This is a genomic window from Dongia rigui, from assembly GCF_034044635.1.
GTDB classification, from domain to species: Bacteria; Pseudomonadota; Alphaproteobacteria; order Dongiales; family Dongiaceae; genus Dongia; species Dongia rigui.
This window is the reverse complement of record NZ_JAXCLX010000001.1, coordinates 2158073-2273415: the sequence shown is the minus strand read 5'-3', so window position 1 is coordinate 2273415 and position 115343 is coordinate 2158073. Positions and strand designations below refer to the sequence as shown.

102 protein-coding genes and 2 tRNA genes (2 of these 104 running past the window's edge) are annotated in these 115343 nt (G+C 63.1%); 45 read left to right on the top strand and 59 right to left on the bottom strand.

Annotated elements, in window-relative coordinates; translation table 11 throughout:
- Nucleotides 1-14518, bottom strand: partial view of a T1SS-143 repeat domain-containing protein gene (locus SMD31_RS10590; RefSeq protein ID WP_320500797.1) — the 5' portion only. The gene continues 3269 nt to the left of window position 1, outside the view; the window shows 14518 of its 17787 coding nt (coding positions 1-14518); its start codon is at nt 14516-14518; its stop codon lies off the left edge, out of view.
- Nucleotides 14519-15014: 496 nt separating this feature from the next.
- On the opposite strand from SMD31_RS10590, the gene greB reads away from it, so the two are divergent.
- Nucleotides 15015-15560 carry a transcription elongation factor GreB gene (gene greB, locus SMD31_RS10585; protein ID WP_320500796.1) on the top strand — a complete coding sequence of 182 codons (546 nt, stop codon included), beginning with the start codon at nt 15015-15017 and terminating at the stop codon, nt 15558-15560.
- On the opposite strand, the gene SMD31_RS10580 is transcribed toward greB, so the two are convergent.
- Entirely contained in the window at nt 15561-16334 is a 774-nt protein-coding gene (locus SMD31_RS10580) for an SDR family NAD(P)-dependent oxidoreductase (RefSeq protein WP_320500795.1), read from the bottom strand. It lies immediately after the preceding gene.
- An 85-nt stretch (nt 16335-16419) separates the two neighbouring features.
- Complete coding sequence (locus tag SMD31_RS10575) at nt 16420-17178, bottom strand: FadR/GntR family transcriptional regulator (protein WP_320500794.1); 759 nt, start codon at nt 17176-17178, stop codon at nt 16420-16422.
- Nucleotides 17179-17623: 445 nt separating this feature from the next.
- Between SMD31_RS10575 and chvE the strand changes: the two genes are divergently transcribed.
- The 10 genes from chvE to SMD31_RS10525 all read left to right on the top strand — a co-directional run bounded on the left by chvE (nt 17624) and on the right by SMD31_RS10525 (nt 27577).
- Nucleotides 17624-18691, top strand: a complete 1068-nt coding sequence (chvE, locus tag SMD31_RS10570) for a multiple monosaccharide ABC transporter substrate-binding protein (RefSeq protein WP_456077529.1) — start codon at nt 17624-17626, stop codon at nt 18689-18691.
- Nucleotides 18692-18895: 204 nt separating this feature from the next.
- On the top strand, nt 18896-20440 hold the full coding sequence (gene mmsA / locus SMD31_RS10565) for a multiple monosaccharide ABC transporter ATP-binding protein (protein ID WP_320500793.1): 1545 nt from the start codon (nt 18896-18898) through the stop codon (nt 20438-20440).
- A gap of 1 nt (nt 20441) precedes the next feature.
- On the top strand, nt 20442-21635 hold the full coding sequence (mmsB, locus tag SMD31_RS10560) for a multiple monosaccharide ABC transporter permease (protein ID WP_320500792.1): 1194 nt from the start codon (nt 20442-20444) through the stop codon (nt 21633-21635).
- Between the two features lie 12 nt (nt 21636-21647).
- The gene (gene araD1, locus SMD31_RS10555; protein WP_320500791.1) at nt 21648-22646 is read left to right on the top strand and encodes an AraD1 family protein; all 999 of its coding nucleotides are present in this window, start codon (nt 21648-21650) and stop codon (nt 22644-22646) included.
- A 5-nt stretch (nt 22647-22651) separates the two neighbouring features.
- Nucleotides 22652-23608: a 2-dehydro-3-deoxygalactonokinase gene (locus SMD31_RS10550; protein WP_320500790.1), complete on the top strand. Its 957-nt coding sequence runs from the start codon at nt 22652-22654 to the stop codon at nt 23606-23608.
- Nucleotides 23608-24243 carry a 2-dehydro-3-deoxy-6-phosphogalactonate aldolase gene (locus tag SMD31_RS10545; RefSeq protein ID WP_320500789.1) on the top strand — a complete coding sequence of 212 codons (636 nt, stop codon included), beginning with the start codon at nt 23608-23610 and terminating at the stop codon, nt 24241-24243. The genes SMD31_RS10550 and SMD31_RS10545 overlap by 1 nt, the downstream gene beginning before the upstream one ends.
- An 8-nt stretch (nt 24244-24251) precedes the next feature.
- Entirely contained in the window at nt 24252-25223 is a 972-nt protein-coding gene (locus SMD31_RS10540; protein ID WP_320500788.1) for an aldose epimerase family protein, read from the top strand.
- 131 nt (nt 25224-25354) lie between these two features.
- Entirely contained in the window at nt 25355-25660 is a 306-nt protein-coding gene (locus SMD31_RS10535) for a hypothetical protein (RefSeq protein WP_320500787.1), read from the top strand.
- Between the two features lie 170 nt (nt 25661-25830).
- The gene (locus SMD31_RS10530) at nt 25831-26811 is read left to right on the top strand and encodes an NADPH:quinone oxidoreductase family protein (RefSeq protein ID WP_320500786.1); all 981 of its coding nucleotides are present in this window, start codon (nt 25831-25833) and stop codon (nt 26809-26811) included.
- 154 nt (nt 26812-26965) lie between these two features.
- Complete coding sequence (locus tag SMD31_RS10525; protein ID WP_320500784.1) at nt 26966-27577, top strand: class I SAM-dependent methyltransferase; 612 nt, start codon at nt 26966-26968, stop codon at nt 27575-27577.
- 7 nt (nt 27578-27584) lie between these two features.
- Here the strand turns inward: SMD31_RS10525 and SMD31_RS10520 are convergent, their stop codons facing one another.
- Both SMD31_RS10520 and SMD31_RS10515 read right to left on the bottom strand, forming a co-directional pair.
- On the bottom strand, nt 27585-28088 hold the full coding sequence (locus SMD31_RS10520) for a DinB family protein (RefSeq protein WP_320500783.1): 504 nt from the start codon (nt 28086-28088) through the stop codon (nt 27585-27587).
- A gap of 223 nt (nt 28089-28311) precedes the next feature.
- The gene (locus SMD31_RS10515) at nt 28312-28569 is read right to left on the bottom strand and encodes a DUF1127 domain-containing protein (protein WP_320500782.1); all 258 of its coding nucleotides are present in this window, start codon (nt 28567-28569) and stop codon (nt 28312-28314) included.
- Nucleotides 28570-28734: 165 nt separating this feature from the next.
- On the opposite strand from SMD31_RS10515, the gene SMD31_RS10510 reads away from it, so the two are divergent.
- Together SMD31_RS10510 and SMD31_RS10505 are read left to right on the top strand one after the other, a co-directional pair.
- Nucleotides 28735-29682: a transcriptional regulator GcvA gene (locus SMD31_RS10510; protein ID WP_320500781.1), complete on the top strand. Its 948-nt coding sequence runs from the start codon at nt 28735-28737 to the stop codon at nt 29680-29682.
- A 1-nt stretch (nt 29683) separates the two neighbouring features.
- A complete protein-coding gene (locus SMD31_RS10505; RefSeq protein WP_320500780.1) occupies nt 29684-30412 on the top strand; it encodes a hypothetical protein in 729 nt (242 codons plus the stop codon).
- 150 nt (nt 30413-30562) lie between these two features.
- On the opposite strand, the gene SMD31_RS10500 is transcribed toward SMD31_RS10505, so the two are convergent.
- Nucleotides 30563-30850 (bottom strand): YkgJ family cysteine cluster protein, encoded by a 288-nt coding sequence (locus SMD31_RS10500; RefSeq protein ID WP_320501025.1) that lies wholly within the window; start codon nt 30848-30850, stop codon nt 30563-30565.
- A gap of 77 nt (nt 30851-30927) precedes the next feature.
- Complete coding sequence (locus SMD31_RS10495) at nt 30928-32412, bottom strand: leucyl aminopeptidase family protein (protein ID WP_320500779.1); 1485 nt, start codon at nt 32410-32412, stop codon at nt 30928-30930.
- A 173-nt stretch (nt 32413-32585) separates the two neighbouring features.
- On the opposite strand from SMD31_RS10495, the gene SMD31_RS10490 reads away from it, so the two are divergent.
- The 7 genes from SMD31_RS10490 to SMD31_RS10460 all read left to right on the top strand — a co-directional run bounded on the left by SMD31_RS10490 (nt 32586) and on the right by SMD31_RS10460 (nt 38254).
- Nucleotides 32586-33278: a glutathione S-transferase family protein gene (locus SMD31_RS10490; protein WP_320500778.1), complete on the top strand. Its 693-nt coding sequence runs from the start codon at nt 32586-32588 to the stop codon at nt 33276-33278.
- A gap of 34 nt (nt 33279-33312) precedes the next feature.
- Nucleotides 33313-35076, top strand: a complete 1764-nt coding sequence (locus SMD31_RS10485; protein ID WP_320500777.1) for an ArnT family glycosyltransferase — start codon at nt 33313-33315, stop codon at nt 35074-35076.
- 189 nt (nt 35077-35265) lie between these two features.
- A complete protein-coding gene (locus SMD31_RS10480; protein WP_320500776.1) occupies nt 35266-35670 on the top strand; it encodes a PilZ domain-containing protein in 405 nt (134 codons plus the stop codon).
- An 89-nt stretch (nt 35671-35759) separates the two neighbouring features.
- Nucleotides 35760-36131, top strand: coding sequence for a PilZ domain-containing protein (locus SMD31_RS10475; protein ID WP_320500775.1), 372 nt, complete (start codon nt 35760-35762; stop codon nt 36129-36131).
- A gap of 15 nt (nt 36132-36146) precedes the next feature.
- Nucleotides 36147-36866, top strand: coding sequence for a DUF599 domain-containing protein (locus tag SMD31_RS10470; protein WP_320500773.1), 720 nt, complete (start codon nt 36147-36149; stop codon nt 36864-36866).
- Nucleotides 36867-36876: 10 nt separating this feature from the next.
- Nucleotides 36877-37605 (top strand): DUF599 domain-containing protein, encoded by a 729-nt coding sequence (locus SMD31_RS10465; RefSeq protein ID WP_320500772.1) that lies wholly within the window; start codon nt 36877-36879, stop codon nt 37603-37605.
- The gene (locus SMD31_RS10460) at nt 37592-38254 is read left to right on the top strand and encodes a glutathione S-transferase family protein (protein WP_320500771.1); all 663 of its coding nucleotides are present in this window, start codon (nt 37592-37594) and stop codon (nt 38252-38254) included. The genes SMD31_RS10465 and SMD31_RS10460 overlap by 14 nt, the downstream gene beginning before the upstream one ends.
- On the opposite strand, the gene SMD31_RS10455 is transcribed toward SMD31_RS10460, so the two are convergent.
- The 12 genes from SMD31_RS10455 to SMD31_RS10400 form a co-directional block, all read right to left on the bottom strand.
- Complete coding sequence (locus tag SMD31_RS10455) at nt 38251-39066, bottom strand: acyl-ACP desaturase (RefSeq protein WP_320500770.1); 816 nt, start codon at nt 39064-39066, stop codon at nt 38251-38253. The two genes, SMD31_RS10460 and SMD31_RS10455, sit on opposite strands and share 4 nt — an antisense overlap.
- Before the next feature lie 76 nt (nt 39067-39142).
- Complete coding sequence (locus tag SMD31_RS10450) at nt 39143-39556, bottom strand: F0F1 ATP synthase subunit epsilon (RefSeq protein ID WP_320500769.1); 414 nt, start codon at nt 39554-39556, stop codon at nt 39143-39145.
- Nucleotides 39557-39681: 125 nt separating this feature from the next.
- Nucleotides 39682-41103: a F0F1 ATP synthase subunit beta gene (gene atpD, locus SMD31_RS10445; protein WP_320500768.1), complete on the bottom strand. Its 1422-nt coding sequence runs from the start codon at nt 41101-41103 to the stop codon at nt 39682-39684.
- Between the two features lie 36 nt (nt 41104-41139).
- Nucleotides 41140-42021: a F0F1 ATP synthase subunit gamma gene (locus SMD31_RS10440; RefSeq protein WP_320500767.1), complete on the bottom strand. Its 882-nt coding sequence runs from the start codon at nt 42019-42021 to the stop codon at nt 41140-41142.
- A 29-nt stretch (nt 42022-42050) separates the two neighbouring features.
- On the bottom strand, nt 42051-43580 hold the full coding sequence (atpA, locus tag SMD31_RS10435; protein ID WP_320500766.1) for a F0F1 ATP synthase subunit alpha: 1530 nt from the start codon (nt 43578-43580) through the stop codon (nt 42051-42053).
- Nucleotides 43580-44170 carry a F0F1 ATP synthase subunit delta gene (locus SMD31_RS10430; RefSeq protein WP_320500765.1) on the bottom strand — a complete coding sequence of 197 codons (591 nt, stop codon included), beginning with the start codon at nt 44168-44170 and terminating at the stop codon, nt 43580-43582. Before SMD31_RS10430 ends, atpA begins: the two co-directional genes overlap by 1 nt.
- Nucleotides 44171-44443: 273 nt before the next feature.
- Entirely contained in the window at nt 44444-45130 is a 687-nt protein-coding gene (locus SMD31_RS10425) for a glutathione S-transferase family protein (protein WP_320500764.1), read from the bottom strand.
- Nucleotides 45131-45193: 63 nt separating this feature from the next.
- Nucleotides 45194-46309 (bottom strand): GGDEF domain-containing protein, encoded by a 1116-nt coding sequence (locus SMD31_RS10420; RefSeq protein ID WP_320500763.1) that lies wholly within the window; start codon nt 46307-46309, stop codon nt 45194-45196.
- Nucleotides 46310-46591: 282 nt separating this feature from the next.
- The gene (locus SMD31_RS10415; protein ID WP_320500762.1) at nt 46592-47404 is read right to left on the bottom strand and encodes a glycosyltransferase family 2 protein; all 813 of its coding nucleotides are present in this window, start codon (nt 47402-47404) and stop codon (nt 46592-46594) included.
- A 47-nt stretch (nt 47405-47451) separates the two neighbouring features.
- Nucleotides 47452-48441, bottom strand: coding sequence for a KPN_02809 family neutral zinc metallopeptidase (ypfJ, locus tag SMD31_RS10410; RefSeq protein ID WP_320500761.1), 990 nt, complete (start codon nt 48439-48441; stop codon nt 47452-47454).
- A 112-nt stretch (nt 48442-48553) separates the two neighbouring features.
- A complete protein-coding gene (locus tag SMD31_RS10405) occupies nt 48554-50809 on the bottom strand; it encodes a methyl-accepting chemotaxis protein (RefSeq protein ID WP_320500760.1) in 2256 nt (751 codons plus the stop codon).
- Nucleotides 50810-50964: 155 nt separating this feature from the next.
- Nucleotides 50965-53196: a primosomal protein N' gene (locus tag SMD31_RS10400; RefSeq protein ID WP_320500758.1), complete on the bottom strand. Its 2232-nt coding sequence runs from the start codon at nt 53194-53196 to the stop codon at nt 50965-50967.
- 141 nt (nt 53197-53337) lie between these two features.
- Between SMD31_RS10400 and fsa the strand changes: the two genes are divergently transcribed.
- The 4 genes from fsa to copM are packed head-to-tail and all read left to right on the top strand — an operon-like array spanning nt 53338 to nt 57185.
- Entirely contained in the window at nt 53338-53994 is a 657-nt protein-coding gene (gene fsa / locus SMD31_RS10395; RefSeq protein WP_320500757.1) for a fructose-6-phosphate aldolase, read from the top strand.
- Between the two features lie 29 nt (nt 53995-54023).
- A complete protein-coding gene (locus tag SMD31_RS10390) occupies nt 54024-54746 on the top strand; it encodes a DUF484 family protein (protein WP_320500756.1) in 723 nt (240 codons plus the stop codon).
- The gene (locus SMD31_RS10385) at nt 54722-55708 is read left to right on the top strand and encodes a tyrosine recombinase XerC (protein WP_320500755.1); all 987 of its coding nucleotides are present in this window, start codon (nt 54722-54724) and stop codon (nt 55706-55708) included. Before SMD31_RS10390 ends, SMD31_RS10385 begins: the two co-directional genes overlap by 25 nt.
- 13 nt (nt 55709-55721) lie before the next feature.
- A complete protein-coding gene (copM, locus tag SMD31_RS10380; RefSeq protein WP_320500754.1) occupies nt 55722-57185 on the top strand; it encodes a CopM family metallochaperone in 1464 nt (487 codons plus the stop codon).
- Here copM and SMD31_RS10375 read toward each other — a convergent pair.
- Nucleotides 57182-58042: a LysR family transcriptional regulator gene (locus tag SMD31_RS10375; protein ID WP_320500753.1), complete on the bottom strand. Its 861-nt coding sequence runs from the start codon at nt 58040-58042 to the stop codon at nt 57182-57184. The genes copM and SMD31_RS10375 overlap by 4 nt on opposite strands.
- Before the next feature lie 92 nt (nt 58043-58134).
- Here SMD31_RS10375 and SMD31_RS10370 point away from each other — a divergent pair, with 92 nt between their 5' ends.
- Nucleotides 58135-58431: a YciI family protein gene (locus SMD31_RS10370; RefSeq protein ID WP_320500752.1), complete on the top strand. Its 297-nt coding sequence runs from the start codon at nt 58135-58137 to the stop codon at nt 58429-58431.
- A 94-nt stretch (nt 58432-58525) separates the two neighbouring features.
- On the opposite strand, the gene SMD31_RS10365 is transcribed toward SMD31_RS10370, so the two are convergent.
- From SMD31_RS10365 to SMD31_RS10355, 3 genes are all read right to left on the bottom strand, one after another.
- The gene (locus tag SMD31_RS10365; protein ID WP_320500751.1) at nt 58526-59548 is read right to left on the bottom strand and encodes a PstS family phosphate ABC transporter substrate-binding protein; all 1023 of its coding nucleotides are present in this window, start codon (nt 59546-59548) and stop codon (nt 58526-58528) included.
- A gap of 235 nt (nt 59549-59783) precedes the next feature.
- The gene (locus tag SMD31_RS10360) at nt 59784-60365 is read right to left on the bottom strand and encodes an HD domain-containing protein (protein WP_320500749.1); all 582 of its coding nucleotides are present in this window, start codon (nt 60363-60365) and stop codon (nt 59784-59786) included.
- Nucleotides 60366-60387: 22 nt separating this feature from the next.
- Nucleotides 60388-61527 carry a TauD/TfdA family dioxygenase gene (locus SMD31_RS10355; protein ID WP_320500748.1) on the bottom strand — a complete coding sequence of 380 codons (1140 nt, stop codon included), beginning with the start codon at nt 61525-61527 and terminating at the stop codon, nt 60388-60390.
- Between the two features lie 96 nt (nt 61528-61623).
- Here SMD31_RS10355 and SMD31_RS10350 point away from each other — a divergent pair, with 96 nt between their 5' ends.
- Nucleotides 61624-62532 carry a LysR substrate-binding domain-containing protein gene (locus SMD31_RS10350; RefSeq protein WP_320500747.1) on the top strand — a complete coding sequence of 303 codons (909 nt, stop codon included), beginning with the start codon at nt 61624-61626 and terminating at the stop codon, nt 62530-62532.
- A 165-nt stretch (nt 62533-62697) separates the two neighbouring features.
- On the opposite strand, the gene SMD31_RS10345 is transcribed toward SMD31_RS10350, so the two are convergent.
- Together SMD31_RS10345 and SMD31_RS10340 are read right to left on the bottom strand one after the other, a co-directional pair.
- Nucleotides 62698-63366 (bottom strand): HAD family hydrolase, encoded by a 669-nt coding sequence (locus tag SMD31_RS10345; protein ID WP_320500746.1) that lies wholly within the window; start codon nt 63364-63366, stop codon nt 62698-62700.
- 296 nt (nt 63367-63662) lie between these two features.
- Nucleotides 63663-64973 (bottom strand): ATP-binding protein, encoded by a 1311-nt coding sequence (locus SMD31_RS10340; protein ID WP_320500745.1) that lies wholly within the window; start codon nt 64971-64973, stop codon nt 63663-63665.
- Nucleotides 64974-65135: 162 nt separating this feature from the next.
- Between SMD31_RS10340 and SMD31_RS10335 the strand changes: the two genes are divergently transcribed.
- Nucleotides 65136-66056 (top strand): hypothetical protein, encoded by a 921-nt coding sequence (locus SMD31_RS10335; RefSeq protein ID WP_320500744.1) that lies wholly within the window; start codon nt 65136-65138, stop codon nt 66054-66056.
- 134 nt (nt 66057-66190) lie between these two features.
- Here the strand turns inward: SMD31_RS10335 and SMD31_RS10330 are convergent, their stop codons facing one another.
- The 3 genes from SMD31_RS10330 to ribA form a co-directional block, all read right to left on the bottom strand.
- Nucleotides 66191-67027: a class I SAM-dependent methyltransferase gene (locus SMD31_RS10330; RefSeq protein WP_320500743.1), complete on the bottom strand. Its 837-nt coding sequence runs from the start codon at nt 67025-67027 to the stop codon at nt 66191-66193.
- 71 nt (nt 67028-67098) lie between these two features.
- The gene (locus SMD31_RS10325) at nt 67099-68199 is read right to left on the bottom strand and encodes a hypothetical protein (protein WP_320500742.1); all 1101 of its coding nucleotides are present in this window, start codon (nt 68197-68199) and stop codon (nt 67099-67101) included.
- A gap of 80 nt (nt 68200-68279) precedes the next feature.
- The gene (ribA, locus tag SMD31_RS10320; RefSeq protein WP_320500741.1) at nt 68280-69443 is read right to left on the bottom strand and encodes a GTP cyclohydrolase II; all 1164 of its coding nucleotides are present in this window, start codon (nt 69441-69443) and stop codon (nt 68280-68282) included.
- A gap of 242 nt (nt 69444-69685) precedes the next feature.
- On the opposite strand from ribA, the gene SMD31_RS10315 reads away from it, so the two are divergent.
- The gene (locus SMD31_RS10315; RefSeq protein WP_320500740.1) at nt 69686-70381 is read left to right on the top strand and encodes a response regulator transcription factor; all 696 of its coding nucleotides are present in this window, start codon (nt 69686-69688) and stop codon (nt 70379-70381) included.
- A gap of 45 nt (nt 70382-70426) precedes the next feature.
- On the opposite strand, the gene SMD31_RS10310 is transcribed toward SMD31_RS10315, so the two are convergent.
- Nucleotides 70427-71587: an MFS transporter gene (locus SMD31_RS10310; protein WP_320500739.1), complete on the bottom strand. Its 1161-nt coding sequence runs from the start codon at nt 71585-71587 to the stop codon at nt 70427-70429.
- A gap of 230 nt (nt 71588-71817) precedes the next feature.
- Between SMD31_RS10310 and SMD31_RS10305 the strand changes: the two genes are divergently transcribed.
- A complete protein-coding gene (locus SMD31_RS10305; protein WP_320500738.1) occupies nt 71818-72666 on the top strand; it encodes an MBL fold metallo-hydrolase in 849 nt (282 codons plus the stop codon).
- 22 nt (nt 72667-72688) lie between these two features.
- Complete coding sequence (locus SMD31_RS10300; protein ID WP_320500737.1) at nt 72689-73210, top strand: L,D-transpeptidase family protein; 522 nt, start codon at nt 72689-72691, stop codon at nt 73208-73210.
- 2 nt (nt 73211-73212) lie between these two features.
- Here SMD31_RS10300 and SMD31_RS10295 read toward each other — a convergent pair whose 3' ends face one another.
- Nucleotides 73213-75225, bottom strand: coding sequence for a methyl-accepting chemotaxis protein (locus tag SMD31_RS10295; protein ID WP_320500736.1), 2013 nt, complete (start codon nt 75223-75225; stop codon nt 73213-73215).
- 540 nt (nt 75226-75765) lie between these two features.
- On the opposite strand from SMD31_RS10295, the gene SMD31_RS10290 reads away from it, so the two are divergent.
- Nucleotides 75766-76239 carry a PAS domain-containing protein gene (locus SMD31_RS10290; protein ID WP_320500735.1) on the top strand — a complete coding sequence of 158 codons (474 nt, stop codon included), beginning with the start codon at nt 75766-75768 and terminating at the stop codon, nt 76237-76239.
- Nucleotides 76240-76589: 350 nt separating this feature from the next.
- Complete coding sequence (locus tag SMD31_RS10285) at nt 76590-77564, top strand: diguanylate cyclase (protein ID WP_320500734.1); 975 nt, start codon at nt 76590-76592, stop codon at nt 77562-77564.
- Here SMD31_RS10285 and leuC read toward each other — a convergent pair.
- The 7 genes from leuC to ffh all read right to left on the bottom strand — a co-directional run bounded on the left by leuC (nt 77534) and on the right by ffh (nt 83141).
- Nucleotides 77534-78934, bottom strand: coding sequence for a 3-isopropylmalate dehydratase large subunit (leuC, locus tag SMD31_RS10280; protein WP_320500733.1), 1401 nt, complete (start codon nt 78932-78934; stop codon nt 77534-77536). The two genes, SMD31_RS10285 and leuC, sit on opposite strands and share 31 nt — an antisense overlap.
- A 173-nt stretch (nt 78935-79107) precedes the next feature.
- Complete coding sequence (rplS, locus tag SMD31_RS10275) at nt 79108-79509, bottom strand: 50S ribosomal protein L19 (protein WP_320500732.1); 402 nt, start codon at nt 79507-79509, stop codon at nt 79108-79110.
- 61 nt (nt 79510-79570) lie between these two features.
- Nucleotides 79571-80323, bottom strand: a complete 753-nt coding sequence (gene trmD, locus SMD31_RS10270; protein WP_320500731.1) for a tRNA (guanosine(37)-N1)-methyltransferase TrmD — start codon at nt 80321-80323, stop codon at nt 79571-79573.
- Nucleotides 80324-80337: 14 nt separating this feature from the next.
- Nucleotides 80338-80892, bottom strand: a complete 555-nt coding sequence (gene rimM / locus SMD31_RS10265; RefSeq protein ID WP_320500730.1) for a ribosome maturation factor RimM — start codon at nt 80890-80892, stop codon at nt 80338-80340.
- Between the two features lie 26 nt (nt 80893-80918).
- On the bottom strand, nt 80919-81290 hold the full coding sequence (gene rpsP, locus SMD31_RS10260; RefSeq protein ID WP_320500729.1) for a 30S ribosomal protein S16: 372 nt from the start codon (nt 81288-81290) through the stop codon (nt 80919-80921).
- Between the two features lie 49 nt (nt 81291-81339).
- Nucleotides 81340-81744: a VOC family protein gene (locus SMD31_RS10255; protein WP_320500728.1), complete on the bottom strand. Its 405-nt coding sequence runs from the start codon at nt 81742-81744 to the stop codon at nt 81340-81342.
- Nucleotides 81741-83141: a signal recognition particle protein gene (gene ffh / locus SMD31_RS10250; protein WP_320500727.1), complete on the bottom strand. Its 1401-nt coding sequence runs from the start codon at nt 83139-83141 to the stop codon at nt 81741-81743. Before ffh ends, SMD31_RS10255 begins: the two co-directional genes overlap by 4 nt.
- A gap of 304 nt (nt 83142-83445) precedes the next feature.
- Here ffh and SMD31_RS10245 point away from each other — a divergent pair, with 304 nt between their 5' ends.
- Nucleotides 83446-84930 (top strand): PIN-like domain-containing protein, encoded by a 1485-nt coding sequence (locus SMD31_RS10245; RefSeq protein ID WP_320500726.1) that lies wholly within the window; start codon nt 83446-83448, stop codon nt 84928-84930.
- 81 nt (nt 84931-85011) lie between these two features.
- On the opposite strand, the gene SMD31_RS10240 is transcribed toward SMD31_RS10245, so the two are convergent.
- The 3 genes from SMD31_RS10240 to xylF form a co-directional block, all read right to left on the bottom strand.
- The gene (locus SMD31_RS10240) at nt 85012-85758 is read right to left on the bottom strand and encodes an ATP-binding cassette domain-containing protein (RefSeq protein ID WP_320500725.1); all 747 of its coding nucleotides are present in this window, start codon (nt 85756-85758) and stop codon (nt 85012-85014) included.
- Between the two features lie 14 nt (nt 85759-85772).
- The gene (locus tag SMD31_RS10235; RefSeq protein WP_320500724.1) at nt 85773-87038 is read right to left on the bottom strand and encodes a sugar ABC transporter permease; all 1266 of its coding nucleotides are present in this window, start codon (nt 87036-87038) and stop codon (nt 85773-85775) included.
- A gap of 91 nt (nt 87039-87129) precedes the next feature.
- Nucleotides 87130-88194 (bottom strand): D-xylose ABC transporter substrate-binding protein, encoded by a 1065-nt coding sequence (gene xylF / locus SMD31_RS10230; RefSeq protein WP_320500723.1) that lies wholly within the window; start codon nt 88192-88194, stop codon nt 87130-87132.
- Nucleotides 88195-88295: 101 nt separating this feature from the next.
- On the opposite strand from xylF, the gene SMD31_RS10225 reads away from it, so the two are divergent.
- The 6 genes from SMD31_RS10225 (at nt 88296) to SMD31_RS10200 (ending at nt 93540) form a co-directional block, all read left to right on the top strand.
- Nucleotides 88296-88472 (top strand): hypothetical protein, encoded by a 177-nt coding sequence (locus tag SMD31_RS10225; RefSeq protein ID WP_320500722.1) that lies wholly within the window; start codon nt 88296-88298, stop codon nt 88470-88472.
- Nucleotides 88473-88519: 47 nt separating this feature from the next.
- Nucleotides 88520-89707, top strand: coding sequence for an ROK family transcriptional regulator (locus SMD31_RS10220; RefSeq protein WP_320500721.1), 1188 nt, complete (start codon nt 88520-88522; stop codon nt 89705-89707).
- 85 nt (nt 89708-89792) lie between these two features.
- On the top strand, nt 89793-90746 hold the full coding sequence (locus SMD31_RS10215) for a glycosyltransferase family 2 protein (RefSeq protein WP_320500720.1): 954 nt from the start codon (nt 89793-89795) through the stop codon (nt 90744-90746).
- The gene (locus SMD31_RS10210; RefSeq protein ID WP_320500719.1) at nt 90733-91185 is read left to right on the top strand and encodes a GtrA family protein; all 453 of its coding nucleotides are present in this window, start codon (nt 90733-90735) and stop codon (nt 91183-91185) included. The genes SMD31_RS10215 and SMD31_RS10210 overlap by 14 nt, the downstream gene beginning before the upstream one ends.
- A gap of 16 nt (nt 91186-91201) precedes the next feature.
- Nucleotides 91202-92371 carry a glycosyltransferase family 87 protein gene (locus tag SMD31_RS10205; RefSeq protein ID WP_320500718.1) on the top strand — a complete coding sequence of 390 codons (1170 nt, stop codon included), beginning with the start codon at nt 91202-91204 and terminating at the stop codon, nt 92369-92371.
- Entirely contained in the window at nt 92368-93540 is a 1173-nt protein-coding gene (locus tag SMD31_RS10200) for a glycosyltransferase family 87 protein (RefSeq protein ID WP_320500717.1), read from the top strand. The genes SMD31_RS10205 and SMD31_RS10200 overlap by 4 nt, the downstream gene beginning before the upstream one ends.
- Here SMD31_RS10200 and SMD31_RS10195 read toward each other — a convergent pair.
- From SMD31_RS10195 to aroA, 6 genes are all read right to left on the bottom strand, one after another.
- Nucleotides 93519-95093, bottom strand: a complete 1575-nt coding sequence (locus tag SMD31_RS10195) for a hypothetical protein (protein ID WP_320500716.1) — start codon at nt 95091-95093, stop codon at nt 93519-93521. The two genes, SMD31_RS10200 and SMD31_RS10195, sit on opposite strands and share 22 nt — an antisense overlap.
- A gap of 12 nt (nt 95094-95105) precedes the next feature.
- Nucleotides 95106-95489, bottom strand: a complete 384-nt coding sequence (locus SMD31_RS10190; protein ID WP_320500715.1) for a LapA family protein — start codon at nt 95487-95489, stop codon at nt 95106-95108.
- 89 nt (nt 95490-95578) lie between these two features.
- Nucleotides 95579-95929 carry an integration host factor subunit beta gene (gene ihfB, locus SMD31_RS10185; protein ID WP_320500714.1) on the bottom strand — a complete coding sequence of 117 codons (351 nt, stop codon included), beginning with the start codon at nt 95927-95929 and terminating at the stop codon, nt 95579-95581.
- Nucleotides 95930-96199: 270 nt separating this feature from the next.
- Nucleotides 96200-97936: a 30S ribosomal protein S1 gene (gene rpsA, locus SMD31_RS10180; protein ID WP_320500713.1), complete on the bottom strand. Its 1737-nt coding sequence runs from the start codon at nt 97934-97936 to the stop codon at nt 96200-96202.
- A gap of 92 nt (nt 97937-98028) precedes the next feature.
- A complete protein-coding gene (cmk, locus tag SMD31_RS10175; RefSeq protein WP_320500712.1) occupies nt 98029-98691 on the bottom strand; it encodes a (d)CMP kinase in 663 nt (220 codons plus the stop codon).
- Nucleotides 98692-98815: 124 nt separating this feature from the next.
- Nucleotides 98816-100165 (bottom strand): 3-phosphoshikimate 1-carboxyvinyltransferase, encoded by a 1350-nt coding sequence (gene aroA, locus SMD31_RS10170; protein WP_320500711.1) that lies wholly within the window; start codon nt 100163-100165, stop codon nt 98816-98818.
- A gap of 225 nt (nt 100166-100390) precedes the next feature.
- Between aroA and SMD31_RS10165 the strand changes: the two genes are divergently transcribed.
- Together SMD31_RS10165 and SMD31_RS10160 are read left to right on the top strand one after the other, a co-directional pair.
- Nucleotides 100391-100720, top strand: coding sequence for a TIGR02300 family protein (locus tag SMD31_RS10165; RefSeq protein WP_320500710.1), 330 nt, complete (start codon nt 100391-100393; stop codon nt 100718-100720).
- Nucleotides 100721-100881: 161 nt separating this feature from the next.
- Nucleotides 100882-100957: transfer RNA gene (locus SMD31_RS10160), tRNA-Ala, on the top strand.
- A gap of 80 nt (nt 100958-101037) precedes the next feature.
- Here the strand turns inward: SMD31_RS10160 and SMD31_RS10155 are convergent.
- The 3 genes from SMD31_RS10155 to SMD31_RS10145 form a co-directional block, all read right to left on the bottom strand.
- The gene (locus SMD31_RS10155; RefSeq protein WP_320500709.1) at nt 101038-101178 is read right to left on the bottom strand and encodes a hypothetical protein; all 141 of its coding nucleotides are present in this window, start codon (nt 101176-101178) and stop codon (nt 101038-101040) included.
- A gap of 187 nt (nt 101179-101365) precedes the next feature.
- Nucleotides 101366-103057, bottom strand: a complete 1692-nt coding sequence (locus tag SMD31_RS10150) for a methyl-accepting chemotaxis protein (RefSeq protein ID WP_320500708.1) — start codon at nt 103055-103057, stop codon at nt 101366-101368.
- Between the two features lie 295 nt (nt 103058-103352).
- Nucleotides 103353-103889, bottom strand: a complete 537-nt coding sequence (locus SMD31_RS10145) for an ankyrin repeat domain-containing protein (protein WP_320500707.1) — start codon at nt 103887-103889, stop codon at nt 103353-103355.
- A gap of 254 nt (nt 103890-104143) precedes the next feature.
- Between SMD31_RS10145 and SMD31_RS10140 the strand changes: the two genes are divergently transcribed.
- Together SMD31_RS10140 and SMD31_RS10135 are read left to right on the top strand one after the other, a co-directional pair.
- The gene (locus SMD31_RS10140; protein WP_320500706.1) at nt 104144-104641 is read left to right on the top strand and encodes an Hsp20 family protein; all 498 of its coding nucleotides are present in this window, start codon (nt 104144-104146) and stop codon (nt 104639-104641) included.
- A 2-nt stretch (nt 104642-104643) separates the two neighbouring features.
- Nucleotides 104644-104877: a DUF1150 family protein gene (locus SMD31_RS10135; RefSeq protein WP_320500705.1), complete on the top strand. Its 234-nt coding sequence runs from the start codon at nt 104644-104646 to the stop codon at nt 104875-104877.
- Nucleotides 104878-104955: 78 nt separating this feature from the next.
- On the opposite strand, the gene ptsN is transcribed toward SMD31_RS10135, so the two are convergent.
- The 9 genes from ptsN to SMD31_RS10090 form a co-directional block, all read right to left on the bottom strand.
- Nucleotides 104956-105423: a PTS IIA-like nitrogen regulatory protein PtsN gene (gene ptsN, locus SMD31_RS10130; RefSeq protein WP_320500704.1), complete on the bottom strand. Its 468-nt coding sequence runs from the start codon at nt 105421-105423 to the stop codon at nt 104956-104958.
- A 65-nt stretch (nt 105424-105488) separates the two neighbouring features.
- Nucleotides 105489-106085, bottom strand: coding sequence for a ribosome hibernation-promoting factor, HPF/YfiA family (gene hpf / locus SMD31_RS10125; protein ID WP_320500703.1), 597 nt, complete (start codon nt 106083-106085; stop codon nt 105489-105491).
- A 351-nt stretch (nt 106086-106436) separates the two neighbouring features.
- Nucleotides 106437-108017, bottom strand: a complete 1581-nt coding sequence (rpoN, locus tag SMD31_RS10120; RefSeq protein ID WP_320500702.1) for an RNA polymerase factor sigma-54 — start codon at nt 108015-108017, stop codon at nt 106437-106439.
- A gap of 12 nt (nt 108018-108029) precedes the next feature.
- Nucleotides 108030-108785 (bottom strand): LPS export ABC transporter ATP-binding protein, encoded by a 756-nt coding sequence (lptB, locus tag SMD31_RS10115; RefSeq protein WP_320501024.1) that lies wholly within the window; start codon nt 108783-108785, stop codon nt 108030-108032.
- 86 nt (nt 108786-108871) lie between these two features.
- Nucleotides 108872-109789 carry an LptA/OstA family protein gene (locus SMD31_RS10110; protein WP_320500701.1) on the bottom strand — a complete coding sequence of 306 codons (918 nt, stop codon included), beginning with the start codon at nt 109787-109789 and terminating at the stop codon, nt 108872-108874.
- Nucleotides 109786-110466 (bottom strand): LPS export ABC transporter periplasmic protein LptC, encoded by a 681-nt coding sequence (lptC, locus tag SMD31_RS10105; protein WP_320500700.1) that lies wholly within the window; start codon nt 110464-110466, stop codon nt 109786-109788. The genes SMD31_RS10110 and lptC overlap by 4 nt, the downstream gene beginning before the upstream one ends.
- A gap of 9 nt (nt 110467-110475) precedes the next feature.
- Nucleotides 110476-111498, bottom strand: a complete 1023-nt coding sequence (locus SMD31_RS10100) for a KpsF/GutQ family sugar-phosphate isomerase (protein WP_320500699.1) — start codon at nt 111496-111498, stop codon at nt 110476-110478.
- Between the two features lie 209 nt (nt 111499-111707).
- Nucleotides 111708-112331: a ribonuclease D gene (locus SMD31_RS10095; protein WP_320500698.1), complete on the bottom strand. Its 624-nt coding sequence runs from the start codon at nt 112329-112331 to the stop codon at nt 111708-111710.
- A gap of 103 nt (nt 112332-112434) precedes the next feature.
- A tRNA-Leu gene (locus tag SMD31_RS10090) sits at nt 112435-112519 on the bottom strand.
- A 206-nt stretch (nt 112520-112725) separates the two neighbouring features.
- Between SMD31_RS10090 and SMD31_RS10085 the strand changes: the two genes are divergently transcribed.
- A complete protein-coding gene (locus SMD31_RS10085; protein ID WP_320500697.1) occupies nt 112726-113667 on the top strand; it encodes a complex I NDUFA9 subunit family protein in 942 nt (313 codons plus the stop codon).
- A gap of 27 nt (nt 113668-113694) precedes the next feature.
- On the top strand, nt 113695-114429 hold the full coding sequence (locus SMD31_RS10080) for a type 1 glutamine amidotransferase (protein ID WP_320500696.1): 735 nt from the start codon (nt 113695-113697) through the stop codon (nt 114427-114429).
- A gap of 165 nt (nt 114430-114594) precedes the next feature.
- Here the strand turns inward: SMD31_RS10080 and SMD31_RS10075 are convergent, their stop codons facing one another.
- Nucleotides 114595-115343 carry the 3' portion of a glycosyltransferase family 87 protein gene (locus SMD31_RS10075; protein ID WP_320500695.1) on the bottom strand. 496 nt of this gene lie beyond the right edge of the window, so the window shows 749 of its 1245 coding nt (coding positions 497-1245); its start codon lies off the right edge, out of view — the gene reads right to left on this strand; the stop codon is at nt 114595-114597.

The following is a 115343-nucleotide window of genomic DNA, read 5'->3' as shown; positions in this document are numbered from 1 at the left end:
TCTTGATGAAGGCTGTCGAGCTGTCGCCATCGGCATCGATCGCCTTCAGGGCCACGCTGCCGAGGATAACGTTGGGATCTTCGCTGTTGGCGCCGCTGTGCTTCACCGCCTGCAGCAGGGTGAATTCCCAGGTGCCGCCGGCCTTCACTTCCAGGGTGAAGTAGTCGGCCCCGCCGGCAGAGGTCTTGCCATGCAGCAGGTACGGATTGCCCGCATCGACATACCATTTAATGGCCGAACCGTCCTGCGCCGTGGCGCCGGTGGTCGTGACACCGCTGGTGATGCCGTCGATCGTGACCGTCACGGTCGGATCGCCGCCCGTCGAAGCCCAGGTGCCGGTCGCCTTGTTCGTGCCGGCATCGTCGCCAGCCGAAGCCGGGCTATCCTGACGGCCGCCGCTGATCCAATCCTCGTCGACCAGCGCCTCGCCAGCGGCCGTGGCCGGGGTTGTGTTTGTCGTGATGATCGTCGGTTCCGCGTCAAGCTTCACGGCGAAGGTCGCCGTGCTGGTATCGCCGTCGGCATCCTTCAGCGTGTAGGTGAAGCTGTGCGTTGTCGGCGAGGCAACATAGCCCGTCTGGTTGAACGTCCAGGCGCCATTGCTGTTCACGGTCAGGACACCGCCCGTGACGTTGACGGTAATGACCCCCGATGACGGCGTGTAATCGGTACCGTTGAAGGTGATTTTCGAGATCGACGCCGTGTCGGCACCCTGTGCGTCATTCGCCAGCAGGCCAGTGAGCGACGTGAACGACAGTTCCGGCGTCGCATCGCCGTTGAGCGTGGTGATGACCTTGGTGCCGTCATCGACCGCCACCGGCATGTCGTCATTGATCTGGAAGTTCGAGACGATGCTGTTCTTGTCGCCATCGCCATCCGTCACCTGCAGCGTAACGTGCAGGTTGATGTTGCTTTCGACGTTGCCGTCGCCGCTGTTGACATTGGCCGGCGTGTTGTCGTGCTGCAGCGGCTGGAAGACCTGCAGCTTGACATCGACCAACGTGCCGCCAACGACGACCGTTGCCTCGACGACCTTGTTGGCGACGGTCTTTTCGCCGGGCTCGATGCTGCCGCTATTGTTGGCATCGGCATAGCCGGTGAGTGTCTTGCCGTCGGCCGACAGGACGAACAGCACCTTGGCACCGTCGCTCGAGCGACGCAGCGCATCGCCGCTGGCGCCATCGACACTGATGCCGGAGATGACCGCATTGGCCAAGCCGTCGGCGCCGCTCACCTGATAGGTGTTGAGCGCCCATGTGTCGCCCTGGGCGTCGCCTGAACTGGCGTTGGCATCCTGGTTGCCATTGCCGAGCCAATCCTCGTCGATGGCCAGATAGCCGCTGGGTGCCGGAGCGCCCCCATGTAAGTCGCCTTCAGTTGAGCCGCGCCAGGTGATGACCGGCACGTCATCGACGATGTCGACAGTAATCGTGCCGGTGGCCGTGTTGCCGTTGGCGTCCGTCACCTGATAGGTGAAGCTATCCTTGTTCTCCTCGACGTTGTAGCCATTGTCGGAATCCGGCTGACTGTCGTAGTTCTTGGTCAGCGTATAGGTGTAGCTGCCGTCGCTGTTGATTTGGATTGTGCCATAGGTGCCGGTGGCAGAGCCAACCAGGCTGTAGGTAAGCGCGCCGAAGCCGCCCGTCGCGTTCAGCTGGTTGCTGTCGTCGGTTTCCAGCGCGCTGCCTTCGCCGAGCGAGCCGGTGACCGTGCCAGCGACGAGGTCATTGCCGTCCTTCACCTTGTCGAGGGCATTTTCGTAAACCAAGGCGTCGTTGTCATCCGGCGCGATGACGGTGCCGTTTGCCACGTTGATGGTGAGCGTCGTGGTCGCCGTGTCACCGTCTTTGTCTTTCACCGTGTAAACGAAGACGTCCACGGCATTGACCGCGACCGCGTTGGCGTTGGACTTGTAGCTGTAGCTGCCGTCGGCATTGAGCGTCAGCTTGCCATAGAGGCCGCTGATCTCTGTCGCTACATTGCCCAAAGCCGGTGCCGTCGTGTTACCGCCGGCGGCGCGAACGCCGATGACACCACCTGCGGAGTCGAAACCGTCGGCACCGCCGCTGTCATTCTTGAGAACGCCGTTGGCAGCGTTGACGGTCAGCAAAGCACCTTCGTTGACGGTACCGGTATCGGCCACCGCCACCGGCATATCGTCGTCGATGGCGATCTTGATCAGCGCCTTGGCAAAGTCGCCATCGGCATCGGTCGCCTTCAGGGTGACCGAGTCGAGGATCACGTTCGGATCTTCGCTGTCGGCGCCGCTGTGCTTGACCGGCTGCAGCAAATCGAACTGCCAGGTGCCGTTGGTGTTGATGGTGAGGGTGAAGTAATCCGCCCCACCCGCCGAGGTCTTGCCGTGGAGGACGGCAGGCAAGCCGCTGCCGCTGGTGAACCACAGGATCGAGGCGCCGTCGAGGGCCGTGGCACCGGTGGCCGTCGTGCCGCTGACGATGCCGTCGACCGTGACCGTCACGGTCGGATCGCCATTGCTGGTCGCCCACGTACCCGTCGCCGAGGCGCCGCCGGCATTGTCGCCGGGCGAGACTTGCGTCCCCACCGTATTCGGATCCTGATCGGCGTCCTTGCTGCCGCCGGTGATCCAATCCTCGTCGACCAAGGCCTCGCCGGCCTGCGTCGTCGGGTTGTTTGGGGTGACCGTAATCGTCGGCACGCTGTCGAGGTTGACCTGGAAGCTCGCCGTGTCGATGTCACCATCCCCATCCTTCATCTGATAGGAGAAGGTCAGGTTCGGCAGTTCCGAGCCGGTGGTCTGGTTGAACGTCCAGGAACCATCCGGATTGACATGCAAGGTGCCGATGGCCGGCGTGCCTTCCGTGCCGTCCGCCTTGATGCTGATGTCGGTGCCGCCGACGCCAACCGCCGTATAGCTGCCGCTTTCACCGCCCAGACGGATACCGATGACCGTGCCGCCCTGGTCGGCGCCGGCATGGTCGTTGGCAAGCAGATTGGTGCCAGCCGTCGCCTGGCCGATATTGGTGATGGTCAGCGTGGCATCGTCGACCGCCACCGGCGTGTCGTCGTCGATGTTGATCGTCGCCTGGCCGACATTGCTGAGCGAGCCGTCGGCATCCTTCACCTGGATATTGATGCTGAAGCTCTTGTCGTCTTCGACATTGGCGCCCAGGCCGCCATTGGCGGCGTCATGCTTCACCGGCTCGAGGAGGGTGAAGGTATAGGCGCCGGTCGCCACATTGGTCACGACCAGCGTGAAGACCGGGCGTTCGCCATTGTCGAGTGAGCCGCTGTTGTCGCTGTCGGCAAAGCCGGTCAGCGTCTTGGTCGCCGGATCCCAGACCGTCTTGACGGCGATGTTGTCCAGCGTTGTGAGGCCAGTCAGACCGCCCGTGGTGCCCAGCGTAATATCGACGATGGCATCCTTGGCCGCGGTGACATTGAAGTTGCCGTTGAAGACGACCGAATCCGTCGAGGTGTCGTCGCCGATGGCATCATCGGCCGGACCCGTGTTGCCGGCGGAAAAGCCATCTTCATCGACACGGATCACGCTCTGCACCGCCGACACGGTCGGCGCGGTGTCGGTGATCTTAAGATCGACAGTCTGCGTCGCCTCGGCGAGGTTGTTGCCGCTGGTGAGATCGGTGTCAACCGCGGCGTCCACCGCCACTGCCTTGATCTCGATCGTCTTGATCGCCTCGTCGGCGACATTGCCGGGGCCGCTCACGGTGAAGCCGAGCGTCACCTGGCCCTTGCTGCCGTCATTGGCATCAGCGGCCAAGGTGACCGAGAAGACCGAATAGCCCGGGTAGAGGGCGAGGATTGACCCAACGGCCGGGACGGCCGGAGCCCCGTCAACGGTCACATTGCTGAGCGACCATCCGCTATCCGGGTTCTTGACGAGGACATATTGATTTTCAGTGTCGTCGTCATAGTCGGCAAAGGTCACGACCGTCTGCACTGCAAAACTAGTGGAGGACGAGCCACTTTCCTGTTTGGTGTCATTAACGGGATCGGTAAGTGACGGCTGGGCCGCCACCGCATCGACGATCGCCGTCGCACTGTCGCCGACTGCCAACGTGCCGCCGATCACCAGCGTGTTGATGGTTAGGGTCACGTCGGTCGAGCTGTGCTCCGGCATCGTGACGGTAATATTGGCACCGTCGCCGCTGAGAACGTCAGCCAAGAAGGCGTCATTGGCCGGCGTACCGGGAGTCGCCGCTATCGGCATCGGGCCCGTGAAGGTCAGCGTGTTGACACCATCGGTCCAGGTCGCCGTTGCGCCCGCCGGGAGCCCACCGACGACGAGGGCATTGATCGGATCACCCGGATCATTGGCAACCGCCTTCAAGTTGAAGCTAAGCTGCAGCAGCGTGTTGACGGGGTCGGCTTGCGTCTGGCCGGCTGAAGTCGCGTTGGCGTCTTCATAACCGCCCTCGCCACCGCCGACATAATTGATGTCGCCGGCGCCACCGGAACGATCGGTAATGTGCAGTGGCACGACGATCGGCGTATAAACGGTGTTGTTATCAGGATCGAGATCCGCCCCGTCGACTACGTCCTGCGCCACCGCCAGCACATTGAGCACGTCCGTGCTCATACTCGAGACATTGCCCGGGCCGCTGAGGACCACGGTGAGCGGCACGTTGCCGCTGCCCGCGTCGGCAAGACCCGTCACTTCATAAGTGGTGAAATCGGCTACCTGCGGCCCGCTCAGCGTCGCTGTCAGGGCGGTACCGTTGACCGTCACGCTGTCCATGGTCCAGTCGCCGTTTTGGTGCTTGACCAGGATGTACTGCTTCTCGTTGCCGTCAGTAGTGTCGGCGAAGAAGACATTGGTGTTGACGGTGAAGGTCGTTGCAGCACCGCCGGTTTCGACCTGGAAGATCGCCGTTGGCGTGATTGTGAACGTAGGCTGGGCCGCGACGGCATCAATGACCGCCGAATCACTGTCGGGTGTTGCCGCGGTGCCGCCGATGACGGAGTTCAACGTGAGCGTAACGTCGCGGGAATCATGCTCGGCAAGCGTGATGGCAAGGTCAGCCCCCAGCGTATTTTCCAGCTGAGCCAGGAAGGCAGCACGAGCGCCCGGGATATTCTCGACACCGCCTGAAAGAGCGTTCACCGTGATATCGGCACCGCCCGTGAAGGTCAGCGTGAAGACGCCATTCGACCACACTGCCGTGGCACCAGACGGCACGCCGCCGATTGTCACCTGGTCGACATCGTCGCTGGCGTCGTTGGCGAAGGATTTCAGGTTGAAGTTAAGGGTCAGGCGTTGATCGGCGGCATCCGCCGCGGGTTGATCGGCTGGGCTCGCCTGGTTGTCTTCAAATTGCGGATCGAGGTAGCCCTTGAAGAAGACGAAGTTGTCACCACCGCTGCGATCCGTGATCTTGAGATCGACGGTCTGAGTCACTTCGGCGACGTTATTGCCGGCGTTGAGGCCGATTCCCTCTTCGGTATCGACCGCTACGGCCCTGATTTCTATTGTCTTGGTCGTATCGGAGGCGACATCGCCAGGGCCGTTCACGGCAAAGCTGACATTGACCGCACCCGGCGAGAGGTCGGCAATATCCGCGCGCGCACTGACGTCAAACGCGGTGTACCCGGGATACCCGGAAAGACCACCGACGACTGGTATGGCCGGAACACCGTCAATGTAGACGGTGCCCAGCGACCAGCCGGCATCCGGATTCTTGATCAGCACGTATTGCGCTTCATTGCCGTCGGCAATGTCTGCAAAGGTCGCCATTGTGTTGATGTTGAAGGTGGTATTGGCGCCGCCGGCTTCCTGCTTCGATTGGTTGTCCGGATCGATCAGGGCCGGCTCCGCCGCCACGGCATCGACGATCGCCAGCGCAATGTCGCCGGTCGTCGCCGTGCCGCCGATGGTCGACTGCATGCTGATGACGAGGTCGCGACTATCATGCTCGGCAAGCTTTACGACAAGGTCTGCACCATTGCCGTCGATAAGATCGGCAAGGAAGGCGGCGCGCGCACCGCCGATGTTCTCCGTCCCGCCCGAGGCACCGTCGACTGTGATCGGCGCACCGCCGGTAAAGGTCAGCGTGTAGATGCCGTTGCTCCAGGTCGCGGTGGCGCCGCTGGGGATGCCGCCGATGACCACTTGATTGACCGCATCGGCTGGGTCGTTGGCCGTCGCCTTCAGGTTGAAGGTCAGCTCGAGTTGCTGGTCGAGCGGGTCGGCCGAGGTCTGGCCGGTCGAGCTGGGCTGCCCGTCTTCGAAACCGCCGGGGCCGTCTCCCATGAAGCTCACGTCATCAGTGCCGCCGGTGCGATCCGTGATCTTGAGATCGACCAACTGCGTGGCGTCGGCGACGTCATTGTTGGGATCGAGGCCGGAATCGACTTCCGTGTCGATCGCCACCGCCTTGATCTCGATGGTCTTGGTGGTGTCGCTGGCGACATTGCCCGGACCGATCACCTCGAAGCTGACATTCACCGAGCCCTGCGAGCCATCGGCTGCATCGGCCTGCGTGCTCACCGCAAAGGCGGTATAGCCGGGATACTCGGCCAAGCCACCGACGACCGGCGCAGCCGGCACACCATCGATGAGGACGGGACCCAGCGACCAGCCGGCATCCGGGTTCTTGATCAGCACATACTGCGTTTCATTGTCATCGGCGATGTCGGCAAAGCTCGCCACCGTGTTGACGGTGAAGGTGGTCGTGGCGCCGCCCGTTTCTGGCTTCGACTGGTTGCTGGGATCGAGAAGTTCTGGCTGCGCGGCCACCGCATCGACGGTGACGGTGAGATTGTCCGGCGTCACGGCAACGCTGTCGACCACCGCATTGAGGTAGAGTGTGACGTCGCGCGAGTCGTGCTCGGCCAGCGTCACCGAGATGGCCGTGCCGCCGGTCTGGGTCAGGTCATTGAGGAAGCTGTCATAGATGCCGCCATCCTGGCCGCGCACCAAGCTGATGCTGCCACCCGATACCGGCAGTTCCTGCAGACCGAAATGAACGTTCGCACCGGACGGAATCCCGGAGATGACGACGGAATCGACCGTGTCGCCGAGATCGGTCGGGTTGACCGCCACATTGTACACCTGGACCAGACGGATATTGGCCTGGTCGGCCTCGGGTTGGTTGATCGGATTGCCGGCATTGTCCTCATAATCCCCGGGCCCATTCAGCGCCACCGATACGTCGGCGGAACCGCCGCCGCGGTCCGTCACGGTCGTTGTGATCGTGCCCGTGGTGGGATCGCCGTCGCGGTCCTTGACCGTATACTGGATCGTCTCCTGCGCATCATCGGCAACATTGGCCGCCGGCTTGTAGAAGAGGTGATCGACGCCAAGAATATTGACGATGGTGAACTGGCCGCCCAGCGAGCCGACGCCGCCATTGGCAAGCGTCACGCCGCCGGAGCCGTAGATTTCGATGCCGTCGGCACCGCCCTTGTCGTTGGTGAGCAGGACCTCGCGCACCGTGCCGAGATCGACTTCAGCCGAACCTTCGACGAAGCTGCCCAAGGTGTCGTTCACCGCCGTCGGCGTGTCGTCATCGACATTCACGGTGACGGTGGCATTAGTGAAGTCGCCATCGCCATCGGTCGCACGCACGTCGATGGCTATGACGATATTGTCCTCGGTGCCGGCAATCGGGTGATCGAGCGGCTTCAAGAGGTTGAAATTGCCCTGGCCCGTCTGGGCATCGATCGTGACCGTGAAGATCCAGTAGCTGTGATCGCTGAGACCGGGGCCTGACCAACCGACCAGCGTACCGGCCGGATAGCCGTTTTCGGCCTGCTGCAGGACCGAGATGACGATCGGCTGGCCGCCGGCCGCTTCGAGCGCGACCGGCACGTTGTTGACCGTGGCGCTGACAACGCCGGTGAGCGCGAAGGCCGCGGCGGCTTTGCCATCGGTACCGAAATCGACATTGACGGCAAAGGCCGCCGAGGCGCCGCCGGCATCGTCGCCGGGGCCATCGGCAAGACCGTTGGGAAGCGCATCTTCATCGATTGCCACATTGCTGGAGGCGCTGACGACGGTGGGGCCGTCATCCTCGAAGCCGATGCCGATCGAGCTCGGCGAAACGACCGTCGATTTGTCACCATCACCATCGGTGACGGTCTGCGCGGCGAAGATGCCGCCGCCGGCCTGGCCGGACACGATCAGCGAGGCGAGATCGTCATGGCTGATAATGGACGCGCCGTCGACTTCATGCGCGATCGGCAGCTTCTGCTCGACCGTGACGACGCCCGTCGCCGGATCGACCTGCACGGTGAAGGCCAGCACCGCCGCACCCGCATTGTTCGGATCGTAGGCGCCGACATAGCCATTGACCTGGTAGGCCGAGACGGAAACCAGGACGATGTTGTCGTTGGCATAGGCATTGGCGGTGTCGACCACGGACAGATTCGTGGCGACATTGGTGGTGCCGATCGAAGTGCCGAGGCCACCCGCATCCTTGAGGACGAGCTGGTATTCGGGCGCGGCACCCTGGCCGTCGGCGCCGTAATCCGGCGTGCCGAACAGACCGGCGATCGAGCCCGTCTGCTTGCCGATGAAGCCGACGCTGGCAGCGTCGTCATTGGCGGCATTGGGATCGTTGGCATCGACACCAACCGATTCATCAAGGCGGATCGACACCGACCCTTCCGACAGCTTCGCCGTCGGGCCGTCATCGTCGAAGCGGATGTTGCCGCCAAGATCGACGGTAGCGCTGTCGGAGGCCTTATCGCCGTCGCCATCGGTGACGGTGCCGGTCGCCGTCAGGCTGATCTTGCCATCAGCCAGCGTGCGCACGTCGTCATCATAGTTCGGGACGGATTCCGAGTTACCATGATCGATCTGCTGGAACTGGGTGAGCTTCACTTCGCCAGCGGCGTTGACTTCGACCGTGAAGATCGTGTTGCCGGCAGACACACTACCGGCGTCGGCAGCGGTCGAACCGACCACGACACCGGCAATCTTGAAGAGATGAATGACCGCGCCACCGCTGGTGAGGCCGGAATCGGCCGCAGTCACGTTGAGCGAGAAGGTGAGCGCAGAGCTGGCTTCGCCATCGGCGCCGCCGGATTTCAGGAAGCTGAACACGCTACCGAAATTGGCGGTCGAAGTCGCCGTGTCGGAAAGCAACCCGACCGTGTCCTTGTCCTGGGTTTCCAGGATGACGCCGGCATCGCTGCGGGCGATGACATCGGCCTTGGGGCCGTCATCGTTGACGGTGATGGTGATGCTGCCGGTGGCATCGGCACCACCGCTGCCCGTGACCGTGGCGATGAACTTGCCGATCAGCGTGTCGGCGCCATAGATCTTCGCGGAGTCGCCATGGGCCTGGTCGTCGAGCAGGGTGAAGGTGAAGGCACCGGTGCTCTTGTTGATGGTGATGGTCCATTCGCCGGCCTGGGTCAGCGTGATGGACGCGGCGTCTTCGGTCTTCACCGGCGCGCCATCGAGCGAGCTTGCCGGATCATCGAAGGTGAGGTTGCTGACACTGCCGTTATAGATCGGCAGGGTGCCGCTGAACACGGACGAGGCCGGGGCGCTCGCCGGGTCATCATTGGAACCGCCCGCCAGCGTATCTTCCGTGACCAGGCCCGCGGCATTGCCGGCGCGCGGCGACGGCACGTTGTCGCAGACGTCGATGGTGAGGACGGCATTGTCGGTGTCGCCGTCCTTGTCGGTCAGCGTGTAGTCGAAATGCTCCTGCACCACGGCCGGTACATAGGTGACTTCGCGGATGTAGTAGTCGGAGGAATCGGTGCTGGGGTTGCCGGTGTTGTTCTTCGGGCCGTATTCCGTGGCGCCGAATTCGATCTTGGCGATGCCTTCCATCTGCGTGTCGCCGACATCGATGGTAAAGGTGCCGACGTTGTCGCTGCTGCCGAAATTGACGTGGATGTAGCCCGTGGCGGGATTGTCGGCGCCGGGGCCGAAGATGCCCTGGCCGATGACATTGCCGTTGGCGTCATAGGCCTTCCAGGTGCCCTGTTCGCCGTCATTCTCGGTCTTGTAGAGGTTTGAGACCTTGAGCGTGATGGAATTGACCGGGCAGTCGAACGCCATCGTGATCTTTTCGGTGGTCTGCGTGTTGGGGTCGTAGCCGATCTGGCCGGGGACCTGCAGGCCCGGCTTCGTGCCGGACACGCCGATGCCGTTGGCGTCATAGGTGATGGTCCCGGCCGACCCGTCGAACTTGGTGGCCGACATGGTGAAGCCCTGCGCCACCCATTCCGCGGCGGTGGCGCCGGTGCCGGAGCGGCCGAGATGGACCGGGTCGGCGGTCAGCGTGTTGATGTCGAAGGCCGGGTCCAGCGTATAGCTGTAGGTACCGTCCTCGTTGATGGTCAGCTTGCCATACTGGCCCTGCACCACCACGGTGTCGCCGTCGAGGCCGTTGTCGCCATTGTCGACATTGACCACCGGGCCATTGACGTTGATCGAATGCACCTGGGTGATGCGGCCCGGCTCATCAGCGCCGACATGGTCGGCTTGCGCCGGCAGATCGGTCGCCGTGTCGCCGTCCTTGCCGTCGCCGGTCAGCACATTGCCGGTGATGGTGTGCTCGGATTCCTTCATGAACTGGTGGTCATCATTGGCGACCGGGACGTCGTCCTGGATCGCAATGGCGAACTTGCCGGCCGGGAGCGACGGTGCCTTGTCGCCATCATTGTCGGTGGCAACGATCAGCGACGAGAAGTCGATCGCGTCGACCGACCCGCCGCCGACAAGCTTCAGCGCGTTGTTCTCGCCATTGCCGGCGACATGGTCCAGCTGGTCCTGGAGGTCGAATGACCACGAGCCGTCGCTGTTGACGCTCAGCGTGAAGACGACATTGGCGCCGGCCTTGGCGGTCAGCACGCCGTTGCTGATCGAATAGGTGACGGCGACACCGCCCGACATCAGGGCCGGCAGGCCGCTGGTGTTGTTCAGCATGCTGATGCTGAGCGGCTTGTCGGCACCGCCGAGATAGAGGCCGTTCAGCGAACCGGTGAGGCCGGCCGCCTCGTCATCGCTGTTGGCATCGCCGCCGTCCTTGTTGCCTTCAGACTTGTCGCCCTGCGAGAGCGACATGCCGTCTTCCTCGACGGTCGCGGTGATCGCGGCGGCATTGGGATTGAGAATCGGGGTGTCGTCATCGACATTGATCTTGATCTGGCCGCCGACGCTGTCGCCGTCGCCATCCGTCACGTTGTATTTGACGGTGAACTCGACATTGTTCTCGTTGGAACCGTTCGGATGATGAATCGGCGCCAACTGGGTGACGGTATAGTTGCCGCTGGTCGTGTCGGTGAGGACGATCTGCAGGACCGGGATGTTGTTCTGCGAGATCGTCAGGGTCGTGCCGTCGCTGGAGAGGGACTGGCTGAAGCCCTGGCCGTTCGGCAGCGTGGCACCGCTGAGGAGCGTCGTGCCGGCGCCGTCGGCACCGTAATTGTGTGCAAGCGTACCGGTGACGTTGACCGCATCGGCATCATCGCCCGTGCCGCCGGCATTGCCATCGGCAAGCGCGTCGTCATCCAGCTGAACCTTGGCGTTTTCCGCAACGGTCGGGGTATCGTCATTGATCTTGAAATAGAGCTGCGCCGAATCGCTGTCGCCATCGGCATCCGTCACCTTGACGTTGAAGCCGAGGGTGAGGAGCGAATCTTCCAGGCTGTGGAGGATCGGGCTGCCATCCGAGGGGTGCTTGACCGGCTGCAGCAGGGTGAAGGTGAATTCGCCCGTCGCCTTGTTGAGGGTGATGCTGAAGACATCGACGCCGGCCGCAACGCCCTTCAGGGTTGCAGGCGCGCCGCCGTTGTCGACCACCAGTGTCACCGGGTTCCCGGCAAGATCGGTCAGCGCGAAGACCGGCGGCAGAGCGGCGCCGGCCACGTTGACGCCCGTCCCCGTCGCTTCGTCAAAGGTGAAGGTGACCGGCTGGTCGGCGCCGGGCGCCGCCAGGACCTTGCCATTGACGCTGGCGCCGAAATTGCCGATGTCGAGCGGGCCGCCTTCGATGCCGCCGGGGAGCTTGTCTTCATCGACAATGCCAAGAAGCGGCGTGTCGTATTTGACGCCGGTGATCTTCGGGGTGTCGTCATCGACATTGATGGCAAGTGTACCGTTGGCGGTGTCGCCGTCGCTGTCCTTCACCTGGTAGTTGACGGTGAAATCGAGGTTGTTCTCGTCCTGGCCGGCCGGGTGATGAATGGCGGCGAGCTGGGTAACGGTGTAGCTGCCATTGGTGTCGTCGCTCAGGGTAACCTTGAGCACCTCGACGCCATCCTGCGAGATGATCAGCGTCTTGCCGCCATCGCTCACCGCCACGGTGAAGCCGTCCGGCAGCGTGGCGCCGGTGAGGAGCACGGTGCCGGGGCTGTCGGTGCCATAGCTATGGGCAAGCGTGCCCGTCACATTCTGGGCGTTGACATCGTCGCCGACACCGCCCGAGTTGCCACCGGTGAGCGCATCATCGTCAAGTTTCACCAGATTATTGGCGCCCACCGTCGGCGCATCGTCCTGGATCTCGATGGTGAGGCTCTTATCGATGCTGTCGCCGTCGAAATCGGTGGCGCGCACGACGATCGGCGCTTCGCTCGTTCCATTCGGGCCATAGACGACCAGCGGCGGCGTGCTTTCGTCGCCAGCCGTGTTGTCGGCCTGGTTGACCTGATGCAACTGCACCAGCGTGAGATTGCTACCGGTGTAGCCGCCGTTGGGATCGAGGGTGAGGACGAAGACGGGGATCTGGAGATCGCCATCCTGGGCGTAACCAACGATGGTGTTGGCATCGACCTGCTCGGCATAGACCGTGAGGATCTGGCCATCGACCGTGATGGTCCAGTTGGTCTTGCCGCCTTCCAGCGGATTGGCGGCATCGCCGATGAAGAGCTGATAGGCCGTGGCATTGGCAGCGCCGTCGCCCGTGAAGACCGTCTTGCCGGCTTCCTTGTTGCCTTCGGCCTTGCCGTCCGCGCCAAAGCTGACGGTCACCAGGGTCTCGGCAGCCCCGATCGGTGTCGCACCGCTCCAACCCACATGCGAGAGGATGCCGCCGACATCGATGATGGCATCGTTCTCAGTCTGGGTCGTGGGGTCGATATCGCCATCGCCGCCGATGGCGCTGCCGCCGGTCTGCACGCCAGCGGTTTCGTCATGGACCAGGCTGCTATTGGTCGGGCTGATGACCCAATGGCCGCCGTCATTGCCTTCGCCGCCATTCACCCACGTCATCTCGCCAAACGCGGGAACGTCGTCGACGCTTTGGAAATGGACGCCACCGGGACCGGCCGGGACCGGTGTCACGGAACCATCGGAATCCACCATATAGAACGGCACGTCGATATCGAAGATATCAGCGATGTCGCCATTGGCGTCGGCGATACCGGGGACGTTGTCGATCGGGCCATAGATGGTGAAGTCGAGGTGGAAGTCGGTGGTGTTGCCGCCGTTCTGCTCGCGGACGCCGATCGAGAAGACGATGGTGGCTTCGGCGCCCTCGCCTTCGGTGACATAATAGGCGACCAGGACTTCGCCATGGCTTTCGTCAACGCCCGGCGTGCTGGGGTCATCGGCCACGGCCGGCAGCAGCTTGAACAGCAGTTCATGGCCGTGCGAGGTGAGGCCCATCGCCTGCAACTGGTCGAGCAACGGAATCGTGGCGCCGTTCTGGAAGCTGATCTTGCCGGGAACGTCCTGGTGGAAATCGATGTTGATGACGGCGGTGCTGGTCAGCGGCTCGCGGTCGAGGTCGACGCCAGAGCCATTGTCATCGACGGCACCGGGATCTTCCCCTTCATTGTCCGTGGTGTCGAAGGGGTCGTTGCCGTCGCCCTGCTTGCCGCCGGTCGAGGCCGACCAGCCTGGGCCGAGGATCTTGGCGAGCTCATTGCCGATCTGGGTCTGGTAATTGGCGTCCTGGTCCGGCGCCAGCTTGAACTGCGGCTCTCTGACAAGGGACAGGTCGTCTTCGTTGATGACGGCGCCCTGGCTGATTCTGACCAGGGTCGGCGTGGTGTCGACTTCGTCATTCTCTTCCAGTTCAGGGAATTCGCGCGCCACCAGGTTGTAGTTGAGCGCGGTGGGGTCCAGGCCGCCAATGGCATTGAGGCCGCCGAGGCCCGCTGCCGGATCAAAGGGGGTGAACAGGCCGCCATTGTTGTCGGCACCCGTCCCCTGATCACCGGCGCCGGGACCGGCAGCCGTGGCGATATCGAGATTGGGATCGGTACTGGCAAGGACGCTTGCCACGTCGACCGCCTGGCCGTCACTGCCAAGCAGCGTGACGTCGCCCGCCGCATTGGCTTCCGAGTAGCCGAGCAGGATGACGGTGATGTCACCCACCTTCACGGCGAGGTTGGCGTTGTCGGGCGAGAGCTTGGCGACCAGGCCATCGGTCGGGAAGGGCAGCTGCAGGGTTTCGCCCGGCGTCACCTGGATGCGGACGATATTCTCGCCGGCGGGCACCTGGACCGGCACGGGCGCGTTCGATTGCGTCAGATGCCCTTGCTCGACATCACCCTCCTGCAGCTGGTTGCTGGCAGTGGTGTCGGTCGAGATGTTGGTGGTGTCGGTGGCCATGTGTCGCTCCCCAAGATGACCTGCGTGCTGAAGCAATTTTGCCGAGCTTAAGGGAGGCACTCTTGCGCCCCGGTTAAAATTCAGCCCATTGCCCTCAATAATGCAGCGGAGTGTGCCGGGGCTGGACTTTCGTGTCTGCATCCCCCGCAGCGGCTTTTAGATAAAATAGTGTGAGCTTTTTCAGAATTTTTATCGGTGATCGCAGCGAATTGCCTGGTTTTTGGTTGGTATAGCCGAATAAATAGGCAATGAGTCATTAACGAGATACATTATGATATGCTGATCTGGCATTGTCGTTGATGTTTATTCCTGCCCGACCGCTACATCTAGTGGAGTATCTTGAAAATATTCCTGGACCGGTAACGCTGACGGCACCGCCGTCCAAATTTTTTTATCTACTAATGAGGGATGCGGGCGATGCCCGCTTTTGGGGAGCCTTTGGCTTTCTTCGGCAAAGGCGTTAAACGGTGCGCCGCGACGATTAGGGAGTGTCCCGATGGCAGGCGACGACCTCAGCTTTCAGGCCGAAGATGACGATGACGAGGCCAACCCCGTCCCGGCCGGATCTAAGAACTACATCACCCCGGCAGGGCTTGCGCGCCTGCAGGATGAGCGGCGCCATCTGTGGCGTGTCGAGCGGCCGGAAATCGTGCGCGTGGTGGAATGGGCGGCCGGCAATGGCGACCGGTCCGAGAATGGCGACTACATCTACGGCAAGCGGCGCCTGCGCGAGATCGATCGGCGGCTGCGGTTTCTGGATAAGCGCATGGCGGCGGCCGAGGCGGTGGACCCGGCCAAGCAGACACGGCGCGACCGCGTCTTCTTCGGTGCCACCGTGACCTATCTGCGCGAAGATGAGTCGGAAGTGACGGTGACCATCGTCGGCATCGACGAGATCGACGCCGACAAGAACCATGTCAGCTGGATTTCGCCCGTGGCACGGGCGCTTTTGAAAGCAACGGTGGGCGACACAGTGACCCTGCGCACGCCCACCGGACCGGAAACCCTGGAAATACTGTCGATTACTTATCCCGACGCCTGATCAGACCCAGCCGCCATCGACGGTGAATTCCTGGGCCGAACACATCTTCGAATCATCGGCGGCAAGGAACAGCACCATGCGCGCGAGATCGACCGGCATGACCCGGCCGGCCAGCACCTGCTGGCGGTCGATCTCCTTCTCGCCCTCGGCATCGACCCAGAGCGAGAGCTGCCGCTCGGTCATCACCCAGCCCGGCACCACCGTGTTGACCCGGATATTGTCCTTGCCGACATCGCGCGCCATGCCGCGCGTCAGGCCATGGGTCGCGGCCTTCGAGGTGGTATAGGCAGGCATGCCGCCTTGCTTGGCTTTCCAGCTCATCGAGCCGGTATTGATGATGGAGCCGGCCTTCTTCTTGATCATGCCCGGCAGCACCGCCTGGATGCAGAAGAAATACTGCTTGATATTGATGGCGACACGCTCATCCCAGTATTCCGGCGTCACGTCCTGCCATTTGTGGCGCTGGTCGTGGGCGGCGTTGTTGACCAGCACCTCGATATCGCCGAGCTCCCGCGCAATGTCCCTGATCGTCTGCTGCAAGGCCTTGGTGTCGGTGACGTCGCATTTGTAGAACAGCGGCTTGGCGCCGTATTGCGCCTGCAGATCATCGACCAGCTTGTTGCTGCTCTCCACATTGACATCGACGAAGGCGACCTTGGCGCCCTGGTCGATGAAGGATTCGACGATGGCGGCACCAATGCCGGAGCCACCGCCAGTGACGAACACCACCTTGCCCTTCAACGAGGGATAGCGGCCGAGCGAAGAAAGATCCATGAAATCACCTGTCAGTTCAGAACGAAAGAATGGGCCGGAACGAAAGAATAGGTCGGTCGGAAACTAAGGGACTTGAAGCGTGCCGTCATGCCTTGGCGGCACGCGGTCGCTTTTGCGGGCTGCTGGTCACCTGGTCGACGACACGGGCGGTGTCGCGCAGGAGCTGGCGCACCGCCAGCCGCGCCGCATTGGGCTTGCGCCCACGGATGGCAGAGAGGATGCGCGCATGCCCCGGCAGGGTCCGGCCGATATCGCCGCGCTGGCTGGCGGTATAGTTGAACATGCTGCCCAGCGCCGATTCGATGACAAGGCCGAGGGGTACCAGCAATTCGTTGCCGGCCGCCAGCAAAATGGCTTGGTGGAACAACACATCGGCGGCGTTCCAGGCGCTCAGCGTCTTGGCCTCCGCCATCGCGTTAAAGGCACTTTCGATCTCGGCCATCTGTTCGTCGGTCCAGTTGCCGGCGGCAAGGGCTGCCGTCTCCGGTTCCAGGATTTCGCGCACCTGCTGCATATGCACCAGGAAATGCGTCGGATTTGCTGCAGCGCAGTACCAGCTGAGCACATCGCGGTCGAGCAGGTTCCAGGATGCCCGGGGCTGCACGCGCGACCCGATCTTGGGCCGCGACAGGATCAATCCCTTGGCCATCAGCATCTTGATCGCCTCGCGCACCGCGGTGCGACTGACACCAAAGGTGGCACACCATTCAGCTTCGTTGGGCAGCAATGCGCCGGGCGCAAATTCCCCATTGAGGATGCGCGCGCCGATATCCTGCGCCACGCTGCGGTGCAGGCTGCTGCGCATGGCAGGCGTCGCAGCAGCCGATGCCGTCTTGGCCTTCATGGTGCCGATTTCTCCCCATTTGCCGTCAGGCTTTTACGACGACGAGAGACGCATTTCTCGGGTCTTGATGCGTTTTCCCTCAATCTTCAGAAGCCCTCTTGCCCTCCACAGGCGACTGGTATTTATCATACAAACGAGCGTTGCCGCAGATTATTTTGTATGATAAAAGCCGCAAATCAAGAAGAAGACTACCGTGTCCGACGAAAATCAAGTCGGCTCAGAACATGTCCTCTGGGAGGAGCTCGCCGGAACGGGAGCGGACATCCGTCCGCCCGCGCGCGGCGCGCGAGATGGAACCAACCATCGATCCACCCGGAAGATCACCGTTTTGTGTGGCGGCACGTTCGGCAAGCGGCCCTATTATTTGCCGGATGCGCCTTCAAAAAAGACCGCGCAGGACGAAAGAAGACCAAGATCGACCACAAACTCTGATGGGAGGACCACAGTGAAATCTTTGAAAACATTCCTGGCTGCTGCAGCCATCAGCATGTTCGCGCTGAGCACGCACAGCTTTGCCGACGACAAGGGCCTTATCGGCATCTCGATGCCGACCAAGTCCTCGGCCCGTTGGATCGCCGACGGCGACAACATGGTGAAAGTGTTCACCGAAAAGGGCTACCAGACCGATCTGCAATATGCCGATGACGACATCCCCAACCAGCTCGCCCAGATCGAGAACATGGTGACCAAGGGTGTGAAGGTTCTCGTCATCGCCGCGATCGACGGCACGACCCTCTCCGACATTCTCCAGAAGGCCCATGACGCCGGCGTCAAGGTCATCGCCTATGACCGTCTGATCCGTGATTCGGCCAATGTCGACTACTACGCCACCTTCGACAACTTCCAGGTGGGCGTGCTGCAGGCGACGACGCTGACCGACGCCCTCGGCGTCAAGGACGGCAAGGGTCCGTTCAACATCGAGCTGTTCGGCGGTTCGCCGGACGACAACAACGCCTTCTTCTTCTACAACGGCGCCATGTCGGTCCTGCAGCCCTATATCGACGGCGGCAAGCTGGTCGTCCAGTCCGGCCAGATGGGCATGGACAAGGTCGGCACGCTGCGCTGGGACGGCGCCGTGGCGCAGGCCCGCATGGACAACCTGCTGTCGGCCTACTACACCGACAAGCGCGTCGATGCGGTGCTCTCACCCTATGACGGTCTCTCGATCGGCATCCTGTCCTCGCTCAAGGGCGTGGGCTATGGCAGCGGCGACATGAAGATGCCGTTTGTCTCCGGCCAGGACGCCGAAGTTCCGTCGGTGAAGTCGATCATCGCCGGCGAGCAGTACTCGACCATCTTCAAGGACACCCGCGAGCTTGCGAAAGTTACCGCGAACATGGTGGACGCGATGGCCAGCGGCAAGGAGCCGGAAGTCAACGACACCAAGACCTATGACAACGGCGTCAAGGTGGTTCCGGCCTATCTGCTGAAGCCGGTGGCGGTCGATGCCAAGAATTGGGAAGAAGTCCTGATCGGCAGCGGCTACTACACCAAAGACCAGATCACCCAGTAACCGGTACGCCGGCTAGGATGGGCCCCGCGCCAGCCCGCGCGGGGCCCGTTCTAATTCGGCGAACCTGGGCTTTCGGATAAAGGACCGGGGCTTGCCCCGGGAAAATGCGAAGGCCGACCAGCGTTTTGGCCGGCTTTTTTTGTTCCCCGGATTGCTGCTTTCCTGCAATCTATCTGGCATCCGGGCCGAGTTTGAGGATGCGTCATGGACACCACCCTAACGATGCCCATTCTGGAGATGCGGGGGATCGTCAAAACCTTCCCCGGCGTGAATGCGCTCGACAACGTCAACCTGACCGTCCGCGAGGGTGAAATCCACGCCATCGTCGGCGAGAACGGCGCCGGCAAATCGACCCTGATGAAAGTGCTGTCCGGGGTCTATGGCCATGGCAGCTATTCCGGCGAGATCCATTTTAAGGGCGAGGAGCGCCGCTTCCGCGATATCGCCGACAGCGAGAAGCTCGGCATCATCATCATCCACCAGGAGCTGGCGCTGGTGCCGCTCCTCTCCATTGCCGAGAACATCTTCCTCGGCAATGAACCGGCCAAGAACGGTGTCATCAACTGGGGCGAATCTTTTGCCCGCACCAAGGCGCTGCTGGCAAAGGTCGGCCTCAAGGAATCCCCCAGCACCCTCATCACCAATCTGGGCGTCGGCAAGCAGCAGCTGGTCGAGATCGCCAAGGCGCTGTCGAAGGAGGTAAAGCTCCTCATCCTCGACGAGCCGACCGCCAGCCTCAACGAAAGCGACAGCGACGCCCTCCTCAACCTGCTGATGGAATTCCGCGCGCAGGGCATTTCCTCGATCATCATCTCCCACAAGCTCAACGAGATTCTGAAGGTCGCCGATTCCATCACCATCCTGCGCGATGGGGCGACCGTCGACAAACTCGACTGCCACAAGGAAAAGATCGACGAGGATCGCATCATCCGCGCCATGGTGGGGCGCGAGCTGACCGACCGCTACCCCAAGCGCACGCCGAAAATCGGCGAACCGATCTTCGAGGTGAAGAACTGGCGCGTCTTCGACGCCGTTCACGCCGACAAGGAAAAGATCCGCGGCATCGACATGCATGTGAGCCGGGGCGAGGTCGTCGGCATCGCCGGGCTGATGGGCGCCGGCCGCACCGAGCTTGCCATGAGCATCTTCGGCCGCGCCTATGGCCAGAACATCAGCGGCGAAGTGAAGCTGCACGGCAAGACGGTCGATGTCAGCACCATCCAGAAGGCGATGGAAAACGGCCTCGCTTACGTGACCGAGGACCGCAAGAATTACGGCCTGGTGCTCATCGACGACATCAAGCGCAATGTGACGCTGGCCAATCTGAACGGCGTTTCGAAGAATGCCGTCATCGACGATGGGCGTGAACTCGCCGTCGCCAACAAGTTCAGGAAGGATCTCAACATCCGCTGCTCCAGCGTCTTCCAGCAGACCGTCAACCTTTCGGGCGGCAACCAGCAGAAGGTGGTGCTGAGCAAATGGCTCTTTACCGAGCCGGAGATTCTCATCCTCGACGAGCCCACGCGCGGCATCGACGTCGGTGCAAAATACGAAATTTATTCGATCATCAACAGCCTGGCCGATGCCGGCAAGGGCGTTATCGTCATTTCCTCGGAAATGCCGGAACTCCTTGGCATCTCGGACCGCATCTATGTGATGAACGAAGGTCGCATGGTGGGCGAAATGCCGGCCAAGGAGGCGTCGCAGGAGAAGATCATGCGCGCCATCATGAAGTCATGGGAAGATTGAGATGAGCCAAGTTAGCGCCACCGACGAGATGCATGCGACGACCAGCCTGTCGCGCTTCATCAAAAGCAATATCCGCGAATACGGCATGCTGCTGTCGCTGATCCTGATCATGGTGTTTTTCCAGATCACAACCGACGGCATCCTGTTCAGGCCGGTCAACCTCACCAACCTCATTCTGCAGAACAGCTATATCGTCATCATGGCGCTCGGCATGCTGCTGGTGATCGTGGCGGGCCATATCGACCTCTCGGTCGGATCGGTCGTCGGCTTCATCGGTGCCGTCGCCGCGGTGCTGATGGTCCAGTTCCATGTGCATTTCCTCATCACCGCGGTGCTCTGTCTGGTGCTGGCGGGTGCCATCGGTGCGGGACAGGGCTATTTCATTGCCTATCTGAAGATTCCCTCGTTCATCGTGACGCTCGCCGGCATGCTCGTCTTCAAGGGCCTGGCGCTCTACATCCTTCATGGCCAGTCGGTTGGTCCCTTCCCTAAGGAATTCCAGCTGCTGAGCTCGGGCTTCCTGCCCAGCTTCGCGCCCGAAGGCTTCAACACGCTCTCGCTGCTCATCGGTATCGTCGTCACGGCGCTGGTCATCTATTTCAATTTCCGCGACCGCCAGAACCAGTCGAAACATGGCACGGCGGAGGAGCCGACCCTGTTCTTCATCGGCCGCAACCTGCTGATCGCCGCCGGCTTCGTGCTCTTCTCCTATCTGCTGGCCTCCTATAAGGGCCTGCCGAACGTGCTCATCGTCATGTTCGCCCTCATCGTGCTCTATGCCTTCGTCACGTCCTCGACGACGATCGGCCGGCGCATCTATGCGCTGGGTGGCAACGAGAAGGCAGCGCGCTTGTCCGGCATTCGCACTGAGCGCCTGACCTTCCTCACCTTCACCAATATGGGCGTCCTTGCCGGTCTTGCCGGCCTCATCTTCGCCGCCCGCCTCAACACGGCGACGCCGAAAGCGGGTCTCGGCTTCGAGCTCGACGTCATCGCCGCGGTCTTCATCGGCGGCGCCTCGGCCTCCGGCGGTGTCGGCAAAATCATCGGTGCCGTCATCGGTGCCTTCATCATGGGCGTCATGAACAACGGCATGTCGATCTTAGGGATCGGCATCGATCTGCAGCAGGTCATCAAGGGCCTGGTGCTGCTGGCCGCCGTCTGCATCGACGTCTACTACAAGAAGAAATCGTAAAGGATCCGCGACATGCGTCTCATCCAGTTCAGCCGCAACGGCCAGCGCGGCGTCGCGCGCATCGAAGGTGCCAAGGCCATCACGGTCCCCAATGCCGCCAGCGTCATCGATCTTGCGCAATCGGCCCTGGTCGGCAACATCAAGAGCCTCGCCAATGAAGTCATCGGCCGTGGCGATGGCGAGGTGCTGGATTACGCGGCCCTCATCGCCGCCAATGCCCTCCTCACCCCTGTCGACCATCCGGACCCGGCACACTGCCTGGTGACCGGTACCGGCCTCACCCATCTCGGTTCCGCCGACACGCGCGACAAGATGCACCAGAATGTGGCTGGCGCCGCCGAGACCCTCACGGACTCGATGAAGATGTTCAAGATGGGTCTCGAGGGTGGCAAGCCCAAAGGCGATCAGCCCGGCGTGCAGCCGGAATGGTTCTATAAGGGCGACGGCGCCTGTATCGCCAAACCCGGCGCGGCGCTGGAATTCCCCGCCTTCGCGCTGGATGGCGGCGAGGAACCGGAAGTAGCCGGCATCTATCTCAATGCGCCGGACGGCCAGCCCTGGCGTTTAGGGTTCGCCATCGGCAACGAATATTCCGACCACGTGACCGAAAAGCAGAACTATCTCTATCTCGCGCATTCAAAGCTGCGTGCCTGTTCCTTCGGTCCGGAATTGCTGCTGGGCGACCTGCCTGAGAGCGTCGAGGGCGAAAGCCGCATCTATCGCGACGGCAAGCTGCTGTGGAAGAAAGCGTTTGTGAGCGGCGAGAAGAACATGTCGCACACCATCGCCAATCTCGAATTCCACCATTTCAAATATCGCCAGTTCCGCCGCCCGGGCGATCTTCACATCCATTTCTTCGGCACGGCGACCTTGTCGGTGGGCGACGGCATCGTGACGCAGCCCGGCGACGTGTTCGAGATCGAGGCGCCGGCCTTCGGTGCGCCCTTGCGCAACCCGCTGGGCGCCCGCGCCAATGACGAATTCCTCATCGGCGGCGTGAAGACGCTCTGACAGCGATGGCAGCGAACATCGCCTGCATCGCCGTCGATTGGGGCACCAGCAACCGCCGCGCCTGGGCGTTGGGCGAAGGTGGCGCGGTTCTCGCCGCCAAGGCCGATGACCAGGGCCTGCTGGCGATCAAGGACCGCGCCTTTGCCCAATCCCTGCGGGCCTTCGCCGGCGATTGGCTGCAGGGTGGTGCGCCCATCGTCATGGCCGGCATGGTCGGCAGCCGCGCCGGCTGGCGCGAGGCGCAGTATCTCGAAACCCCCGTCGATCTGACCAGGATCGGCGGCCGTCTCACCGAGATCACGGACTTTACCGGCAACGCGGTGCGCATCGTGCCGGGTGCCGCCCGCAACGAGGCCAATGGCGCCGACGTGATGCGCGGCGAGGAATGCCAGATGCTGGGCGCCCTCCTCACCCGCGGGCAACGCGACGGCGTCTTCCTGTTGCCCGGGACCCATGCCAAATGGGCGATCCTCAAAGACGGCATCTTGACCGACTTCCGCACCTATATGACCGGCGAGCTATTTGCGCATCTCCGGAAAGGCGGCAGCCTCTCGCAGGTGATGCCGGGGCCGGAAGAAAAGGACGTCTTCGATGGCGCCGCCTTCGATCGCGGATTTGCGGCGGGCTTCGCCACCGACGCGCCGGTCATCACCCATCTTCTCTTCACGGTGCGCTCGCTCTCGCTGTTTGCGCGCCTCGCACCGGCCGAGGCACCCAGCTATCTCTCCGGACTCCTCATCGGTGCCGAGATGAAGGACGCGCTGGGCTGGCTCAAGGTCCACAATGCCGGCACGACGGTCACCGCGATCGGCTCGGCCAAACTGCTCGAAACCTATGACCGCGCCGCCCGTCACGGCGGCCTCTCGCTCGACCGGGTCGAGAGCGACGACATCCTGCCGCCCGCCCTCTTCGCCATCGCGCGCGAAGCGGGCCTCATTCGGCAAGCAGACGGAGTAGCGTGATGACCGACCTTCGACCCTGGCTCCGCGATCTGCCGCTGATCGCCATCCTGCGCGGCATCACGCCGGTGGATGCCGAGGGCGCCGTCGAGACGCTGCATGCCGCCGGCTGGCGCGTGATCGAGGTGCCGCTGAATTCACCAGATGCGCTGGAAACCTTGAAGCGCATGGTGAAGCGCGCCAAGGATTTGGGCGACAATCTGCTGATCGGTGCCGGCACGGTGCTGAACGTTTCCCAGGTCGATGCCATCGCGGCTTCCGGCGCCAAGTTGATGGTCTCGCCCAATTGCGTGCCCGAAGTCATTCGTGCCGCCAAGGCCAAGGGCCTCGCCACAGCGCCCGGTGTCGCAACCCCGACCGAGGCCTTTGCGGCGCTCGACGCCGGCGCCGATGCCTTGAAGATGTTCCCCGGAGAGCTGCTGCCGCCCACGGCCGTCAAGGCCTGGCGCGCGGTCCTGCCGCCCCTGACCCTGCTGCTGCCAGTGGGCGGTGTCGCCCCCGACAACATCGCTGCCTATATGAAGGCCGGTGCCAACGGCTTTGGCATCGGCACGTCGGTCTACAAGCCCGGCATGGCGATGGCCGAAATGGCAAAGTGCGCCACGGCCCTGGCCGACGCCTTCCGCAACGCCCATTGAGGTGACCGATGGCACACGCTCCCTTCGGCAAGATGGATGACGGTGCCACGGTCAACGAGATACGCCTTGGCGCCGGGGCGCTCGGCTTAAGCATCCTTACCCATGGCGCGCGCATCCACGGCTTGACCTTTCAGGGCAGGCCGCGTGTCCTCGGCTTTGCAAACATTGCCGATTACCTGACCCACGCCGTCTATGCCGGCGCCGTCGCCGGACGCTATGCCAACCGCATCGCCGGCGGGCGTTTCTCGCTCGATGGCAAAAGCTATCAACTGCCCTGCAATGAACGCGGGCGCACGCATCTCCATGGCGGCATGCGCGGTTTCGCGCATCGCAACTGGGACATCGTCGAGGCGGACGACACCCATGTAACCCTGACCCTCGTCTCGCCAGATGGCGAGGAAGGCTACCCGGGCACGCTTCAGACGTACTGCACCTATAGCCTCGACGGCAATGACGTGCGCATCACGCTCACCGCCACGACCGACGCGCCGACCATCATCAACCTCGCCACCCACAGCTATTTCAACCTCGATGGCAGCGGCGACATTCTGGGGCATCGCCTGACGATCCCGGCCGACCATTATCTGCCGGTCGATGACGATCTCATTCCGACCGGTGCCATCGCTGATGTCAGCGGCACCGCCTTCGACTTCCGGACACCCACCGCCGTGGGTGCGCGCGGCCAACGCTACGATCACAATTTTGTCTTGAGCAAAGAACGCCAGAGCGAACCGCGCCTTGCCGCCAGCCTTGAAGGCCCGCAAAGCCGCACGCGCCTCGATGTGCTCTCGACCGAGCCCGGGCTCCAATTCTACGACGGCGGTTATCTCGCAGGCGGTGGCTTTGGCGCCCATGGCGGTCTATGTCTTGAACCGCAGGTGTTCCCCAACGCGCCCAACGAGCCAGGCTTCAGCAAGGCCACCCTTCGACCCGGTGAAACCTATCGCCAGGTCACGCTCTATCGCTTCTCGGAGATCTGATCTCACGCATTCGTGAATCGGTTCCATTCCCGCGTACCGAACGATCACAGTGCCATCACCGTGCCCTGCTTATGATTGACTGAGGCCATGACGAGCGTCATGTGCCGGCAAGATCAAAGGCAGGACGGGACATGAAGAATTCATCGCTGCGTTGGAGCGCCGCTTTCTTGGCCATCGGCCTCGCGCTGGCCGCGACGCCGGCTTTGGCTGACGGCAAGCACAAACACGGGAACGATTATTGGTACGACAACGGCCACCATTATGGCCATTACAAGAAGCATCCCCCCGAAGTCGTGCGCTACTATGACGACGGCCCGGACGTGATCTATGTGGAGCGCCCGGTCTATGTGCGCGAGCGCGTCTATGTCGAGCCGCCCCGCATCTACCGCGAGCCGGCGCGCCCGCAGATCAACATCGTCGTGCCGCTGTTCGACTAAGCCGGACGTGGACTGAAGCTGTTCGCGTTCATCCCCACCCGAACAGTCGCCGGGGCGGGCAAGCTGACCCCCCAAGACGCCTGCCCCGGTCCTTTTCCGGCCGTTCTTTTGTTAGACGCCGCGCCGCGCTATACCTCTGTCCCGCTTATCCATTGCCGGGAAGACAGTCGATGCGCGCCCTCATCTGCGACCAGCCCAACGGATATGAAAGCCTGCATCTGGGCGACATCCCGGACCCGCAGGCCGGACCGGCTGAGGTGCTGATCGACGTGGCGGCGGCCGGCATGAACTTTGCCGATTCGCTGATGACCGCCGGCAAGTACCAGGTGAAGCCAAATCCGCCTTTCGTGCCTGGGCTGGAACTCGCCGGGACCATCCTTGGCCTCGGTGCCGGCGTCACCACGCGCAAACTGGGCGAGCGGGTCATGGCCGTGGTCGATCACGGCGCCTTCGCAACGCGCGCTGTCGCCAAGGTTGCCGACACCTTCGCCATTCCCGAGGGCATGGCTTTCCCGGAAGCAGCTGGCTTCCCCATCGCCTATGGCACCTCCTATGGCGCGCTGGTGTGGAAGGCGCGCCTCAAAGCGGGTGAGACCCTGCTGGTGCATGGGGCTGCTGGCGGCGTGGGCCTGACCGCAGTCGAGATCGGCAAGGCATTGGGCGCGCGCGTCATTGCCACCGCCGGCGGGCCTGAGAAATGCGCCATCTCCGCCCAGCACGGCGCCGACGACACCATCGACTACAAGACAGAGGACGTGCGGGAACGGGTGAAGGCGCTCACCGCCGGACGCGGCGCCGATGTCGTCTATGACCCGGTCGGCGGCGATATCTTCGATGCCTCGTTGCGGGCGGTTGCCTGGAACGCCCGCCTGGTCGTCATCGGCTTTGCCGCCGGCACGGTGCAGCAGATCCCGGCCAATATCCTGCTGGTGAAGAATGTCGATGTGCTCGGCTTCTATTGGGGCTCGTACCGGACCCAGGCGCCGGCCCTGATGGCGGAAGGCTTCGCGGCGCTGGCCCAGATGGCGGCATCCGGCAAGCTCCGTCCCCATGTCTCCATGTGCCTGCCCATGAGTGATTGGCGCCAGGGTTTCGAGGCCCTGCTGGGGCGGCGATCCACGGGCAAGATCGTGCTTCTGCCAGGAACCTGACAGAGGCCTGCAAAATGTCGGGGATTGCTGGCCAAGTCCCTCGAATCGCCCGATTTAACGCGGTAATGGCGCAAAGCCGATTGCCGCCGGCCTGACGAAGTGACAGATTGACCGCACCGAAACTGGGCTCTTACCCGTCATATATTGCATTGCCATGCTTAAAGACTCTCGCCTGCTGTTCAAGTTGTGGCTGAAGAACCCGCGCAGCATCGGGGCGGTCGCCGTGTCCGGCTCCGAACTGGCGGCCGCGATGGCGCGCCAGATCCCGAAAAACCTCACCGGCCATGTCGTCGAACTGGGTGGCGGCACCGGTGCCGTGACGCGGGCGATTCTCGCTTCGGGGGTGGCAGCGGACCGGCTGGTGGTGATCGAACGCGACCCCATGCTGCACAAGCATCTGGTCGAACGCTTTCCCGGCGTCAAAGTCCTGTTGGGCGATGCCTTGCATCTGCCCTCGCTGCTGAAACGGCATAATATCGCGCCGGTCGCGGCCATCGTCTCCAGCCTGCCGCTGCTCTCGCTGAAGAAATCGATCCAGCTGCGCATCGGCGCGCAGGCCTTTGCCGTGCTGGAGCCGGGCGCGCCGCTTATCCAGTTCACCTACGGCCTCTTCTCGCCGCTGCCGAGGAATCGCCTGGGCATCGTCGGCGAGGTCGAGGAACGCGTCCTCCAGAACCTGCCGCCGGCAAGTGTGTGGCGCTATGTCCGCCCCGCCGGCCAACTCACCCGCAATCACGGACGCGCCAAGCTCGACCACGCCGCCTAGGCGCGGTTCAGCCCGCCGCTTCCTCGCGCAGGAACACGATCATATCGAGCGAGGGTGGCGGCACTGTCGTCCCCGACAGCATGCCATGCGCTTGCCCGCGATGATGGGTCTGGTGGTTGAACATATGCGCCAGCACCATATTGACCGGCGTTTCATATGGCATACCGGCCATCGTCTTGTAGACCAGGGTTTCGCTGAGCCGGGCCGGGGCGAGACCTTGCACAAAGTCGACGATGCGCGCGTCTAACGCCGCACGCTGGGCGGAAAGATCGGCAAAATCGGCGGCGATGATCTGGTCGAGCGCCTTGGCCTCCGTGTCCGGTGTCGCGGTGAGACGCGACAGCCATATGCGGTCGGTCACGACGAGGTGGTTGAGCGTTTTCAGGAGCGAGGGAAAGAAACCGATGCGCGGCGCCGCGATCTCATCGGCGGAAAGGCTGGCGACCGCGTCATAGAAGCGGCGATTGGCCCAACGGTTATAGCGGGCGAGGCTGTCGAAATAGCTTTTCATGAGACCCAATTTAGGGAGCTGGCGAAAAATATGCCACCACCCGGTCCGGTATCGTCCGGGGCCGGGTGGTGGCGTCAAGTCTCCAGGGTTGGGTCGAATGGGGGTTCGACCCAAATGGCATCCAGGGATGGATGCCGGCGAACCCAAGGGTCCGCGGCACCGGCCAGGTTCCGGGCAGGAACCGGCACGGTGATCTTGCGACGGGCTGGTGCCGCCATGGCGCTCACACCTGCCAGAAAGGCTTCTGGAATTCCTCCTCGGCATCGAAGCGGCTGAGGCCGATATCCTTGAGCTGGTGGTCGCTGAGGCGCATCAGGTCGCGGCGGGTGCGGTGACGCTCCTGCCATTCCTGGAACGCGATCACCAGGGCGCCGAGATGGCCGAGGGCCGAGGTCGCCGCGGCAAGGCGGGTGTTGGAAAAGAGGCGGGTGCTGCGCTGCGATGTGGCGGCCGACCCCGAGAACAGGCTGATCTGAGTCATTGTACCCTCACATTTAACTAACCGGCACCATTGCCGTTGAGGTGAAGTTATGCTTGCATTGCTGCGGACACAAACGACCGTTTCTCACTTGTTCTGTTAGATTGAATCAAGCATAGGCGGACAACTTTCTGCCGCCCCTTGATTCCATTAGGGGAAGCCATATCCATGCGCCTGCCACCGTTGAAAGCCGTTCGCTATTTCGAATGCGCAGCCCGGCATTTGAGCTTCACCAAGGCCGCTGACGAGCTCAACGTCACCCACAGCGCCATCAGCCACCAGATCAAGGCGCTGGAGGAATGGCTGGGGATCAGCCTGTTCGAGCGCGGCGCCCGCTCCCTGTCGCTGACCGAGGCCGGCCGCCGCTATCTCCCGCCCGTCCGGGCCGCCTTCCATCAACTGGCCGAAGCCTCGGCCGAAATGCGTCTTTTCCCCGGCGGCGGGCCGCTCACCGTCAGCGCCCTCCCCTCGCTCGCCTCGAAATGGCTGGTGCCGCGTCTTTATGACTTCCAGGCACGCCACCCGGAGATCGAGGTGCGTATTTCCGCAACCGACCGTCTCGACCCCGTGGGCGAGGGCGATGTCGATATCGGCATCCGTTATGGCCGCGGCACCTGGCCCGGGGTCGAAACCGAATTGCTGCTGCAGGACGAGGTCTTCCCGGTCTGTTCGCCCAGCATCATCAATGGCGATCAGCCCTTGCGCGAGCCACGCGACCTTGCGCGCTTCTCGCTCATCTCGGACATGGATTGGCGGCGCGCGCAGTTCGATTTCTGGCCGCGCTGGCTGGCGGCGGCAGGTGTCCCCGATCTTGAGATGAAGACCAACCTCACCTTCAACTATTCGAATCTGATGATCCAGGCGGCGATCGACGGGCTCGGCATCGCGCTCGGCAACACCATGCTGGCCGGGGATGATCTGAAGACCGGCCGGCTCGTCCAACCTTTCCCGCAGACGGTGGTGCTGGAGACGGGCTATTATCTCATCTATGGCAAGGGCGCGATGCGCCAGGCCAAGGTCAAGGCCTTCCGCGACTGGATCGTCGCACAGATGGCAGCCTTCCTGGAAAAAGTCGACGGTGTGGGGACGACACCGGTCAAAGAAGGGGTTCAATAAAATGATTCGGATCGTTCTCGCCACACTGCTGCTGGCGGCACAAACCACTTATGCCGTCGCCGAAACAGGCCGGCTCAAGATCAACAACATCCCGCTCGACATGCCGTTGAACGAAGAACTCGACGGCGAATATCTCGAGGGCATCTATCAGGAAAAGCTCAACGACCGCTTGATCACCAGCGTGCTCAACGAATGGCCGATCTATCACATCGACAGCACCTTGAAGGTCGGCAAGGGCAAGGTCACCAAGAAGGATTCGGTGGCCGGTGCCGACACCGACCCGAAGAACGAGCAGATGCAACTCTATTTCTCGAGTGCCGCCGACCAGCGCAGGATCTTCTGGATCCGCACGAGGAAGCCGATGAATGCGCCGGCCGATGCCGACGGGACGGCGAAATCGCTGGCCATGATCGAATCAAGCTTCGGCAAGCCCGACCGCGTCATCACCGATGCCGAAATGCCGGGCGACGCCATCGTCATCATCGTCGACCCGCAACTCCCCGCCGACCAGGCCCAGGCGATCAAGGCGGCATTGCCTGATCCCATGACGCTTTCCCATGACGACTACATGTCGTTCTGGAGCATGGACCTGCAAGCCCGCGCCAAGATCTTGGGCCCCAATTTCCGCGGCGCCATCGTCCTGCTCGTCGCCTTCAAAGAACGGCTGGAGTTGATGCAGACCGAACTCCTGGATCTGAAGCGCGCCCAGACGGTCCTCAATCTCAACTAGGTTACGACCCACTTCTTCTTGTCATGCCCGGCCCCAGCGTTGATCCTACTGGCCGGGCATCCACTCTTACCGGCCAGCGGTGGATCCCCGGGTCCCCGCCGACGCATGTCGGCATGCGCCGACAGGGGGATGACGCAGGTTGGGCAGGCACTAAATCGGCGCGAAGCCATACTTCGCCCGGGCGGTGTTGCATTCTTCATCGCCCGGCTGGCAGGCGCGACAGACATCGGGCCGCAGGCCATAGATGGTGCAGCCCACATGCTTGCCGATCTCGCCCGCCAGGGCCGTGCAGCGATTGTCGACGGAGCGCATGCCGCTCTTATCCAGTGCCACCAGATGCGCAGGGATCAGCGCCAAATCTTCCTCTGCCTCCAGCGAGAACCGGGGCCAGCTGGAATCATAGGCGCAGCACGCACCGCAGGCCTGGCAGGGCGAGATTTCCGAGTTAACCGATTTTTGATTAACTATGCTCAGCCGACCTGCTCCACACTCATCTAACGGCTTCTCTAACGGCTTCAGCGACGCGGGCGCGGGCGCGGCAAGGCGCGCTTCGCGGCCGCCCGCACACCGGGCTTTGCCCTGGGTGCGGCCCGGCTGGGCAGCAGCGGCGATTTGGTGGCGCGCCTCAGCCAGTCGTCGATGAAGGCAAAGAGACCGCGGATCCCTAAGGGCTCACCCCCTTCCGGCCGGCCGGCGCCAAGGCCTGAGGTCCAGCCATAGGTGTCGATATGGAGCCACTTGGTCTTTTCCGAGACGAATTCGGCCAAGTAGAGCGCCGCCGTAATGGCGCCGCCGAAGCTGCCGGGCTCGCAATTGGCGATGTCGGCCACCTTGCTGTCGAGCATGCGGCGATAGGGCTTCCACAGTGGCAGGCGCCACAGCGGATCGCCCTCGGCCCGGGCATGGCGCAAGAGGTCCTCGGCCGTTTCGTCATCATTGGCAAAGAGCGCCGGCACATCGGGGCCGAGCGCCACGCGCGCGGCACCCGTGAGGGTCGCCATGTCGATCATCAAATCCGGCTTCTGCGTGTCGGCATCGGCCAGGGCGTCGGCCAGGATCAGGCGGCCTTCGGCATCGGTATCGTTGATTTCGACCGTGATCCCCTTGCGGGTCTTCACCACGTCGAGCGGGCGGATGGAGGCCCCCGAAACCGAGTTCTCGACCGCCGGGATCATGAGGCGCAGGCGCAAGGGCAGCTTGGCTTCCATGATCATCTGCGCCAAAGCGAGCACCGACGCGGCACCGCCCATATCCTTCTTCATCATCATCATGCCGCCGCGCGGCTTGATATCGAGGCCACCGGTGTCAAAGCACACGCCTTTGCCGACCAGGACCAGATAGGGGCCTTTGTCGCCGCCCGGACCCTTCCAGGTGAGGTCGATGAGGCGCGGCTGGCGATCGGCGGCCGCAGCCCGGCCGACGGCATGGATGGTCGGATAGTTCTGCTTGAGGAGCTGGTCGCCGACGATGACCGAGAACCTGGCCTTGTGGGCCCTGGCGACCTTTTCCACCGCCTTGGCGAGATCCGCCGGGCCCATATGTTCGGCCGGCGTGTTGATGAGGTCGCGGCCAAGCCCGATGGCGCGTACGCTGCGCTCGACGGCGGCGCGGTCGGCGCCCTGCGGCCAGACCAGGCTGGCAAAGGTCTTGGTATCCGAGCGATAGCGCGCAAAGCGATAGCAGCCCATGGCCCAGGCGAAGGCATGGGCGCTGGCCTGCGCCGGCGACAGATCGTCCTCGATCAACTGATAGGTGCCGGCGGGCAAGGTCGCCGGCAGATTGGCGAGCGACCAGCGGTCGATGCCTTCCTCGACACCAGCGAGGAAACTCACCGCATCGGGGAGCAGCAGGAAGCTGCCGGGCTTCCCCTTGAAGCCCGATGCCTTGATCCAGTTCTGCACGGATGCCGGCTGCGCCTTGCTCCAAGCCTCAAGCCCCTTGGTGCTCAGCGGTTGAATTGTGTGGGCCTTGGGGCTCCGCGCGACGAGATGATCGAGCAAGGTCGTGTTCCTTGAAAGTGGCGTAAAATGGGACGATTCGGCGCGATCTTAGCCGTAAGCCTGCCACTTCGCCACGAGGATGAGGTGGCTGGGAAGGCTCGCGTTAAGGGTTGAGGGGATTGCGCCATCGCCTATGATGGAAAAAACGGAAATCGGGGGAAACGGAACGACCCATGTCCACTGAGAATACCGACCTGACGCTGATCGTCGGCAGCAAGAACTATTCCTCCTGGTCGCTGCGGCCCTATCTCGCCTTGAAGGCCGCGGGGCTGCCGTTCCGCGAAGTGCTTATTCCCTTGCGCACCGACGATACCTATCGCCACATCCGCCTCTATTCGCCGAGCGGTACGGTGCCGGTGCTCATGCATGGCGATATCAAGGTCTGGGAAAGCCTCGCCATCTGCGAATACCTGGCCGAATTGGCCCCCGAGGCCGACCTGTGGCCCAAGGACCGCGAAGCCCGCGCCTTCGGCCGCTCCATCGCCAATGAGGTGCATGCCGGCTTTGCCGCCTTGCGCCAGAACATGCCGATGGATATCGCCAGCGACCGCCGCCATGAATCGCGTGCCCATCTGGTAACCGATCAGATCGCCCGCATCAGTGCCATCTGGAACGAGGCGCGCGAGCGTTTCGGGCGGCGTGGCGCCAATGGGGCAGGTCCGTTCCTCCTCGGCGGCTTCAGCATCGCCGATGCGATGTTCGCCCCCATCGCCACGCGCTTCCGCACCTATGGCGTGGCCCTCGACGAGACCAGCCAGCAATATTGCGATGCCGTGTTCGCCGCGCCCGGTTTCAAGGAATGGGAAGCGGCGGCCCTCGCCGAGACGGCGGTCTTCCAGTTCGACGTTTTCCAGAAGGCCGATTGAGCCGGCCCCCGCGCAAGGACAGAACGACAGCAACATGGTGAAGCGCGACGGCGACATGCGGCGCGAGGCAGCGCCCCTCGATGACGTCGATGAGCGGAGCGAGCCAGGCGTCGCCTTCTTGCGCTGGGCCTTCGTCGCCCCCTTCCTGCTGTGGCTGATCGTGGCACTCGGTGCCTTGCTGGGCAGGCCGCCCACGGCGCCGGCGGAATTGGAGATGCTGTCGGCGGCCTGGCACATGTGGCAGGACCATGGCTGGGCCCCCGTGCGCAATGGCCTTGGCAGCGGCGACCAGCCACCCTTGATGCTGTGGGCGATCCTTGCCGGCTGGCAGCTCTTCGGCATCGGCGATGCATGGCCGCGCGTGCTCAGCCTGCTTGCCAGCCTCGGCACGATGTGGCTGGTCGGCAGCGCCGCCCTGTCGCTGTGGCCGCACCGGGCGATGACCGAGCTTTACGCCCGCATCCTGCTATCCGGCGTGATGGCCTTCGTTCTCATCGTCACCATGGTGCAGGCGGAACCGCTGGGCCTGTTCTTCACGGCCTTGGGCTTTCACGCGCTGACGCGGCTGTGGCACAGCGGCACGCGCGGCATGGTGGCGCTGCTGTGGTGGACGGTCTTTGCCGTGGCCCTCGGCGCCAGCCTCTTTACCATCGGCATTGCCGCCTGGTTCGTGCTGCCGGTGCTGGCCGCGATCGCGCCACGCCAGGTCGTGAGCGGACCGGAGCGCGACAGCACCGCCGGTGCCGCCCGCATCATGCTTGCCTTCCGCCCGGCCTGGCACCTGCCCCTCGCCGTCAGCCTGATGCCGGCAGCCGTGTTGTGGGTGGGCTGGACCCTGTCGCTGCGCATCGCCGGCCTGCCGGCAGACTTCATCGGCTTCGGCAATGGCTGGTTTCACGCCGCCACCGAAGCCACCCGGCGCGAGATCTGGTCGCTGGCGCTGGTGCCCGTGCTGCTCTATCCCTGGATCGTCTGGAAGACCTTGTGGCGGGCGATGGAGAAGCAGCTGCGCGGCCGCGCCGGGCGCAGCTTCCGCCTGTGCCTGGGCCTCTTTGGCGTGACGCTGCTGGGCGGGCTGGTCAGCGGCTGGCAGATGCAGGGTATGATCTACATCGTCCTGCCGCTGTCGCTGCTGGGGGCGCGCCTGCTGGCCACACAGGAGATCCGCGCCAAGGATTTCCACGCCATCGTGCCCTCGCTCCTGGCCTTGCTGCTCGGCCTCTTCTTCTTTCTCATGAACATCATCCCGACCGCCCATCTCGATGCGCTGTGGCGGCAGTTCTTCGACGTGCCGCTGCCGATCTGGATCGGCGGCATCGGCATGACCTCGGGGCTGGTGCTGCTGGTGGCGGGTTACGGCATCGCGCAGCTCTCACCCACACACATGCTCTCGCGCACCATCCAGGTGGCCACCCTGCCCGTCCTGCTGATGACCTGCGTCAACATCGAGTTCCCGTTCAACTTGCGCCAGTTTTTCGACCTGGAGCCGGTGGCCGAACGCCTGCGCGAGCTGGAGGAGGCCGGGCAACCGCTGGCGGTCTTTGGGCCCTATCGCGGCGAGTTCGACTATTACGGCCGCTTGAACGCCGCCCCCGTGGCCCTGCCCAGCCGCGATGCCGCGATCACCTGGGCCAAGGAGAACCCCGCCGGGGTCATCGTCAGCTATTTCGACGGCTCGCCCCTGCGCCTGCCGGCTTTGCCCTATTACCGCGGCGTGGCGCGCGATCGCTGGGTCGCCATCTGGCCCACCAGCGCGGTCATCGAGACTGCAGGCAAGGCCCTCGACGGCAACTTCTAATCATGTCGCAATCGGCAACCTGCTGAGAGATATAGGCTAATCTCGTTAACGCTATCTTCACCACGATGCGGTTTAGTCGATTCCTGTGGTCGGGAAGGGTCTTTATGAGGGTAATCGTGACGGGGTTTGCGCCTGGGGTTGCCCCTGGGATTGCACGGGGCACTGGCCAGGGCATGACGGTGACGCACAATGGTTAGCTTCACCCTGGGCTTCCGCAAGGTCGGCAATGCCGAGAAGCGGCGCGACAAGCGCCATCCGGCCCCGGTCTTCAGCGTCAAGATCGACGGCCAGAGCTGCGAGACCATCAACTGGTCGCTGGGCGGGTTGCTGTTGCGCAATCACCGCGGCTATCTGGCGCCCACCCGTGTCGTCCGCATCGAAATCAGCGAGCAGTTGAAGGCATCGCAACGCGATGCACGCCTGACAAACGCCGGCCCGGCGCGGTCGGGCCCGGCCGTCTATGTCCTGGATGGGCAGGTGGTCCATTGCAACGCCACGAAGAACCAGCTGGCCGTGCGTTTCGTGCATTTGCCCCCGCTCCTGCTGAAATTCTTCGAGCGCCACCTCATCGCCTACCGCCAGCGGCGCTGGTAGGGTCCGGCACAGGCGGGCCGAATGTCTGGCCAGGGATTCGGCGCATCTGTTACACTGTTCCCGGCCTCAAGGGCGGGAGAGCGTCAGGCATGACCAGTTTTACCATGGGCTTCACCAAAGTGCGCGGGCCGGAACACCGGCGCGACAAGCGCATGCCGCTGCCCGTTTTCACGGTCCGCATCGCCGGCCAGGATTGCGACACGCTCAACTGGTCGCTAGGCGGCCTGCTCATCGAGAACTATGACGGGCATCTGCTGGTCGAAATGCCGGTCGAGATCGAGATCAAGATCAAGGACGCGCATGCCGAGTTCGAGATGAAGATCGACGCCAAGGTGGTGCGCAACGACCGCGAGAACCGGCGCCTTGCCGTGAAGTTCGAAAGCTTGAGCCCCGCCATCTACGATTTCTTCGAGCGCGGCTTCAGCCGCCGCTTTCATCGCCGCGAGCGCAACCCGGTCTGAAGACGGGCATCACCCATGGAGATAGCCTGGTTGGACGGCAGCTGGATGGATGCGCTGGCCTTTGCCTGGATGCTGCTGCTGTGGTTCGTCTATGGCCGTTTTGCCGACAAGCTGCCGGCCGACGACGTGGCGCCCGCCAATCTCAACCAGATGATGCATCAGCTGCGCCGGTTGTGGATGCGCCGCATGCTGGACCGGCCGGAACGCATCCTCGATTCGTCGCTCACTGGGCATTCCGTGGCCTCGACCACCTTCTTCGCCTCGACCTCGATGCTGGTCATCGCCGGCCTCCTCGGCGTGCTGGGGCGCGCCGGTGACGCCCATGCCGTCATCCAATCCTTCGGCTTCACGGTCGTCTCGTCGGAACTGATGTTCGAATTGAAGGTGCTGGGCCTCATTGGCCTCTTCATCATCGGTTTCTATAAATTCACCTGGGCGCTGCGGCAGTTCAATTTCGCCTGCACCCTCATTGGTGCGGCGCCCTTGCCGCCGGTCGACGGCACCGCGCGCGAGCGCTTTGCCGACCATGCTGCGCGCGTCATGTCGCTGGCCGCCACCAGTTTCAACGGCGGCATCCGCGCCTATTATTTTTCCATGGCCTGGCTTGGCTGGTTCATCCATCCAGTGGTCTTCGCGGTGGGGACGGGTGTCGTCGTCCTGGTGCTGTTGAAGCGGCAGGTCAAGAGCCGCAGCCAGGCGAGTGTCGCCGAGTTCTACGACGCGACGGGTCGATAGGGATGCGGCGATGACGTCCCTCGACTTTGCCGGCCTCATCTTTTTTCTGCTGGTCTTCTTCGGCTATCAGCGCATCGCCAAGATGGTGGGGCGCGGCAAGAACGTGAATGCGCTGATGCACCAGACGCGGCGCATCTGGATGCAGCGCCTGATGGAACGGCCGGACCGCATCGTCGACGCGGCCCTCACCGGCCATACGGTCAATTCAATGTCGTTCTTCTGTTCGGCAACGATCCTGGTCGTGGCCGGTCTCCTCGGCGTGCTGGGCAAGGCCGGGGATGCCCAGCAAGTCCTCGGTGCCTGGACTTTCGTCACCCATAGCAGCGCCACCATCTTCCAGCTGAAGCTCATCGGCCTCATTGCCATCTTCGTCTACGGCTTCTTCCGCTTCACCTGGGCGCTGCGGCAATACAATTACTGCTGTGCCCTGATCGGTGCGGCGCCACTGGCCAGGAACGACTATCCGCACCGCCTCGAACTCGCCGACCAGATGGCGATCGTCTATACCAGCGCCCTCACGGCATTTGGCGGCGGCATCCGCTGCTATTATTTCGGCCTTGCCTGGATCGCCTGGCTGATCGACCCAGTGGCCTTCATCGCCGCCATTCTCGGCATCCTCATCGTCCTGCTGCGCCGGCAGGTCTACAGCCACAGCCACCAGGCCATTCGCCGCTTCGTTGAGCTCAACCCGCCGGAAGACCTTGCCCCGCAGGAGCCGATGCGAGATGAGCGGAACTGAGGCCACGAAGCCGCAACTGCTCGGCGCCGCCTACAGTGTTTATGTGCGCGCGGCGCGGCTGGTGCTGCTTGAGAAGGGCGTCGATCATAGTCTTGTTGAGATCGACATTTTTGGCGCGCAGGCGGTCGACGCCGCGTATCTGAAGCTGCATCCCTTCGCGCGCATCCCCACTTTGCGGCATGGCGATTTTGCACTCTATGAGACGGCAGCGATCACGCGCTACGTCGATGAGGCCTTTCCCGGCCCCGCGCTGCAGCCGCCGGATACGCGGTCGCGCGCGCGGATGGCGCAAATGATCGGCATCATGGACAGCTATCTCTACCGGCCACTGGTCTGGGGTCTTTACGTGGCACATGACACGGCGGCGAAGGGCGGCAAGCCGGCCGACCCGGCCTCCCTGGGCGAGGCGATGATGAAATCGCGGCTGGCACTCAAGGCTCTGGCCGATCTGGCGCAAGACGGAACGTTCCTGCAGGGCGACCGCATCAGCCTTGCCGATCTCCATCTGCTGCCGATGCTGGCCTACGGACGCCTCACCGCAGAAGGTCGCGCCCTGATCGGCGAACAGAACAAGCTGTTGGCGTGGTGGGAAATGATGCAGGCACGGCCGAGCGTCGCCGCAACGCGCTTCGCTGCCGAGCTTTCTTAAGCCCCGGCCACCGACAATCTGGCGACTCGGCGGCGCATGAACCAGAGGGCGAAGCTGGAAAGCGGCTTGTGCAGGAACCCCTGTGGGTTGAGGCCGGCGGCCTTCAGCACCATGGCGATGCCACGCTGGATATGGGGCGGCTGGTAATAGGCATAGGCGCGCCGCGCGTAAGCAGAGGAGAAGCGCTTGCGCTCATAGGGTTCGTCGGCATGGTTGGCGGCGTAATAGGCGAAGGCCAGTTCGTCATCTTCCGATTCGGTGATGCGCGACATCGCCACCTTGAACCGGCCCCAGGCGCCCAGCCCCTCATGCGCGAGGTAACGGTTGAGATGCGTGTAGAAGAGCTTGTAATGCCGCAGCTCATCGGCAGCGATCCGGCGGCAGATATTCTTCAAGACCGGTTCGTCGGCCGCTTCGGCCAAGGCCGTGTAATAGGACGAGGTGCCGGTTTCGACGATGCAGCGGGCCACCAGCTCGCCGCAGCGGCTGCCGCGCACGGATGCAGCCACATCGACCTGGATCTTGTAGCCGTCGGTGAAGCGCTTGAAGGCGAGGTCGAAATCGAAGCCGGGATCGGCGAGCTTCGCCCAGCGCGCGAGGGCCGCGCCGTGCTGCACTTCTTCCAGCGCCCATTCGCTGGCCACGGCACAAAAGCCGTCATCATCGTGAAACACGTTATTGAGATAAGTGGCGTAGTCGCCGCCGTTATACTCGACGAGCGCTGCCGCCTTGACGAGTTTGACGATGTCGGGATCGACCTTGCTTGCGTCGAACGCGTCCCAGGGAATCTGATCGAGGGTCCAATGCGCCATGATCGGCCGCTGCTCCCGCGTTAAACTTCAGCATCCCCGCTGGCGACGCTGTCCCGCGCCGCCCTTCTGAACCGACCTAGTAGACGCTGCCTTCGAGGGCGTGGAGACGCGCCTCTGCGATCGCCACGGCGTTCTGCGCCAGATTGCGATCAAGATCGTTCTTGGCATCGGCCACATCTTCGCGGGCGTCAGAGAGCGCACGCTCGGCGTGGGCGCGGTCGATCTCGCCGACCTTCTGCGCGCGCTCGGCAAGGACCGTGCAGCCCTTGTCGTTCACTTCGGCAAAGCCGCCTTCCACGAAGATGCGGTCAGTGACCTGGCTGCCTTCCAGCACATGAATGACGCCGGGGCGAATGGTCGAAATGAGGTTGGAATGGCCAGGAAGGACCGCAAAGTCACCCTCAGTGCCCGGGATGACAATCTCGCTCACATTGGCCGAGAACAGCAGCCGTTCCGGCGAGACGAGCTCGAAATGCACCTGATCCGCCATGTTCCACCCTTCTTAGATTTCAAAGACCCAACCGGGCCCCTGACGCAAACCGGCCGCGGACGGCCGGTTTTTCGGTCTCAACCGCGGCAGCGGTGGGTTGTTCCACCACTGCCGCGTTGTCTGCTTTAGGCCGCTTCCGCCATCTTCTTGGCTTTGGCGACGGCTTCCTCGATCGTGCCCACCATGTAGAAGGCCGATTCCGGCAGGTCGTCATACTTGCCTTCGACGATGCCCTTGAAGCCCTTGATGGTGTCTTCGAGCTTCACGAACACGCCCGGCGTGCCGGTGAAGACTTCGGCGACGTGGAAGGGCTGGCTGAGGAAGCGCTGGATCTTGCGGGCGCGGGCCACGACCAGCTTGTCCTCTTCCGAGAGTTCGTCCATGCCCAGGATGGCGATGATGTCCTGGAGGGCCTTGTAGCCCTGCAGCACTTCCTGAACGCGGCGCGCGGTGTTGTAGTGCTCTTCACCAACGACGCGCGGATCGAGCGCGCGGCTGGTCGAATCAAGCGGATCGACGGCCGGGAAGATGGCCATTTCAGCGATCGAACGGCTGAGCACCGTGGTGGCGTCCAAATGGGCAAACGAGGTCGCCGGCGCCGGATCGGTCAAATCGTCGGCGGGCACGTAGATGGCCTGCACCGAGGTGATCGACCCCTTCTTGGTCGAGGTGATGCGTTCCTGCAGCGCGCCCATGTCGGTGGCGAGTGTCGGCTGATAGCCCACGGCCGAGGGGATGCGACCGAGCAGCGCCGACACTTCCGAACCCGCCTGGGTGAAGCGGAAGATGTTGTCGATGAAGAAGAGAACGTCCTGGCCCTGCTTGTCGCGGAAATACTCGGCCATGGTGAGGCCGGAGAGGGCGACGCGGGCACGGGCTCCCGGGGGCTCGTTCATCTGGCCGTAAACAAGGGCCACTTTCGACTCGCCGCCATCCAGCTTGATGACGCCGGAATCGATCATTTCGTGATAGAGGTCGTTGCCTTCGCGGGTACGTTCGCCGACGCCCGCAAACACGGACACGCCGCCATGACCCTTGGCGATGTTGTTGATCAGTTCCTGAATGGTCACCGTCTTGCCGACGCCCGCACCGCCGAAGAGGCCGATCTTGCCGCCCTTCAGATAGGGTGCCAGCAAATCGACGACCTTGATGCCGGTGACGAGGATCTGCGCATCGGTCGACTGCTCGACGAAGGCCGGGGCCTGGGCGTGGATCGGCGCCGATTCCTTGGCGTTGACCGGACCACGCTCGTCGATCGGCTCGCCGATCACGTTGATGATGCGACCCAGGGTCTCCGGGCCCACCGGCACGGTGATGGCGGCACCCGTGTCGACGACTTCAGCGCCGCGGACCAGACCGTCGGTAGAATCCATGGCGATGGCGCGCACGGTGTTCTCGCCCAGATGCTGGGCGACTTCGAGAACCAGGAGCTTGCCCTGATTCTGCACATGCAGCGCGTTCAAGATCGCGGGCAGGGCGTCACCGAACTGCACGTCAACGACGGCGCCCGTTACCTGCGTAATCTTGCCGACGATGTTCTTCGACATATTGGTTGCTCCTTAAAACGATCTCTTCAGTCCGGATCAGACGGCTTCAGCGCCGGAGATGATTTCGATCAGCTCCTTGGTGATGTTCGCCTGGCGGGTCCGGTTGTAATTGATGGTCAGCTTGTTGATCATGTCGCCCGCATTGCGGGTCGCATTGTCCATGGCGGTCATGCGCGCACCATGCTCGGAGGCCGAGTTTTCGAGCAGCGCGCGATAGACCTGCATCGCGATATTGCGCGGCAGCAGATCGGCAAGGATCGATTCCTCGTCCGGCTCGTATTCATAGAGCGCTGCCGGACCGGCATTGTTCTCATTGGCAACGGCATTCGCGAAGGGAATGAGCTGCTGCACGGTCACGATCTGCGCGATCGCCGATTTGAACTTGTTGTAGATGATGGTGCAGACGTCGAACTCGCCCGCGGCAAACATGTTGCGGATCTGGATGGCGATCTTCTCGGCCGTCTCGAAGGTGATGCGTGGGCGCGCGATCTCTTCGAACGAGGCGACGATGTCGTTGCTGAACTCGCGGCGCAACTGGTCCTTGGCCTTGCGGCCGACGGTGATGATCTTCACCGTCTTGCCGGACGCCTTGAGGTCGCGGATCGTCTTGCGCGCCTGGCGCGTGATCGACGAGTTGAACGCACCGCACAGGCCCCGGTCGGACGTCATGACGACCACCAGCTGCACCTGGTCGCGACCGGTGCCGCCGAGGAGCGCCGGGGCGTTGTCCTTGCCGGCCATCGAGGCCGCCAGGGCGCCCAGCACCTTCTCCATGCGCTCGGCATAGGGACGGGCGGCTTCCGCCTGCTCCTGCGCGCGACGCAGTTTGGCTGCAGACACCATCTTCATCGCAGAGGTGATCTTCTGCGTGTTCTTGGTGCTGTTGATGCGGATCTTGAGATCCTTAAGGCTCGGCATTGCTGCCCCTTCTCAACAAGTAGCGAGCGTTACGCGAACGACTTCGTGAAAGCGCCGATGACCTCGTGCAGCTTGGCCTCGGTCGCCTTCGAGATTTCGCGCTCGGTCCGGATCGCATTGAGGATGTCCGGGCTCTTCGCCTTGATCTCGCCAAGGAGGCTCGATTCGAAACGACCGATCTGGTTGACCGCAATGCCGTCGAGATAGCCACGCACGCCGGAGAAGATCGACACGACCTGCTCTTCGACCGGCATCGGCTTGAACTGGCCCTGCTTCAGGAGCTCGGTGAGGCGAGCGCCACGGGCGAGCAGCTTCTGGGTCGAGGCGTCGAGATCGGAGGCGAACTGCGCGAAGGCCGCCATTTCGCGGTACTGCGCAAGTTCGAGCTTGATGGTACCGGCAACCTGCTTCATCGCCTTGATCTGGGCGGCGGAGCCGACGCGGCTGACGCTCAAACCGACGTTGATGGCGGGGCGGATGCCCTTATAGAAGAGGCCGGTTTCGAGGAAGATCTGGCCGTCGGTGATCGAAATCACGTTGGTCGGAATATAGGCCGAGACGTCACCGGCCTGGGTTTCGATGACCGGGAGTGCGGTCAGCGAACCGTTGCCGAAATTGTCGCTCATCTTGGCAGCGCGCTCGAGGAGGCGGCTGTGCACATAGAACACGTCGCCCGGATAGGCTTCGCGTCCCGGCGGACGGCGCAGCAGCAGCGACATCTGACGATAGGCCACGGCCTGCTTCGAAAGATCGTCATAGAAGATGACGGCATGCATGCCGTTGTCGCGGAAGAACTCGCCCATGGCGCAGCCCGTATAGGGCGCGAGGAACTGCAGCGGGGCCGGTTCCGAGGCGGTGGCGGCGACGACGATGGAATATTCCAGCGCGCCATTGTCCTCCAGCGTCTTCACGATCTGGGCGACGGTCGAACGCTTCTGCCCGATGGCGACATAGACGCAATAGAGCTTCTTCGACTCATCCGCGCCGGCGTTGATGGCCTTCTGGTTGAGGATGGTGTCGATGATGACGGCGGTCTTGCCGGTCTGACGGTCACCGATGATCAGCTCGCGCTGGCCACGGCCGATCGGCACCAGGCTGTCGACGGCCTTGAGGCCGGTCTGCATCGGCTCATGCACCGACTTTCTCGGGATGATGCCGGGCGCCTTCACTTCGACGCGGGTGCGCTTGACGTCGGTCAAGGGACCCTTGCCGTCGATCGGGTTGCCGAGGCCGTCAACGACGCGGCCGAGCAGGCCCTTGCCGACCGGCACGTCGACGATGGCGCCGGTGCGCTTGACGGTATCGCCTTCCTTGATGTCACGGTCGTCGCCGAAGATCACGATACCGACATTGTCGGTTTCGAGGTTCAGCGCCATGCCGCGGATCCCGCCCGGGAACTCGACCATTTCGCCGGCCTGGACATTGTCCAACCCATGCACGCGGGCAACACCGTCGCCCACGCTGAGGACCTGCCCCACTTCGGTGACATCGGCCTCGTTGCCGAAATTTTCAATCTGCTGCTTGAGGATCGCAGAGATTTCGGCGGCACGGATTTCCATTATCCAACCCCTTTCATAGCGAGCTGCAACTTCTGCAGCTTGGTTCGAATAGACGAATCGATCATGCGGCTGCCCACTTTGACGACGAGGCCGCCGATGAGGGCAGGATCAACCTTGACCTCCATCGTGACCTTGGCACCGTGGGCCCGCTTGATCGTTTCAGCGAGTGCGTTCTGCTGGTCGGCCGAGAGCGGCCGGGCGGACCAGACCTGGGCAGTCATTTCGCCGCGGCGGTCAGCCAGCATCTTCTTGAAGGCCTGGATCATCGCGCTGAGCGCAAAAAGGCGCCGGTTCTGGGCGAGGAGGCCGAGGAATTTTGCGGTGAGCGGGCCGAACTGCGCGGCCTGCACAATACCTGAGATGGCGCGGCCCTGGTCGCCGCGGGAAAGGACCGGCGAATTGATCAGGCGACGGAAGTCGGCCGATTCGTCGATCATCTTGGCAAGGGCAGCCAGATCGCCGACGACGGCGTCCAGCTGATGCTTGGAATCGGCCAGTTCGAAGAGGGCTGCTGCATAACGCTGCGCCAGACCGCCATACGCGGTGCTTCCCTTGTCGCTGCCTTGGGCTGCCACGATACCTGCCCCCATCCCTGGTCTTAAATAATTGATTTTACGGAGAAATTCTTGGGCACATGCAGTGCCGACACAAACTCAACCGGCCCTTCGCAGCGGCTTTCCGCGCTGCGACAGGCGGCGGGTTAGTAACACATGGTTTCAGGCTAATCAACAGCCCCTGACCGACCGTGGCGATGAATCATCAAGCCTCTGAATTAGGATGATAATTTGCAAACGCGACAGGGCTGAAAACTTTATGCGCCAAAGATGCCGCAAGGCTTGTTGCGAGACTTTCGCGTTAACCTTTTAGCCGGCGGATGGGGCCGCAGACAAAGCGGGCGACAATTCCCTGTCCGCCTCGGCGATTTCCGCGGCAACGCGGGCAAAAGCGGGTCGGGCGAGGAGGCGGCGGTACCAGGCGGCGAGTTGCGGGTGAGGATCGAGTGGCGGCCCGCTCAGGCGCTGGGTGAACAGCACGGTCATGAACAGCGCGATATCGGCGACCGACAGTGACCCGCAGAAGAAATCGGCACCGGCCAGCCGCGCATCGAGATCGGCAAAGCGCGCGGCGATCGCCGCCTCCGCTTCCGCCGCCGAAGCCACCCGCCCGGCATGGACGCCCGGATCGGCAGCGGGTGGCTCGGTCCGGAACAGCAACTGGCGCACCGGGGCGAAGAGAATCTCGTCGGCATCGACCTCCAGCAGGCGGCAACGCGCGCGTTCCTTGGGCGTCACCGGGTATAGCGGCGGCTGAGGACAAAGCTCCTCGAGATATTCGAAGATCACGGTGGAATCGAACAGGGCGAGGTCGCCATCGACCAGCACCGGCACCTGGCGCTTCGGGTTATGCGCCAGCACCGCCGGGTGCTTGGGCGCGTAGCCCCGTTCCTGCGTGAAGGCCACGAATTCGCGCTCGACCGCGATGCCTTTCTCGGCCAGGGCGATCTCGACCTTGCGCGAAAACAGGCTGAGGCGCCCGGCATAGAGTTTCATGATGTCCCATCCCCTCATTCCGGAGCTGGAACATTACCGGAACAGGCGCTCTGCGGCAAGGGATCAGTGGTGGGTGGCGAGGACCACGGGCGGCGCCTGTCGGCGGGCCACCTTCTGGGCATACATACGGCTGTCGGCCAGCGCCAGCAACGCTTCCAGGCTGTCGGTCTGCTCCGGCGCCACGTCGACATGGCCCACGCTGAAGGACAAGCGCGGCGCCCGCGTGTCGCCAAGGCCAAGATGGCTCCCCTGCAGTCGCTGCGCGCCGATCCGCTGGTGGTTGCTGAGCGCGGTCGCCAGCCGCCGCCGGATATCGTCTGCGGAGGTGTTGCTGTCGACCGCCAGCACGGCGAATTCATCGCCGCCGAGGCGCGCCACGATATCGGTCCTGCGAAACACGTTCTGCAACAAGCCCGTCGCCTCGCGCAGCAGCATGTCGCCTGCCGCATGGCCTTCGGCATCGTTGAGACTCTTCAGCCCATCGAGATCGAGATAGATGAGGTGACAATAGACGCCGCGCCGCCTGGCGGCTTCGAGCGCGCGGTCGGCCAGCAACTTGAAGCCGCGCCGGTTATAGATGCCGGTGAGATCGTCGGTCAGCGACAACTCGCGCATCGCTGCCTCGACGCGCTGGCGTTCCTCGATCTCGCTCACAAGATGCCGGTTGGCCGCGGCCAGTTCCTGGGTCCGCTTTTCGATGCGGCTCTCCAACTCGGCATAGACCTGCACATTCTCCAGCGCGATGGAGGTCGAATCGGCCAGCGCCTGCAGAACCTGCACCTGATACGCGTCGGCCTGGTAATGCCGCGCCCAATAGACGCCGATCGCGCCAATGGGATCGAGGGTCCGGATCGGCACCATCACCATGCTTTTGACGAAGGTCGGGCGGTAAGCCTCGTATGGGACGCGCGGATCGTCTGCGATATTGGGGATGACCGCGGGGCGGCGGTTGAGCATCGACCAGCCGCTGACGCAATCGGCGATGGGAAAGCGCTTGCCCTTCCACAGCGGCGCAATGGCTTCCTCATCCTTGTAGAAGCAGTGCTCGCCATCGCGCAGCACGAAGGTGGCGCCATCTGCATTGGCCAGTTCGCGCGCGGCATGGCGCACGATCTCCGTGACACGGTCGATCGTGCGCGCCAGCGACATTTCCTGAACGATGTCGATCAAACGGTGCATGCTGCCGATCCAACTTCCCCAACCGCCAGGCTTCCCCAGCCGCCACGCTTCCCCAACCACCAGGCTTCGCGAACCGCCGGGGCACCTGCGCAGATCGCGCTTGCCATCCCCTGTGGCTGCGGGCGTTTCGACGTCGTTAAAGATTAGCGCAAATCTCGGGAACGCGCATCGGGATGTAGATTCCTATGCCCCGCCGGCAACGCCAGCCCTTGTCACCGTCCCCAATTCGACCGTGGGCGAGGGGTCCGCATATGACTTTTGCGCGCATGACTGGAATGGGATTCATACAGCAGCTGCATCGGCTGCGAAGCGCTGGTAGTCGCGCCTGTCACCGGCGGCGGTCGCCGCCACGAACCGCGCGTTCATGGCCTGCCAGCTGCGCCACACCTCAATCACGCTGGGCCTATGCGCCAGTGCGATCGATGTTTCGCCTGCCGCCACCAGCGCGATGAGCCGGTCATAACCGGGCCCGATGCCGTCAAGAAACATCGCACCGCGCGTCACCGATTGCGGCCGCTGGCGCAATTGATAGACGGCAGCGCCGGCAAACGGCGCCCGGCCACCACCGAGCGACAGCGATTCGAGATCGAACAGCACGTCTTCGGCCAGCACGTCTTGCCATCGGCGCTGAACATCTCGCGGCACGACGGCATGGAGCGAGGCGAAGGCCGTCGCAAAATCGGCAAAACCAATCTCGCCGCCGCGCGCGCCCACCTCGCGCACGACACGCCCCGACCAATCGGTGATGCGCGTCCGCCCGAAAGCGACACCGCCCGCGTCTGCCAACGGCACCAGAAGCGAGAGATAGTCCGGCGCGAAAAGATCATCGGCATCGAGCAGCGCGATGAAGCGCCCGCGCGCATGCTCCAGCGCCCGATTGCGCGCCGGCCCCGGCCCAGTCGGCTTGGGCACGCCCTTCAAAACCCGCACACGCGGATCGATCTGCTGCAGAAAGCCATAATCCGCCGGTTCATCCGGTGCCACGACGATCTCGATCTCGCGCAACGCCTGGGCGCAGGCAGACTGCACCGCATCGGCAATAAAGCCCTGCGCTCGATAGGCGGCGATGATGATGGAAACGACTGGCGTGCTCACGCCGGGCAAATTAGCGCGTTTCGGTTCGGCTGTCAGCGAGCCATGCCTTACAGGGTATCCGCGTTGAAGGTGTCGCAGGCTTCCAGATCGCCGGTGTCGAGGCCGCGCTGGAACCAGCGCACGCGCTGCTCTGAGCTGCCATGGGTGAAGCTGTCGGGGACGATACGGCCCGTGGCCTCTCGTTGCAGCCGATCGTCGCCGATGGCGCTGGCCGCGGTGAGGCCTTCCTTGATGTCGCCGGGTTCGAGCGTCAGATTCTGGTCACTGGCTTCGATCTGGTGCGCCCAGATGCCGGCGAAGCAATCGGCCTGCAATTCGACGCGGACCGACAAGGCATTGGCATCCGCCTCGCTCATCCCGGCGCGCGCGCGGCTCACCTGTTTTTCGATGCCGAGCAGGTTCTGCACATGATGACCCACTTCATGGGCGATGACATAGGCCTGGGCAAAATCGCCGGGCGCTTCAAAGCGGCTCCTGAGATCGCGATAGAAATCGAGGTCGATATAGACCTTCTGATCGGGCGGGCAATAAAACGGCCCCATCGCCGATTGCGCATAGCCGCAGGCCGATTGCGTGGCGCCGGAAAAGAGGACCAGCGTCGGCGGGCGGTAGCTGCCCTTGCCCGCGGCGAAGATCTGGCCCCAGACGTCTTCAGTGCTGGCGAGGATCACGGAAACGAAATCCTTCAACTCGTCCTCGGTGGTCGCATCGCCGGTACCGGCGCCGGTACCGGCACCCTGCTCATAGCGCGACCTGCCGGAGAGGATATCCCCCACCACCTCGCCATCTTGGGACTGGCTCACCGAGCCGCCGCCGGAACCACCGCCCGTCAGGATGCTGGTCGGATCGACGCCCATCAGGCTGGCGATGACGAAGAAGGCAATGACCCCGACCAGCCCCAGCCCGCCGATGCGCGGGCCGCGGCCGAAGCCGCCACCACCCAGGCCGCCCAGGCCACCGCCACCCAGCGAGCCGAAGCCGCCGGACCCGCGCTGGTCAGAGACGTTTGAACTCCTGCGACCGCCGCGCCATTGCATGACGGACCTCCCCTGATGAACCGGTGCCGATCAAAGACTAGCACGACGGCAACAGGGCCGGCACGCCTGCCGCCTTAACAAGGCGGTGGGCGACGGGTTCCCTGGCCGCGACCTAACCAGCGCGCACATTGGCAAGGAAGCCGTCGATGCGGTGCTCGAGATCCTGGAAGCGGCTCTGCAACTGGCCCACGGCCTGCACCATGGCGCCGGCCGCCTGGCCGGAATTCTGCGCCGATTCCGACACCAGGCCGATCTGCTGCTGCAGTTCCGCCGTGCCGGTCGCCGCTTCCGAAACCGCGCGGGCGATTTCGGTGGTGGCCGCATCCTGCTCGGTGACGGCGGCGGCAATGGTGCTGTTGACCTGGCTGATCTGCTCGATGGTCTTGGCCACTTCCGCGATCTCGCCGGCAGCGGCCCCGGTCGATTGCTGGATCGAGTTGATCTGGGCCGAAATCTCTTCGGTCGCCTTGGCCGTCTGGTTGGCAAGGTTCTTCACCTCGGACGCCACCACGGCAAATCCCTTGCCCGCCTCGCCGGCGCGTGCCGCTTCGATGGTGGCATTGAGCGCCAGCAAATTGGTCTGGCCCGCGATGTCGTTGATGAGGGTCACGACCGAACCGATCTGCTCAGAGGCCGCCACCAGCGCATTCACCAGCGTCACCGTGCTGTGCGCCTTGCCGGCGGCCTGTACCGCGATCGAGCTTGAATTGTTGGCCTGCTGGCTGATCTCGCGGATCGAGGCGGAGAGTTCTTCGACTGCCGCCGCCACCGACGACACGTTCTCCGAGACCTGCGTCGCCGTCTGGCTCACGTTCTGGCTGCGACCGACATTCTCGAGGCTCACCTGCGACATCTGCTGGGCAGAGCTGTCCATCTCGCGCGAAGTGGCCGCCATCGAGCCGATCGCTTCCGAGACCTGGCCTTCGAAGGAATCGGCCAGGCGCAGGCGGCCTTGATGCTGTTCCGCCTCCGCTTGTCTTTTCATCGCTTCCTGGTTGGCGACCAGTTCCTTGTTCTGCAGCGCGTTCTGGCGGAAGGTTTCGACCGTCTCGGCCATCTGCCCGATTTCGTCCTTGCGCCCCAGCGCCGGAATGGCGACGTCCAAATGGCCGGCGGCAATCTTCTGCATGGTGCCGGTCATGGCGGTCACGGGCTTGGCGATCGAACGGCCCACGAACCAGGCAAGGATGACGCACAGCAGAATGGCGGCGGCGCCAATGACCAGCGCCCAATTGCGCATCTCATTCACCTTGGCCAGCACCAGCGATTTTGGCACGCTGACCTTGATGCTCCAGCGGTCCGGCGAATCCTCGAGGCTCAGCGGCACCAGGACCGAATAGCTGTCAACGGCCTGGATCCCGAAACCGTCGCCGGCCTCCTTCAGCTTGGTGATCAAAGCTGCCGATTTGGCTTCGTCCTCGCTCTTGCCGGCGGCAATCGCCGCGTCATGCGCTTCCTTCTGCACCTTCTCAAGCGCGGCATTGGCCTCCTTGGCAAGGACATCGCCATCCAGCAGATTGCTCGAATCCTCGCCCACCACGATCTCGCCGGCGCGCATCTTCTCGGCATTGGCCTTGTAGAAGGCATCATCGGCCACGGCGCCGACAAAGGCCATGCCAGCGGGGTGTGCCGCCCAATTGCCCGCATTGTCGATGAGGGCCGCGCGGCCTTCGCCCCACGGACGTTGCGCCGCGATCTGGTCGATGAGTTCGTTCAAGCGGAAATCGATGCCGGTGACGCCCAGGATTTGCCCCGCCGCATCCTTCACCGGCACACAGATCGACACCAGCCACACGACGCTGCCGGCGCCAAAATCCCAGCCGGCCGGATCGGTGACATGGGTGCGGCCGGTCTTCATCGGCGTTTCGTAATATTCCAGCGAGTTCGTTGAATTGTCGAAATCATAGGATTTGTCGAGCACGACGCTGTCGCCCTCGCCGCGATAGGCATAGGGCACATAGCGGCCATTGCTCTTGACCGCCGTCGGCTGGTCGTCTTTCCCAGCGAAATCGGCATCCTTGCCATCGAAGGTATTGGGCTCGAACGTGCCCCAGGCGCCAAACCAGGTTTTTTCCGGCGCCAAGGTGGCCGCCAGCACCGAATTATAGCGCGCGCGGTCGGTCAGGTTGTCCTGTCGCCAACCGACGACCGTAGCGCCGAAGGTCCGCGCGGCCGACATGGCACGCACGAATTGCCGCTCGACATCGCCCGCCGTGGAACGGCCCAGATTGGTCATCACCAGCCGCGCCTGGTCCTCGAGGTTGTTGCTGGCCTGCCAGCTCAGAACGGCGGCGACGCTGGCGACGGCGATACCGGACAGCAGCGCCCCGGCGATGGCAATGCGGCCGCGAATACCAATGGTCGGCATGTTCAATCCCCCCATAGGATAGAAATCGTTATGATAGGATTTATCCGGCTTATGCGCTTAAGAACGTCTTAACGCTAACGATGACCGATATGTGAAATCGCGACGCGCATCCGCGAAGCGATGTCGTGGTCAGCCGTTGACGACCGACCCATGCGTCACATGAAGCTGTAGGGATCGATATCGATCTGCAGCCTGAGATCGCCGGGGAATTTCTGGCCGCGGAGCCAGCCTTTCAAAACACCTTGCGGGGCGATGTCGCGCCGCGTCTTCAGGAGGAAGCGCAAGCGGTGCCGGCCGCGCAGCAAGGCCAAAGGCGCCGGCGCCGGTCCAAGGACGGTCACGCCGTCACGATGTGGTGCCGACCTTGCCAGTTCCTGCGCCTTGGCGTTGACCGCCGCCTGATCGCGGCTCGACAGAATGAGGGCCGCCAAGCGCCCGAAAGGCGGCATGCCGGATTGGCGGCGGTCATCGGCTTCGGCGGCGAGGAAGGAATCGCGGTCGCCCGATTTCAGCGCCTCCATCACGGCGCGGTCGGGGTCATAGGTCTGCAAGAAAACCCGCCCCGGCTTCTCGCCGCGCCCCGCGCGCCCCGCCACCTGGCTCATCAGCTGATAGGTGCGCTCTGCTGCGCGCAAATCGCCGCCATGGAGGCCAAGATCGGCATCCACCACGCCCACCAAGGTGAGGTGTGGAAAATTGTGCCCCTTGGCGATGATCTGCGTGCCGATGACAAGGTCGACCTCGCGTTCCGCCACCATGCGCATCAGGCTTTCCGCCTTCGCCGGTCCCGTCACCGTATCGCTGGTGAGGACCAGCCGCCTGGCATCGGGGAACAGCGCTTCCGCTTCTTCCGCCAAGCGCTCGACACCAGGCCCGCAGGCAGCAAAGCTGCCTTCCGACTGGCAGGCGGGGCACGATGGCGGCATGGGTGAATCGAAGCCGCAATGATGGCACATCAATTTCTGATGAAAGCGATGCTCGACTAGCCAGGCCGTGCAGCGCGGGCATTGCATGCGGTGGCCGCAGCTGCGGCACAAAGTGAGCGGTGCATAGCCGCGGCGATTGAGGAAGAGCAGCGCCTGGTTGCCATCGGCCAGGGTCTGCAAGATCTCGGCCTTGAGGCGCGGCGCGATCCAGGATTGCCGCGCCGGCTTGTCGAGCCGCAGATCGATCGTCTCGATCGTGGGCAAGGTGGCGCCGCCATGCCGGTCGGGAAGATGTGCCGCGCGATACCGCCCGGTTTCCACATTGACGATCGTTTCCAGCGACGGCGTGGCAGAAGCAAGGATGACCGGAATCTTCGCCAGATGCCCGCGCACCACCGCCATGTCCCGCGCCTGGTAGATGACGCCGTCCTCCTGCTTGAAGGCGCTCTCATGTTCTTCATCGACGATGATGAGGCCCAGATCGCGATAGGGGAGGAACAATGCCGAGCGCGCGCCCACAACGACCTTGGCCGATCCATCGAGCACACTGCGCCAGGTGAGCCGCCGTTCCAATCCAGTGAGTTCCGAATGCCATTGCGCCGGCAGCGCAGCAAAGCGCGCCTCGAACCGCGTCAGCCATTGGGGGGTAAGCGCAATTTCTGGCACCATCACCAAGGCCTGGCGGCCGGCACGCAATGTTGCGGCGATGGCTTCGAAATAGACCTCCGTCTTCCCCGAACCGGTGACGCCGTCGATCAAGGTGACGCCGGGGGCAAGTGTGCTCAATTCATCCGCAGCCTTCTGCTGCGCGCCCGATAGATTCGGCCCGGCCGCATCGGCGTCGGGCATGCCGAAGGGGCGCTTCTGGCTGAGCGGGACCGATTGCAGCAGCCCAACCTTCCCCATCTCTGCGACCACGCCGGCACTGACGGCAGCAAGACGCGCCAGTTCAGTCGGCGGCAAGGGCGGCGAGGATGTCAGCACATCAACGACGCGTTGGCGCGCCGCGGTCAGCTTGGCCCCTGCGGTCTTGGCCGTGGCAATGTCGCCGAGCTGCCATGCCTTCATGGCGCGTTCCGGTTCCAGCGCATCGGGCACGCTGATCGCCATGCGCAGCACGGCACCTACCGGCGCCATGGTATATTGCGCCACCCAATCGACGAAGTCGCAGGTGATGGCCGGCAAGGGCGGCAGGTCGAGCCGTGCTGTGACCTGTTTCAATTTTTCCGGGGCGACATCGCCGGCGCCGTCACCCCAGACAATGCCGGTGACGCTGCGCCGGCCGAGCGGCACGGTCACGATGTCCCCGCGCACAAGCTCCAGCCCCGCTGGCACCAGATAGTCATAGGCCTGAAACAAGGCGAGCGGCAGCAGCACGCCGACCACGCGCGAGCCGCGCCGTGGCGTCGCTGCCACGGCACCCGTCTCTTCACCCAGAACATGATCGGTTTCGGTTGGCATGGCGATGCGTGGGGGATAGACTCTGGGGTGTGACGGATGTGATTCGGCGCGGCGGTGACAGGGCACTTGCTTCCGTCACTTTTATAGCCTAGTGCGTGGCGTATCGCCGATAAAGGCACCTTAGCTGTCAGGGACTATACCATGAAGTTTTTCGTCGACACCGCAGACGTCAAGGAAATCCAGGAGCTTGCCGCCACGGGCTTGCTTGATGGTGTAACAACCAACCCGTCTCTGATCGCCAAATCCGGCCGCCCCTTCCTCGACGTGATCAAGGAAATCTGCGCCATCGTCGATGGGCCGGTCAGCGCCGAAGTGACCGCGACCGATCATGCCACGATGATGCGCGAGGCGGACAAGCTCTCGAAACTTGCTAAAAATGTCTGCATCAAGGTGCCGCTGACCGTCGATGGTCTCAAGACCTGCAAGGCGCTTTCCAGCAACGGCATTCCGGTCAATGTGACGCTGTGCTTCTCGGCAGCGCAGGCGCTGCTCGCCGCCAAGGCCGGCGCCACCTTCATCTCGCCCTTCGTCGGTCGCCTCGACGATATCGGCCAGGACGGCATGGAACTGATCGCCGACATCATCGCCATCTATTCCGCCTATCCGAATTTGAAGACCGAGGTGCTGGTGGCCTCGATCCGCCATCCCATTCACGTCGTCGCGGCCGCCAAGATGGGCGCCGATGTGGCGACGCTGCCGCCGGCCGTGTTGAAGCAGATGTTCCATCACCCGCTGACCGATAAGGGCCTCTCTGCTTTCCTCGCAGACTGGGCCAAGACCGGCCAGTCCGTACTTTAAAATCACCCCTTAGCAGCAAAAGGGCGCGGATGTCGGATCCGGTGGAAGAGGTCAAGGCGAAACCGAATGCCGGTGTCACGGCGGCACAGGTTGCGGCCTATCTGAAGCGCAACCCCGATTTCCTGTCGCGCCACCCGGAATTGCTGGACGCCCAAGTCAGCCCCAAGCGCCACAAGGGCGATGGTGTGGTTGACCTGCAGCAATTCATGATGGACCGGCTGAAGACCGACGTCGCCAAGCTGCGTGCCGATCAGGACGAGATCATCGCCAACAGCCGCGACAATCTCAACACCACCGAGCGTATCCACAACGCGGTGATCGCGCTGCTCGAGGCCGAAAGCTTCGAGCAGTTCATCGAAATCGTGACCGGCGACTTGGCCTTCCTGCTGGAAGTCGATGTCGTCTGCCTGTGCCTCGAACTCACCGACGTCACCTCGCGCCGACCAAAGCATGACGGCATCCAATTCCTCGACCGCGGTGCCGTCGACCGCCTCATCGGCAAGAACCGCAAGGTCTGGCTGCGCGACGAGGTCGAGGGCGATCCCGAAATCTATGGCGGCGCTGCCGATCTGGTGCGCTCCGATGCCGTGCTGCGGCTTGCCATCAGCAAGGTGGCGCCGGCCGGGCTCATTGCCTTCGGTACGCGCCATCCCGGCTATTTCCATGCCGGCCAGGGAACCGAATTGATGAGCTTCCTCGGGCGCGTCATCGAATTCGGCATCCGCTCATGGCTGGATCTGCCAAAGCCGTGACGGAAGGGGCGGCGGTCAAGGTTGACGCCAACCCGCTGCTGTTTGCCAAGGCCGATCTCGTGGCAGGCCTCAAGGATTGGCTCTCTTATCTTTCCCAGGAACGCCGCGCCGCCAAGCTGACGGTCGAAGCCTATCAACGCGACGTCGGCGATTTCCTGCGGTTCTTGAGCTTCTATGACGGCGATGCCCCCAGCGTGGCGCGCCTCGGCGCCCTCACCCGTTCCGATATCCGCGCCTGGCTCTCGCAGCGGAAAGCACGCGGCCTCGTCGCCGCCAGCAATGCCCGCGCCCTGTCCGCCATCAAGAGCCTCGCCCGCCGCCTGGTACGCGACGGCAAGATCGAAATCGGCGTGCTGGCCACGCAACGCGGCCCGCGCCTGCCCCGCGCGGTGCCCAAGCCCTTGAACGCGCCGGAAGCCGAGGCGCTGTTCGAGAATGTCGACGAAATGGCGAGCGAACCCTGGCTCGGCGCCCGCGACCTCGCGGTCTTCATGCTGCTCTATGGCTGCGGGCTGCGTATCTCCGAAGCGCTTAACCTCACCCGCGCCGATGCACCCAAGGCCGGCACATCCTTGCGCATCCTCGGCAAGGGCGGCAAGACGCGCCTCGTCCCCGTCCTGCCGGTCGTCGCCGATGCGATCGAGGATTATCTCAAGGCCTGCCCCTGGCCGCTTGCCAAGACCGGCCCGCTCTTCGTCGGCGCCAAGGGCGGCAAGCTCAATCCCCGCCTCATCCAGCGCTCGCTGGAAAAACTCCGCCTGCTGCTGAACTTGCCGGAGACGGCGACGCCCCACGCGTTGCGCCATTCCTTTGCGACGCATCTTCTGGCCGGTGGCGGCGATCTCCGCGCCATTCAGGAATTGCTGGGACACGCCTCCCTATCAACCACGCAGCGTTACACCGAGATTGACGCCGCTCAGCTTCTCAGCGTCTATCAAGCAGCTCACCCCAGAGCGAAGTAAGGACGAGACGACAATGAAACACGGATGGAAAGCACCGCTTTCTCTGGCGGCCCTTCTTGCCCTCGCGGCCACGCCGGCCGAGGCGCATGTGAAATGGTTTGCCCCCTATATCGTTGGCGCCGCGCCGCAGCCGATCACGGCGACATTGACCAATCCCTGGTTCTGGACCGCCATCGCGCTCGTTTGCGTCTTCTTCTTTGCAACACGCCTCCTCGAGAAATCGGCGGCGGGCGAGCAGACATTGGCGGTGATGGATTACCTCACCGATCCGCTCGCGCAACGCCTCGACATGTTCACCCGTGCGGTCATCGCCGCCTTCTTCATCGCCATCTTCGCTGTGGGCGGGGTCTATCTGACGCCTGATCTGAAGACGCCGGCCGAATGGGTCTCCTGGTCGCAGCTGCTCATCGCCGCCCTCATCTTCATCCGTCCGCTGCAGCCCCTGGCCGCCGTCGGCATCATCGGCCTGTGGCTGGTGGCTTTGCGCGATTACGACATCTTCCATCTCTTGGACTACCTCGCGCTCGGCATCGGTGTCGCCGGCTATCTCTTCCTCGAGGCGTCCAACAAACCGCATTGGCGCAAGTATCGCTTCGACTGGCTGCGCTGGGGTGTCGCCATCGCGCTCATGTGGTCGAGCCTCGAGAAATTCGCCTACCCCGAATGGTTCACGCCGCTGGTGATCGAAAAGCCGTTCCTCACCTTCGGCATGCCGGAGAAGGTCTTCATCCCGATGGCGGGCGTTGCCGAATTCACCATGGGCTTCGGCATGTTCTGGACGCCGCTCATCCGCCGCTTGTCGGCCATGGCGCTCCTCATCATCTTCACCACCGCCGTCTATCCCTTCGGCCGTGTCGAGCTCATAGGCCACGCCCTCATCATGGCGATCCTTGTCTCGGTGATCGCCGAGCATTCGCGCGACGTCCATTTCATGCCGGCGCTGAAGCGCTCATTGGCCGGCATCCCGGTGGGCCTTGCGGGGACACTCATCCTGTTCGTCGCCGGCTACTGGGGCCTGCACACCACGATCTATGGCCCCGCCGGCAATGGGACCACCTATGCCGATGCCGCCCGCACCACCCACACGCCCAATGCCGAGCACCCGCATGATGCGGCCGAACTGGCGGCAGAAATGTCATCGGGTCACGATCACAGCAGCCTGCCGATGCCAGGTGATCCCACGGGTGATCCCACGGGCTCGACCATGCCCGACAACGCCGCCGACGCCTATGCCGAGACGATGACCCGGATGCACGGCCCGATGATGGCCGGCATGGCGAACCCGGACCCGGACGCCGCCTTCGTCCTCGGCATGATCCCCCATCACCAGGGCGCCATCGACATGGCCCGCGTCGTCTTACGCTTCGGCAAGGACGGCTTCACCCATCACTTGGCGGAAGAAATCATCGCCGCCCAGGAACGCGAAATCGCCGAGATGCGGGCATGGCTTGAGCAGAAGGGGCTGCAGGAGCCCTAAGCCAAGATTTCAGCCAACCAGTCCACTACCGCGGCGATGCGTGGCAGCGGCCTCAAGTCCCGATGCGTGAGGAGCCATACCTCCCGCGTTGGCAAAGGCGGCAACCCCGTGCCGCGCAACCGCGTCAATCGCGGCTCCGCATCGCCGATGACCTGCGGCAGCAGCGTGCGGCCGAGGCCGGCTGCCGCTGCATGGATGAGGCTTTCCGCGTCATTGGCGGCGAACGCCGCGCTGGGACCTTTGGCGCGCCGCAGCCAGGCTGCCTGTGGAAGGTGATCTAGGCTTTCGTCATATCCGAGCCATGGCAGCCCAGCGCCATTCCGGGGCGTGCCGGCTGCCGCATAGGGCGCATAGTGCAAGCTCGCCAAGCGGCGCCCGAGTATCCGGTGTCCCAGCGCGGGATCCGGCCGCGAGAAACGCAGGGCGATATCGGCTTCACGGCGCGCCAGATCATAGCCGCGTGCGTCGGCCATGAGATCGATCTTGAGTCCAGGATTCCTGCCCAGCAGCCGCGGCAGCGCGGGGATGAGAATTCGGTTAGCGAGAATGGGCACGGTGGTCAGGCGCACCCGGCCCTGAACGCCTGAACCGGTGCCCTCCATCGCAGCTGCGAGACCGGCAATCTCGGCTTCGATAGTCTCGGCGCGGGCGATCGCGGCGATGCCGGCCTCGGTCGATTTCAGCGCGCCGCCGGGATCGCGTTCGAACATCTGTGTGCCGAGCATTCGCTCCAACGTCCGCAGGCGGCGCGCTACCGTGGTCGCATCCAGGCGCAAGAGGCGCGCAGCGCCGGCGAAGGAGCCCGAACGCGCTAAGGCAAGAAGACAGCGAAGATCGTTCCAATCCAGGCCCTGCATTTTTGCAGGATCGCACGGCAGATTGTCCCACTGCCAGCGCGATTTTGTCGCGCCTATCCTGCCAGCTGATGCCGCCTGGAAGGATGGTTCCGATGCTCTACTCAGTCCTGTTTGAAGACAACGTCACGCGCGCTGAGGCGATTCGACGCGAGTTCTTGCCGGACCACCTTGTCTTCCTAGAGCGCAATCGCGGCCGCATCATCGCGGCCGGCCCCTTGCGCGATGCCAGCGACGCCCCGGCAGGTGGCATGTGGCTGGTGCGCGCCGAGACGCCGGACGTGGTGGAGGAACTGGTTCGGGCCGATCCGTTCTGGCCGACGGGATTGCGGCGCAGCCATCGTGTGCTGCAGTGGCAGCGCGTATTCGGCGCCGATGTCTTTGCTGCGTGACGGCCCCAAACAAGAACCCCTCCCGCGATCTCTCGCGGAAGGGGTTTTTAGGTTGAGGCTTTTGTCACCCGATACTTAAATCGGGGGGGACGTCTTACATCATCGGGGTCAGGCTGGCAGCGCTCTGCTGCACCTTCTTCAGCATGTCGGCCGGGAAGGGGATCATGCCCTTGTCGGCGAGGTAGCCTTCTTCGCCCGCGGCCTTGTCGCTGGTGAATTCGGCGATGAATTCACGGATGCCCGGGACCTGGCCTTCGTGCTGGTTCTTCACATAGAAGTACAGCGTGCGGCTGACTTCGTACTTGCCGTCGACGATGTTCTCGAAGGTCGGCTCGACGCCGTCCATGATGCTGCCTTGCAGCTTGTCTTCGTTCTGCTCCAGGAAGGAGTAGCCAAAGATGCCGACGGCAGCCGGGTTGGCTTCGAGCTTCTGGACGATGAGGTTGTCGTTCTCGCCGGCGTCGATATAGGCACCGTCTTCACGGATCGAACCGCAGGCGCCCTTCTTGGCCTTCTCGTCTTTGATCGCGTCGATTTCGGGGACGCCCTTGCAGCCCTTGTCCATCACGAGTTCGACGAAGGCGTCGCGCGTGCCGGAGGTCGGCGGCGGGCCCAGCACTTCGATCTTCTCGGCCGGGAGGGCCGGATTGACGTCCTTCCAGGTCTTGTAGGGGTTGGCAACCAAGGCGCCGTTCACCGGCACTTCCTTGGCAAGACCCAGCCACAGATCCTTCACCGTCAATTCGAAGCGCGCATGGCTCTTCGAATTGGCGAGCACGATGCCGTCATAGCCAATCGGCACTTCCGTGATGGCGGTGACGCCGTTGGCCTTGCAGGTCTCGATTTCGCTGTCTTTGATCTTGCGGCTGGCATTGGCGATGTCGGGGCTGTCTTCGCCGACGCCGGCGCAGAACAATTTGATGCCGCCGCCGGTGCCGGTCGATTCAACGATCGGCGTCTTGAACTTGCCGCTCTTGCCGAATTCCTCGGCGACCGCGGTCGAGAACGGATAGACGGTCGACGAACCGACGATGTGCAGCTGGTCGCGGGCCTCAGCGGCACCGGCCGTCAGGATGACGATGCCGGTTGCGGCGAGGGCGAGAGAAATACGTTTCATGGCAGAAACCTTTTTTGGGTGAAACCAAGCAGGGCCGTTATTAGGTCGCTTCCATGACAACCGGTTTTCCGATTTATGACAGTTCGGTGACGCCGCCCTCGCCAGCGCCCTGATTCCCTGAGGTTTTTGCCGTAGCGGCGTGTGACTCAATGAAAAATCACGGCAGCACAGACCACCGTGACTCTTTCATGTCATCGAACTGTTGGCGTTCGGGCGAAATGCCCGGGCGCGCGCCTTACGCCGCTTCCGCCTTCACGTAGCGCGGGTCATGCGCCTTACGGCCGAAGATCTCCTTCACCAGCGGCTCCCAATAGGCCAAGGGCTTCGTCGCATAGTCGGGATCGAACGAGGCCTGGTCCCAGCTTTCGCAGAAGCGGTGGCAGGCGCCGTACCATTCATGGCCCTTGAACTGGTCGCGAGCGTTACGATTGCCGCCCAAATGATGGGCGTAATAGTACATCTGGAAGATGCCGTGCTTCTCCACCACCCAGGTAACCTCGGGCCGCACATAGGGGCGCAGCAGGCCGGAGGCGATCTCGGCATGGTTATAGGGGGCGAGCTCATCGCCGATATCGTGCACCAGCGCCGCCACCACCATTTCCGGATCGGCGCCATCGGCCTCGGCTCGGGTCGCCGATTGCAGCGAATGCTCGAGCCGGCTCACCTTATATCCTTCCAGCGATTCATCGAGGCGCGCCAGGGTCGTCATGACCCGGGCCGGCAGGCCTTTGGCATGATCGCGTTCGGATTGGTCGAGCATGAGGTAATCCTCACGCGTGCCGTCCTTCATCTGCAGGAAGCTGACTGTCTTGCTCATGATGGCTTGCTTTCCTTATTTCTTATTCGGCAGCGAGTACGCGGCCGCTGTCGTCCCGCGTCAGCACCCGGTAGAGGCTGCGCGGTCCGTCGCTGTCGATATAGCAGCCCTGCAAATGCCGGATGCCCTCCTGCGTGTCGAACGAGGTGCGGCCATGCAGCAGGCGGCGATTGTCGAACATCACCAGGTCGCCATCGTCGAGGCGGAAGCGGATCTCGAAATCCGCCGCCTTCAGCAGCCGGTCGAGCTGGCGGCGCGCAGCATAGAACGCCTGCAGCTGTTCGGCCGGCAGGAGCGGCGAGAAATCGAGCCGCGGGCTGAAATGCACCGCCTGGAACACGCCGTTCTCGTCGAGCTTCACATGCGGCGCCCAGGCGACATGGTCGGCATCGACATCCTGGAAGCGGAAGCGGCTCTGCACCTTGGTGAGCAGGTCATAGGCGGCCGGATCTTGCGCCCGCAGCGCCTCGACACAGGCAAACCCATCGACCAGCGTGGACAGTCCGCCGCTGGTCTGGTTGGTCAGGCAGTGCAGCAGCTGGATGCCGGGCGCCGGCTCCCGGTAGGGATTGTCGGTATGGGGGTCGAGCGACAGCGACGAATAGGCAAGATCATTGGCATTGGGAATCGAGCGCACATTGAAGTGACGCCCGAAATTGGTGTCGCGCACGAAGCCGAAGGTCTCGGCGACCTCAAAGAGGCCCTGATCCACCGCCGGCACCTTGTGCAGAATGACGAAGCCATAGCGCAGGAACTTCGCCGCGATATCGAGCTTCAGCGTGTCATCCGGGCGGGACTGCCACACCGCCTCCGGCAGCGGGTTAAGTGTCGCGTCCCAGGCTGTCAGTTCAGGCAGCCCATCGGCGCCAGGCTTCAAGCCGGCTTCGGCAATGAGCTCCGCTTCCCGGAAATGACTGACCGCGCCATCGCTGAAGGTCACCACAAAGACCCCCGGCGCCGCCTGGCGCAAAGCGGTCACGGCGAGATCTGGGTCGAGGTCGGAGGGGTTATAGAAGCGCTGGCCAGTGCGCTGGTCGACGCTGCTTTCCGAGCGGCAGCGCTCGCGCAGCCACAAGGGATGGAGGTCGATGGCGCTGCCATCGGCCGAGATCAGGCGAAGAGCTGGCTTGGGCAGGTCGACAATCTGCAGATGCGCGGTCATTCCGTGGCTTCCGGCTATGAAATTTCGGGCGATTTTGCAGTTGCGGTAAACGACTGAATAGCTGCAATAAACTTTGATATGCTATAAACTGGCGTTATGGCTGACCGGCGTTTTCCACCCATTGGGTGCCTCATTCCCTTCGAAGCTGCCGCGCGGTTGGGCAGCATGTCGGCGGCTGCCCGCGAATTGGGCGTCAGCCAGCCGGCCATCAGCCGCCAGCTGCAAATCCTTGAGACCGATCTCGGCCAGGCCCTCTTTCACCGCAACCGCCGGGGCCTCAGCCTCACCACCGCCGGGAACGCCTATCGCCATGCCGTGGCCTTGGGGCTCGATCACATCGCGGCGGCGACGGCGACCCTGCGTGCGCAAGGTGCTGAGCACTCGATCCGCATCGCCGCCAATTTCGGCTTCGCCCAGCAATGGCTGATGCCGCGCTTTGCCAAGCTCCGCGCGGCGCACCCGCAACTCGCCTTCCGCCTGATGACCAGCGATGACGACGCGGCCCTCGACATGGCCGAATGCGACATCGCCATCCGCTTTGGCATCGGCGATTGGCCGGGCTGGCATGTCACACCCCTCTTCGCGGAAGAAGTCTTCCCGATCTGCACGCCAAGCTATCTCGAGGCGCATGCCGAATTGAAACGCGTCGACCTCAAGCCGGCCGATCTCACCAAGGCGCATCTTCTCCATCTCGACAGCACCAACGCCGACTGGCTCGATTGGGGCGATTGGTTCCGCTGGCATCACGTGACGACACCAGCGCCAAAGCCGCAGATGCTCTACAGTACCTATCCCCTGGTGCTGCAGGCGATCCTCTCCAGCGAAGGCGTCGGTTTGGGCTGGCGTGGCCTCGTCGACGGCCTGCTGGCAAGCGGCACACTGGTGCAATTGCTCCCCGGCGTGAAGCGCGACCAGCACGGCTATTTCATCACCTGGCGCAAGAACCACGCACAAGAGAAACTCCTGCGCAAGATCGCCGAGTGGATGGTGGGGGAAGCGCGGTAACGCCCCTCACCCCAACCCCTCTCCCCGCAAGCGGGGCGAGGGGCTTGTAGCGCCGCGTGCAATAGCTCTCAGTTTCGATGATCTTTGCTATCGGCACCTCATTCCCTCTCCCCTCGCGGGAGAGGGTCAGGGTGAGGGCGTGTCGATAAGTGAAAGTTTCGCCCCTTACTCCGTCACATCCGCAACCGACGCAGCCAGGATGAGCGCGCACACTTCATGTAGATCGCTGACAACGCCTGTGCAGAGCGAGCGGATTTCCGGCGTCGGTTGCAGCAGGTCGGGCACCATCAACGTCATCATGCCGGCAGCCGAGGCCGAGCGAACGCCGTTATGCGAATCTTCCAGCGCCAGGCACGCAGCGGGTGCCACGCCGAGGCGATGTGCTGCCATCAGGAATGGGTCGGGCGAGGGCTTGCCGGTCGCATAATCGCCATGCCCGACCACAGCATGAAACCGGTCAACCAGGCCATGCGCCAAAAGATGGCTCCGCACGGTCTCATGACCAGACGAGGTCGCGATACAGCGCGGCATCGCGAGTGCGTCGAGAAGATCGAGCAATTCGACGACGCCCGGCTTCAGCCGCAGCTCTGTCGCGGCCAGCAGATCGAAATGGCTGACCATCAGCGCGAAATACGAATCGATGGGAAAGTCCGGGCCCGCATGCGCCAGAATGACTGACCGGCTCTGCGCCCAGGGCACGCCGATGGCGCCTTGAATGACTGTCGCCGGCAGATCGTGCCCGCCACGGCGCGCCGCCGCCAGAAACGCCTGCTGGTAAAGCGTTTCCGTATCAAAGATCAGGCCGTCCATGTCGAAGATCACGGCGGCCGGCATGCATGGGAGCGTCATCGCGGATGTATAAGGGGCGCCCGCGCTGTTGGCAATATTCGCATGCGTCGATGGAGTCGCCTGGAGAGCCCCCTCACCCTGACCCTCTCCCCCACCGACGAAGTCGGCATTCGCCTCCGGGCGGGAGAGGGGTTGGGGTGAAGGGGTGAGCGACGGGTCTATCCAATTTCGTCATGGTCGGCGCAGGCCGACCATCCACGAATTTGTTAGCAAGCGAAGAAAGCAACTCGTGGATGCCCGCATCAAGTCCGGGCATGACGAGAAGGTTTGCAGCGAACGATCTATGCCGCCTTCGCTGGTGCCGAATCCATCGGCAGATAGATCGTGAAGGTGCTGCCCTGGCCCAGCACCGATTGGATCTCCAGCTTGCCGCGATGGCGGTTGACGATGTGCTTGACGATGGCAAGGCCCAGACCTGTCCCGCCGAGATCGCGGCTCCTTGCGGTGTCGACGCGGTAGAAGCGTTCGGTGAGGCGCGGGATGTGTTCGCGGGCGATGCCGGGGCCCTGGTCGTTGACACTCAAGGCCACTGCGGCCTTCACCCCCTTGGGATGCGGCAGATGCAGGCGCAGCAAAGCGGGATCGGTGATGATCTCGGCGCTCACCGTCACCACCGCCTGGTCGCGGCAGTATTTGAGGGCGTTGTCGACCAGGTTCTGCACGACCTGCGTCAGTTCATCGGCATCGCCCGGCACGCGCGGCAGGCGCGAAGGATCCGGCGTGCGGATGACGATGCCGCGCGCCTCGGCCTTCAAGGTCAGGCCGTCGACCACGGAAGCGAGCAGGCGCTTCAGATCCGCCTCGCCCTCCGGCGGCTGATACTCGTTGAGCTCGATGCGCGAGAGCGAGAGGAGATCGGCGACGATGCGGCTCATGCGCTGCGCCTCGGTCAGCATGATGTCGAGGAAGCGGCTGCGCGCCTGCTCGTCATTGCGCGCCGGGCCCTTCAGCGTTTCGAGGAAGCCGATGAGGGTCGCGAGCGGCGTCTTCAGTTCGTGGCTGACATTGGCGACGAAATCGCTGCGCAGGGATTCGGCGCGCCTGAGATTGGAAACGTCGTGGAAGACAATGAGCGTGCGCCCGATCTCGGCGCCGCTGGGATCGATCGGCTGCATTTCCGCGATGAGGGAATGACCGGCGATGTCCGGCATCTCCAGGGGTTCCGGCGTCTCGCCCCGCGCCAGCGCATCAAGCGCCGTGAGGAGTGCGGGCTGGCGCAGCACGGCAAGGAGGCTGGTCGCTTCGATATCGGCCCCCAGCAGGTCCCGGGCCGCCAGATTGGCGATGGCGATGCGACGCTGCGAATCAAGGACCAGCACCGGGTCCGGCAACGCGTCGAGCAAGGCGCGGGTGGGTTCGCGCAGGGAAACTGGCTGTGGGAGGGCGCTTTCCGGCACCAGCGCGGGGGCTGCCGGCTTTTGTTCCTGCGGCTCGTGATGGCGCAGGACGACGAAGCCCAGCGCCGACAAAGCCGCCGCCACCGCCACCACCAGCAAGGGCCAGTCGCTGCGGCCGGTGAAGCCGACCAGCGCGGCCAGGGCCACCACCACGACGGCGAGGTCACGAAAAAGTGTCGCGAAGCCCTTCCGCACGAAAGCCCTCTCACTCCATAATGCAACCGAAACTGCAGCAGCCTCGGTGGATCGAATGCCGATCCGGGCGGTTGTTTCAGAAGATTTGCAACTGAAGGTCCCGGATCAGCTGTCGATTCGGCATAACACTAAATAAAACTTCCGCAGAGAGGAAACCCTGTCATGGATAATTCATCACGTCGCGCCGCGCCATTGCGCAACCCGCTTTGCCTGGCGGTTCTGGGCGCCAGCCTTGTTTTGGGCGGCAGCACCCTTCCCGCGCAGCTTGCGCTGGCCGACAACGCGGTGCCGACCTACCAGCCCTGGACTGGCACCACGCAGGGAAAGGCGACGCAAAAGCTTCTCGCCGATCTGAAGGCCAAGATCGCCCAGGCCGAGAAGGACCAGGCCGGCTCGCCCGATTTCCTCGACGATCTCAAGAAATCGATTGCCGAATTCGAAGCGGCGACGATGGTTTCGCAAGCGCAGCCCTTCCTCGACAATTTCAGTGATGGCGAGTTCGCGACCAATCCGGTCTGGAAAGTGACTGCCGGCCAGTGGCAGGTCGACAAATCCGGCAGCAACCGCGGCTTGGTCTCCAAGATCCGCCAGGGCGCCAATCTCAACGCGCTGCTCGGCAATCTCTTGAACCAGCAGGGCCAGCAGCAGAACGCCAACGCGCAATATGCCGCAATCTACACCAAGGCGAAGCTGCCGGGTTCTTTCACCGCCAGCACCAAATTCACATCGAAGGATCGTTACGGCGGATTGCAGCTGGCGCTCTATCAAGGTGCCTCGGCGCAGAACCAGTACCGCGTCGCCTATCAACCCGGTAACAACCAGGCCTTCCTGTTGCAGAAGGTGACGGCGAGCGGTGCCACGACGCTTGGTGCCTATAACGGCGCCGTCAATCTCGAGGACGGCCAGCCCCATGAATTGACGATGACGCGCAACAGCGCCGGCAAGATGACCGTGCTGGTCGACGGACAGACGGCCATCAGCGCCACCGACACCAGCCTCACCGGCGATTTGGACGGCATCCTCGTCACCAATGTCGGCGGCAGCTATTGGCTGCGCGAAGTCTCGGTGAAGCCGCTGCAATAAGGTTGACACTGTCCTGTGTACGCCGTCATCCCCGGGCTTGACCCGGGGATCCACAGCAGCAGCTGAAAGAGTGGATGCCCGGGTCAAGTCCGGGCATGACGGAAGAAGTTGTACGGCTCTGAAAACCTAAAGCCTTAAACCTTCTCCAGCCACAGCGATGTGGCGGGCGCTTTCGAGGACGGCAGCTGCGCGATGAGCGAGGCTGCCGTTTCTGCCTTCATGCGCGTCTCGGCATAGCGGCTGGCAAAGAGCGGCTTAAAGCCACCGCCGCCAAGCAGCGGCAAGACCGCCAGCTGTTCGTTATAGCCACGCCACGCCCAATCCATCGGATAGTCGTCGGGCAGGAAGATATCGTGGATATGCACCAGCACGCCTTTGGGCAGCGCCGGCAACACGCCGTTGAACAACTGGTCGACATCGGTCCCCGGCATCAGGATATGGCTGGAATCGATGAACAGCATGTCGCCCGCGCGCAGGCCGGCAAAGAGCGCGGGATCGGCGTCTTTCAGCACGCAGCGGTGCAGCGTCAGGGCGCTCGTGCCGACATCGGCCCGTGGCGCCGGATCGATCGCTACGTGGCGGGTAGCGAGCTTCCCATCGCCGATCGCGCGCGCGGCAAAGCGCGTCGAATGGCCGGATCCCACTTCAAGAAAGCATGCCGGGCGCCGGTCGCGGATGAGGGCATAAAGGATCGCGGCATCCATCGGCGCAAACCAATCCTGCCCCCAGCGCGGTGCCGGTGCTGGCGCATCAGGGGCGATCGCGCCGAGATCCGCGGCGTATGGCGCAAGCGCTGACAGCAAAGCGGCAAAGTCGCCCCGCGCGGCATCGAACAGCGATTGCGCGGCGGCATAGACGGTGGGCGGCGTCACCTGATCGGCATAGCGATAGGGGATGAAGAAGCCCCGCCGCCTCGCGCCGCACAGGGTCGCAAGACCCAGGGAGAAGTGTCGCCAGAAGCCGGTGGGCATGAAGGTCAGATCCCGCGAATCGATGGCTCGCGAAAATGACCGCTTCACCTCAGCGGCGCAAGTCTTGAGCCCTAATTGCGGCCGAGGCCGTCCCGGGTCCAGGCGCCCTTTTCCTCGGGCAGGGCAGCAGCCGGGGGCAGGGCAGCAGCCGGGGGCAAGGCAGCAGCCTGGACCTCGGGTGCTGCGGCCGGCGCCGTGCTGGCCAGCTGCTCGGTGCTGCCGGTGGCAAGATGCAGGTCGGCCTCTTCCGGCGTGCGGTTGTCGATGCCCAGCACGGCCGCCGCCAGGTCGGTGCCGGCATCGCGGCCGGTCTGGGCACGCACCACCGTATCGACGACGGCGCTGGCGACCGAGAGCGCGCCGAAGGGCAGGGCGCCGATGAAGTTCGACAAGCCATAGGCCTGATCGCCCGTCACGGCGCGGTAGATCTGGGCCACGACCGGGATGTGCTGCAGCGGGTTGATGATGTCGACGAAATCATCCCAGCCGAATTTTCCATCGGGGCCCAGAAACAGCTCCTTGGCACCCGGCGTCTCCTTCATGCGCCAGTGCTTCCCCTGGGCGGCAAGGCTCTTCTGCTCCTCGCGGTCGGGGTAGGTGTCGAGGAGGACGAGGCGCGGGTCCTCGGTCTCCGGATTCGACCCCGCGGGGGGCGATTCGGGCGTCTCACCTGGTGAAACAGGTACGCCGTCCGCCACACCTTCGGCCGGGGTATCGCTGGCCAGCGGATCGGGTTCTGGGGCAGCCTCGACCGTGCCGGAACTCAGCGCCACCCCGGTCTCGGCCGATTGGGGGACGGTGGCGGGCGGGTCGGGCGGAATCTCCATCCCCGTCAGCGCGGCAAATTGTGCCAGGGTGAGGGTCGGAATGCCGTCGCTCCCAGCAGGGGCAGCCGCCGGCTGCACCTGGGCCTGGGGCGGTGGCGTCTGGATCCCGGCGAGCTTGCGATAATCGGCCAGGCTCATGCCTCGGGTGGGCGCTGCCGAGGATGTCGTCACCTGCTGCTGCTGGCCTTGCGCAGCCAGCATCTGCTGGAATTGGCCCTGATCGATGGAGCCCGGGCGCAGTTTGCCGCCGACGATGGCGCCGTTCCCGGAAGCCGTCGCAGCACCCATCCCGGCATAGGTCGGGAAGGGTGAAACGCCTGCAGTATTGGTCGGATATTCCGCCAAGAGGGCCATCCCTGAACCCAAGGCCGACACCATGTCGGCACTCTGTCAGGCAGCTATGAGCAAACCCCGTGCCAGGGGGCTTAGAACATATGGCCGAAGCGCATCGCCTTGGTGGAGAGGTAGCGCTCGTTATGGTCATTGGACGGGAACACGTGGGGAACGCGCTCGGTCACGTTGATCCCGCATTGGGCAAGGCCCGTGACCTTGTCCGGGTTGTTGGTGAGGAGGCGCACTGCCCCCACCCCCAATTGCTGCAGCATCTCAGCCGCTGGCTGATAGAGCCGTTCATCGGCGCCAAAGCCCAGCTGCAGATTGGCATCAAGCGTGTCGGCACCTGCATCCTGCAGGCGATAGGCCCTGAGCTTGTTGACGAGGCCAATGCCGCGGCCTTCCTGCGCCAGATAGAGCAGCACGCCATTGCCCGATTGCGAAATGGCCGAAATGGCGCCGCGCAGCTGTTCGCCGCAATCGCAGCGCAGGGATCCGAGGAGGTCGCCCGTGAAACATTCGGAATGAAGACGCGTCAAGACCGGCCGGGTCGTGTCCAGCTTGCCGATGATGATGGCCAGATGCTCCTTGCCGCCGTCATGCGGGCGGAAGGCGATGATCTCGGCCTCCTCGGCCCCTTCCAGCGGCACGCGGGCGGAACTGACCCGGCGCAGATTAGAGGCGGCATTGCGGCGCCAATGCGCGAGATCCCGGGCCTCCATGCGGAAGGCGGGATCCACCCAATGGTCGAGACCGGCGCGGGAGACCAGCACCAGAATGGCAGCGGGCAGCAGGCGCGCCGCTTTCGCAAGTTCAATGGCACCCTGCGCAAAGGCCGGCGACACATCGCCCACGACCGCCACACCCAGGGCCTGAGCATCGAAGGCGGCGACGGTCGGATCGGCCAGCTGTCTGATGGCCTCGGCGGCGAGCGCCCCGCCCACGGACAGGACGCGGACATCATCGGCCGGCAGATTGGCCGGCAGCGACAGGCCGCGCTTTTGCAGCGCCTGAGTGCGCTCAGACGTCAGGACCAGGCGAACTTCGCCCTTCTTCCCGGTCGTACTGGCACCCTGGAGGGTCGCCAGCGCCGGTTGCTCCACCGTCTCGGCCGCCAGCAGCAGCGCCGCCTGATCGCCTTCCAGCAGCGCCACGACGCCACCACGGCGCAATTCGGCCACGGCGCGTTCAACTTGGGCGAGGCAGGTGGCGGTCCAGACACTGGGGTCGAGGGCCGCCGGATCGATCGGCGTCATGCTATTCCCGAACTGGGTTCCAAGGTGGGCTCAATGACCGCATATGGGGATTATTTGCTGATCCGGTCAAGCCCGGCGACCCCCGCTCACCGCCCTGCTACCATGCAGGAAATGGGCGGCTCGCTTGCTGCTAAGTCCCGGAGAAAATGGAATTTTCCGGATAGGCCCCAAGTCGCATACCTTGTCAGGCGGGTGGGGCGGTGTTATCTGACATGGCATAACCTAGGGGAGTTCCCGCATCCATGACCCTCAGCCACCAGCGCCGCATCCTGCTCGTCGACGATGACGAGGCGTTGCGCAAGACCCTCGCGGAACAGCTGGCCCTCGACGGCGAGTTCACCTGTGTCGAGGCCGGGACCGCGGGCGAGGCCCTGGGCGTCGCACAGCGGGAAAAGCCGGATGCGATCCTGCTGGATGTGGGATTGCCTGATGGCGACGGGCGCCAGGTCTGCGAGGCGCTGCGCAAGGCCGGGATCAGCGTCCCTATCATCATGGTGACGGCATCGTCGGGTGAAGCCGATACGATCCACGGCCTCGACATGGGGGCCAATGACTACATCGCCAAGCCCTTTCGCCTTGGGGAATTGATCGCGCGTCTGCGCGCGCATCTGCGCCAGCACGAACACAGCGAAGACGCGCTCATCCCCATCGGCCCCTATATCTTCAAGCCCAATGTGAAGATGCTGGTCGACGAGAAGGCCAACAAGAAGATCCGCCTCACCGAGAAGGAAACGGCGATCCTCAAATACCTCTACCGCGCCGAGCAGCGCGCGGTCGGGCGCGAGACGCTGCTGGGCGAGGTCTGGGGCTATAACGCCGGCGTCACCACGCATACGCTGGAGACCCATGTCTATCGCCTGCGCCAGAAGATCGAGAAGGATCCCGCCAAGGCACAGATCCTGGTGACCGATGCCGGTGGCTACAAGCTGATCCCCTGACCACAGGTCAACAGGACAAAGGCAACTTAAAGCGTTCCGGCAACGTCACGGCACGCGCAGCCTTGGTGCAAGGGTAAGTGAGAGCAGGGCCGCGACCAGCGAAATGCCGGCGATGACGAAGGCGGCACCATGCCAGCCGAGATTGCCCTGGAACAGCCAGGCCATCAGGATCGGACCCAAGAAGACACCGGAATTGCGGCCGGTCATCAGCACGCCATAGGCCTTGGGCCCGGCGCTGACGCCGTCGAGCTTGTGCGGCAGATGAAAGAAGCAGGCTGGGGCGATGCCGGCGCCGATGCCGAAGACAACCAGCATGAGAAGACCCACGATGCCGTCGAGCCACGGCGCTGTCAGCCAGACGAACGATTGCGACAGCAGCCCCGCAAACAGCAGCGGCAGGAATTTGACGCCATGCGCCAGGGCCCAGCCGGTGGCGATGTTGCAGGTCATCACCACGATGACGGGGGTGAGGTAGGCGAGGATCGCCGCTGTCGCACTGAGATGCAATTCGCCAGTGAGGTATTTGGTAAGCCACGTCATGAAGGCGAAGAATTGCAGTGACCACAGCAGGAACAACCCGGCGCCGATGAATAGGCCCGGGTGAGTCTTTGTGAGATGGCCCGTGCCGGCCGGCCGCTTCACGGTACCGAGCCAGGGGCGATACCACCACGCCATGGCAATGATCGGCAGCATGAGAGCAAGGTTGATGAGCCACAAGGCGTGCCAATCCGCGCCAGCCAAGGCAAGACCACCAGCGAGGAGCTGCCCGATCGGAATCCAGGCGGCGATGAGGCCGGTAACAAGACCGAGATCGCGCCGCGCCGTCGCCGAATTGGCGATGACCGGGCCGATCACGGCGAAGATGGCGAAGGTCAAACCTTCGAGCCCGCGTGCCAGCAGCATCAGCGGCGCCGATTGTGGTGCCGCGAGGCCGATGAGAATGCCAAGCGCCGCGATGCCAAGGCCAAGACCCAGAGCCAGGCCCAAGACATGGCGCTCGACCAGGCGCCCGAGCGGAGCCGAGGCGAGAAGCCCCACCAAGGCGAAGATCGACATGAACCAGGCCGCCACATTGTTGCTGTGGGGATAGCTGGCGAGGAAGGAAGGCAGGATCGGTGGCAGCTTGAACTGGAGATAGGCGCCAAAGGCGCTGATGCTGACGCCCAGAAGCGCCACGGGCCAGCAGGTCCGTTCAACTGCGGTCAATAACCATACTCCCTTTGGTTAATTTCACCCGTGGGACCGATGAAGATGGTCCATTCGGGGTATCGCCACACACCGGCAAAAGCGGCTTGCTGCAAAAGCTTACGGCCTGACTTTGCAATCTGCTCAAACAATGCCATCATTCGGGCGCGCCGGATAGCGGGGTGAGCCTGGCGGCATTTTACGGGATGGCGGTCTAGTCGACGGGGACGCCAAAAAAGGGATTGAGTGTTTTGTCGCAAGCGGTTGGTGCCTCGACGGGTGATTTGTCCGTTCGCTTTTGGGGAGTCCGCGGCTCCCTTTCCTGTTCCGGTCCCGAATATGTGCGTTACGGCGGCAACACGTCCTGCCTTGAAGTGCGAGCGGGCGATCATGTGCTGGTGTTCGATGCCGGCACGGGCATTCGGCAATTGGGCCGCGCGCTTGCCGCCAAGGGCCCGGTCGACGCCGATCTCTTTTTCACCCACACGCATATCGACCACATCGTCGGCATGCCGTTCTTTGCGCCGCTCTATATGCCGGGTTCGAAGATCCGCGTCTGGGCCGGGCATCTGAAGCCTGATCGCACGCTGAAGGAATCGCTGGCGACCTTGATGGCCGAACCGCTGTTCCCCGTGCCGCTCGAAATCTTTTCCGCCTCGCCCGATTACCACGACTTCATCGCCGGCGAGACGCTGGAGCCCTATCCGGGCCTCAAGGTGCAGACATGCCCGCTCAACCATCCCAACGGTGCCACCGGCTACCGCGTCGATTGGAAGGGCAAGTCGATCTGCTATGTGACCGATTGCGAGCATGATCCCAAGCAACTCGATCCCGTGGTCCTGGCGCTGATCGAGGACGCCGATGTCGTCGTCTATGACAGCACCTATACCGATGAGGAATACACCAAGTTCAAGGGCTGGGGCCATTCGACCTGGCAGGAAGCCGTGCGCCTGGCCGAGAAGGCCAGGGTCAAGACGCTGGTGCTGTTCCACCACGACCCCAGCCATGACGATATCTTCATGGACAACATCGCCGCCGAGGCCGAGAAGGCGCGGCCTGGCACGCTGGTCGCCAAGGAAGGCATGGTGCTGACGCCATGACGTTTGCACGCATGCTGTCCGCGTGAGCGATCTCATCGTCACGGCCGATGCGCCCGGCGCCACGACCGGCTGGGCGCAACTGGGAGCACGGAAGTTTCGCTGTGCCCTGGGTCGCAGCGGCATCGTTGCCGACAAACGCGAGGGCGATGGCGGCACACCGGTTGGCAGCTTTCCCCTGCGGCGCCTGTTCGTGCGCGCCGATCGCGGAGCGACACCGGCAGCGGCGGTGCCCGTGTCGGTCATCAAGCCGGAAGACGGCTGGTGCGATGCGCCCGAGCATCCCGATTACAACCGCCGTGTCGCCCTGCCCTTCGCCGCCAGCCATGAGAAGATGTGGCTCGACGATCACGTCTACGATCTGGTCCTGGTCATCGGCCACAATGACGATCCGCCCGTGCCGCACAAAGGCAGCGCCGTCTTCGTGCATCTGGCGCGCGATGGCTACAAGCCGACCGAAGGCTGCATCGCCTTCAGTCGCGCCGATCTCGAGGCGATCCTGCAAGCGATGGCGCCGAGTGGCCGGGTGGTCGTCGAGGCAGCCTGAGTTCAGGCCGACTTGCTCGCCTGACGTGCCGCTTTCGCCTGCTCGATATAATCGGCAAGGGCCTGTGCTTGCCCGCTGGTCAGGTCGAACTTGCCGCGCAGCATGGCATTCAATTGCTCCTTGACCGTGAGCCGCAAATCACGGAGCGATGGCCCGAGATCCAGCTTGATCTCGGCCACGGGCTTCTTGCCCGCAGGCCAGGTGAGACGCGCACCGCCCAGCGAAAGATCGATGAGATCGACTGCAAACCGCTCACCACCATTGCTGATGTCGATCTTGCGGCTGATTTTGTAACGCTCATGCCCACGGCGGTTGACCGACACGTCGACATGGCGAACCGCACGGATCACGGCGGAGCGCAAGTCGCGGATGGAGCCGTCGACATTCCCGGCCAGCAGGTTGACGTTGGCGGCCTGGTCGCCGGTCATTTCCGCCTGCTCGGCGACCAGATGAATGCGTTCGACCACTTCCTTGGCGGCGTCGGTCGCCTGGCCGACATTGCGGGCAATCTCGCTGGTGGCCGCCGATTGCTGTTCGATGGCAGACGCGATCGAGGTCGCGAAACCGTCGACTTCGCGGATCTTGTCGACGATGGCATTCACGGATGCAACCGACACGCTGGTGGCCGCGCGCACTTCACTGACGGTTCTTTCAATGTCGGCCGTGCTGTTGGCGGTCTGCGCGGCCAGATTCTTCACTTCGTTGGCGACAACCGCGAAGCCCTTGCCGGCATCGCCCGCACGGGCCGCCTCGATGGTGGCGTTGAGCGCCAGCAGATTGGTCTGTGCCGCAACCTCGCGAATGACGCCCGTGATAACGGAAATCTGTTCGACCACATGCGAGAGCTTTTCGATGTCCTGCATGGTCGCTTCGGACGACGCCATGGTGGCGCGGCTGACCTTGACGGTCTGATCGAGCTGACCGGCGATTTCGCGAATCGAGAGCGCCAGTTCCTCGGTGGCCGAGTTGACGGTCTGGGTGTTGGAAAGCATCTGCGTTGCGGCGGCCGAGACCGCTTGCGAATTTTCGCTGACCTTATGAGCCGAATCCGCCATGTTGCGGGCGCTTGAGGACATGTTCTCGGTAAAGCCGGCGACCGTGCCGACCGCAGCGGCGATTTGTTCTTCAACCGTATCGGCCATGTCGCGCAGGACCTGGTTGCGCTTGGCGACGGAATGGCGATCGATCTCGGCCTTCTCTTCCATGGCGAAGCTGAGTTGCGCCTTCATGGCGCGGATGATGTTGCTGAGGGCGCGAAATTCGACAATGGCATCGTCGGGCACGGGCTTGGCAAATTCGCCGCGCGTGACGGCCGTCAGCTGCTGCTGCAATCTTCCGAGCGGCGCTTTGACATGGCGATAGATAAGCATGCACATGATGCCGACAACAGCGAAGCCCGCGGTGGCGACGATCCACATCGACCGCAATACCGCGCTGGCGTCACTCCCGCCAGCAAGACCGATCGCGGTAATGGCAATAAGGCATCCGACCAACACGGCCAGTATGGCGGCGATGCGGGCGGCAAGGCTCTGCCTTGTGCCGCGCAGCTTGGCCAGGAATCCGCTTTGTCGCACGCGGCCGCCTTCGACGCGCAGATTGCCTTGTCGCCCGGCGCGGATCGCATCGTAGAGCTGGCCGGCCGCCACCACTTCGGCGCGGGTCGGTTTGGCGCGGACGGAAATGTATCCAGTGACGACGCCCTTCTCGATCACGGGGGTCACATTGGCGCGGACCCAGTAATAGTCGCCGGATTTGGCGCGATTCTTGACCGGCGCCTCCCAGGCGTGTCCGGCCTTGATCGTCGCCCACAGATCGGCAAACGCTTCCTTGGGCATCGAGGGGTGCCGCACGATGTTGTGTGGCTGGCCCATCAACTCGTCTTCGGTGAATCCGCTGATCCGCAGAAAGGCCTGATTGACGAAGGTGATGCGCCCGGCAGCATCCGTCTTTGTCACCAGGACATCGCCGTCCTGCATCTGGATTTCGCGGTCGGTGATGGGCTCGTTGATGCGCAAGATTTGGCTCCGTCCAGGAAGTGTGGCAGGAGCAAATACCTTCCGCGGTCCCAAAAAAGGATTAACGTCTTAGCAATCTCCTGCGTTCTCCGGCGCAAAGGGTCGAGAAACTCACAGACCCAGATTGCCCTTTCGGGAGAAGGCGTTCTTTTTAAAAGCGAGTCAGGCATCCAGCCTTCGGCCTGGCGGCTCGCTTACGCATCATTCGTCATGGGACAGAGCGCCCAAGGCGCCGGCAGTCAGGCACGAGGCCCGGCTGATGGGCCGGTCGCGGTGGCATAGTTCTGATCCAACACTGGAATTGTGGGCGCGGGTGCTGCCATCAATCCGCCTGGGGCGGGTCGATCGCTTGGCGGAATTTGCCTCAAATCCATTTTAACGCATTAAGATCATTACATATTGCAGGCATGACGCCTATATAGGCAGCATGATATTTCTTTAGGATGTAGCGTCGATGTTCACACTTATTTATGCGGTCGTTGACCTACCGGTCCTCGCAGCCCAGCCAGATGGGGCGGTGTGACCATGCAGCCCGCAGCCATGTTACGGGACCGGACGCCGGATTGGCTGACAGGCATGCCGCCGGAGGTCGCGGTGCTGTACCGGTATTGGGACGAGAAACGGGGCCAGCGGCGCATGCCGCGCCGCGCCGATCTCGACCCCGCCGATCTCACGCCATATCTCCCCAGCATCCTGTTGGTGGATGTGGTGGCGGATGAGCGGCTCTATGTCTATCGCCTGGTCGGCACGCGCGAGGTGACGATGCGCGGCAACGACCCGACGGGGAAGCCGGTCATGGAGAACACCTTCCTCGACCGCGCCCAGGCGCTCCGGAACTACGATCAGGTCGTGCTGTCAAAGGCGCCGTTGGTCGATCCGACACCGACGACATCGGAAGACCACGAATGGCTGGACATGGAAACCATCTTCCTGCCGTTGTCGGAGGACGATAGCGAGGTCGACAAGATCCTGGTCTATACCGTGCAGAAGCGCTTATCGCGGCCGATCTTCTAATCAACCTGTTGGTGCTCAGTGGCAAGATCGTGGTCGTCGCCGACGAACACCGCGACGCCCTGGCGGGCCGCTTTTTCGACACGCATGTTGCACCGAAGACGGCGCTCAGTTTTTCGCCTCGACAGATTGCGCTGAGCTTGAGGATCAAGAACCCAGGCTAGGCTGTACGGCCCATCAACCAATGACTGAATGCCGCTGAAGACGCGTGCATGTCGTATCCAAGGACATTGGTCCGATTGCTGCCGCACATCCAGCGATGAAGCGACGAAAAGCCGCGCTTGCAATATGGATATGCATACTCAAACATCACTGTGCGCCTCATCGATCGTCAGTCCGAGAAGAGCATCGCGATGCCGTTGCCACTTGCCCTTCATACAGCGGTCTATCATTCGCTTGATGAGCAGATCGCGGTGATCGATGCCGCGGGTACAATTCTCGACTACAATTTGGCATGGAAGAAGTTCGGTGCTGAAAATGGCATGCCCGACTCTTATGATTGCAAGGGCAAGAACTATCTTGAGACGCTGACCTGCGCATCCGATGCAGGAGACAGTTTTAGCGAGGACGCGATGCAGTGCATTGCGGATGTTCTCGCGGGCAAGAGCGAATCCTTTTACTGCGAGTATCCCTGCCACAGCCCGCATGAGAAGCGTTGGTTCACCATGCGCGTCAGTGCGCTGCACGGCGTCGAGCACAAGGCGCTGTTCGTCATTTCGCATCACAACATCACCCAGCGCAAACTGGCCGAGGAGCTGGTGGAAGAACTGGCGATGCGCGATCCGCTGACCGGGTTGAGCAACCGGCGCGCCTACAAGCTGTTCCTGGACCGCGAGATCCGCCGCAATGTGCGCGCGCAAGGGGCGATCGGCCTGGTGCTCGTCGATGTCGATAATTTCAAGAGCTTCAACGACCTTTACGGTCATGCCGCCGGCGACCAGCTCCTTAATGCCGTCGGACAGATTCTGCTGGGCCATGCGCGCCGGCCAGGCGACCTTGCCGTGCGTCTGGGCGGCGATGAGTTTGCGCTGATTCTGGATCTTGGCGAAAGCGGGTTAAAAATGGTGCATGTGATCGGCCAATCGATCCTCACTGCCGCGCGCGACCTCAGGATCTGTCCCGAGCAAGCAACGACGGTCAGTGTCAGCATCGGCTTCCTGTCGGTGGTACCCCAGGAACACCACACGCAAGAGAGCCTGTTCAAGGAAGCCGACAAGGCACTCTACCGCGCGAAATCCGCCGGTCGGGATCGCGCCTTTTATGTCGACCTCAACGCCAGCAGCCAGGCCGACGCCTGTCAGGACAGATTGCGCACGTCGGCCAAGTGACCGGTGATGGCGGCAGCGGTGGCCATGGCCGGGCTCACCAGATGCGTGCGGCCGCCGCGGCCCTGACGGCCTTCGAAATTGCGGTTCGAGGTTGAGGCGCAGCGCTCGCCGGGTGAGAGGCGGTCGGGATTCATGGCAAGGCACATCGAGCAGCCCGGCTCGCGCCAGTCGAAACCGGCTTCGATGAGGATCTTGTCGAGACCTTCTTCTTCGGCCTGAGCCTTCACCAGGCCCGAACCCGGAACCACCATCGCATTGACATGGGATGCCACCTTGCGCCCCTTGGCGAGCTTGGCCACTTCGCGGATGTCTTCGATGCGGCCATTGGTGCAGGAACCGATGAAGACGCGGTCGACCTTGACCTCGGTCAGCGGCGTGCCGGCGGTGAGGCCCATGTAATCGAGCGCGCGCTCCATGGCGCGGCGCTTGTCCTCATCGGCCACATCGGCCGGATTGGGCACCTTGGCGGTGATGGGCAGCACGTCTTCGGGGCTGGTGCCCCAGGTGACTTGCGGCACGATATCCTCGGCCTTCATCGCGATCTCGACGTCGAACTTGGCGCCGGCATCGGTGGGCAAGGTCTTCCAGAACGCCACCGCCTGTTCCCAGGCAGCACCCTTGGGCGCCAGCGGGCGGCCTTTGATATACTCGAACGTTGTCTCGTCGGGGGCGATGAGGCCAGCGCGGGCGCCGGCTTCGATGGTCATGTTGCAGACCGTCATGCGGCCTTCCATCGAGAGGCCGCGGATGGCCGAACCGGCGAATTCGATGACGTAGCCTGTGCCGCCGGCCGTGCCGATCTTGCCGATGATGGCGAGCACGATGTCCTTGGCCGTGACACCAGCACCCAGCTTGCCGTCGACCGAGATGCGCATGTTCTTGGCGGGCTTCTGGATCAGCGTTTGGGTCGCCAGCACGTGCTCGACTTCCGACGTGCCGATGCCGAAGGCCAATGAGCCGAAGGCGCCGTGGGTCGAGGTATGCGAATCGCCGCAGACGATGGTCATGCCGGGCTGGGTGAAGCCCTGCTCCGGCCCGATGATGTGGACGATGCCCTGGCGGATATCGTCCATCGAGAAATAGGGCACGCCGAAATCGCGGGTGTTCTTTTCCAGCGTCTCGACCTGGATCCGGCTTTCCTCCTCGGTGATGCCCTTGGAGCGGTCCGAGGTCGGGACATTGTGATCGGCCACGGCAAGGGTCGCCTGCGGCCGGTGCACCTTGCGACCGGCGGTACGCAGACCTTCGAAGGCCTGCGGGCTGGTGACTTCATGGACGAGGTGGCGGTCGATATAGATAAGGCAGGTGCCGTCGTCCTGACGGTGGACCAGATGGTTTTCCCAGATCTTATCGAACAGCGTCTTCGCCATGATCTCGTCCTTGGTGCCGGTATTTGCCGATATCCTGCCCCAGCCGGCGGTCGCCCCACGACATGGGACGACCGGGCCGAGAAAGGATGGGTATCTCAACGCAGCTATTTAAGCGCCGGGTCCCGCCGATTTCCACCGGCGGAGCCATGCGCCACAACCACCGCTGCTCAGCTTTACTCGCTGGCGGCGTCGGCGGCGGCCGTCGTCGTCGTCGTGGTGCGCTCGCGCTCGGTGATGCGGGCAGCCTTGCCGCGCAGGCCACGGAGGTAATAGAGCTTGGCGCGGCGCACGTCGCCCTGGCGGACGACTTCGATGCTGACCAGGCGCGGCGAGAACAGCGGGAACACGCGCTCGACGCCTTCACCGTAGGAGATCTTGCGGAGCGTGAACGACGAGTTCACGCCGGCATTCTTGCGGGCGATGCAGACGCCCTCGAAAGCCTGCACGCGCTCGCGCTCGCCTTCGACGACCTTCACGCTCACCTTCACCGAATCGCCGGGACGGAAATCCGGCACCTTGGTGGCGCCCTGAAGCTTCGCCAACTGGGCCGCTTCGAATTCATGCAACATGGTCATGGTCTTAATCCTTTCTTCTTTCAACTTCATGGGCGCCGCTTTTGAAGCACCGCCCGATTGTTCAGCGGTCCCCTGCGGCACCGCGTTTCAGATAGGCGTCCCACAAATCGGGCCGCCGCAATTTCGTCGTCTCCTCGGACTGGGCTTGGCGCCAGCTCTGGATTTTCTCGTGGTGACCGGAGATCAGGACCTCCGGCACCTTTTTGTCCTTCCACTCGGCGGGCCGCGTGTAATGCGGATATTCCAGCAGGCCCGCGTCAAAACTCTCCTCGTCCAAGGTCGCCTCTGCGCCCATCACACCAGGAAGGAGACGGACACAGGCATCGATCAAGGCAAGAGCCGCCGGCTCACCGCCCGAGAGCACGAAATCGCCGAGGCTCACCTCCAGCAATCCACGCGCCTCGATCACCCGTTCGTCCAACCCTTCGTACCGGCCGCAGAGCAGAACCACGCCCGGCCCCGCCGCCAGTTCCTGCACGAGATCCTGCTTCAGCAGGCGCCCGCGCGGGGTGAGATAGATCGCCGGCCCATTACCTTTGGTGCCGAGACCGTCCCCAGTGGCCGCAGCGAGTGCCGCATCAACCACATCGGGCCGCATCACCATGCCGGCACCACCGCCGAAGGGTGTGTCGTCGACCGTGCGATGCTTGTCGGTCGCGAAATCGCGAATCTGCATCGTCTCCAGCCGCCAGATCCCCTTCTCCAAGGCCTTGCCCGCCAGGCTCTGACCCAGGGGTCCCGGAAACATTTCCGGGAACAGGGTCAGGATGCGAGCCGTCCAGGCCTGGTCAGTCGGCGTCCTTGTCTGCGTCACCTCCGCCTGTGCCTTCAGTTCAGCGCGGCATCTTCAGGCTCGCCCTCAGGTCGGTCGAAGAAACCGTCCGGAAGATCGAGCCCCAATTTGCCGCCGGCGACATCGACCACCGGCACCAGTGCCTTGGTGAAAGCAACATCGAAGGCGCCTTTGGGGCCGCCATCGATCGCGATCACATCACCGGCACCATAGTTTTCAACCGCAATGACACGGCCTTGGGCCACGCCATGTTGATCGACAACGTCAAGGCCGATGAGGTCGGCCAGATAGAACTCCTCCGCGTCCGCAATCTGGGGCAGGCGCTCGCGCGCCACGAAGAGCTCGACGCCCTTCAATGCCTCGGCTGCGTTCCGATCACCAACACCGTCGATGCGGGCGATGAGGATGTCCTGTCCGGCGCCGTTCTTGCCAGGACTGGCCTGGCCGGTCACGGCGAGGGCGAAGGCCCGGCCCTTGGCATCGACAAGCGGACCATAGGACGCAATGGCCTTGGGCGCGCTGGCGAAGGACTTCACCTTCACCTCGCCCTTGATGCCATGCGCACCGATGATGGCGCCCATCAAGACCATTGCCGGCTTCTCCGCCAAAATGGACCTTAGGCCTCGGCAGCCGGGGCTTCAGCGGCCTTCGCGGCGGCTTCGGCATTGGCCTTGGCGCGCTCGACGGCCTTCGCCTTCGGCTTGTCCTGCTTGGTCTGGTCGTGACGCGCCGGCGCATCCATGAGGCCGAGCTTGGCAAAGAAGTGCTGCACGCGCTCGGTCGGCAGGGCGCCCTTCGAGAGCCAATGCTTGGCACGCTCGACTTCGATGAGCACGCGGTTCGGGTCTTCCTTGGTCAGCATCGGGTTATAGGAGCCGATACGTTCCACGAAGCGGCCATCGCGGGCGAAGCGGCTCTCGGCCACGACGATGCGATAGAACGGACGCTTCTTGGCGCCACCACGGGCGAGACGGATCTTCAACGACATGAGAGGTATTCTCCTTTTTGGAACTTCGACAATCTGGTTATTCGGTTGGTTATTCGGGTAGGTGGCAGCACGCTTCGATCTTGTTCCCGTCGGGGTCGAAGACGAAGGCGCCGTAGTAATTCGGGTGGTAATGGGCGCGGATACCGGGAGCCCCGTTATCCTTGGCGCCGTTATTGATCGCGGCCTGATAGAAGGCATCGACCTCGAGCCGCGATTTCGCCTGAAAGGCAAAATGATTGCCGCCGGTACGGTTAGCGTCGGCGTTCACATGTTCCGGCACGCCGATCCAGAAGCGCGCCTGGGCACCGGCTTCGCCATAGCCGTGGGCGACGACGCCCTGGCCGGGAATATCCACGTCGTGGACGCGCATGTAGGAGAGGGCGAGGAGCACGACGTCATAGAAGGCGCGCGCCTTCTTCAGATCGCTGACGCCGATGGAAACGTGATCGATCATCGCATCCCTCCGAAGCCGCCGCCACCGCCCATGCCACCCATGCCACCCTTCATGAGGGCCGCCATGCCGTGGCGCATCAGACCCTTCTGGCCCATTTTTGACACCTGCTTCATCATCCGCGCCATTTCCTGGTGCTGCTTCAAAAGCTTGTTCACATCCTGCACCTGGACGCCGGCACCTTTTGCAATGCGGGTCTTCCTGGAGGCCTTGATGATGTCGGGAACGCGGCGTTCCTTGGGCGTCATCGCCGAGATGATGGCCAGCGAGCGCTTCACGACCTTCTCGTCGACCTTGCCTTCGAGCTGCTTCTGCATCTTGCCGATGCCGGGCAGCATGCCGATGATGCCGCCGATGCCACCCATCTTCTGCAGCTGCTTCATCTGCTGGGCGAGATCGTTCAAGTCGAACTGGCCCTTCTGCATCTTGAGGGCGAGTTTTTCGGCTTCTTCCTGTTCCGTCGCTTCCATCGCCCTTTCGACGAGGGAGACGATATCGCCCATGCCCAAAATGCGGCCGGCGACGCGATCGGCGTGGAAGTCTTCGATGGCATCCAGCTTTTCGCCGGTACCCAGCAGCTTGATCGGCTTGCCGGTGACGGCGCGCATCGAGAGGGCCGCACCACCGCGCGCATCGCCGTCGATGCGGGTCAGCATGATGCCGGTGATGCCGATCTTGTCCTGGAAATGCTTGGCCGTGTTGACGGCGTCCTGGCCGGTCATCGCGTCGGCGACGAGGAGACTCTCGTGCGGCTTCACCGCATCGCGGACCTCGGCCAGTTCCGCCATCAGCTCGTCATCGATCGCCAGGCGACCGGCGGTATCGAGCATGACGATGTCGTAGCCCTCTAAGCGGCCGGTGTTCATGGCGCGCTTGGCGATCGCAACCGGTGGCTCGCCGGGGATGATCGGCAGCGTCTTGATGCCGGTCTGCTCGCCGAGGATCGCAAGCTGCTGTTGGGCGGCGGGACGGCGCGTGTCGAGCGACGCCATCAGCACCTTCTTGCCCTGCTTCTCGGCAAAGCGGCGCGAAATCTTGGCGGTCGAGGTGGTCTTGCCCGAACCCTGCAGACCCAGCATCAGGATGGGGACCGGCGGGGTATGGGTGAGGTCGAGGCCCGGGGCTTCATTGCCCTGGGCCTTCAAGACCTTCACCAGCTCGTCATGGACGATCTTGATGACCATCTGGCCGGGGGTCACCGATTTGGTGACCTTTTCGCCCACGGCCTCGGCACGGACGGCGGTGATGAAATCCTTCACGACGGGCAAGGCGGCGTCAGCCTCGAGCAGCGCCACGCGCACTTCGCGCAGCGCCTCATCGACGTCAGCCTCGCTGAGCTGACCGCGCTTGGTCAGCTTATCAAGGACACCGCCTAATCTTTCGCTCAGCTTCTCGAACATACCGTTCCCGTCAAAATGCCTTAAATGTCAAAGCCTTAGAGTTTCAGGCGATGGCCCAAAACGCGTTCGCGCCCGTGTGCGAAACTCGCAGACGGGCGGGGCCCCTCGGGGCCAAGGCTCTGCCAAAGAAGGTAAAGCGGGCCGGAAACTAGGCTTTTTGGGGGGATGAGTCAATGTTTGGGGGAGCTTTATCGCACTCCGATCAAAAAGACCGCGAGCACCCAATTATAAGCTGTAAAACCTTCTTCGGCGGCTATTATATTTGCGTCCCACGAACCGGTTTCTCGAAAGGCCGCCTCGGGCAATGAAAGCTTCTTTTTCTTGGTACTATCGGCCCACGCCAGAGGCTTTTGAATCTCTTTGGGCCGAAGGCACTTTCATTTTCGACACAAATGTCTTGCTAAACTTGTACAGCTACCCGGAGGCAGTTCGGGAAGTCTACTTCTCTGTTCTGGAAAAAATTGGGCAACGTATATGGATTCCATATCACGTTGGTCTCGAATTTCATCGCAATAGAATTAACCGTATCAAGCAAGAAAACGCGCGGATACGGAAATTACTAACGACCATTACCGATGTTTCAGGGCAGCTAAGGGAGGAAATCAATACTGTCGAATTGGAGAAACGTAATTTAGGCGTCAAGGATATGGAGGCCCGTTTGAAGTCTGCGCAAGAAGCGCATGATTCCCTACGTGAGGCCGTACAAATTGCATGTGAAAAGCTGCCGTCCATCAGCCTGGACGACCCAATCGGCGATCGGATCGCAAGACTGTTAGAAGGCAAGGTCGGTTCACATCCCCATGACCAGGCGGCGCTCGACGCATTAGTCGTCGACGCCAAAGATCGCTATGAAAATAAGATTCCACCCGGGTTTTCTGATGCTGGCAAAGACGGCAGCGTCTTTTTTGATCGCGATATTGCATATCAGCGGCAGCATGGAGATCTAATAATTTGGCGACAGATAATCGATCACGCCAAGACACAGCAAATTGGTAAACTCGTATTTGTAACGGGTGACAATAAGCGTGATTGGTGGTGGTCGGAGGACGGCAAAACGCTGGGGCCGAACACTGCTCTGCTCCAAGAAATGAACCTCAAAGCCTCAACTGAGCAATTCTGGATATATAGCGCTGATCAGTTTTTGACCCATGCCGAAAACTATCTAAGAGCACGAGAAGTCACGCCAGAAGCCATCCAACAGGTAAAGGAAATTTCTAAAACTTCTGACGGACCTACGACGGCGCCTGCTGAAGATGCTTTCCCTTGGGAGCAAGAAATCAGACTCTCAACGAATGACATCTCTCCGACCGACGTAGATCTTCTGGATTTTATGTCTGGAGACGCTCTGCGCAAAGAGCGAGGGGAAGCGATTGAGCATGCAAAGAAAAGAGTTTCCCGCGCTGTCGGCCGATGGTTACGACAGAATTACGAGAATGTACTCACTTATAGCGGTGGGATGTTTGATTACGTTGTGTTCAACGATAACATCACTATTGGTTATCAAATATTGTCAGTTAGTAATGTTTGGCAGTTCGTATACTCTCCTGCATTTCAAAGAGTCGCTTACGAACTAAACGAGAAGAAGAAAGACGCGAAAATCAGAAGAGCTCGATTGGTAGTCGCAATCGATCGACCTATTTTTGGTGACAAAGAATTGCAGTCCTACAGACGTGTCGAACGAGCCCTCGCAAAGTCGGCTAACGCCCTTAATTTAGACGCCATATTAGTCGGACATATTGATGGCGATGACTTTCAGCCGATTGTAATCGCAAACCGAGGAATGAATTAATCCGCTCATTATGGCATATCAGGCGGTCACGCCGTCGAGAATCTCTATGAGACCAATGCCGAAGTTTTTAGGCCAACCATCTTAGATGGTTGCGCCCGGCTGCTTGCCCAGGATGATCATCCCCAGCACGTCGTCCTTGGTGACATCCTGCGTCCGCACGGTGCCGACCAGCTTGCCGTTCTTCATCACCGACAGACGGTCCGAGAGATCGAAGACGTCGTGGAGGTCGTGGCTGATGAGGAAGATTCCGATCCCTTCTTTTTTGAGCTGTTGGATAAGCTCGGCCACCATCTTGGTTTCCTGGACACCCAAGGCTGCCGTCGGCTCGTCCATGATGAGGATGCGGGCGTCGAAATAGACGGCGCGGGCGATGGCGACCGATTGGCGCTGGCCGCCGGAGAGGGCCGAGACCGGCGCGTGGTATTTTTTGAAATTGGGATTAAGCCTGCCGATCACCTTTCGCGCCGCCGCTTCCATCGCCGGTTCGTCGAGGAAGCCAGCCGCGGTCATCTCGCGCCCCAGGAAGAGATTGGCGCAGGCGTCGAGGTTATCGGCCAAAGCGAGGTTCTGGTAGATCGTCTCGATGCGGTGGTCGCGGGCGTCGCGCGAGGATTTGATATCGGCCACCTTGCCGTCGATCAGAATCTCGCCCTTATCGGCCTGATAGGCCCCGGAGAGAATCTTGATGAGGGTCGATTTGCCGGCGCCGTTATGGCCGAGGAGCCCCACGACTTCGCCGGGATAGAGATCGATCGAGACATCGTCGACGGCGCGGACACCGCCGAAGCTGATCGAGATGTTGCGCATTTCAACGAGAGGAGTGGCCATGGTCTTCGTGCCTCTCAGGACGGGCGGCGTTGCTGGTAGAGGCGGTCGATATAGACCGCCAGCACCAGAACGGCACCGGTGACGATGTTCTGCAAGGACGCGTCATAGCCAAGGAGCGACATGCCGCTCTGCAGAGACTGGATGACGACGGCACCGAGGATGGCACCGGCGATGGTGCCGGCACCGCCCGCAAGGGAGCAGCCGCCGATGACGGCCGCGGCGATGACGCGGAGCTCATCCAGCGAGCCGATGGAATTGCCAGCCGATTGCAGGCGCGCCGAGGCGACGATGGCCGAGACACCGACAAGCGCCCCCATGAGCACGAACACCCAGACCGTCATGCGCTTGACGTTGATGCCGGCGCGCTCGGCGGCCTCCAAATTGCCGCCCATGGCGAAGACATAGCGGCCGAAGCGGGTCTTGTTGAGAAGGAGCGAGACGGCGACGGCGAGACCCGCCAGAATCAGCACCGGGATCGGAATGCCCATGAAGATGTGGAGGCCGTCAGCGGGGATTTCCCAGCCTTTCATTTCCGCGAGCTTCTGCGCGGCCACGGCCGGCATTTCATAGGCGTTGAGCACCGCGGCAAAACCGATGGGCAGCAGGCATTGCACAGCGACCACGGCGGCCTCCGCCCAGAGCGGTCGCACGGGAAAGCCATAGGCGATGTGGCGGCGGCGGCGGCGATGGGCGGCAAAGGCGATGGCGACAGCGGCGATGACGCCGACGATCCAGCTGGCCGTTTCGCCGATCGTGCCGTAGACGCCGCCGCCCAGCAACGTGAAGGTTTCGTCGAGCGGCGCCACCGTTTGCCCCTGCGTCACCCACCAGGCGCAGCCGCGCCAAATGAGGAGACCGCCCAGTGTCACCACGAAAGACGGCACGCCGAGATAACCGACCATGAGGCCGTTGATGCCGCCCAGCGCCGCGCCGATGGCAATGCCCGCCACGGCAGCGATGATCCAGATGAGCGGGTGACCGCCACCCAGGATACCCGGCAGCCAGAAGGTCTGGATGACGCCGATGATCATGGCGGTGACGCCCAGCATGGAGCCGACCGAGAGATCGATCTGGCGGATGATGATGATCAGCACCATGCCGATCGCCATGATGGCGACCGAGGCTGTCTGCAGCGACAGATTATAGAGATTGCGCGGCGTGATGAAACGGCCGTCGGAGAGGATGTGGAACCCGACCCAGATGCCGATGAGGCAGATGATCATGCCGAGCAGGCGCTCGTCGATCTCCAGCCGCGCAAACAAACCTCTCACAGCATTCATGGCGTCGTTTCTTCAGCTCACTTGGAAGGATGTACCTAAAAAGATGCCGTGGTTGGCGGCCCGCCAACCACGGCACAGGCAGGTTCAAATGTTACTTGCAGGCCGGGACCTTGCCGGCATCCGCACCCTGGCAGGCTTCAGCCTTGGAGATCCAGCCGGCGGTAATGACGACGTCCAGATTGTCCTTGGTGATCGGCACGGGCTTCAGGAAGGTCGCATTCATCTCGACGCCCTTGGGGCTCTTCCACTGCACGGTGCCGGGCACCTCGGCGAGCTTCTTGCCCTTGGCGAGATCGATGGCGATGGTGGCCGCCGCCTTGCCAAGCTCGCGCGCGTCCTTCCAGACGGAGACTGTCTGCGTACCAAGGGCAACGCGGTTCAGCGCTGCCTTGTCGCCGTCCTGGCCGGAGACCGGAATGCCGGCCAAGCCTTGCGCGGTCAACGCGGCAACGACGCCGCCGGCGGTGCCGTCATTCGACGCAACCACTGCATCGACCTTGTTGTCGTTGGCGGTGAGGATCTGTTCCATGTTGCGCTGGGCCACGGCGGGTTCCCAGTTCTCGGTATATTGCTCGCCCACCACCTTGATGTCGCCCTTGTCGATGGCGGCTTTGAGGACTTCGAGCTGCCCTTCATGCAGGAAGTCGGCATTGGGGTCGGCCTGGTTGCCTTTGATGAAGACGTAATTGCCCTTGGGCTGAGCCGCGAACACGGCCGCGGCCTGCATGCGGCCCACTTCCTTGTTGTCGAAGGTGAGGTAGTAAGCGCTGGCATCTTCGATGAGGCGGTCATAGCCGACCACAGGGATACCGGCATTGGTGGCGGCGGTGATGGCCGGGCCGATCGAGGCCGAATCCTGCGCCAGCACGATGAGCGCGTTGGCGCCGCCGGCGATGAGGCTTTCGATATCGGAGAGCTGCTTCGAGGGATTGCTCTGCGCATCGGCGCTGATGTACTTCACGCCGGCTGCATCGAGCACGGCCTTGATCGCCGCTTCGTCGGTCTTCCAGCGTTCTTCCTGGAAGTTTGACCAGCTGACGCCGACGACGAGGTCCTCGGCCTTGGCGGTCGACAGCGACGTGCCGGCCAGCAAGCCGGCGCCGAGCATTGCAAGAGCCACGCGCCGACCGAACGGGCGCGCCAGAAAGTTCTTCATGTGGATCTCCTCCCAGAGATAAAGCGCTTAACGCGACAAAGCGGATAACGAGCAGGAATGCCGGCCCGGAAACCGAAGCAGCTTCGGTTCAGGCCAAGTTCATGTCGGTTCTTCGTCAGGTGATTCCTGATCTATTATTTTCGATTATTGAAATTAATATCGCGCGCATCCCGCGCAAGCGTCAAGCGCTTTCCTCTATTTCGCAACTGCAGCAAGATTTATCGTACAAATTCGCCGTATGCCGGGCCGAATTCCCCTCGATTTCATTCGCTGCATGAAATAAAAAAGCCTGTCATTACTTGCCCGCATGGATATTCCGCGCGCCATGGACCGAGCCGATCTCGACCACGCCCAACCGCAGAACCGGCACCGCATCCTGCAGGCGGTGCGGCTGCATGGGCCGCTGGCGCGGGTCGATCTCGGCACCATCGTGGCGCTCTCGCCGGCCAGCGTCTCCAGCATCACCGGCGAGCTGATCCGCGATGGCCTCATCCGCGAAGTGCCGGGCACCGATGTGGAACGCGGCCGCGGGCGACCCAAGGTGCTGATCGAGCTGACCCCCACCGCCGCCTGCATGGTGGCGGTAAAACTCTCCATCAACCGCATCGAGGTGACGCTGGGCGATTTTGCCGGCGGCATCGGCAAGGTGACGACGCGTGCCCTCAACACGCTGGAGCTGTCGGCTGATGCGCTGATCGATGTGCTGGGCGAGATGATCACCGGCTGCATCGCGGCGATCCCCAGCGATTTCGGGCCGCTGGCCGGTATCGGCCTCGCCGTCCAGGGCTTGGTGCATAAGAATGAAACGCTGGTGTGGTCACCGGCACTGACAGTGCGGAACGTCAATATCGCCGGGCCCTTGGCCCAGCGCTTCAACTTGCCCGTCACGGCGATGAACGATGCCGATTGCATCGCCCTTTCCATCCGGCACCGGGCGGAACTGCAGGCGGTCGAAAACCTGGCCGTGGTGATGCTGGGGACCGGCATCGGCATGGGGCTGATCATTGGCGGGCGCCTGCATTCGGCAAGCTCCGGCGCCGGGGCGGAATTCGGCCACACGAAGTACCAGATCGACGGGCCCTTGTGCCATTGCGGGCGGCGCGGCTGCATCGAGAGCTTCGTCGGCGATTACGCGCTCTATCGCGACGCGCGCTCGATGCTGGATCTACCCAACACCGATGCGCTGCACCCCTCGGACGAACAGATGCAGGCACTGGTCGATTTGGCGACAAACGGCCACCCGGTCGCCACCAGCCTGTTCCAGCAAGCTGGACGCGCATTGGGCTATGGCCTTTCCAACCTCATCGCCCTCATCGGTCCGGATCTCGTGCTCATCACCGGAAGCGGTGTGCGCGGCTATGGGCAGATGGAACCGGAAATGCGCCGCAGCCTCGACGAGGCCTTGGTCGACACCCTGCTGGCCCAGACCGAGATCCGCCCCTATCCCTGGACCGCCGACCTCACCATTCGCGGCATCGTGCTGCAGGTGCTGGACGCCGGTCGGACCGGGTAAGCGACGCGCGGAGGCGGATGCCGCTGGTGCGCTGAGCCCATCCCTCTGCTACAGTTCCCGGGCATTCGGGGGGTGCTGTCGGCTCATGAGTGATTTGCGCAAAATTGTTTCGATTGTGGTGCCGTTCTTCAATGAAGGCAGCAATGTTGAGCTCTTTGCCCAGGGCCTGGTGCCAATCCTGGCCGAGTTGACCGATATCTCCTTCGAGATCGTCTGCGTCGATGACGGCAGCACGGATGACACGCTGGCGCGGCTGGTTGCGCTGAACAAGAAAGACCCACGCTTTCGCATCATCGAGCTGTCGCGCAATTTCGGCAAGGAAGCGGCGCTCACCGCCGGCATCGATCATGCCCGGGGTGATGCCGTCATCCCGATCGATGCCGACCTGCAGGATCCGCCGGAGCTGATCGCGCCGATGATTGCCGCGTGGCGCGCTGGTGCCGAGGTGGTGCTGGCGCGGCGCGTCGACCGCAGCGTCGATCCGCCGATGAAGCAGCACTCGGCCGCCTGGTTCTATCGCATCTATAACCGGCTGTCGCATCTGAAGCTGCCGGAGAATGTCGGCGATTTCCGCCTGATGGACCGCGTCGTGGTCGAGGCGTTGAAATCCCTGACCGAGCAGCAGCGCTTCATGAAGGGGCTCTTTGCCTGGGTCGGGTTCAGAACCGTGACGCTGGATTACCAGCGGCGCCAACGCGCCAGCGGCACGACGAAGTTTTCCGGCTGGAAGCTTTGGAACCTTGCCGTCGAAGGCGTCACCAGCTTTTCCACCGTGCCGCTCAAGGTGTGGACCTATATCGGCCTTGCCGGGGCACTTGCCACGGCGGCCTATGCCATCTTCATCGTGGCGCGCACGCTCATCATCGGTGTCGACGTGCCCGGCTATGCCTCCTTGCTGGTCGCCATCCTGTTCATCGGCAGCCTGCAACTGGTGAGCATCGGCGTACTTGGCGAATATATCGGGCGCATCTACATGGAGAGCAAAAGGCGGCCGACCTATATCGTGCGCCGCCGTCATGGTGGCAATGATGAAGGCTAGGCTGCGCGCCGGCTTCGATGATACGCGCGCGGCTTGGAACCGGGACGGATTGACGGCGATCCTGGCGCTGCCGATCGTGAAGCGCGCCTTTCGTTTCGGCACGACCGGGGTGATGCTGACATTGCTGCATGCCGCGATCGCCACCGGGTTGATCGAGGGCGCCGCGGTTGGTCCGGTGCCCGCCAACATCACCGCCTTCATCCTGGCGACGCTGGTCTCCTATCTGGTCAATACCTATTGGAGCTTCTCGCAGAAACCGGGTGCCGCCAGCCTGGTCCGCTTCGTGGTCGTGGCGCTGTGCGGCCTGCTGGTGACGACCTGTGTCTCCGGGTTCGCCGAATGGCTGGGCCTGCCCTATGGGATCGGCATCATCGGCGTGGTCGTTACCGTGCCGCTCGTGACCTTCCCCTTGCATGCCTTCTGGACATATCGGAAATGACCAGCGGGCCCGTGGCATGAAGCGCGTGATCGCAGCACTGCGCAAGGCCGGGGCGCCGGCCATCGGGCTATGGGTGCTCGCCCTCGTGATCGGGCCTATCTTGTCGCTGGTCTATGCCCGCACCATCGACGACGTCGTCTTCAGCGAGCACCGCGATTTCGGCGTGTTCTGGACCGCCTCGACCCTGCTGTGGCGTGGCGAGGTGCTGCAGCTGTTCGATCCTGCAGCGTTCAAGGCGGCGCTGGTGCAGGTGATGGGGCCGGACTTTCCCTATCTTTCCTTCCCCTACCCGCCGCACAGCCTGTTCGTGCTGGCACCGCTGTCGCTCCTGCCCTATCTGCCGTCCCTGGCGCTGTGGCTGACCTTCACCTTCGGCGCAATGGCGTTGGCGCTGTGGCGGGGCCTCGCTCAGCGCTGGGTGATGTTGCCGGGATTGCTGCTGTGCCCGGCCAGCGCCGTGAACATGGCGGGCGGCCAGAACGGCTTTCTGTCCGCCGCCCTGCTTGGCGCCGGGCTGCTGTGCCTGGAGCGGCGCCAGATTCTGGCCGGGCTCTGCATCGGTTTCTTGAGCTACAAGCCGCAGCTGGGCTTGCTGCTGCCATTGCTGCTCATCGCCGGTGGATATTGGCGGGCGTTCATGGCGGCCTGCGTGACGGTCGTCGTCCTGGTACTGCTCAGCGCCCTCGCCTTCGGCCCGGAAGCGTGGCTGCTCTATCTGACCAAGAGCGGCCCCTATCAGGCGGAGATCGCACAGCATTGGACCGGGCGCTTCCAGTTCATGTCGCCGACCTATTTCATGGCGGGGCGGCTGCTGGGCCTGCCGCTGGCGCTGGCCTGGGTGCTGCAGATCACGGCCAGCATCCTCGCTGCCGCGGGTGCCATCTGGGCGGTCCGGCAACCAATCCCCCACGCCTTGAAAGCGGCGATCGCCATGGTGGCGGTCTTTCTGGTGTCGCCCTACGCGCTGACCTATGACCTCACCATCGTCAGCGCGGCGATCCTCATCGCCATGTCGGTCTTTGCGCCAACATGGTGGGAATATGCCGCATGCCTGATTGTCTGGCTGCTGCCGGCCTTTACCCTGCCATCTGACATGCCGATCGGTCCGCTGCTCATCTCGATCCTGTTCATGGTCCTGCTGCGGCGCGCGTTCCTGCTGCGCACGGCCGCGCTGGTCGCGGCATGAGCGCCACGCGCGGCACGGCCTGGCCTTTCCATCCCTGGCTGGTGCTGGGAGCGATCCCGCTTCTGGGTCTTTGTTACGTCGCGCTGGACAGCAGCGCCTTCTGGGAAGGCACGATGTCGCGCGGCCAGGTCATCGGCCGCGACTTCGTGATCTTCTGGGGTGCGGCCGTTCTGTTATGGCGCGGCGACGCGTTGACACTGTTCGATTCATCTGTGTTTCTGCCGACGCTCGATCAGATCATCGGACAGAAGCTCGCCTTCAACCCCTATCCCTATCCGCCAAGTTCCATCTTCGTGGTGTGGCCGGTGGGGTTGTTTCCATATTGGTTTGCGCTGCCGCTTTGGCTTCTCAGCACCTTTGCGTTCCTCGCCAATAGGCTGCGGCGGTCAAGGGTCGGTTGGCCTGCCATCATCGCCTTGCTGGTGTCGCCCGCCAGCATCGTGAACATCTGTTCGGGTCAGAATGGATTTCTGTCTGCAGCACTTCTATGCGGCGGCCTGTTGCTGCTTGAACGTCGGCCGCTGCTGGCCGGCATCCTGATCGGCCTGCTGAGTTTCAAGCCGCAACTGGGCCTGCTGCTGCCGCTGCTGCTGATCGCTGGCGGCTATTGGCGCAGCTTCACTGCCGCCAGCATGACCGTGCTGCTCCTGGTTGTCGCCAGCCTCCCCGTCGTTGGGCAGGAGGGATGGTCGCTTTATGTCGATAAGAGCATGCCGCAGCAGATGGACTTCCTGCAGCATGGCAGCGGCTACTTCCAGCACATGTCGCCGACTTACTTCATGACCGTGCGGCTCCTGGGCGGATCGCTCGCAACCGCGTGGTCGGCGCAGGCCTTGGGAGCGATCTTCGTGGCAGCCGCCAGCCTGTGGGTGTTCCGGCAGAAGGTAGCCTTTGATCTGAAGATCGCCATTGCTCTGTCGGCGACGGCCTTGTTCTCTCCTTACCTGCTGACCTACGACCTCATGATCGTGCCGGTCGCCATTCTCCTTGCAGCACGGTGCACGACCTGGCATTGGGCCGAGAAAGGCGTCTTCCTCCTGGCCTGGATCGGGCCGCTGCTGGCGATTCTGCCGGTGCCGCCGCTGGGCGCCGTGTTTCTCAGCCTGCTGTTCCTGGTGATCCTGCGCCGGACGGTCCTTGCGGCGCGTCAGGGGCCCTTGCGGACGTAGATCTGATAGGCTGCGGTCTCGCTGGCCCGCGTGTAATCCTGCCATGCGGCGTCGAATGCCGCGACCTCCCGCAACAGCGGCAGAAAGTGAAAACTGGTCGGCAGATAAGGCTGATTTTCGCGATCGTCGACGACGATGACCCTGGGTCGATAGCGCGCGATATCTTCGGCAATCTGTGTCGCGACCAGCGCGATCGCGGCGCGATTGGCGGGTTCGGTCACATCCGTCTTCTGGCCCGCGCGCGAGAAGATCCCGCCCAAAGGCCAAAGCGCCGGATAACGCAGCGCCCAGACATATTTCTCGTGCAGCACCATTGGGAACGGCAAGGACTGTGTCAGCGTCAGAAACTGCACGGCATCGCCCGGATGGGCGAACTGGCGTATGCCCACGTCTTCCACGAACTGCTCATAGCGGATCCGGTCATACATGCCCAGCCGCCATGCCCATTCCGTCAGCAAGACGGGAACGACAACAAGCATGAGGCCAAGCAGTGCCGGGAATTTCGATCGCGCAGCGATGGCCGGCAGATTGGCAATGAAGATGACGATGACACCGGCCCACAGGAAGAGATGGATCGGCAAAGCGTGATATTCCCAACCCTTGCCTTGCACGACGAAGAGGACAAGAGCCAAGCCGGCATAGACGAGGAGGTTGCGCAGCGTGGTACCGCCCGCCAACTGAAGATTGGCAAGGCATAATCCCGCGCAGAACAGCAGCGCCGGCAGGATCGCAGCAACCAGAATGGCGCCGAATTCGCCACCAAAGGAAAGGTAGAGAGGCGACATCGAGCGGGCCATGTCGACCCATGGCGCAAAGACCGTGAGGACGAGCGCGATATAGCCGAGGCCGATCGCGGCGATCAGGAACGCGTCGGTCTGCAGCAGCGCACGGCGCCAGCCTTCGCGATAGGTCTGGACCAGGAAGCCGCCAACGAGCAGCACGACATAATGCGGCTTGATGCAGATTGCGAGTGCTGCAAGCACCGCCGTTACATGACGCAGGAATGCACCGTCGCGCCAGCGGCTGCCCGCCATGGTCAGAATGGCATAGGGCAGCAACAGAATGGCGACGAACTGGTCGCGTTGCGCGAAATCGAGACCGGGCAGCAGGGCAAAGCCTGGCGCCAGGAGGAGGCCGGTCAGAAATTCCTGCCGGCTGAAGGGCACGCGACCATCCAGAAGCGACACGATGCGGGCGACCAGAGCCGCGCCAAGCACCGCGACGATACCGACCCACAGATCGACGCAAGTCGTCTGCGGCAAGCCCGTCGCGTCAGCCAGCCAGACCGGCGGCACGTAGAGCAGCATTGCGCCGGGCAGGTTGATTTCCATGAGGTCGACGCCAAGGACGGCGCCGTGCAGCCAACGCTCGGCACAAATGATCAGCCAGGCGACGTCGTGATTCGTCGCGGCATAGGTGCGTGTGCGCACCACGATGACCAGCAGCGCCAGATAGGCAATGACAATGAGAAGGGGCGCAATCCGTTGGCCGAGATTGAGCCGGGACGCGCGCGCGTCCGATGGCGTGTGCTCGGCCGGCTCAGCCGTGGTCATGGAAATGCTGATTCATGCAGCCGGCGGCAGGGCGGTTGGTGCCTGTGCGCTCGGGAGTTGTGCGGGCCTGGGGCGTGCCGGCGCCGGCTCGGTCTTGCCCACATGGTCCTTGGGCATGTGCTGCCGCTTGGCATGGGCAAGCTCGTCGCGGGTCTCGGCGAGGGCGCGATTGGCGGCGCGCAATTTCTGGCGCGTGGTGCCGCCGGAGAGCCAGGTCGCAAGGGCGCCAAACAAGAAGCCGAAGACGACAGCGCCCAGGGTAAAGAGGAAGAGCGGGGCCGTGATGTCCCACGGCAAGGGCCACAGGCTCAACGACACGTTCTGCCGGTTCATCAGCGCAAAGAGGATGATCAGCAGAGCGATCGGGACAGTGACGATCCAGGCGAAACGGTTCATGGCTTTACGGTCCTTGCTTGCCGGTCCCGCGGCCGAGCGGCGGCTGCGATCAGTCTAGCAGGCGCAGGATCGCCGGAAAGGCTTGCCGTTCAATTGGTGCCCGGTTCCTTGGGCTGCGCGGGTGCGGCGCTGTCGGCCACGGGTTTAACGGGGGCATCGGCACGGCTGTTGAGCCGGTCGCGCAATTCCTTGCCGGTCTTGAAAAAGGGCACAACCTTTTCATCAACCGCCACGGTTTCCCCGGTGCGCGGATTGCGTCCCTTGCGGGCATCGCGCTGCTTCACGGAGAAAGCGCCAAAGCCGCGCAACTCCACGCGATCCTGCCGCGCCAGCGCGTTGGTGATCTCCTCGAAGATCGCCGTGACGATCCGCTCCACATCCCGATGATAGAGATGCGGATTGAGTTCGCCGATGCGCAGAATCAATTCCGATTTGGTCATGCTTAAGGTCCCCATCCGCCCGCTGCCCCAACGGCATTTTTCGTGTCCGTCCAAGGCTATGGGCGCATCCCCTGCCCATATTGTGTGGGAAGCGTGCCGGGAAAAATCGGCCTCGTCAAGGATAAGCCGCTCATATCTCTATGTTTTTTGGCCGAAAGAGGGCCTGGAAACGGCAACGGGCCGGAAAGGTCACCCTTTCCGGCCCGTCTTAACCCGTTTTGACGCTTTTAGAGCATCAAATGCGCAACAAAATTACTCGACAAAACCGAGTTATTCGTCGTCGCCCTTCTTCTTCTTGGCCTTGTTGAGGGCCGCACCGAGGATGTCGCCAAGGCTGGCGCCCGAATCGGACGAACCGAATTCGGCCATCGCCTGCTTGTCCTCTTCGACTTCGCGGGCCTTGATCGACAAGGTGAGCTTGCGGGTCTTGGCGTCGACCTGGGCGATCTTCGCATCGACCTTTTCGCCAACCGCAAAGCGGTCGGGACGCTGCTCTGTGCGCTCGCGCGACAGGTCCGCCTTCTTGATGAAGCCCGGGACGCCGTCACCGACGGTGACTTCGAGGCCGCCATCGGTCACCGCGGTCACGGTGCAGGTGACGACTTCGCCCTTCTTCAACGTACCAGCCGACTCAGCGAAGGTGTCCTTCTTGAGCTGCTTGATACCAAGGCTGATGCGCTCCTTCTCGATGTCGACATCGAGGAGCTTCACCTTGACCATCTGGCCCTTCTTGTAATCCTGCACGGCTTCTTCGCCGGCACGATCCCAATCGAGGTCCGAGAGATGGACCATGCCGTCGATCTCGCCGGGGAGACCCACGAACAGACCGAATTCGGTGATGTTCTTGATCTCGCCTTCGAGTTCGGTCCCCGCCGGATGCTTCTCGACGAAGGACGACCACGGGTTGTCCATGCACTGCTTGAGGCCGAGGCTGATGCGACGCTTGGTCGGATCAACGTCGAGCACCATGACTTCGACTTCCTGGCTGGTCGAGACGATCTTACCCGGATGCACGTTCTTCTTGGTCCAGCTCATTTCGGAGACGTGGACCAGGCCTTCGATGCCCGGCTCGAGTTCGACGAACGCGCCGTAATCGGTGATGTTGGTGACGCGGCCTTTGAGCTTCGCACCGACCGGATACTTCGCGGCAACGCCTTCCCACGGATCCGCCTCAAGCTGCTTCATGCCAAGGCTGATGCGCTGGGTTTCCGGGTTGAAGCGCACGACCTGAACGTTGACGTTCTGGCCGATGTGCAAGGCCTCAGACGGATGGTTGATGCGGCGCCACGCGATGTCGGTGACGTGCAGCAGACCGTCGACGCCGCCGAGATCAACGAACGCACCGTAATCGGTGATGTTCTTGACGACGCCCTGCAGAACCTGGCCTTCCTTGAGGTTGGCAACCAGTTCGCTGCGGGCTTCGGCGCGGCTCTCTTCGAGCACGGCACGACGCGAGACGACGATGTTGCCGCGGGCGCGGTCCATCTTCAAAATCTGGAACGGCTGCGGGGTGCCCATGAGCGGACCCACATCGCGCACCGGACGGATGTCGACCTGGCTGCCCGGCAAGAAGGCCACGGCGCCCGAGAGATCGACGGTGAAACCGCCCTTGACGCGACCGAAGATCACGCCGGTGACGCGCTGGTTGTCCTTGAACTGCTTTTCGAGGGCGGTCCAGGCTTCTTCGCGCTTGGCCTTCTCGCGCGAGAGCATCGCCTCGCCGTTCTTGTCTTCCATGCGCTCGAGATAGACTTCGACGACGTCGCCGATCTTGATCTCGGCCTTGCCGGCCGGGCCGCCGAACTCACGCAAGGCCACGCGGCCTTCGGATTTCAGGCCCACATCGACCAGGGCGAATTCGCCATCGATGGCAACGACGGTGCCAGAGAGCACCGAGCCTTCAAGGCCCTGGGCGGAGCCCAATGTTTCTTCGAGGAGGGCTGCGAAGCTTTCCTTGGCAGCAGCAACTTCGTGGGTGGCAACGCGGGCCACAGCAGATTTAGCCATTAGAGATAGTTTCCTTTCATCATCATTTTTCCGGCCAGCCGGTTGTCTCCGACGGTCTTGGCGGTACGCATTTAAAAAACGGATACAGGAGATCAGCGCTTCAGGCGCTCATCCACGATCGCTTTGGCTTTCGCAAAGACCTGATCGATGTCGAGATCCGAGGTGTCGAGGTGGACGGCATCTTCGGCCGCCTTCATCGGGGCATCGGCGCGCGCTGCATCGCGGGCGTCGCGGGCCCTGATATCCTCTAAAACCCGGGCGTATATAGCTTCTTCGCCCCGGGCTTGCAACTCCTTGAGGCGTCGGTTGGCGCGCGCCTCGGCGCTGGCCGTGACGAAGATTTTGACCTCCGCCTCGGGGCAGATGACGGTGCCGATGTCTCGCCCATCCAGAACAGATCCGGAACGCGGCCGACCATCCACATCAGCTTGTGGTTCGGCAGCGAATCGACGCTGCCAGTCGAAGAGGGCCGCCCGGACGCCGGGGATGGCAGCGACCTTGGAAGAGGCGTCTCCGGCCTTGGCCGAGCGCAATTCGGGGTCGGACAGAAGGCTGGCGGACAGGGTCTTGGCGGCTTCGGTCGCGGCCCCGGCGTCGGTCGGATCGCCGCCCGCCCGCAGCACCGCAAGGCCCACGGCCCGGTAGAGAGAGCCGGTATCGAGATAAGCGAGGTTGTAATGGGCCGCCAGGCGCTTGGCGAGCGTCCCCTTGCCGGCCGCGGCCGGACCGTCGAGGGCGATGACGAAGGGCTTCATCGGTAGCCCCCCCTCACCCCGACCCTCTCCCGCGAGGGGAGAGGGAGTTTCCACCGAGTTTGGACCAAAGTCCCTCTCCCCTCGCGGGAGAGGGGGTGGAGTGAGGGGGTCTTTGCCACCGGACTCATGCCGTCACCGCGCTGATCGTGCCGCCCATGCCGTTCATCAAGGCGACGAAGCCGGGGAAGGAGGTGTCGATGGGAGCACCGTCATCGATGCTGACCGGCTTTTCGGCGGCAAGACCCAGCACCAGGAACGACATCGCCGGACGGTGGTCGAGATTGACGGCAATATGGGCACCACCCTTGGGGCGCTTGCCATTGCCTTTGACGGTGAGCCAATCCTCGCCTTCTTCGAGGACCACACCGCAGGCGGCAAGGCCGCGCGCCATGGCACCCAGACGATCGCTTTCCTTGACGCGGAGTTCACCGAGACCCAGCATTTTCGTCTCGCCCTCGGCAAAGGCCGCGGCGACGGAGAGGATCGGGTATTCGTCGATCATCGAGGGTGCGCGTTCCGCCGGCACCGTGACGCCCTTCAAATGCGAGTGCTTCACGTGGAGATCGCCGACCTTCTCGCCGGCTTCGATGCGCGCGTCTTTCACCTCGATCGAGGCGCCCATCTCGACGAGCGTATCGATGAGGCCGATGCGATGCGGGTTGAGGCCGACATTCTCGATGAGGATGTCGGAGCCGGGCAGAATCAACGCGGCGACGATGGGGAAGGCGGCCGAGCTGGGATCGCCCGGCACCACGACTTTGCGGCCTTTGAGCTCACCCTGGCCTTTGATCGCTGAGGCCCGTCCTTCGGGCGTTTCTTCGACCTTCACCTCGATGCCGAAGCCACGCAGCATCAATTCGGTATGATCGCGCGTCGCTTCCGGTTCGATGACGGTGGTGATCCCTGGCGTGTTGAGACCGGCAAGGAGAATAGCGGATTTCACCTGGGCCGATGCGACCGGCAGCTTATAGGTGATGGGGCGCGGCGTGGCGGTGCCGATGACGGCCAAAGGCGGGCGGCCCTTGCTGCGCGTCACAAAGCTGGCGCCCATCTGGCTCAAGGGATCGCTGACGCGCGCCATGGGACGCGAGCGCAAGGAGGCGTCACCGGTGAAGAAGGTCGTCATGGGATAAGGCGCCACAAGACCCATCAGCAGACGCGTACCGGTGCCGGCGTTGCCGAGATCCAGCACATCGGCCGCTTCGGCGAGGCCACCATTGCCGCGGCCGCGCGCGCGCCAGATGCCGTCGGCACCTTTTTCCGTCTCGCCGCCGAGGAGGCGCATGGCAGCAGCGGTGCGCAGCACGTCCTCGCCTTCGAGCAAGCCGTGGATTTCGGTCTCGCCCAGGGCCAGCGCCCCCAGCATCAGCGCGCGATGCGACACCGATTTGTCGCCCGGCACCCGGATGGTCCCCTTGAGGCCGCCGCCGGTCCCGGATGTGAGGGGGCGTGGGTTTGAAGAATGCTTGCTCATGCCAGTTCCGGTCATAGAAAGAAGGTGCCTTCGCCCGGCTGGCGGGCGCGGCGCTTCTCTAGCACGGCTGGGCGGGGCAACGGAAATCCCGATTTCCAGCGCTTATCAGCCTTGCCGGGGTGCGCGCCGACACGGGTCATTTCGGGCCGGATTTGAGGGCGTTGACAGGCCCGCGGGGCTATGGCAATTGGCACCCCCGACCGAGAACCCGAGCGGAGAGTTCACGTGACCAAGCCGGAATGGGGCACCAAGCGCGTTTGCACGAGCTGCGCCGCCCATTTTTACGACATGCGCAAGGCAACGATCGTCTGCCCCAAGTGCAAGACGGTTTATGATCCTGATGCCGTGATGAAGAGCCGCCGCCGCGTCGCCGAGAAGATGACGCCGGTCAAATCCGCTGTCGATCCGGAAGTCGATGACGTCGTCGTCGACACCGAGGCCGACGAGGAGGATTTGGGCGACGAAGAGGATGTCGTCCTCGAGGACGCCTCGGAACTTGGCGAGGATGACGAGGATATCTCGGAAGCCATCGAGAAGGGCGAGGACGAGGCCTGAGCGGTCCGGATTCGGGCCGCCTCATCAAATCTGGGCATTGAAACTATTGCCCTTTTTTCTGCTTGAATTCCGGGCGACAGCCACTTAGGTTCCAGCCCGTTCGATCGCCCCCCAGAGAGGGACTTGCCTTGCAGGCCTTCCGGTGATCGGCCCCGAGTTTCGGGCCCATAGCTCAGCTGGGAGAGCGCCACAATGGCATTGTGGAGGTCAGCGGTTCGATCCCGCTTGGGTCCACCAAATTAAAGCCCCCGCCACGTCTGCGACGTGCGGGGGCTTTTGGTTTTGGCGGCGCGGCGATCACCAGCCCCGCCCTCAGTTCACTTCTTCTTGTTGGCGTAGGCGGATGATGCCGGATTGGAGGAAGCTGAGGCGAAGCCGCCGCTGCTTGGCGCTGCCTTCACCTTGTCCTGCTTCGGCTTCTTCTTTTCGCGGTTGCTGCGCATTTGACCCTTGGCCACGGCGTATCTCCTTCATGGATTGAAACGACAGCGCGGGCCCAGGAAGCCTTGTCCTGGATCGGATCCGGAACCAGGCGGACTGAAAGCTGGTCATCCGACCGAACGGATGGCAGCGCGAGCGCAGCCGGCATGATAGCCCATGCCGGCTGCCAAGTAACGTCAGCATATGCCGGCGCTGCCGGCTCGATCAGCCGGCGCGGACGCGCTCGAGGAAGCCGGTGATCTCGTTGCGCATGGCATCGGCCTGGCGCGAGAGGTCGGAGGCGGCACCGAGGAGCCCGTCAGCAAGCCGCCCGGATTCGGTCAGGGCGTCGGAGACGCCGGCGATGTTCTGCGAGACGTCGCGGGTGCCGTCCGCCGCCTGTTGGATCGAGCGGGAGATTTCGCGCGTGGCAGCACCCTGTTCTTCGACCGCCGCCGCAATGGTCGCAGCGATCTGATCGATGCGGCTGATCGTGTTGGTGATGCCGCGGATGGCGTCGACAGCGAGGCCGGTCGCACTTTGGATGCTGTTGATCTGGCCGGTAATTTCCTCGGTGGCTTTGGCGGTCTGGCTGGCCAAGTTCTTCACCTCGGATGCCACCACGGCAAAGCCCTTGCCCGCCTCACCCGCGCGCGCGGCTTCGATGGTGGCGTTGAGCGCCAGCAGATTGGTCTGGTTGGCGATATCGCGAATGAGATTGGCGACATCGCCGATGCGCTGGCTGGCTTCGGCAAGACCGTTGATGGTCTGGTCCGTCTGCTTGGCTTCGGCCACGGCCTGCGAGGCGATGGTGGTCGATTGTGCGACCTGCTGGCTGATTTCGGTGATCGAGGCGCTGAGCTCCTCGGTCGCTGCCGCCACCGATTGCACATTGCTGAACGCCTGTTCGGAGGCGGTCGCCACGATCGACGCGCGGCCGGTCGTCTGCTCGGTATTGCCGGCCATGGATTGCGCCGACGCCTGCAACTCGACCGAGGCACCGGAGACCTGGTTGACCACACCCTGCACAGAGCTTTCGAAATTGTCCGCGAGCGCCAGCATGGCTTGGCGCTTTTCTTCGCGCGCGCGCTCCTCCTGCGCCGCGCGTTCGGCAGCAAGGCGGTCCATTTCCAGCGCGTTGTCCTTGAACACCGACAGGGCCCGGGCCAGTGCACCCATTTCCGCCTTGTTATCGGCGCCTTCGACCGCGACCGTCTTGTCGCCTTCGGCAAGGCGCATCATCGCAGCGGTGGTCCGCGCCAGTGGCCGCGAAATGCTGCGGGCGATGAAGAAGCTGATGAGGACGGCAACAATCAGGATGGCGAGGATGACCAGACCCTGCTGCATCATCTGGTCATAGAAGATGCTGTTGACGTCATCGACATAGATGCCCGAGCCGATGATCCAGCCCCAGGGCGCAAAACTCTTCACATAGGAAATTTTCGGGACCGGCTGATCGGATCCCGGCTGCGGCCACAGATAATCGACGAAGCCCGCGCCCTGTGCTTTGGTGACGCTGAGCATCTCGAGGAAGATCGCCTTGCCGGTCGGATCCTTGACGTCGTTGAGGTTGGGCATCGCCATCAACTTCTTGCTGATGGGATGCATCAGCATGCGCGGCGTCATATCGTTGATCCAGAAATACTCCTTTTCGTCATAGCGCAGGCCTTCGAGAGCGGCCATGGCGCGCTGCTTGGCTTCATCCTCGGACATCGTGCCAGCCTGCGCCTGCTTGGCGAAATGATCGACCAAGCCATAGGCGACTTCGACGACGTGCCGGGTTTTGATCTTGCGATCTTCGAGCAGTGTCGACTTGAGGTCGAAGGCGCCGTGGGCGCCGATCGCCAGCATGCCGACGATGGCCGCCAACACGACGAGGGCGAGGCGTGTCGCAATACGAAAATCCTTGAAGCGCATGATGCTGGTTCCCTTCGGCAACAGGCAGGCGCAGCAGCGCGCCCAGCACAGTCACCGAGGTTAGGTAACACTATATAATACAAGGTTAATAAGACTTGAGGGTTAGGTGCCTGTTCTAGGCATCTGGTCCGCTAGGCCCAGCTGACTTCACACTCTGCGTGTGGTTCCCAGGAATAAATCCACTTCGCGCCCTAACGTCGCACCCCTCACAGCCAAGTCTGGCTGCGCCTTTAGACCATGGGCGGGGCTGGTCTGCTGGGCCCCCACGGTGGCGTCGGGAGCTGACTGCCCCGCATCAGGGGACCAGCAGCAAGGCGGCCTCGCGATGGCCCTTGAACTCGGCGATCTGCTGGGGGATCCCGCCGCGATACATCTTGGCGCGCTTGTTGGCGCCGTGCTTCAGCAGCACCTTGATGGCGTTGATCGATCCCGCTTCGGCCGCATGGTGAAGCGGGTGGAAGCGCGTGCGATTTTCGGATTCGATATTGGCACCGGCCGCCAGCAGGACTTCGATCACTTCGGCATGGTCGTTGAGGGCGGCATAATTGAGCGCCCGGCGGCCATTGTGGTTTTCGGAGAAGTCGATGCCCTCGATATCGGCACCGGCCGCGAGGGCCGCCTTGGTGGCAGCAACGTCACCAGATTGCGCGGCGGCCCAGAGGTCCTTGGTGGCCTGGGTCGCCGGCGTTTCCTCGATTTTGAGCAGGCCCTGGCCGCTATCGGAGCCTGCCCCGCCGCCGGGGCCGGCACAGGCGCCGAGGAGCGGCGCTGAAGCCGTCAGGGCCGCGAAACCGGCGAGGTGGCGCAAAAGGCGGCGACGCGATTCAGTCACGATCATGTAATTCCCCCGATTTTCTTGTCCCCTGAATAGTTTAGCGCGGCCGAGCAGCGGCGCAAGCCGGTTCCGTCATAACCCTGACTTGATTTCTTAACCTAGATTACTATCTCATCTAGCAAGGTGCCCGGATGACCGGGGGAAATTGAGCCCACAAAGGCGCGTTTTCCACGGTCGGGGCCGAAGACCGGCAAGCCGATGACGGGTGCCGGATAAGCTGAAGCAGTACCGCTCGCTCGAAAGGAGGAGCCATGTCGCGCCTGTCCCTCTTCAACAGCCCGCTCCTCTTGGGCTTCGACCAGTTCGAGCGCACGCTCGACCGAGTCGCCAAGGCCGGTGCCGAAGGCTATCCGCCTTACAATATCGAGCAGGTCAGCGATTATCGGCTGCGCATCACGCTGGCGGTCGCCGGCTTCACGCTCGATGATCTCGATATCCAGCTCGAGGACAACCAGCTCACCATTCGCGGCAAGCAGAAGGACGATCCGGCGCGGGTCTACCTCTATCGCGGCATCGCCGCTCGCCAGTTTCAGCGCAGTTTCATTCTGGCCGAGGGTATCGAGGTTGCCGGTGCCACACTCGACAACGGGTTGCTGTCGATCGATCTCGACCGGCCCAGGGTCGAGACACAAATCCGCACCGTGCCCATTCGCAAGGGCAGTGCCGAGAACGAGGCCCGGGTCAGCATCGATACGCACAAGGAATCCGGTCGCCACGATGTTGGGCGTACCGTGAAGCAGGAGCAGTAATCATGGCCAAGAGCACCACGAAGACCGAGATCATCGACGCCCATGAAATCACCCGCCAGCAATTGCTGGCGCTGGGCCTCAACGATGTCGCCTATGTGCGCGATGTCGACGTGGATGGCGCGACGGCGTTCGGCATCTTCGCCGCCAATGGCCAGCAGCTGGCCGTCATGCCGGATCGCGATGCGGCGGTCGCCGCTGCCTGGGAGAACGGGTTGGCCCCGGTCACCCTTCACTGAACCAGCGCATCGTCCTTGGAAATAGAAAACGCCCCGCGTGAAAGCGGGGCGTTTTTCGTTGGTGCATGCCACGCGACGTCAGGCGGCGTGCGAATGCGCCCCGTCGGTGAGAAGCGCATAGATCGCATCGGCCTGATCGGTACCGCGCAGCTTTTCACAGATAGCCCGGTCGCGCAGCAGGCGCGAGACGCGGGCCAGCGCCTTCAAGTGATCGGCACCGGCGCCTTCGGGTGCCAGCAGCAGGAAAATGAGATCGACCGGCTGCTCGTCGATGGCATCGAAATCGATCGGTGTTTCGAGGCGGCCGAATAGACCGAACATCTTCTTGGCCTCAGGCAATTTGCCATGCGGAATGGCGATGCCGTTGCCGACGCCGGTGGTGCCCAGACGCTCGCGCTCCAGCAGCACATCGAAGATGGCGCGCTCATGCAGTCCAGAGAGCTCGGCAGCGCGCCGAGCCATGTCCTGCAATGCCTGCTTCTTGTTTCCGGCCTTCAACTTCGCCAGCACATGGGCCGGGTTTGCGAGGAGATCTTCGATTTCCATTTTGTCTTGCCTCAAGAGATGCCATCGGCCGGAAGCCCAGCCGATGGCACCAAGATAAAACGCGACTACTGGCGCGTCGCGGCTTCGAGGCCGGGATCGACCCAGCCGATATTGCCGTCATTGCGTCGATAGACCATGTTCAACCCGCCATGAGCGCGGTTGAGAAACATCATGGCCTGCTGATTGGCGAGGTCGAGGCGCATGACCGCTTCGCCGACCGTGAGAGTCGGAATGTTGGTCTGCATTTCCGCTACCACCACCGGGTGATGCGCCTCGCCCGAACCGTTCACATGTTCCGGCTCTTCGGCCTCTTCAGGTTCCTGGGCCAGCACATAATATTGGGACCGCCGATCTTCCGTGCCGGCACGATGATGGTCGCGCAGGCGCCGCTTGTACCGGCGCAGGCGCTTGGCCAGCGTCTCGGCCGCGGTGTCATAGGCGGCATTCGCCGTTTCCGCTTCGCCTTCCGACTGCAGCATGATGCCCCGGCCGACATGGACGGAGATCTGCGACATGAAGAGATGCGCTTCGCGGGACATCGTGACAGTGGCTTCGATCGGATTCGAGAAGTACTTCCCGAAGATATGATCGAGACTTTCAGCAGCGCGCGTCTTCAACGCATCGCCGACATCGATGTTCTTACCTTTGACTGTCAGGTTCATGGCGTGTTCCTGCAAACATGGTGCGATGGCTGGATCAATCCGACGCCATCGAACCCTTAGACGCTCCGGCCGGTCTGCCGCTTCAATCGCGCAGCGCTGACCAACCAATGAAGATCCACGACCCGGGATCCCTAGAAGCGTCACGCCGCCGGTCTCCATGGGGGACCCGGCGGCGCGGCCGGACCATAGCGACCTTCCTGGCGATGTCAACGGCTAGAGAGGCTGGGCGAGGACCGGGTAATCAGGACCTCATCCTACCGGCGTTAACACCTCCCTATACACTGTGGGACGTTAAGGAATCGCTGCGATCGGGCGACGGCACATCCCCTCACATTCATGATGTGGCCCCTATCAGGCCGAACGCAAGGCCTTCTCGCGGCGACGTTGCACGGACGAAGAAATTCTGAGCGATTCCCGATACTTGGCAACGGTTCGACGGGCGATATCGACACCCTGCCCTTGGAGGATGGTGACCAGCCGGTCATCGGAGAGAATGTCGGCCGGACCTTCCGCATCGATCAATTCCTTGATGCGCTGGCGCACCGCCTCGGCCGAATGCGCTGCCTGGCCATCCGACCCCTGAATGGCGGCTGTGAAGAAATACCGCAATTCGAACACACCGCGCTGTGTTGCCATGAACTTGTTGGTCGTGACGCGGCTGACCGTACTCTCATGCATGCCGATCGCCTCGGCGATGTCGCGCCGGATGAGCGGCTTCAGATGCTGCACGCCGTTGAGGAAGAAGGCTTCCTGCTGACGCACGATTTCGGTGGCCACTTTGAGGATCGTGGTGGCGCGCTGATGCAGCGTCTTCACCAGCCAGTTCGCGGTGGCAAGGCGTTCGTTGAGATAGTCCTTCTCCGCCTTGCTTTGCGCCTTGGGGAGCACGCGCGCATGGTATTGCTGGTTGACCAGCAGGCGCGGCAGCTGCTCGGCATTGAGTTCGACCGACCACGACCCGTCCTGGCGCCGCCAGACCATGATGTCCGGCACGATCGCCTGCACATCGGCCTGTTCGAAACTGGCGCCGGGCTTGGGGTTGAGGGCGCGGATCTCGCTCACCATGTCAGCCAGATCCTCGGCATCGATGCCGCAGAGCTTCATCAGCTGGTGCCGATCGTGCTTGGCCAGCAGTTCGAGATTGTCGAGCAGCGCCTGCATCGCGGGGTCAAGGCGGTTGCGCTCCTTCAATTGCAGCGCCAGGCATTCGGCAAGGCTGCGCGCAAAGACGCCGCAGGGGTCGAATTGCTGCAGCCGTTTCAGCACCGCCTCGATCTGCTCGATCGTCGTGCCCAGGCGCTCGGCAAGTGATGGAAGATCGCCGACGAGATAGCCGGCATCATCGAGCATGTCGATGAGCTGCAGGCCGATGATGCGTTCGGTCGGTTCGTGGATGTCGAGATAGAGCTGGCGTTCGAGATGCTCGCGCAGCGTCTCCGGCTTGCTCAGCGTCTGTTCGATGCCGAATTCGGAATCGGAAAAATCGGTGCGGCCGCCACCGCCGCCGGCCGTGGTCCAGGCATCGCCGAAACCACTGTCGGCGGCACCCGCCGTCTCGGTGCCGCGCTCGGCCGAGCGATCCTCGGCAGTGTTGTAGAGATTGTCGTAATCGGTATCGAGCGGCGATTGGCGCTCATCGCCCATGGTTTCGCTCTGCACATAGTCGCTGCTGTCAACGACCCGGTCGTTGCCTGGCGCCTCGACCGGCTCGCTCGCCATCGCTTCCATGCTGGCAAGACGGCCGCCTTCTTCGCCGCCGACCGCGCGCTCGTCCTCGCCGCGCTCGAGCAGCGGGTTCTGCTCCAGTTCCTGCTCGACATAGGCCGTCAGTTCCTGATTGGAAAGCTCAAGCAGCTTGATCGCCTGCTGGAGCTGCGGCGTCATGACCAGGCTCTGGGCCTGGCGCAAATCCAAGCGCTGCGAAATCGCCATAAGCCGAGCGTACTACAGCGAGAATCTTTCTCCAAGATAAACGCGCCGAACGTCCTCGTCGGAGACGATGTCGGCGGGGCTGCCTTCCCGCAAAACCTCGCCCTCGTGCAGGATATAGGCACGATCGACGATTTCCAGCGTGTCGCGCACGTTGTGATCGGTAATCAGCACGCCGATGCCGCGATCCTTGAGGTGCGAGATGATGTCGCGGATGTCGTTGACGGCGATGGGGTCGATGCCCGCCAGCGGTTCGTCGAGCAGGATATAGCTGGGCCGGGTCGCCAGCGCCCGGGCGATTTCCACGCGGCGGCGTTCCCCGCCGGAAAGCGCCATCGCCGGCACCTTGCGGAGATGCGAGATCGAGAAGTCGGACAGCAGCTGGTCGAGCCGCGCCACGCGCGAGGCCGCTTCGTTGTCGACCACTTCGAGCACGGCCATGATGTTGTCTTCGACCGACATGCCGCGGAAGATCGAGGCTTCCTGCGGCAGGTAGCCGATACCGCCGCGCGCGCGCTCAAACATCGGCTGGTCGGTCACTTCCTGGCCATCGAGGAAGATGGCGCCGGCATCGGCGCGGATAAGGCCCGTGATGATGTAGAAGCAGGTCGTCTTGCCGGCGCCATTGGGCCCAAGGAGCCCGACTGCCTCGCCACGCTGGACGCCCACGGAAACATCGCGCAACACGGGTTTCTTCTTGTAGCGCTTGCCCAGGTGATAGGCGCAGAGGCCCTGGACGACGGTGGGATCGATTGCCGTGCCGTTGACCATGAACGTCGCATGCCCATTGACGGGTGCGGCCGGGGCCGCTTCCACCGCCGGTGTCTCGTCCCGGTCCGTATTTTCCGCGCCGTCGCTCATGGGGTGGCTGTACTCGCGGCATTTTTCTTCGGCTTGATGAAGGTATGGACGCGTTCGCCGCCGCCGAGGATCCGGCTGATCTTGCGCTTGTTGTCGATCTCGGCGCGCTGGCCGCGATATTCGTTCTGTCCGTCGACGATGCGCACGTCGCCCGTCATCAGCGCGATATCGGTATCCGGATTATAGGCGAAATGGTTGGCATAGATGGTCTGGCCGTTGTTGAGGACCTTGACCTTGCCGTCCGCCTCGATCTGGCTGAGCTTGCTTTTGCCCTCGGCATCATTAGCGAAATAGAGCGTCGCCTTGTCGCCGTGGATGCGCGTGTCCTCGCGCACCACCACGGCGTTGCCGATCGCAGTGATGGCGTTGCGCCCGGTCCAGTATTCGATGCGGTCGCGCGCCGTCACCACGTCATTGTCGCTGGTGATCTTGAGATTGCTGCCGGTGAGAAGCAGCAGCTTTTCGGTGGCGTTGTAGTCGCCCTTGTCGCCGTAACCGACGGAACTGCCCGAGGTCACCTTGACGCTGCCCGTGGCGAGGATACGGTCGAACGAGCTGTCATCGCTGCCGGTATAAAAGACCAGCGTGTCGGCGCCGATTGAGGAATTGCCCTGCTTGGCGACCGCGTTGCCGCGGGCAGTATAGGTCTTTTCCTTGCTGCGCCATTCGATGCCCTGGTCGGCCCCGAGTTCGAAGGGCTGGGTGTCGTCGCCAAAATCCATACCCCCACTGGCGCTGACCGGGGCTGCGGCAGATGCGTCCTGGGCGACGTCGGTGGTCGCTTCCTGAGCGGCAACAGAGGTGGCCGCGAGAACCGTCGGCAGCAGCACCGCCGCGCCCAGCAAACGGGCCTTCGCCATCAGCGCCGTCTTCAAGCGCGCATGCGGTGCATCGTTCATGGCGAGCCGCTTCATTCCCCGCTTCCCTTCCCCTTAGGGCTGATCTTCAGATACGAACGGCCCTTGAAGAGCACGGTCGCGCCGTCATCGAGCATTTCGAAACCTTCGGCCGAAAGCTCGCGCGTCTCGTCCTTGCCCGTCACGGGCATGGTGCCGGAGGCCGTGTTGGTGTGCAGATCCATCGCCGCCTGCTCGGTCGAGAAGGTGAGGCCGTTGTCGTGATAGACCGTCACCGCGCCGCTGAGATCGACCTTGTCGAGCTTGCGGTCGTAGACCCCATGCTCGGCCGTGACGGCGATCCATGTCTGCGCCGAGAGTTCGATTTCTGCCTGCGGTTCCTCGAGATCGATGAGGTCCTTGTTGCTCTTGGCTTCGCTGGCGCTGAGCGCCGTCACCGAGAACGGCCGGTCGCTCTTGCTCTTGCCTTCGAAGGCGATGCCGTTGACCTTCATGCCGACATCGAGCTTTGGCATGTCCTCGACCACGGGGATGCTGACCACCGTGTCGCTTTGATGCTTGTAATTGAGGTAGGTCAGCACGCCGATGATGCCGATGGCCACCAGCGGCAGAGCGAATTTCAGCCAGGCAAGGCGACTGCGGCGGCGATTGAAGATGGCGCGCGGGTCGGAGACCGCCGGACCCACCAGGCTCTTGGGCGCCCTCAACTTGTCCATGAAATCGCGCACTGCCATGTCGCTGCCTTATGCCACGCCGGCGCGGAGGCAATCATGCAGCCGGATGATGCCGGCAGGCTTTGCCCCGTCGACGACGAAGAGCGACGTGATCGACTTTTCATTCATGATGCGCACGGCTTCGGCGGCCAGCGCTTGTGCGCTAATGGTCAGCGGCCGCGCCGTCATGACGGCAGCAACCTTCTGCCCCAGGAGATCCGCCCCCATATGCCGGCGCAAATCGCCGTCGGTGATGATGCCGACGAGCGCGCCCGACGCATCCGCCACACCGACGCAGCCGAAGGTCTTGCTGGTCATTTCGATGAGCGCCAGCGACATCGGCGTCGCCTCACCCACCAGCGGCATCTCTGCCTCGGTATGCATGAGATCGACGACACGGAGCAGCTTCTGCCCCAGCTTGCCGCCCGGATGGAAGCGATGGAAATCCTCGGCCGAGAAACCCTTGGCTTCCAAAAGGCCCAAGGCCAGCGCATCGCCCACGGCCAGCATCATCGTGGTGGACGAGGTCGGCGCCAAACCAAGGGCACCCGCCTCGCCGGTCGCGGGCAGGGCCAGCGTCACGTCGGCGGCGTTGCCCAGCGTCGATTGGCGGCGGCTGGTGATGGCGATGAGCGGAATATGCCAGCGGCGCGAATAGGTGATGAGGTCGGCAAGCTCGGCCGTCTCGCCGGAATTGGAGAGCGCCACGACCGCATCGGCCTCGGTCACCATGCCCATGTCGCCATGGCTGGCTTCGGCCGGGTGGACGAATTGCGCCGGCGTGCCGGTCGAGGCCATGGTAGCGGCGATCTTGCGCGCGACATGGCCGGACTTGCCCATGCCGGTGATGATGACCCGGCCGGTCACGGCATGGAGGATATCGAGGGCCTTGGCGACCAGCGCACGCCCCTCGCCGGCCTCGAACGTGGCCAGCAGCTCGGCCAGCGCGTCCCGTTCCTGGCGCAGCACCGTCAGTGCCGCCACCAGGCCATCGCCATGTGGCTTCTGGGGCAGTGTGGCGGGTGTCCGCGTGGGGGCGCTCGCTTGGCTCATTCTGGGCACCGAACCCATTCAAAAATGGTCAGAATCAGGAACTGGGAATGCAAGGAATTTACTGTCGGGTCATCAAACTAGCGCCAAATGTGGGGCGAATCCACCAGGAGCACCAGGACAGCCCTAACTAGAAGGCCCCGGGAATCCTGTCAAGGAAAAGCCCCCAATTGGGACAAGGGGTTAGCGCCGGGAAGGCACCCTTCCAGCGGTCAATGGGCGAAGATGTCCGGGTCTTCGTAGCCGAGAAGGTCGAGCTTGGCGCGGGCGGGGAGGAAATCATAGCACGCGCGGGCAAGCTCGGTCCGCCCCTCGCGCGCCAGGATCTCGTCGAACTTCTCCTTCAGGCGATGGAGATGCAGCACGTCGGAAGCCGCGTATTTCAGCTGCTCGTCATTGAGCTGCGGGGCGCCCCAATCCGAGGATTGCTGCTGCTTGGAGATCTCGACACCGAGCAGTTCCTTGCACAAATCCTTGAGGCCGTGCCGGTCGGTGAAGGTGCGGGTCAGCTTGGCGGCAATCTTGGTGCAATAGACGGGCTGGCAGTTGATGCCGAGGTAATGCCACAGCACGCCGAGATCGAAGCGGGCGAAATGGAAGATCTTCAGCACCGCCGGGTCTTCGAGCAGCGCCTGCAAGCGCGGCGCGCGGTGCGGTCGGTCGGGTCGGCACAGCGGAATCTGGACCAGATGGCAGATGCCGTTGCCCGAGGAGAGTTGGACCAGGCACAGCCGGTCGCGATGGGGATTGAGGCCCATCGTTTCGGTGTCGATCGCGACACTGGCCCCGAAATCGAGGCCTTCGGGCAAATCACCCTGATGCAGATGGAATGTCACATGCGCCTCCCTAAGCCAACCAGCCGTGGCTTCGGCGCCTCCCGCTCAGCGGGGGCCAAGGCTCCGGCAAGGGAGAATGAGCCCCCAACTTGAAGCTGGAGTTTGGTGCCCAGGAGAAGACTCGAACTTCCACGGGTTGCCCCACAGGTACCTGAAACCTGCGCGTCTACCAATTCCGCCACCTGGGCAGGGGGCCGAAAGCCCGCGCATTCTCGTCAGGGGCGACTGAAAGTCAACCCCGATCTGACCCTTTGCGCGGACTTTTTCACAATGGAGTCAAAGGGGCGGACCGAGGCCACCAGACGCCCGATTTCATTGCCAAATTGCCGCGCCGATCCCTATTTTAGGTGATCTCGCCGGCAAATGATCGGCAGTGGCAGTGAGGGTGAGGATCATGGCACGCGGTCTGGTAACCGTTTTCGGCGGCTCGGGCTTCATCGGCCGTTATGTGGTGCAGCGGCTGGCGCGCGCCGGCTGGCAGGTGCGGGTCGCGGTGCGCCGCCCGAACGAAGCCTTGTTCTTGAAGACCAGCGGCGATGTGGGCCAGGTGACGCCGATCGCCGCCAATATCCGCGACGACCGTTCAGTGGCGGCGGCCGTTGCCGGTGCCGATGCCGTCGTCAATCTGGTCGGCATTCTTTATCAATCGGGCAGGCAGAGCTTCGATTCCGTTCAGGCCAAAGGTCCCGCGCGGGTTGCGGCGGCGGCCAAGGCTGCCGGCGCCACGCGCTTCATTCAGATATCGGCGATCGGCGCCGATTCGAAATCGGATGCGCTCTATGCCCGCTCGAAGGCGGCTGGCGAGCAGGCGGTGAATCTGGCCTTCCCCGGCGCCACTATCTTGCGCCCCTCGATCGTGTTCGGTGCCGAGGATGATTTCTTCAACCGCTTTGCGCGCATGGCGATGATGTCGCCGGCCTTGCCGCTGATCGGCGGCGGCCACACCAGGTTCCAGCCGGTCTTCGTCGGCGATGTCGCGACGGCCGTCGAGACGGCGCTGCAGGATGCCGGCACGGCAGGTAAGACCTATGAACTCGCCGGTCCCCGCGTCTATACCTTCCGCGCGTTGATGGAGTTGTTGCTGAAGGAAATCGGCCGCTGCCGCCTGCTGTTGCCGCTGCCCTTTGCACTTGCCTCGCTCAATGCCACGTTCCTGCAATTGCTGCCCATTCCACCGCTCACGGTCGATCAGGTGCGGTTGTTGAAGCGCGACAATGTGGCGACGGCGAACACGCCTGGCCTCCCTGATCTCGGCATCACGCCGACGACGTTGGAATCGGTGCTGCCCAGTTATCTCGATCAGTACCGGCCGCTGGGCTTTTACAACAAGGCTTGATCCACCACCCCCACGCGGAGGTTCAGCATGCGGTTCCTGGTCTTCCAACACATCGCCTGCGAACATCCGGGCATCTTGCGCGATTTCCTCACGGCCGATGGCATCGCCTATGACGCCATCGAGTTGGATGAGGGCGCGCGCATTCCGCCGCTCGACCGCTATGACGCGCTCTGGGTCATGGGTGGGCCGATGGATGTGTGGGAGGAAGAGCAGCATCCCTGGCTGGTCGCCGAGAAGGCCGCCATCCGCGAAGCGGTAGAGGCGCGCAACATGCCGTATCTGGGCCTGTGCCTGGGTCATCAGCTGTTGGGTGCCGCGTTGGGCGGCAGCGTCAGCAAGATGACGGCGCCGGAGGTTGGGATCCTTGATGTCGAACTGACGGCGCAGGGCCGCGCCGATCCGATCTTTGCCGGCATGGCGCCCGTGCAGAAGGCGCTGCAATGGCACGGCGCCGAGGTGCAGGCCTTGCCGCCAGGCGCCGTCGTGCTGGCGTCATCGCCCGTTTGTCCGCACCAGGCGATGCGCATTGGTCGGCACGCCTATGGCCTGCAATATCATGTCGAGCTCACGAGCCGCACGGTACCGGAATGGGGCGATGTCCCGGCCTATGCCTGTTCGCTGGATGCAACGTTGGGCAGCGGCGCCCTGCCACGCCTGCGCGATGAAGCAGCCGGCCTGATGCCGGACTTCAACCGCGCCGCCAGGCAGCTCTATGACAATTGGATGGGGCTGGTTCGCAGCCGCGCCAAGGCTGCGCAATAGAGCGGGCTGCGCAATAGAAATCGGGCGCCGCTGCCGAACCTTGGGGATCCGGCGGCGACACCCGAGGCAGCCGCCCTAGCACAGGGGACGGCCGGCCGGACTCGGCTGCCGGAATCTCTGTCGCCTTACCCCTGCACCCGGTTCAAAAGAATCTATCAGCGAAATTCATCGGCCGCCGGCAAGGCGGCGGTTGGCCTGGCGCAGCAGCAGGGCGGCCAGCAGCGTCGTGGCGACCGGCGCCAGGATGATGCGCGCTTCATGGAGCGGTATCATGATCCACGGCAGCAGCCAGACCAGGATGAGCAGCAAGCGCCGGTACCGATGCGGCAGCGCCAGTACCGCTGGATCGCGCCAGGCCCAGAGCACGACGGGGACCACCAGCACCAAATCGTAATTGTGGATGTAGGGCGTTACCAGCGCGCTGACGATCAGAAGCGACGCCGTCCGCAGCCGCGCGCGTTCCCCGTCATCTGCGATCCTGCCAAGCCTCGCGCTCGTGCGCAGCCACCAGGCGACGAAGACAAGTGCCACCAGCCATTGCACGGTGACCGCCAGGCCGCGCGCCAGACCAAGGAGTTGCAGCGCGCTGGACCAGTTCGGCTGCATGAGCTTGGCGGCCGTCAGGTCGCCGGACAGCATGACCGTCTGCATCGCCGGCATCGTGACATCGAGGAAGCCCTGCCAGGCCGCCAATCCCGGAAAGATGAGACTGATGCCGACCAGCAGCACCGTGCCAAGCATGGCGGCAAGGATGGCGGGCACGCGGCGACGGAGCAGCCATTCGACCGGCAGCAGCAGGCCGAGTTGCGGCTTTACCGTCAGCACCGCTGCGGCAAGGCCCGCTGCGAGCGGGCGTCGCGCCGAGAGGCCCAAGGCCAGCATCAGGCAGCCGCTGGCCAGCGCACCCGTCTGTC

What these genes read in the sequence shown, in the direction of transcription:
- SMD31_RS10465 (WP_320500772.1), top strand. Translation starts at nt 36,877, where the DNA reads ATGACGTCCCTCGACTTTGCCGGCCTCATCTTTTTTCTGCTGGTCTTC.
- SMD31_RS10220 (WP_320500721.1), top strand. Translation starts at nt 88,520, where the DNA reads ATGGACCGAGCCGATCTCGACCACGCCCAACCGCAGAACCGGCACCGC.
- SMD31_RS10240 (WP_320500725.1), bottom strand. Translation starts at nt 85,758, where the DNA reads ATGGCCACTCCTCTCGTTGAAATGCGCAACATCTCGATCAGCTTCGGC.
- mmsA (WP_320500793.1), top strand. Translation starts at nt 18,896, where the DNA reads ATGGACACCACCCTAACGATGCCCATTCTGGAGATGCGGGGGATCGTC.
- SMD31_RS10200 (WP_320500717.1), top strand. Translation starts at nt 92,368, where the DNA reads ATGAGCGCCACGCGCGGCACGGCCTGGCCTTTCCATCCCTGGCTGGTG.
- SMD31_RS10480 (WP_320500776.1), top strand. Translation starts at nt 35,266, where the DNA reads ATGGTTAGCTTCACCCTGGGCTTCCGCAAGGTCGGCAATGCCGAGAAG.
- rpsA (WP_320500713.1), bottom strand. Translation starts at nt 97,936, where the DNA reads ATGGCTAAATCTGCTGTGGCCCGCGTTGCCACCCACGAAGTTGCTGCT.
- mmsB (WP_320500792.1), top strand. Translation starts at nt 20,442, where the DNA reads ATGAGCCAAGTTAGCGCCACCGACGAGATGCATGCGACGACCAGCCTG.
- SMD31_RS10335 (WP_320500744.1), top strand. Translation starts at nt 65,136, where the DNA reads ATGGATAATTCATCACGTCGCGCCGCGCCATTGCGCAACCCGCTTTGC.
- SMD31_RS10315 (WP_320500740.1), top strand. Translation starts at nt 69,686, where the DNA reads ATGACCCTCAGCCACCAGCGCCGCATCCTGCTCGTCGACGATGACGAG.
- SMD31_RS10515 (WP_320500782.1), bottom strand. Translation starts at nt 28,569, where the DNA reads ATGACTCAGATCAGCCTGTTCTCGGGGTCGGCCGCCACATCGCAGCGC.
- ypfJ (WP_320500761.1), bottom strand. Translation starts at nt 48,441, where the DNA reads ATGCAATGGCGCGGCGGTCGCAGGAGTTCAAACGTCTCTGACCAGCGC.
- SMD31_RS10520 (WP_320500783.1), bottom strand. Translation starts at nt 28,088, where the DNA reads ATGAAAAGCTATTTCGACAGCCTCGCCCGCTATAACCGTTGGGCCAAT.
- SMD31_RS10425 (WP_320500764.1), bottom strand. Translation starts at nt 45,130, where the DNA reads ATGAAACTCTATGCCGGGCGCCTCAGCCTGTTTTCGCGCAAGGTCGAG.
- SMD31_RS10235 (WP_320500724.1), bottom strand. Translation starts at nt 87,038, where the DNA reads ATGAATGCTGTGAGAGGTTTGTTTGCGCGGCTGGAGATCGACGAGCGC.
- SMD31_RS10210 (WP_320500719.1), top strand. Translation starts at nt 90,733, where the DNA reads ATGATGAAGGCTAGGCTGCGCGCCGGCTTCGATGATACGCGCGCGGCT.
- SMD31_RS10535 (WP_320500787.1), top strand. Translation starts at nt 25,355, where the DNA reads ATGAAGAATTCATCGCTGCGTTGGAGCGCCGCTTTCTTGGCCATCGGC.
- SMD31_RS10140 (WP_320500706.1), top strand. Translation starts at nt 104,144, where the DNA reads ATGTCGCGCCTGTCCCTCTTCAACAGCCCGCTCCTCTTGGGCTTCGAC.
- rpoN (WP_320500702.1), bottom strand. Translation starts at nt 108,017, where the DNA reads ATGGCGATTTCGCAGCGCTTGGATTTGCGCCAGGCCCAGAGCCTGGTC.
- SMD31_RS10420 (WP_320500763.1), bottom strand. Translation starts at nt 46,309, where the DNA reads ATGCACCGTTTGATCGACATCGTTCAGGAAATGTCGCTGGCGCGCACG.
- SMD31_RS10245 (WP_320500726.1), top strand. Translation starts at nt 83,446, where the DNA reads ATGAAAGCTTCTTTTTCTTGGTACTATCGGCCCACGCCAGAGGCTTTT.
- SMD31_RS10455 (WP_320500770.1), bottom strand. Translation starts at nt 39,066, where the DNA reads ATGGCGCATTGGACCCTCGATCAGATTCCCTGGGACGCGTTCGACGCA.
- SMD31_RS10580 (WP_320500795.1), bottom strand. Translation starts at nt 16,334, where the DNA reads ATGGATCTTTCTTCGCTCGGCCGCTATCCCTCGTTGAAGGGCAAGGTG.
- SMD31_RS10345 (WP_320500746.1), bottom strand. Translation starts at nt 63,366, where the DNA reads ATGCCGGCCGCCGTGATCTTCGACATGGACGGCCTGATCTTTGATACG.
- SMD31_RS10545 (WP_320500789.1), top strand. Translation starts at nt 23,608, where the DNA reads ATGACCGACCTTCGACCCTGGCTCCGCGATCTGCCGCTGATCGCCATC.
- cmk (WP_320500712.1), bottom strand. Translation starts at nt 98,691, where the DNA reads ATGAAGCCCTTCGTCATCGCCCTCGACGGTCCGGCCGCGGCCGGCAAG.
- ptsN (WP_320500704.1), bottom strand. Translation starts at nt 105,423, where the DNA reads ATGGAAATCGAAGATCTCCTCGCAAACCCGGCCCATGTGCTGGCGAAG.
- SMD31_RS10510 (WP_320500781.1), top strand. Translation starts at nt 28,735, where the DNA reads ATGCGCCTGCCACCGTTGAAAGCCGTTCGCTATTTCGAATGCGCAGCC.
- greB (WP_320500796.1), top strand. Translation starts at nt 15,015, where the DNA reads ATGGCAGGCGACGACCTCAGCTTTCAGGCCGAAGATGACGATGACGAG.
- SMD31_RS10385 (WP_320500755.1), top strand. Translation starts at nt 54,722, where the DNA reads ATGGCTGGATCTGCCAAAGCCGTGACGGAAGGGGCGGCGGTCAAGGTT.
- SMD31_RS10285 (WP_320500734.1), top strand. Translation starts at nt 76,590, where the DNA reads ATGCCGTTGCCACTTGCCCTTCATACAGCGGTCTATCATTCGCTTGAT.
- copM (WP_320500754.1), top strand. Translation starts at nt 55,722, where the DNA reads ATGAAACACGGATGGAAAGCACCGCTTTCTCTGGCGGCCCTTCTTGCC.
- SMD31_RS10390 (WP_320500756.1), top strand. Translation starts at nt 54,024, where the DNA reads ATGTCGGATCCGGTGGAAGAGGTCAAGGCGAAACCGAATGCCGGTGTC.
- SMD31_RS10355 (WP_320500748.1), bottom strand. Translation starts at nt 61,527, where the DNA reads ATGACCGCGCATCTGCAGATTGTCGACCTGCCCAAGCCAGCTCTTCGC.
- SMD31_RS10430 (WP_320500765.1), bottom strand. Translation starts at nt 44,170, where the DNA reads ATGGGGGCAGGTATCGTGGCAGCCCAAGGCAGCGACAAGGGAAGCACC.
- lptB (WP_320501024.1), bottom strand. Translation starts at nt 108,785, where the DNA reads ATGGTCAACGGCACGGCAATCGATCCCACCGTCGTCCAGGGCCTCTGC.
- SMD31_RS10150 (WP_320500708.1), bottom strand. Translation starts at nt 103,057, where the DNA reads ATGCGCTTCAAGGATTTTCGTATTGCGACACGCCTCGCCCTCGTCGTG.
- SMD31_RS10370 (WP_320500752.1), top strand. Translation starts at nt 58,135, where the DNA reads ATGCTCTACTCAGTCCTGTTTGAAGACAACGTCACGCGCGCTGAGGCG.
- SMD31_RS10525 (WP_320500784.1), top strand. Translation starts at nt 26,966, where the DNA reads ATGCTTAAAGACTCTCGCCTGCTGTTCAAGTTGTGGCTGAAGAACCCG.
- araD1 (WP_320500791.1), top strand. Translation starts at nt 21,648, where the DNA reads ATGCGTCTCATCCAGTTCAGCCGCAACGGCCAGCGCGGCGTCGCGCGC.
- SMD31_RS10505 (WP_320500780.1), top strand. Translation starts at nt 29,684, where the DNA reads ATGATTCGGATCGTTCTCGCCACACTGCTGCTGGCGGCACAAACCACT.
- rpsP (WP_320500729.1), bottom strand. Translation starts at nt 81,290, where the DNA reads ATGTCGTTGAAGATCCGTCTCGCCCGTGGTGGCGCCAAGAAGCGTCCG.
- hpf (WP_320500703.1), bottom strand. Translation starts at nt 106,085, where the DNA reads ATGAACCTGACAGTCAAAGGTAAGAACATCGATGTCGGCGATGCGTTG.
- SMD31_RS10450 (WP_320500769.1), bottom strand. Translation starts at nt 39,556, where the DNA reads ATGGCGGATCAGGTGCATTTCGAGCTCGTCTCGCCGGAACGGCTGCTG.
- SMD31_RS10550 (WP_320500790.1), top strand. Translation starts at nt 22,652, where the DNA reads ATGGCAGCGAACATCGCCTGCATCGCCGTCGATTGGGGCACCAGCAAC.
- SMD31_RS10225 (WP_320500722.1), top strand. Translation starts at nt 88,296, where the DNA reads ATGTCGGTTCTTCGTCAGGTGATTCCTGATCTATTATTTTCGATTATT.
- rplS (WP_320500732.1), bottom strand. Translation starts at nt 79,509, where the DNA reads ATGACCATGTTGCATGAATTCGAAGCGGCCCAGTTGGCGAAGCTTCAG.
- xylF (WP_320500723.1), bottom strand. Translation starts at nt 88,194, where the DNA reads ATGAAGAACTTTCTGGCGCGCCCGTTCGGTCGGCGCGTGGCTCTTGCA.
- SMD31_RS10190 (WP_320500715.1), bottom strand. Translation starts at nt 95,489, where the DNA reads ATGAACCGTTTCGCCTGGATCGTCACTGTCCCGATCGCTCTGCTGATC.
- SMD31_RS10400 (WP_320500758.1), bottom strand. Translation starts at nt 53,196, where the DNA reads ATGCCAACCGAAACCGATCATGTTCTGGGTGAAGAGACGGGTGCCGTG.
- SMD31_RS10215 (WP_320500720.1), top strand. Translation starts at nt 89,793, where the DNA reads ATGAGTGATTTGCGCAAAATTGTTTCGATTGTGGTGCCGTTCTTCAAT.
- SMD31_RS10085 (WP_320500697.1), top strand. Translation starts at nt 112,726, where the DNA reads ATGGCACGCGGTCTGGTAACCGTTTTCGGCGGCTCGGGCTTCATCGGC.
- SMD31_RS10350 (WP_320500747.1), top strand. Translation starts at nt 61,624, where the DNA reads ATGGCTGACCGGCGTTTTCCACCCATTGGGTGCCTCATTCCCTTCGAA.
- SMD31_RS10375 (WP_320500753.1), bottom strand. Translation starts at nt 58,042, where the DNA reads ATGCAGGGCCTGGATTGGAACGATCTTCGCTGTCTTCTTGCCTTAGCG.
- SMD31_RS10080 (WP_320500696.1), top strand. Translation starts at nt 113,695, where the DNA reads ATGCGGTTCCTGGTCTTCCAACACATCGCCTGCGAACATCCGGGCATC.
- SMD31_RS10205 (WP_320500718.1), top strand. Translation starts at nt 91,202, where the DNA reads ATGAAGCGCGTGATCGCAGCACTGCGCAAGGCCGGGGCGCCGGCCATC.
- SMD31_RS10485 (WP_320500777.1), top strand. Translation starts at nt 33,313, where the DNA reads ATGGTGAAGCGCGACGGCGACATGCGGCGCGAGGCAGCGCCCCTCGAT.
- SMD31_RS10110 (WP_320500701.1), bottom strand. Translation starts at nt 109,789, where the DNA reads ATGAAGCGGCTCGCCATGAACGATGCACCGCATGCGCGCTTGAAGACG.
- SMD31_RS10470 (WP_320500773.1), top strand. Translation starts at nt 36,147, where the DNA reads ATGGAGATAGCCTGGTTGGACGGCAGCTGGATGGATGCGCTGGCCTTT.
- SMD31_RS10330 (WP_320500743.1), bottom strand. Translation starts at nt 67,027, where the DNA reads ATGCCCACCGGCTTCTGGCGACACTTCTCCCTGGGTCTTGCGACCCTG.
- SMD31_RS10405 (WP_320500760.1), bottom strand. Translation starts at nt 50,809, where the DNA reads ATGCCGACCATTGGTATTCGCGGCCGCATTGCCATCGCCGGGGCGCTG.
- SMD31_RS10360 (WP_320500749.1), bottom strand. Translation starts at nt 60,365, where the DNA reads ATGAGCAAGACAGTCAGCTTCCTGCAGATGAAGGACGGCACGCGTGAG.
- SMD31_RS10440 (WP_320500767.1), bottom strand. Translation starts at nt 42,021, where the DNA reads ATGCCGAGCCTTAAGGATCTCAAGATCCGCATCAACAGCACCAAGAAC.
- SMD31_RS10135 (WP_320500705.1), top strand. Translation starts at nt 104,644, where the DNA reads ATGGCCAAGAGCACCACGAAGACCGAGATCATCGACGCCCATGAAATC.
- SMD31_RS10460 (WP_320500771.1), top strand. Translation starts at nt 37,592, where the DNA reads ATGAGCGGAACTGAGGCCACGAAGCCGCAACTGCTCGGCGCCGCCTAC.
- SMD31_RS10575 (WP_320500794.1), bottom strand. Translation starts at nt 17,178, where the DNA reads ATGAAGGCCAAGACGGCATCGGCTGCTGCGACGCCTGCCATGCGCAGC.
- SMD31_RS10365 (WP_320500751.1), bottom strand. Translation starts at nt 59,548, where the DNA reads ATGAAACGTATTTCTCTCGCCCTCGCCGCAACCGGCATCGTCATCCTG.
- SMD31_RS10255 (WP_320500728.1), bottom strand. Translation starts at nt 81,744, where the DNA reads ATGATCGATCACGTTTCCATCGGCGTCAGCGATCTGAAGAAGGCGCGC.
- ihfB (WP_320500714.1), bottom strand. Translation starts at nt 95,929, where the DNA reads ATGACCAAATCGGAATTGATTCTGCGCATCGGCGAACTCAATCCGCAT.
- fsa (WP_320500757.1), top strand. Translation starts at nt 53,338, where the DNA reads ATGAAGTTTTTCGTCGACACCGCAGACGTCAAGGAAATCCAGGAGCTT.
- atpD (WP_320500768.1), bottom strand. Translation starts at nt 41,103, where the DNA reads ATGTCGAAGAACATCGTCGGCAAGATTACGCAGGTAACGGGCGCCGTC.
- ribA (WP_320500741.1), bottom strand. Translation starts at nt 69,443, where the DNA reads ATGACGCCGATCGATCCGGCGGCCCTCGACCCCAGTGTCTGGACCGCC.
- SMD31_RS10540 (WP_320500788.1), top strand. Translation starts at nt 24,252, where the DNA reads ATGGCACACGCTCCCTTCGGCAAGATGGATGACGGTGCCACGGTCAAC.
- lptC (WP_320500700.1), bottom strand. Translation starts at nt 110,466, where the DNA reads ATGGCAGTGCGCGATTTCATGGACAAGTTGAGGGCGCCCAAGAGCCTG.
- SMD31_RS10490 (WP_320500778.1), top strand. Translation starts at nt 32,586, where the DNA reads ATGTCCACTGAGAATACCGACCTGACGCTGATCGTCGGCAGCAAGAAC.
- atpA (WP_320500766.1), bottom strand. Translation starts at nt 43,580, where the DNA reads ATGGAAATCCGTGCCGCCGAAATCTCTGCGATCCTCAAGCAGCAGATT.
- SMD31_RS10195 (WP_320500716.1), bottom strand. Translation starts at nt 95,093, where the DNA reads ATGACCACGGCTGAGCCGGCCGAGCACACGCCATCGGACGCGCGCGCG.
- SMD31_RS10100 (WP_320500699.1), bottom strand. Translation starts at nt 111,498, where the DNA reads ATGAGCCAAGCGAGCGCCCCCACGCGGACACCCGCCACACTGCCCCAG.
- SMD31_RS10475 (WP_320500775.1), top strand. Translation starts at nt 35,760, where the DNA reads ATGACCAGTTTTACCATGGGCTTCACCAAAGTGCGCGGGCCGGAACAC.
- SMD31_RS10290 (WP_320500735.1), top strand. Translation starts at nt 75,766, where the DNA reads ATGTTACGGGACCGGACGCCGGATTGGCTGACAGGCATGCCGCCGGAG.
- SMD31_RS10530 (WP_320500786.1), top strand. Translation starts at nt 25,831, where the DNA reads ATGCGCGCCCTCATCTGCGACCAGCCCAACGGATATGAAAGCCTGCAT.
- aroA (WP_320500711.1), bottom strand. Translation starts at nt 100,165, where the DNA reads ATGAGCAAGCATTCTTCAAACCCACGCCCCCTCACATCCGGGACCGGC.
- ffh (WP_320500727.1), bottom strand. Translation starts at nt 83,141, where the DNA reads ATGTTCGAGAAGCTGAGCGAAAGATTAGGCGGTGTCCTTGATAAGCTG.
- leuC (WP_320500733.1), bottom strand. Translation starts at nt 78,934, where the DNA reads ATGGCGAAGACGCTGTTCGATAAGATCTGGGAAAACCATCTGGTCCAC.
- rimM (WP_320500730.1), bottom strand. Translation starts at nt 80,892, where the DNA reads ATGGTCTTGATGGGCGCCATCATCGGTGCGCATGGCATCAAGGGCGAG.